We start from the raw sequence: 111807 nt of genomic DNA, 5'->3' as shown, positions 1-111807 counted from the left end.
GAGCCATGATCAAACTCTTCAGTTAAAAAAGTTTGCTTACTCAAGTATCGAAACACTAACAATTTACTTATAAAGCGAATTGACGTGTTTGACGTCTCGTAAGACTTCAATTTTTTTGATCAACCTCTAACAAAAGCTAGTAAGTCGATCTTCTGAAGTCTCCAGCGAGCGCCCACACAAATTATCTGATTATCTATTTTAAAGAGCGTTGCCGTTACACTTAAGCTGCTTCGTTTCTCTTAAAGAGTGAAGCCCTGTCCGTGTCAGCGAGGGCGTATATTAAGGATCTACAGATTTAGTGCAAGTGTTTTCTGCAATTAATTGTATTTTTAAGCTAATAATTTCAAACGCTTAGATAATCGTACAAAGATTAGCCAAAAACACATTGATATGAGCATTTATTATACAAATTTATGCGTTTACCCCATCCGCTTAAAGCTTCACATCAAATAACAGCGCCATCATACGCCGACCATAGTGAGTCTCAACCGTTCGTTGAGGATAAACCAAATAGTAATCTTGCTTTAAGGGCAGCATGAGATCATTAACCTTAATTAGCGAACCCGATTTAAGCTCCGCCTGGATCAGTGACATCTGCCCTAACAATAACCCTTTACCTTGTATTGCCGCTTCTACTGCAAGATTTGTTAGATTAAGTGTTGGTCCCTTAGCCACTTTACGATCAGGCAGTCCCACTTCCCTTAACCAGTCCTGCCAACTAGGCAATGCATCATTATCCTTTCCCCAATCCACATGGATCATAGGAAGAGTCAGTAACTGCTCCATATTATTACTGTCTATTTTTTCTAACAGGCTAGGGCTGGCAACGGCACATACAGAGTCGTTAAACAGCTCTTGCTTATGCTCATTTTGGTATCCATTGATCCCAAAACTTATACAGGCATCAACATCTTGATGGTTAAAATCCACCTTGCTATGACTCGCCTCAACCCGCACATCCACATCTTCGTGTTGCTCTAATATTTCATAGACCTTTGGCATTAGCCAATTACTGGCAATTGAAGGCAATGCAGCCACTTTAAAGACAGATTCCTGTTCTGCTGATTTAAGTTTTGCTTCACCTTGCTCTAAGCATACAAACGCCTGCTTAACATGAGGTAAATATTCCCGCCCTTGATGAGTTAACTGCACACCTGTGGATGAACGCTCAAGCAACTTAACCTGCAATCCTTCTTCCAATTGCTTTATTTGCTGACTGATTGCCGCGGAAGTAACACAAAGCTGTTCAGCTGCTCGTGCAAAACTGCCTAATTCTGCGGCTGTAATGAAAGCCTTTAAATTATTTAACGTTCGCACGCCACTTACACCCTTAAGCAAAACTTAATGCCCTGATAAAAAATTATTGTTACTCACTTACGATAAGATTAAGTAACCTGAAACTCTAGTTGGTTATTACATCTTTCAAATATATTGGTATATACAAGAGGCTATATATGTCATTAGATACCATCATTAATCAAGATTTGTACAGCATTGATGACTGCACATTTCAACAAGACTGTCGAAGCAAGCTCCAACAGGATGGCGCTCTAGTTTTGCCAAATTTCTTAACACCCCAATGTGTTCAACAAGTCGTGGAGGAAGGCAATTGCCAAAAACACTTAGCCTACTACACAGCAGACAGTCATAATGTTTACTTAAGAGATGAAGATCCAGAGTTTGCAAAAGAACACCCAAGAAACCGCTTAGTTGAATCATCTAAGGGCTGTATTACTGATGACTTCATTGCCAGCAACTCTCCACTTAGAAGCCTTTATGATGCGCCAACCTTTCGGAAATTTTTAGCTGAGGTTTTAGAAGAGCAGCAACTTTATAACTACGCGGATCCACTCTCCTCCATCAACCTACATTATGCAAGCGAAGGGCAAGAGCTTGGATGGCACTTTGATAACTCCTCCTTCGCCATTACTTTGTTATTGCAAAAGCCCAAGCAAGGTGGAAGCTTTCAGTACATTCCTAACATGCGTAATGCCGACCAAGCAGATATGAACTACACAGGTGTTGAAGCGGTACTCAATGATCAAGTAGCAGTACAGCAACTTGAAATAGACCCTGGTGCTTTAGTTCTTTTCCGCGGCAGAGATGCAATTCATCGTGTCACCCCCACGTTAGGAGATACAACTCGAATGCTTGTGGTGCTAGCCTACAACTCCGCCCCAGGGATTGAGTTATCTGAATCGGCAAGAATGACTTTTTACGGTCGCTTGAACTAACCAATAAAAAAGGCCGATGCATGACTGCATCGGCCTTGTCTTTCAAAGCTAAGAGCCTTAGCCCCCAACGTAACTCAACATCACACCGGCCGCTACTGCAGAGCCAATAACACCCGCAACGTTTGGACCCATTGCGTGCATCAACAAGAAGTTTTGCTTGTTTGCTTCCAAGCCAACTTTGTTAGCAACTCGCGCCGCCATAGGAACAGCAGATACACCCGCCGCACCGATAAGAGGGTTAATATCTTCAGCCGAGTACTTGTTCATAATCTTAGCCATAATAACACCGGAAGCTGTACCAATAGAGAAAGCTACCAGACCTAAGCCTAAGATCCCTAACGTCTCAACATTTAAGAAATCCGCTGAGCTAAGTTTTGAACCTACGCCCAAGCCTAAGAAGATAGTAACCGTGTTGATCAAAGCGTTTTGAGCAGTATCACTTAAACGATCCACTACGCCACACTCTTTCATTAAGTTACCGAAGCAGAACATACCTAGTAGCGGCGCAGCACTTGGCAAAAACATAGCCGCCAAGAAAATTACCACAAGAGGGAATATGATCTTCTCTTTCTTCGAAACCACTCGTAACTGAACCATTTTGATAGCACGTTCTTCTTTAGAAGTAAGCGCTCTCATGATTGGCGGCTGAATCAATGGAACCAATGCCATGTACGAATAGGCTGCAACCGCGATTGCACCCAATAAATCAGGAGCAAGTCGGCTGGCAACAAAGATCGCCGTCGGACCGTCAGCACCACCGATAATACCAATTGCCGCAGCATCCGCTAAAGTGAAGTCCATAATACCCGCAGCACCCAGTACCACCGCACCGATCACCGTTGCAAAGATACCAAACTGGGCCGCCGCACCGAGTAGAAGCGTTTTAGGGTTAGCTAGCATAGGACCAAAGTCCGTCATTGCCCCCACACCCATAAAGATCAACAATGGGAATAAACCCGTTTCAATACCACCATGATAGATGTAGTACTGAAGACCACCAGGGGAAACCAAGTGACCCGTCGCATCATAAACGGGAGCAGCCATAAAGCCAGCCCCGGGAATATTAACCATGACAGCACCTATACCAATAGGCAGTAACAACAAAGGTTCAAACCCTTTCTTCACGGCTAAAAAGATCAGTAGAAGACCCACACACATCATCACAAACTGGCCCAGCTCAAGCTGGTAAAAACCTGTATCATGAAGCAAATTTAGTAGCTTATTTTCCATCTCTAAATTTTCCTAGATTACAAAGTAAGAAGTGACTGACCCACTTGTACCGAGTCACCTTCTTTCACGTTAATGGAACCTATCACTCCTGATTTAGGCGCTGAGATTTCTGTTTCCATCTTCATTGCCTCTAGAATCATCACAGTATCACCTTCTGCAACCTGCTGACCCGGAGCCACTAGAACCTTGAAGATATTACCCGCAAGCGGTGATGGTACAGGTTCGCCACCAGATACAGGGGCTGGCTGAGCCGTTGCTGCTGGCGCCGCTGCACTCGCACCAGCTGGTTGGATTTGGCTAATATCGCCACCATCTGCCACTTCAACCACATAGCTTTGTCCAGAAACAGTAACGGTGTAGACACCCGCTTCAGTAGAGGTTTCTGTTGCACTGACCACATCATCAGCAGAAGGCACTGGTTCAAAGGCACTGGCATCGCCACGGTTTTGCAAAAATTTCAAACCGATTTGTGGGAACAAGGCATAAGTTAGGACATCATCAATACTGTCGTCTGTTAACTTAATATCTTTCTCTTTGGACAAACCAACAAGTTCTTCTGTCAATTTATCCATTTCAGGGGATAAAAGATCCGCAGGGCGACAAGTGATTGCCTCTTCTCCCGCTAACACACGCTCTTGTAGCTCTTTATTGAACTCTGCTGGCGCAGCGCCATATTCACCTTTAAGAATACCGGCTGTCTCTTTCGAGATAGATTTGTATCTTTCACCCGTCAAAACATTTAGTACCGCCTGAGTACCAACAATTTGAGACGTCGGAGTTACAAGAGGAATCAAACCTAAATCTTCACGCACTTTCGGAATTTCTTTTAGTACATCATCAAACTTATCGGCTGCGCCTTGCTCTTTTAGCTGACTTTCCATATTCGTCAACATGCCGCCAGGTACTTGTGCAATCAAGATACGAGAATCGGTACCACGTAGTGAACCTTCAAACTTGGCGTATTTTTTACGCACTTCTCTAAAGTAGGAAGCAATTTCTTCAAGCAAGGTGAGATCTAGCCCTGTATCACGATCTGTACCCTGTAATGCCGCCACAACAGATTCTGTTGCACTGTGACCATATGTCATCGACATAGAAGAGATTGCTGTATCAACTCGGTCAACACCGGCTTCAGCAGCTTTCAAGATAGTCATATCAGACAAACCAGAGGTTGCATGAGCGTGTAGATGCACTTCTAAGTGAGTTTGTGCTTTTAACAGGCTAACCAACTCGTAAGCATCGTATGGGGTTAAGATGCCAGACATATCTTTAATGGCAATGGAGTCAGCCCCCATGTCTTCCAATGTCTTAGCGTAATCTACCCAGTTCTGAGTCGTGTGCACACGGCTCTTAGTGTAAGAAATCGTACCCTGTGCATGCTTATCTTGGTTTTTCACCGCCTTAATGGCCGTTTCCAAGTTGCGCGGGTCATTCATGGCATCAAAAATACGGAAGACATCCACACCATTAACCGCAGCACGCTCAACGAATTTGTTTACCACATCGTCAGCATAGTGACGATAACCCAACAAGTTTTGACCTCGTAGCAACATTTGCTGAGGCGTATTTGGCATCACTTTTTTCAGTTCACGGATGCGCTCCCAAGGATCTTCACCGATATAACGGATACAGGAATCAAACGTCGCACCACCCCAAGATTCAAGTGACCAGTAGCCTACTTGATCCAATTTTTCTGCGATTGGCAGCATATCGTCAATACGCATACGAGTTGCAAACAATGATTGGTGCGCATCGCGCAAGACGACATCTGTTATACCCAGAGGTTGCTTAGGAGTTGTCATATTTCAGCCTCAGTTAGAAAATATTAATTAGTTTTTTTGTTTTGACGATGTTGATGCACGGCAGCAGTAATAACAGCTTTCAAATGCTCATCAACCCTAGTGTTGTTTGCCGCCAATGGCGCAGCAGGTGCCGCCGCTTCAGGAACCGGTGCATCAGGGAAAAAATGATTCAGTAAACGCGACATATAGGTTGTCGCAAAGATCAACAATATTAGGAATAGAAATACAAAGCCCATCCCTAATACCATTAACCCGATACCGTCTTCTAACAATCCAGTCATAGTTTTTATACCTTTTCGCTTGCCTTGTTTGTCCGCGGTGAATGTGCTCATATGCACACTCACAGATACTGTTTTTGATTTATGCTAATTTTTACCACAAACCAGAACAGTTTGACATTTTTTTTACATAACAGTTTAACTTATTTCGTGAACATTCCACCTAAATCGACAAAAATCTTGAACCCACCCCCGCAAAAAACTCACATAACACTTGCTGTCGCGCCAATGGAGGGCGTCATGGACCACACCATGCGCAGACTGTTATCGCAAGTTGGCGGCATGGACTATCTAGTATCGGAGTTTGTACGCGTCTCCCAATACGCCATTCCTAGCCATACTTTTAAGCGCCTCGTCCTTGAAAATCAGGATCAGGCCAGAACCGCCCACAACCACCCTGTTTACACTCAATTATTAGGCAGCAACGCCGAGCTCATGGCTCAAAGTGCACTGGCCGCCAGCGAAGCTGGGGCGACTCATATTGACATCAACTTTGGCTGCCCTGCGAAACGAGTTAATGGCCATGGAGGCGGCTCTGTTCTGCTTCAGGATCCAAACATCCTCCATGAGATAATGCACGCCACGAGAGAAGCTTTGCCAAGCCATATTCATTTGTCCGCCAAAATACGCCTAGGCTACGAAGACGAAGAACGTCTATTTGATAATGTGGCCGCCATAGAAAGCGCAGGAACAGAAAAGCTCACCGTTCATGGCAGAACCAAAGTAGATGGCTACAAACCACCGGCTCGCTGGGAAAAAATAGGACAGATACAAGACAGAACAAAAATGGAGGTAGTGGCGAACGGTGACATCGTTGACATTGACTCCCTACTTAGATGTCAGGCCATTACAGGCTGCCAACACTTTATGATAGGTCGCGGCTCGCTCAACAATCCATTCGTTTTTCAGGAAATCCGCTCTCATTTAGCGGGCAAAGATGTACTTCCACAACAGCAACTCGTTGAATTGTTTTTGGATTACAGCCAACAACTGCAACAAGAGTACGATGAGGTGGCAACGCTTGGGCGCCTAAAACAATGGTGTGGGCATTTACGTTTTAACTTTCCAGTCATTAAAACAAACTTACAGTCATTGAGACGCTGCCAATCAACACAGGCACTGAATCAGCTGATCAAAGAATTACTAGAAACGAGATAAAAGAATCGAAATAAGCTTCAGAAAACAAGGATGTTTTTTAGAGAGATTTTTCAAAGAGATATAAAACAAGAAGAGATGGTGCACCCGAGAGGATTCGAACCTCTGACCGCTCGGTTCGTAGCCGAGTACTCTATCCAGCTGAGCTACGGGTGCGTAACTACATAATCTTTTTTGAAAACCTAAGGAAGGATAACGCCTAAGGAGTTTTGAAATGGTGCACCCGAGAGGATTCGAACCTCTGACCGCTCGGTTCGTAGCCGAGTACTCTATCCAGCTGAGCTACGGGTGCGCAACTTCAAATTTGATTAGTAACTTAAGATGGTAGAACACCCTAAGTGAATACTGAAATGGTGCACCCGAGAGGATTCGAACCTCTGACCGCTCGGTTCGTAGCCGAGTACTCTATCCAGCTGAGCTACGGGTGCGTAACTACTTTTCAGTATCTTTTGAAACCTAGGAGGATAGCCCTAACTTTCAAACTTGAAATGGCGGAGAGTGAGGGATTCGAACCCTCGATGAGTGTTAACCCATACACCCTTAGCAGGGGCGCGCCTTCAGCCACTCGGCCAACTCTCCAAACAAGTGCGGCGTAGTATATACTGCTTAACCGCTATGTAAAGCCCTTAAATTAAATTTTTTTAAAAAATTTTAATTTTCTAGAACTTCGTCTTGTTCTTTCTGAATGCGAAGATAAATTTCTTCACGATGCACAGAAACATCTTTAGGGGCATTAATACCAATGCGCACCTGATTACCTTTAACACCTAGCACGGTAACAGAAACTTCGTCACCAACCATTAGAGTTTCACCAACTCTGCGAGTAAGAATAAGCATAACAATATCTCCCTGTGAGATTAATTAATTTTCAATCAATCGACTTGATCTCAAAATTATGTAGGAAATTCCCTACAAGAGATATTGTATCTTTTATACTCTGGTTAATCTATATCTTTAACAAAAGTAGACAAAAGCCTACTAAGACTCACTAACTTCCATGCTAGCGTCACTCAGCTTGAAAGCTGAATGAAGGGCACGAACCGCTAACTCCATGTATTTTTCATCAATAATAACAGACACTTTAATCTCAGAAGTAGAGATTAGCTGGATGTTAATTGACTCGTCAGCCAAGGCACGGAACATGCTACTTGCCACACCAGCATGAGAACGCATACCCACACCAACGATGGACACTTTGGCTATCTTGGCGTCGGACAACACGTCGCGTGCACCTAGCTCTTTCTCTATGCTTTTTAGGATAGCCAACGCCTGCTCGTATTCATTACGATGCACAGTGAAGGTAAAGTCAGTCGTACCATCAGCTGAAACATTTTGCACTATCATGTCTACTTCAATGTTGGCGTCACTGATCGGGCCTAGAATGCGCGATGCAATACCCGGAATGTCTGGCACACCTTTAAGGGTCAATTTGGCTTCATCACGGTTAAATGCAATACCAGAAACAGCAGGCTGCTCCATATCTTTATTCCCCTCAGTTGTAATCAATGTACCTTCTCCATCTTCAAAACTCGACAATACACGCAGTGGCACCTGGTATTTACCCGCAAACTCAACTGAGCGTATTTGCAATATCTTTGACCCTAAACTGGCCATTTCTAACATTTCTTCAAACGTAATTTTGTCTAAACGACGGGCGCTGTCCACGACTCTAGGGTCAGTGGTGTAAACACCATCCACATCGGTATAGATCTGACACTCATCCGCTTTCAGCGCGGCCGCCAAAGCAACCCCAGTCGTATCTGAGCCACCACGACCAAGGGTGGTGATGTTGCCGTTTTCATCTGCGCCTTGGAAGCCCGCAACTACAACGACTCGACCCGCGGTTAGATCCGCTTGCATGGCTTCCGTATCAATATGTTGAATACGCGCTTTGGTATGGGCGCTGTCAGTAGTAATTCGTACTTGAGAGCCGGTGTAAGAGCGCGCATCTAAGCCGCGCTTCATTAATGCCATAGAAAGCAAAGCGATCGTCACTTGCTCACCAGTAGACAGCAAAACGTCCATTTCTCTTGGACTCGGTGTTGCCGTTACCTCTTTTGCTAAAGCGATCAAACGGTTCGTTTCACCACTCATGGCAGAAACGGCCACCACGATGTCATCACCGTTTTGCTTATGCTTTAGTACGCGATCTGCGACTGCTTCGATACGCTCAATTGTGCCGACCGAAGTACCACCATATTTTTGAACCAACAACGCCATAGTCTTGTTACCTATACTGAAAGCGCACCGACAAAAGAGCCCCTTTTAATCGGGGCTACTTGTCGGCATTTTTTAAAACCATTAAAGAAAAAGTGTCTAACCAGAGACTTTTTCAGCTACCCAAGCTGGTACTAGGGCCAATGCTTCAGGCAAAGCCGCAGGATTATTACCACCCGCTTGCGCCATGTCTGGACGACCACCACCTTTACCATCAACCAAAGGTGCTACCATTTTAATCAAATCACCTGCTCTTACTTGCTTGGTCAATTCTTTCGTTACCCCAGCAATCAAGCTCACTTTATCGGCATTTACAGCGGCTAATAAAATCACCGCAGATTCCAACTTACTCTTCAGCTGATCCAACAAATCACGAAGTTCTTTCGGATCGTTCACCTCAACCTGAGCAACCAACAACTTGCCACCAGCAATATCAGTCGCCTGAGAAGCCAAATCTGCACCAGCCAAAGCCGCCATTTTACCTTTTAGAACATCCAACTCTTTTTGCAAGCTACGGGCTTGTTCGTTTAGAGCAGACACTTTATCCAGTGCATTGTCTTTATTACCTTTCACCAAACTTGCTACGCTTGTCAGCACGGCTTCTGTCTGGCGGGTATAATCAATCGCCGCTTTACCCGTTAGAGCTTCGATACGACGTACACCAGCGGCGATACCACCTTCGGATACAATCTTAAACATACCGATATCACCAGTGCGCTTAACGTGAGTACCACCACACAATTCGATGGAGTAATCAGCACCCATGGTTAACACACGCACTTCGCTGTCGTATTTTTCACCAAACAAGGCCATAGCGCCTTTTTGCTTCGCCGCTTCAATGTCCATGATGTCGGTATCAACAGAACGGTTCATGCGAATTTGCTCATTCACCATGTCTTCAATCTGCTCAATCTCAACCGCGGTGACGCCTTCGAAATGAGAGAAGTCGAAACGTAAACGCTCTGCATTAACCAAAGAGCCTTTCTGAGTAACATGCTCACCCAACACACGACGCAAAGCTTCATGCATCAAGTGGGTAGCAGAGTGGTTCAAAGTCGTTGCCATACGCATCGTACGGTCCACTTCACCTGTTACCAAATCACCAACAGACAAGCTACCTTCTTTTAACTCGCCTTGGTGCAGATGCGCCTTAGCTTGCTTAGTCGTATTGCTTACTTTAAAGGCACCAGCGCCACGCAACCAACCTTGATCACCTACCTGACCACCGGACTCACCGTAGAAAGGCGTTGATTTCAAAATGATCGCAGCAGATTGACCCGCTTCTAACGTATCGACGTAAGCACCATCCACCAAGATGGCTTCGATTTCACATTGACCTTGCAGGTGATCATAGCCAGTAAACTCGGTCACCGACTCTAGTTTCACACTACCAGACATATCCATAGAGAAGTTGCTGGCTGAACGTGCTCTTGCACGCTGAGCGTCCATTGCCGCTTCAAAACCCGCCTCATCTATTTCTAGGCTATTTTCACGGGCCACATCATTGGTTAAATCTGCAGGAAAACCATAGGTGTCATAAAGTTTGAAGACGGTTTCACCAGGAATGGTTTTCTCATCACCCAGCTGACCAATAGCTTCTTCAAGAATTTTCATGCCTTGATCAAGGGTTTTCGCAAACTGCTCTTCTTCTTTTAGCAAGATAGAAGCAACACGATCTTTCAGCTTACGAAGTTCTGGGTAAGCTTCACCCATTTCAGCATCCAGAGCGTCCACCAGCTTATGGAAGAACACGCCTTTCTGGCCCAATTTGTTACCGTGACGTACCGCACGACGCACAATACGACGCAATACGTAACCACGCCCTTCATTAGAAGGAATTACCCCATCCACAATCATGAAAGAACAAGAGCGAATGTGGTCGGCAATAACACGCAAAGATTGCGATTCAAGGTCTTCTGTACCAACCGCTTTAGCTGACGCCGCAATAAGGTTTTGGAACAAGTCGATTTCGTAGTTGCTGTGCACCCCTTGAAGAATGGCGGCAATACGCTCTAAGCCCATCCCCGTATCAACAGACGGCTTTGGTAACGGTGCCATGGTGCCATCAACAGAACGGTTGAACTGCATGAAGACCACGTTCCAGATCTCGATAAAGCGGTCGCCATCTTCTTCAGGAGAACCTGGAGGCCCACCCCAAATGTGCTCACCATGATCATAGAAAACTTCAGAACAAGGACCACATGGGCCAGTATCGCCCATCGCCCAGAAGTTGTCAGACTGGTAACGACCACCTTTGTTGTCGCCAATGCGAATGATCTTTTCTTTTGGCAAGCCGATATTTTGGTGCCAAAAATCAAACGCTTCATCATCGTCTGCATAAACGGTTACCAAAAGCTTTTCTTTTGGTAGCTTCAACACTTCTGTTAGAAACTCCCAAGCATAGCTGATGGCTTCTTGCTTAAAGTAATCACCAAAACTGAAGTTACCCAACATTTCAAAGAAAGTATGGTGACGAGCTGTGTAACCAACATTCTCTAGATCATTATGTTTACCACCAGCACGCACACAACGCTGAGAGGTTGTCGCTCGGCTATAAGGGCGTAGGTCTTCCCCTAGAAAAACGTCTTTAAACTGCACCATACCGGCGTTAGTAAACAGCAAGGTTGGGTCGTTGGCAGGGATCAAGGAGCTTGAGCTCACAACTTGATGCTGCTTACTTTCGAAAAAGGATAAAAATGACTGGCGTAACTCAGAACTCTTCATAATGGGATGAGTCTCTATCTCTGTAATGTCTAGACAAATTGGATTGCGAGATTGGCCTATTTAACGCAGCCAATACGGGGCAATGAAAAGCACAAAATAATACACGCTTAGGATGGGTATTTTCAAAAGAAACCGTAGAATTTTTAGGCTTATTTTGTATAAAGCTTAAACAAAAGCGTCTTTCAAGGGAAAAAGACGCTTTTAACACACGTTAAGACTTAGGTTTTGTCTCTGTGATATAACGATAATGAGGTCTTGATGTCATACGTGTTACCAGCTCATAACCGATCGAACTGGCATAATCAGCCACTTCTTCAACTGGCACACCCTGCCCCCAGATCACGACTTCCTGACCAATAGCAAGAGGCTGATTGTTCTGTCGGTATTTAACCGTGATCATATCCATTGACACCCGCCCCACTAGACTGGCTTCTTGACCGTCTATGGTAAGCGGAGCACCCGTTTGCGTATGGCGAGGGTAACCATCCCCATAACCTATGGCAACAGTTGCCAAGTCATGATCTTCTTGAGCTTCGTAAGAGTAACCATAGCCAACTTTATCGCCCTTTTTCACCTGACGAACTGAAATCACTTTTGACGTTAGATTCATCGCTGGCACTAAACCAAGCTGTTCACCACTTATACCTGCAAAAGGAGAAATGCCGTACAACATGATGCCCGGACGAATCCAGCCACCTTCAGGGATCATCCATTTCATAATGGCAGCAGAGTTCGCCACACTGGCTTCTATGCCCCCAATACGACGACGCACCTGTTCAAAAAAGCGCAATTGCTCAAGGGTTGCACCATCCGACAAGTCATCAGCACAAGCAAAATGCGTCATCAGGAGAACTTCATCGACCAAGCCAGACTCTTTCAGCTTCTCTACCATGCTGGCAGCGCCTAATTCATCGGTTCCTAAACGATGCATGCCGGTATCCAGTTTAACGAACACCTTGCCAACTTTAGCTTGGCTTTCCAGCAACCAAGCAAGTTGCTGCTCGTTTTCTATGGCTGCCCAAAAACCGTGCTGCTCGCAAAGCGCCCATTCTTGCGCCTCAAAAACACCTTCCAGCAACATTACTGGGGATTTAATTTCAGCTTCGCGCAAGGCCAAAGCCTCTTCTATCGCAGCCACTGCAAAGGCATCGACTTCTTCATCAAGGTGCTGAGCGACTTTCACCGCGCCATGGCCATAAGCGTTACTTTTTACGACAGCAAACGCTTTACTTGTTGGCTGTAATTTTTTTGCATAACGGTAGTTTTGTAGAATTGCATTTAGATCTACCGTTGCAGTGAGTGGCCGAGCCATTTTTACCCCTTAAATTTAGTTATAACGTGTAACAGCTAACGCTTGAGAATCAATTTCCGTGTTATTGCCTGCAATGATATCGGCAATCACAGCGCCAGAGCCACAGCTCATCGTCCAACCCAATGTGCCATGACCAGTGTTTAGGTAAAGACCCTTCACACTCGAAGCGCCAATCACAGGCGTGCCATCTGGCGTCATCGGGCGTAACCCTGTCCAATATTCTGCTTGGGCAAGATCACAACCTTGACCAAATAAGTCAGAAACCACATGACGAATGGTTTCAGTACGCGACTTGGGTAATTCAAGATTGTAACCATTTAATTCAGCCGTACCGGCAGCACGAATACGACCTCCAAGGCGTGTTACCGCAACTTTATAGGTTTCATCCATTACCGTGGAGATAGGGGCAAAAGAGTCATCAGAAATTGGCACCGTCAATGAATAGCCTTTCACTGGGTAGACAGGAATATTAACATCGCATGCTTTTAACAGAGCTTTCGAGTAACTTCCCAAACACACCAGAACCGTATCAAATTCTTGTAAGCCAGCCCCCGTATGAACACCTGTTACTTTTCCATGTTGAACTTCTAGGGCATTAATATCGGTAGAGAATTGGAACTTCACTCCTAAGGATTCACAAGTCTTCTGCAAAGACTGACAAAAGCTAAAGCAATCGCCTGTTTCATCACCTTTAAGGCGCAAACCACCGGCAAGCTTGTGCTCAACTGGAGACAAGCCAGTTTCTACCTGCACAATTTGCTCTGGTGTGAGTACCTCATAAGGTACATTAAGAGCCTTCAATACTTTAATGTCCTTCTCAGCGGCTTCCACTTGCACATCTGTACGGAACAGTTGTAGCGTGCCCAACTGGCGATCATCGTATTGAATGCCAATATCTTTTCGCAGAGCAATGAATTGGTCACGGCTGTACTCGGCTAGGGCCATCATACGTGATTTATTCACGTTGTAGCTTTCAGCATTACACTGAGCCAGCATTTTACCGATCCACTTAAGCTTCTCAACTTCAGGCGTCATGCTGACTTTTAGTGGTGCGTGTTTCTGCATAAGCCACTTAACCGCTTTAAAAGGCACGCCAGGAGCAGCCCAAGGAGCAGAGTAACCCGGAGAGATCTGTCCCGCATTGGCAAAGCTGGCTTCTAAAGCTACCCCTTCTTGGCGCTCAATCACGGTGACATCAAAGCCTTTTTTCGCCAAGTAGTACGCCGAAGTCAGTCCAATAACGCCAGCACCCAATACACAAACACGCATAGAGAAACCTCAATATAAGTAAAGTAATTTCGACTATTCTTTCATAGCATTAACAGGATTATCATCTTATTTTTACAATATATAAAGATATTAAAACCATTAAATTAAGATTATAAGGTTTTATGCACTACCCATATAAAAGCAGTAATATTCCAACTAGTGCTAGAATCTGCCGCTTGTTAGGAGAGACAAAATGACGCCCCCTACACTTACTGTTTTTGACCAGGCTTTAGCCCTACTTAGCCACAGAGAACACGCCAGCAAAGAACTGAAGCAAAAGCTCAAGCAAAGGGGCTATCAAGCTGCTGAAATTGACGACGTTTGCTTGCGACTCCTCGACATGAACTACCTCAATGATGACCGATTCTGTGAAATCTTTGTGCGCAGCAGATCCCAAAAACCTTTGGGTCCTCAACGCATCCTGCAAGAACTGATCCAAAGAGGGATAAATACAGAACAAGCCAAACAAGCCATTCAAAATTGTGAAGCTGACTGGTTCGAGCTGGCTAAGCAATTAAAAGATAGACGCTTTGGTGAAAGCCGCTACCAAGACTACAAAGAGAAAGCTAAGCAGATGCGTTACTTGCAATATCGCGGCTTCGATTTCGACCAGATAAACTATGCCCTTACTGCAAGTGCAGAAGACTAACGCCCTCCTAGTAAACATTTGGAACACTTAATGAATAAAACTAACTTTATGATTCTGCTTACCCTATCCGCTATTTGGGGCAGTTCATTCTTATTCATGCGCATGGCCGCGCCGGTTTTAGGACCTGTCGTATTGATTGCCTTTCGCGTGGGCTTAGCCGCATTGTTTCTACTGCTAATCGCTCTCATGCTAAAAAAAGAGTTGGTGTTTTTCGCCAACTGGCGGCACTTTCTAACCTTAGGGACACTAAACGCAGGCGCCCCTTTCTTATGTTTGGCCTATGGGGCACAAACACTGTCAGCGTCGCTGCTTTCCATCATTAACGCCACCGCGCCAATTTGGGGAGCCATCATTGGTGCCATACTGCACAGATCTAAAGTTGATGTCACAACGGCAATTGGCCTAGCTCTGGGGGTGACTGGCGTCAGTGTCTTAGTGGGCAATGACAAGCTTATTGAACAAGATGGCGCCTTGCTGGCGATTTTTGTGGCATTAGGGGCGCCATTTTTTTACGGCATCGCCAGTCACTATGCTAAAAGCGCTAAAAAACTCGACTCTTTTGCCAATGCCAACGGTAGTATGTGGGGCGCATTTCTCCCTATACTACCCGCTGTGTATTTCTTCCCTGCCAGCACCACTCAAGTCAGCACTTCCGTGATCTTAGCGGTGTTACTCATAGGGGTCGTTTGCAGCGGTATCGCCTACTTACTGTTCTTTCGCCTAATTAGTGAAGTTGGACCAACCTCGGCGTTAACCGTGACTTTTCTAGTTCCAGTATTTGGGATTTTTTGGGGATGGTTTTTACTCGAAGAAGAAGTGGGGATTCACACTTTTATTGGTTCCTTCATCGTTATTTTCGGTACCGCGTTAGTGACCGGGTTTAACCCTTTCAAAAAAGCGGCAAAAGCCATTAGCTCCTAGTTATTGCTTATCTTCTTTGGACATAAGGGCGTTTAAATAACGCTCTTCCATGGCCACATAACGTGCTTGTACAGAGTCTATCTTACCTTCCAACTCGGTTACTTTTTCCGATAATTCTTGGGCTTCTGAGGACATTTCACTATCTGCCTGAGCTTTCTCTAAGCGCTGTAATTCCATCGCAAGCTCGTCATTCACCTCTCTGAGGTTTTCCTCTTCTTCCATGTCTTCACTGGTGGCTTCAACAGGCCCGGCATTGGCTTGATCCGCCGCCCCTTGCAGCTTTTGCTCTAAGTCTTCACGCACATCTCTGGCTTTGTCTAAATCCCTTTCCAGCATCTCCACATACAATTCGGACTCTTGCACCATGGTTCTTAAAGAGCTCAACTTAGTGGATTGTTCGGTTACAAACTGCTCAGACTCTTCACTTAAATCACCCTGATGCAATAGGTCTTCCATGCTACGCATTGCTTGATGTTCTTTCTCAAAAACGCCACGTAAATCATCACCATTTTTTTGTTTATCGAGCTGAGCTTTTTTCTGGTCTATGATCTCATCACGCTTAGCAGAGTCTATGTTTAAGTTGTATTTCACTCGGTTCATGCTTTCTAGTTTGGCCTCAAGCGCCTTAACCACACGACCACTTTCAAGCAAGGATTTTTCCAGCCGCACCATAGAAATATCGTACAAGCTAAGGTGGTTGTCTCCTTCTCCTTTAGCGGACTTATTGCTTTTAATCTTAGCTTTTAGCTCAGCAATGATGGCCTTTTGAGACGCCGCTAGGCCCTTTAAATCTTCAACTTTATAATCTAATTCAGTGCGCATCGAATTTAAGAAAGCGGACTCGTCCGTATCTTCCAAGAAGGCCTCTAGCGATTCTATATATTCTTCATCACTATTATCCTGCGCCTTAACTTCGATAAGGTGTTGCTTTAATCGGTCTGCCAATTCGTACATGCTGGCAATTTCAGTTCGTAATTGGGCTAGGGCTTTATCTAGCCCTTCTTCTTTGACCAACTTGGCTTGTAACTTATCTAACTCCGCATTCAAGGCAGAGGTAACATCGACCTCTTTAAAGACTTTCTGACTCGCTTCTTGCAAGATTCTATTAAGGTCTTTAAGCACTGCTTGATTCACTTTCAAACACTTAAATAGGGCATCGACTTCTTGCGCCTTATTTATCTTCTCCAGCACTTCATTAAATGCTGCAAGAGCATCCGCCACTTTGTCATGGGGAACAGAGTCTTCAATCAGCACTTTTTCAATATCCAAGAAGATCGACCAGCAGATTAAGGCATTTTCGCCCTGTTCGTCGGACTCTGGCAGCTCGGAGAGAAGTTGGAAACAAATGTTTTTTTGCTGCTCAATAAGGCTTAACCAACGCAGCTTATCTTCCGCGGATACCGCTTGTATATCTAAGCTGGATAAGTGTTTGGAGACAGGGTTTTCGTCTGCCTCAGATGGCTGGGCAGGGCTTTTCTTCAGTTTGAAATACCAAATAACTAGACATAACACCAAGATAGAAAAGGTGCCAGCTGCGCCAATCAGCCCCCATTGCCATATCAACATACTGCCCTACACCTTATTTTTAGAATGAACGTTATGGTAAAAATATAAAACGATGGAAGAAGAAAAGCCACCTAAGCCTTGCTCTAATCAGCCTTGCGGGCAGCGCAATCAGCTTTAATCCCCGACAAGCATTGCCTTTCGGTGAAAGCTCAATAAACCATTTTGACCTGCCATCAGGACGCCAGCGCGCCGTTTAAATAATTGCAAAGCCACCCAACCAGATAACACATTGCCTGCAGATGCACCCACAACGCCAAAAGATCAGATTGCCCCTTTTTAACCAGTGCTTTTAGGGATGGTCAAAAAGTCCAACGTAAATCGCCACCAACAGAGTATGTTTGTTGGTGGCGATTTTTTTGGTCAGTTTAAAACTGAAATAACTAAGCAACTATATAAGGGCGAATAATATTAATGATGGTCTGCTCAATCGTGGCAATTTTTTCTGCCTGCTCAGCATCTGGGTGAGGGGCTGTAAAACGGTTAATATCATTGTCGTAATATTTCCCTGTGGCGTCAGTAAACTCCTCCGACAAAGCGGCTTTAATCAGAATATCGGCGCCAATTTGCAAGTCGGTTCCTGCTACCCCATAGGCTTGTTCAACCATTTTACTGCCCAAAAAGGATTTAGGATTCACCGCGACAATCACGGGCCCTTGCGAACCTAATGACAAAGCTAATGAACGGCTCCACATGGTAAGTGCTAGTTTGCTTTTGGCATACACAGCATTGTCGGATTGAACGCTTGGTTGAATTAGCTCTTGTGCAGACAATGGCGCTTGTGCGGCAGAGGAAAGATTCACCACCCGAGCATCACTAGGCATGATGTCCAACAATTGCGTTGTCAGAAAATACGGCGCGATTGTATTCACCATAAAGCGAGTGTCTAGCCCATCCTTAGTGACCTTGTCATTGATCACAAACACCCCAGCATTGTTAATCAATACATCGATTTGTTGGTGATCACTTTTTACCTCTGCTACCAACTTCTGCAACTCTGCAAAGCTCGATAAATCCGCTTGATAGGCAAATAATCGCTCTGCTGCCGCAATGCTGGATAGCTCCTGTAGGACAGTTTTCAACTTGGCCTCACTGCGGCCATGCACCAACACTTTATGACCTAATTCAACCAGAGACTTAGCCGTTGCCAAACCTATACCGTCGGTTGAACCTGTAATTAGAATTGTCTTACTCATGGGGAAGTTCCTTAAATTGATAATTAAATGCTAACAATGAATAATTCAATTAGCCTTCCCTACATACTAGGTTAGTCTCAGTTCCTTTATTATCCGCAAAACAGAACAATGAGTTTTAAGTTTTTATTAACAATCAGCGTTTTCAGCTTTCCTCTAATGAGCTGGTTACCAAGCTCTGCAAGACTCAGTGATGGCGCTCTCGTCCTCGTTACTGCCCATAAAAACTAAAAAGCAGGCCTAAGCCTGCTTCTCTCAACGAATACTAGGTTTTAGAGATTAAAACTCTAGCTGATCCGCTTCAAAATTTGATCCATTTTAGCTTACGCCCCCTAACAAGCTAAAAAAGACAATATAATTCATGAAAAATAGCCCTTCAGGCTTTTAAAATAAGACAACTTGAAGTCTGAAGACTGTTTCTTTTCCTCAATAATTTTCTCATATGCCAAATCGAAATTAGAAATATCTTCTAACTTAAACCTTACATAAGACATATCATTTGAATTAAATATTTTTTTGTACGACAAAACCGATTTTATGGTTATTGTTTTATTAAAAAGAAAGTTAACTTCTGAATCTTCAAAAACAGCAGGAAGAGTTTTATAATCAACAAAGCTCTTCCTTTTAGATTTTCCAGAAAGCGATGAACTCTTTTCAACAAACACTTCACCATCATTCAATAGATAGTAATGCCCTACATCAAACCAAGACGCATAATGGGATACCGCTTGTACTTTCAGCTGCCCCATTTCATCCCCAACAACACTATCAATCTCTGACATCAAAAAGTCATATGAAGAACGATCAATTGATATATGAATCGAATCTGTATTCACGTAACAAACATCCAATCCTTTTATTTTTTTAAGCGTTTCTATTGTTTTGAAAATCTTCAGCTTTGATTTTGCTAAGACCTGAGTTGAAAAACTAAAAATTGTTCCCGCATTACTTAAATCTGGAAAAACAGCTTTATCATAATTTCTGAAACTTAAAATTTTAATTTTTTTCATTAGGGGTGAATATTTATAAAGAGTACAACCCTTTCCAAAAAAATCAACATTGAAAACATCCCCTATAGTCTTCAAAAAAACCTCACCAGTTTCAAAATCAATAGATTTAGTTTTTCGTATATTTGTTACACTATGCAAAGAAGCAAGCATAAACTTATAATATCTCTCCAGCTCTTTCTTTGACTCTTTTTTAGCTTTGATTCTTTTTTTATATAGTCGCTTAGACTCTTTATACAAAGGGTGCCCAACCTCTTTTAAAGATAGTAAAGCAGAATATATATAAACCTCTTCAAAAAATTTCGCATAGTATTTCAACTCGAAAAGAAACACTCTAACTTCTATCTCTGTGTTAGATTCAGATTCAAAACTCAGAGAAAGTCCTAGATTAGTACACTTAAAAGGATGATACTTATTAAAAAATTCTGAAGTTGGTTTCTTAAAAACCACATGATAAAAACCGGATTGAATAATCTTATCGGTATAGTTATCATTTATTTCTTTATGGTATATAGAAGATGGGTCTAAAAAATCCCCTTCCATACAATGAGAAAACATAGAATTGAAATCTAGAGCAATTACCAGCTTATCTTTTCTAAATTCACTAAACTTAAAAACCTCTTGGTATGGAGGCAAGTATGAATGCATAAAAATTTCATCATAGTTCGTTTTTAGTCTATGCTTCCTGTAGATTGTTTTTTTATTCTTACTCAAACTATTTTCATAAAAACCGTTTAAACTTACACCATACCTTAATAAAAGATTAATTTTCGATTTTAATACCTCGAAGCTAAACCCAAGATCATTAGAGTATTTAATATCACTAAATATTGGAAATGAACTTTCTAACGACTTCAAGCTCACCTTAAATAGAATAGACCATCTTAGAAGAAAACTAAATTCCTTATCTGTCAAAACAAAATACGTTCTTTTTGATTTCTTAGCTTCATTAAAAAAATCATCAAGAGTTTTTACGCTTCCATCAAAAACTTCATCACCATTTGTTGAAATTGGAAAAATTTCTTTTTTCTCACGCTTATTTTTAGGAGGAGGCATACTCAATATACGTCTATCAATATCAGATGACGATTTTAATTTTCCACCAAACCTAGAGCAAATAACTTTATTCATCACTACAGTATAAAATCTGAAATTGGTAAGTTTAGCTCGATATATATATCATTCTTATCTTTAGTTTTTGATAACCTTATCAGTTTATTTATGAACTTTCTGTAATTTTCGGGGAGATAAAAATATAGTGTATGTTGATACCTTGCTCCCCAGCTTTCAACATATACACTATTCGATTTCTCCACATAACCTGGAACTATATTCCTTACTTCTTTGGATTTTTTTAAATTCCGATCAAGTAGCATTATAAAACTTTTTAAATCTATCCTTTCAACTTCGCACTTCAAAAAATGAAGACGTATAATAGATAAAGTTTTTCTCATCACTTCTTTATCCATTTTAAGATAAGAATCCCTTCCATTTCTCACATCGTACTCGTGATGTATTTTTCGTTGAACCTCCCCCACTTTTTCGTAAGGAGTAAGGTCTTTTTCACAACCCAACATTTCAAAAAAATCACTTAATTCTTTTATAGAGATCACACTATCAAAAATACAAAATCCATTTAGATTCGATGAAACAACATCTGAAATATTATATCCACCACCAAAAACTCTTGAATATGATGTAGATATAGATTCTGACCTACAGTATCGAACAAGAGTCAACCTAATAACCTCAGGTGTTAAAATTTTTTTAAAAATTGAATCTAGCAACTCCAATGGAGAATAACTTAAATCATCATTTAAAGATATTCGATAAAATATATTATTAAAGTCTTCCTTGTTTAAAATTTTAGCAGAAAATTCATCCCCTTCTATCTCATCTTTAAATGGACCACCATAAACACCATCACATAAATAATTACTTTCATAACTCATATCAATATCCTATGGCAAAATCCCTAAAAAAATCATGTATAGGAAATCACTTTGTCTTCCCTAATATAAACGATAAATCCAATACAACTAAAACAGCATATTCCTATATAAAAACTTCATCAACACCATGGTAACCATTGACAAGCCAACAACTGCCAATTACATTGTGCCTAGCAGATGGGGGTATGATTAAATTCATATATTGCTACTAGAGTGTTTCACTCGCTGCTTCGCAGTATACAGTACTAAAGAATCTAAGATATTCTTGATTTTGAGCCTACCCCATCGGCTCTTTTTAACTTTATATCATCCAATAGAGGCATTTTAAGGTATCCAAAAACCTAATTTCATCTCAATTGGTAAGGTTAAATTACCTTGTTTAATGATAAAAATTAACAATTCAGCTTGCGCCCTTGCAATCGAGCCATATATTTACCTACAAAACAAAAAAAGCAGGCCTAAGCCTGCTTCTTCGCAACGAATACTAGGTTTTAGAGATTAAAACTCTAGTTGATCCGCTTCTTCTTTCTCTTCAGTTTTGTCTTCCGCTTTCTTTTTGCTTGGTAGCAAAGCTTCGCGGATTTTTTCTTCAACTTCTTGAGCGATTTCTGGGTTGTCTGCTAAGAATTGGGCAGCATTGGCTTTACCCTGACCAATCTTATTGCCAGCATAAGCATACCAAGCACCCGCTTTATCAATGAAGCCTTGCTTCACGCCAAGGTCAATCACTTCGCCCATGCGGTAGATACCAGCACCGTACATGATTTGGAATTCCGTTTGTTTGAACGGTGGTGCAACTTTGTTTTTCACCACTTTAACGCGGGTCTCGTTACCAATAACTTCATCGCCCTGTTTCACCGAGCCGATACGACGAATGTCCAAACGTACGGAAGAGTAGAATTTCAGTGCGTTACCACCCGTTGTTGTTTCTGGTGAACCGAACATAACACCGATCTTCATACGGATCTGGTTAATAAATACTACCAAGCAGTTAGCATTCTTGATGGAACCGGTTAGTTTACGCATGGCTTGAGACAACAAACGCGCCTGAACACCAACCGATGAGCTACCCATTTCGCCTTCGATCTCAGACTTAGGCACCAAGGCTGCAACAGAGTCAACAATGATCACATCAACACTGTTAGAACGTACCAACATGTCTACGATTTCTAGTGCTTGCTCACCCGTATCTGGCTGAGAGATCAGCAAGTCACCGATGTTGACCCCAAGTTTCTCTGCATAGGCAGGGTCCAAGGCGTGCTCAGCATCGATGAAGGCACAGGTTTTACCTTGTTTTTGCGCTTCCGCAATAACACTCAAGGTTAACGTTGTTTTACCAGAAGACTCAGGACCGTAGATTTCACAAATTCGGCCATAAGGAAGACCACCTGCACCCAACGCAATATCAAGACCTAAAGAGCCAGTCGATACCGTATCGATATCAAGCTTAGCGCCTTCATCCATTTTCATAATGGCGCCTTTACCGAACTGACGTTCAATTTGAGATAGAGCGGCGTCCAACGCCTTTTTCTTGTTGTCTGCAGTAGATGACATGATGTGATCCTTGTGGCTAATTTTCGTTGCTGGTAACTCTAGCGCTTTTTTTTGTGAATCTCAAGAAATACTGTATATAAAAACAGTATTATTTTGTATCGTTATTTAGCACTTGAGAAATGCCCTGTAACGCACTTAAAACGGTTTGCTCTCGCACCGCTTGTCGGTCTCCAGAAAATTGAAAACGCGTCACTATGGCATCACTGCCCAGCCTCTGCCAACCGATATAAACACAACCCACTGGCTTTTCTACAGAGCCGCCCCCTGGGCCTGCGACACCACTAACCGCAACCGCCACCTGCCCTCCTAATGCCAACGCCCCTTGACACATTTCACGCACCGTTGCTTCAGAAACCGCACCATGGGCAGCAAGGGTCGTCGGTCGCACTCCCAAGGCTCGTTCTTTGGCTTCATTGGCATAACTCATCACGCCGCCGAAAAACCAAGCGGAGCTGCCAGCTAGTTCCGTACACACGGCGCCAATCAAGCCACCGGTACAAGATTCAGCGGTTACTAATTGCAAATTTTGAGCCTGCAATAACTGACTGGCTTGCTCGGCTGCCAGAGTCATTTGTTGTATTTGCTTCATCTTATTTGTGATCCCTTAATTCCTTATGCAATATGCCGTAGAATAACGCTCTAATTTTTGGATCACAATCGAGTACACCCGATGAGTAAAACAGCGAGCGATAATCACACGCCAATGATGCGTCAATATTTTGGCCTAAAGTCTCAACACCCCAATCAGTTACTGTTTTATCGCATGGGGGACTTTTATGAAATATTCTACGACGATGCCAAACGCGCTTCGCAATTACTCGATATCACTTTAACTTCTCGAGGCCATTCTGGCGGCCAGCCCATTCCAATGGCTGGCATTCCTTTTCATGCGGCCGAAAACTACATAGCGCGCTTAGTCAGAATGGGCGAGTCCGTGGTCGTGGCAGAGCAAGTTGGCGACCCTGCTACCAGCAAGGGTCCTGTAGAAAGACAAATTGCTCGCATCGTGACCCCCGGCACAATTAGTGATGAAGCCTTTCTTGAAGAAAAGCGTGAAAACTTGCTGCTGTCTTTAGCCCACCAATCACGCAAGGGGTTGGACGTGTTTGGCTTTTCTTATCTAGACATGGCCAGTGGCCGTTTTTGTGTGTTTGAAGTGGATGGTCATGAAGCGTTAAACAGCGAATTACAGCGTTTATCCCCTAGGGAAATTCTCATTTCTGAAGACTTCCCAGCAAAAGACACCCTTAAACTGGAGAAAGGCATTGCTGAACTTGGCCCTTGGCATTTTGACTATGAGTCCAGCTATCGCCAACTAATCCAGCAATTTAATACTAAGGACTTATCTGGCTTTGGCTGTGAAGCTCTGACCGCAGCCATTGCCTCGGCTGGCGCCTTGCTACAGTACGCAAAAGATACCCAGCGCTCAGCCTTGCCGCACATTCTTTCCATTACCGTTGAGCACAAGGACGATTCGGTTTTAATTGATGGGGCCACCCGTCGTAATTTAGAAATCGACATTAACCTCACCGGTGGCACCAGTAATACCCTAGTCAGTGTGTTAGATGAATGCTCCACACCAATGGGCAGCCGCTTGCTCAAGCGCTGGTTGCATACGCCCATTCGCGACATCGAAGAAATTCAGGCTCGTCAGCAAGTGGTCGCAGAATGCCAACAAGGTCTGTTCTACCAAAGTTTGCACGAACCTCTAAAGAAAATCGGCGATCTTGAGCGTATTTTATCCCGAGTAGCTTTACGCTCTGCTCGCCCACGAGACTTGTTACGCCTGCGCTTCGCCCTAGAAGCAGTTCCGGTTATTAAGCAGCTTCTCGATCAAGGCACAGCACCGCGCTTAGCCGCTCTTAATGAACGCATCATAGCCCAGCCCAATATTACCGACACACTGACCTCAGCCTTAGTAGAAAATCCGCCTTCTGTCGTAAGAGACGGTGGTATCTTTGATAAGGGCTACGACGATGAGCTAGACGAGCTGTTAAGCCTTTCTACCAATGCCACAGACTATTTGGCAGAAATGGAACGCAGTGAAAAAGAACGCACTGGTATTAGTTCTCTAAAAGTCGGCTTTAATCGGGTTCATGGCTACTATATTGAAATCAGTCGTTTGCATTCCGACCAAGCGCCAGTGGAATACATTCGCCGCCAGACGCTGAAAAATGCCGAGCGTTTTATTACGCCAGAGTTAAAAGCCTTTGAAGACAAAGCGTTAAGCGCTAAGTCCAAAGCCTTAGCCCGAGAAAAACAACTCTACGAAGAGTTACTGGACGCACTTAATGAAATTCTTGGAGAGTTACAAACCACCAGCCAAGCCCTGTCTCAGCTGGATGTTTTAAATACATTTGCCGAGCGTGCCGACACACTGAACTTCACCTGTCCAGAACTACACCAGCGCGGTGGTATTAGCATTACTGGTGGTCGTCACCCTGTGGTTGAGTCGGTCATTTCCGACCCTTTCGTACCCAACGATTTGGAACTTAACGAACAGCGTTCGTTGCTCATGATCACAGGTCCAAACATGGGCGGTAAATCCACCTATATGCGACAGATCGCACTCATCACCTTGCTGGCACACAGTGGTTGTTTTGTTCCCGCACAAGCAGCATCCATTTCCGTGGTTGATCGTATCTTTACACGTATGGGCTCTTCTGATGATTTGGCTGGCGGTCGCTCTACCTTCATGGTGGAAATGACGGAAACGGCCAACATACTCAATAATGCCAGTAAAAACAGTCTGGTATTAATGGATGAAGTCGGCCGCGGCACCAGCACTTTTGACGGTTTATCTTTAGCTTGGGCGGCAGTGGAATATTTGGCCAACAACTTACAATGCTATGTGTTGTTTGCGACCCACTATTTCGAACTCACAGGTTTGGCAGAACAGCTCGAAAACGCTGAAAACGTACACCTAACCGCCACCGAGTACGAAGACGAAATTGTCTTTTTGCATAAAGTGCATGCCGGCCCAGCTAGCCAGTCCTATGGATTACAAGTGGCGCAATTAGCTGGGGTGCCGAAAAACGTAATTACTCATGCTAAGCAAAAGCTTAAAGAGTTGGAAGTGGGTACTGGGGTTTCACAAAGCCCAGTGAGCGCACCGGCTAATCATGACAAAAAAGACTTAAAACAAGCACCACAGCAAGCAGACTTGTTTGCGCAAGCGGAACAAAACTCTTTGAGACTCGCTTTAGAGGCCCTAGATCTAAATAATATGACTCCGCTGCAAGCGATTAATGCGCTACATGAGATTAAGTCTCAACTGTAAGGAATTTTGGGTGCTCTGGCATAAGCTAATAGCAGATAAATTTAGTCGATTGGCGAATGTTACTTGCTGACGAATGGGCATGGCTCTAAAATAACGTCAATTAATTTTATACTTTGTAAGGAGAAGTCGAATGGCTTTCATCGTTACCGATAACTGCATTCGCTGTAAATACACTGATTGCGTAGAAGTTTGCCCAGTAGACTGTTTCTATGAAGGCCCTAACTTTCTAGCGATCAATCCAGATGAGTGTATTGATTGCGCACTGTGTGAACCAGAGTGTCCTGCAAACGCTATTTTCTCTGAAGATGAGCTACCAGAAGATCAAGAGATTTTCGTTGAGTTGAACCAAGACTTAGCCTTGATCTGGCCAAACATCACAGAGAAGAAAGACGCTCTTGCTGATGCGGCAGAATGGGATGGTGTGGAAGACAAGCTTGAGCACCTAGAGCGCTAAACGCACCCTTCACAACTCTTCTAAAAAGCAACTTCTAGTAAGTTGCTTTTTTTTGCTTCCTATCTCATAAATTTTAGGCGAAAAAAAAGAGCGACTAAACGCTCTTATTCTTGCCCACATCCTGTTAAGCAACTCATCCAATGAGTGAACCTTCCATGAGTGCTTCATCCTGAAGTCTTCGTCATCCTGTTTAATAGTTCGATCCCTTCAAACTATTGCAGATCCTTCTGCTACATCCTTTTAAATATCTTATCCTGACGGAACCATACTGCCATCAATGGCTGTTTGTAGGTTTTACTGAAGCATTTCCCTGTGCCTCATTAAGATGGTTCTAATTTAACAGAAAATAATTCCTACGCAACTTTTCACAAAAAAACCAAAAGCAATAAAAACTACATAAAATTCAATGGCTTAATCGATAATTACAACATGGAAAGTCAGTTAGCCACAGTACTCAAAGGCATTTCCTACAGCCTCGTAGGAATCCACCTACACAGCTCACCGCAAATACTTCAAATAACTCACAATGGCTAGAAGCAAGCGACCACATCATCCGCCCATTGCACCGCTTCGATGTAGGTTTCACTAAGAATTTCAGCGTCCTCATCCATTACGCCGTGGCCCAGAGTTGCGTAATTTTCGATATGCGCTAATGTCCCTCCGACTCGCCCTGTTCGATGGACGATGGCAGAGATATATTCACTGGGTAAAGGCAGCTCCTCTAAGATATCTTCCAGCGTCATTCCAAGACAGGCATCTATCATAGATAACATGCCCGCGAGAAAGAATTTGTCTTCATTCCCATAACCACAACGCTCGGCAAACAGCTCCATATGTTTTGCTCGTACCATGGTTTGTTCGAGCAAAACGGGTCGGTCGCCGACCATTTCAGACATCAATAACATATTGGTAATGGCTTTGAGTCGGTCGGCACCAATTAACATAATAGCCAGTCGAACGGAGTCGATCGTCGCCACCAAGCCGGTAACAGGTGAGTTCAGATAACGCAGCAACTTATGCACTAACATGGCATCTTGGCTGACAATCCTTTCAAGCTCATCAATGCTCAAGCTAGCGCTTTGCATTAAAGACGCCATGAGTTGCAGCAAGGTGGTGTGATTGACCTTAGAGCTTTTGCTCGCCAGCACTTCTGGCTTTTCAAAAAAATAGCCCTGAAACAGGGTCACATCCAACACACGACAAAACTGGTATTCATCCCAAGTTTCCACTTTTTCAGCAATGATTTTTGCCGCAAAACCACGCAGAGACTCCACTTGTTGATGTATCCCTTCTTGGCCCAAAGCACGCATATCCAGCTTAATAAATTCAGCCAACTGTACAAAAGGCACCAGCTTACTTTCGAACACAAAACCACTTAACGCAATCCGATAACCCGCTGCAGACCAGCGTCTTAAAGCGGCCAATAAAATAGGATCAAATTGCGCATCGGCCAACACCTCAATAACCACGTTGTCTTTGTCAAAAGGAATACCAGCAGGTTCGAGCAAATATGCCCGAGGAAGTTTAATAAAGGCCAAGTTCGCCCCAACCAAATTGCCTAATCCCACCCCGAACAAGGCCGCCGACATAACCTGAGAGGTAGCGCTCACATCATCAATAATATCTGCACTCAATGAGTTGACTGTTTTTCGATACAGCAATTCATAGCCCATTACGGCCAAGCGGCTATCAACAATTGGCTGGCGAGCTAACGCCATAGAGGTATATGAGGCATTACTTGAGGTTATGGTCATGTCTATTTCACTTTTAAAATGTGATTTTTGTAATTGTGGCCCATTGTGATCAAATTGCCATTGGGCAGAGGCCTTAAACTTGGTAACATGCTTCCTCTATATAAAGCAAAAATAATTTGTGGGGAAACCGATGCCAGACTACCGCTCCAAGACTACAACTTCAGGCCGTAACATGGCCGGCGCTCGCGCTCTATGGCGTGCGACCGGTATGAAAGACGATGACTTTCATAAACCTATTATTGCAGTCGCAAACTCTTTTACGCAATTTGTCCCAGGTCATGTACACCTTAAAGATCTTGGTCAGTTAGTTTGCCGTGAAATTGAGAAGTCCGGTGGTGTGGCAAAAGAATTCAACACAATTGCTGTGGACGATGGTATTGCAATGGGCCACGACGGCATGCTGTACAGCTTGCCATCTCGTGATCTGATCGCAGACTCTGTTGAATACATGGTAAATGCTCACTGTGCCGATGCACTGGTTTGTATTTCCAACTGTGACAAGATCACTCCAGGAATGTTGATGGCGGCTATGCGCCTAAATATCCCGGTTATCTTCGTTTCTGGTGGACCTATGGAAGCGGGTAAAACCAAGCTTTCGGAAAACAAGCTAGACCTAGTTGATGCCATGGTCATCGCTGCCGACCCAACCGCTTCCGATGAAAAAGTTGCTGAATACGAGCGCTCTGCCTGCCCAACTTGTGGCTCTTGTTCTGGCATGTTCACAGCCAACTCTATGAACTGTCTAACCGAAGCACTCGGTTTAAGTTTGCCGGGGAACGGTACGACTCTAGCGACGCACTCTGACCGTCACCGTTTATTCCTAGAAGCTGGTCAGCGCATTGTTGATATTACGAAACGCTTCTATGATCAAAACGAGCCTCAGTGGGCGCCACGCGCCATTGCGTCTTTTGAAGCTTTTGAAAATGCGATGACACTCGACATCGCTATGGGTGGTTCAACGAATACCATTCTGCACTTATTGGCCATTGCCCGTGAAGCAGGTGTTGATTTCACCTTGAATGACATCGACCGCCTGTCTCGCAAAGTGCCTCAGCTATGTAAGGTTGCTCCTAACTCACCTAAATACCATATTGAAGATGTGCACCGTGCTGGTGGTATCTTCGGTCTATTAGGAGAACTTGATCGTGCTGGCTTGTTACACAACCAAGTGCACACCATCCACTCTCAAACAATGGAAGAAGCCTTAGAAACTTGGGACATCATGCGTTCACCAACGCCTGAAGTGATCGAGTTTTATAAAGCTGGCCCTGCGGGCATTCCAACCCAAACCGCCTTTAGTCAGTCAACTCGCTGGCCTTCTCTAGATGGGGATCGCGCCGAAGGCTGTTTCCGTTCTATTGAAAACGCTTTCTCGCTGGAAGGCGGCCTAGCAGTTCTGTACGGCAACATTGCCCTAGATGGCTGTGTGGTGAAAAGTGCCGGTGTTGATGAGTCTTGCCTAGTTTTTGAAGGTCCTGCACACATTACCGAATCTCAAGATGAAGCGGTATCTAATATCCTTGAAGACAAGGTGGTTGCTGGTGATGTCGTGATCGTTCGCTACGAAGGGCCGAAAGGCGGACCGGGTATGCAAGAAATGCTCTACCCAACCTCTTACATTAAGTCTAAAGGCTTAGGCAAAGCCTGTGCGCTGTTAACCGACGGACGCTTCTCTGGTGGTACATCTGGTCTGTCGATCGGCCACGTTTCTCCAGAAGCTGGCGCCGGTGGCGCCATTGGTTTGGTTGAAAATGGAGACATCATTCGTATCGATATTCCTAACCGTACCATCGATGTGTTGCTAAGCGATGAAGAGCTTGCTACTCGTCGTGCCGCGATGGAAGCGAAAGGTCGTGATGCTTGGAAACCTGAAAAAGAACGTCCACGTAAAGTATCGCCAGCACTTAAAGTGTACGCACACTTTGCGACCAGTGCCGATAAGGGCGCGGTTCGTGATTTAGATCAATTGGATTAATTCCAAAAAGTAACAAGATATTTTACAGTACCGCAAAAGGTCGCATGTTTCATTGCGACCTTTTTCATTCATTACAGGACACAACATGCTTAGCTATCGGCACATTTATCATGCGGGCAATCACGCAGATATTTTAAAACATTTAATCGTCAGCCAAATCTGTCGTCATCTGGTTAAGAAAGAAGCGCCTTTCTTCTATCTAGATACTCATGCAGGAATCGGCCAATATGCGTTGGATTCGGAGCAAGCTCAAAAAAACAAAGAGTTTCAATCTGGCATTTCACGACTATTAGATGAAGACAACTTGCCGGAGCCGATCGATGAGTTTTTAGACATAGTTAGGGAAATGAACCCAGATGGTACATTGCAGCTTTATCCGGGTAGCCCTAAAATTGTTGACTATTATTTACGCAAAAAAGACAAATTACACCTTTGTGAACTACACCCTAATGATTATCCTTTGTTAGCGGCTTTGTTCCCGAATAAGCGTAAAGCGAACGTCGTCAAAGACAATGGTTTTACGGCGGTAAAAGCCATGCTGCCACCACCACAGAAGCGTGGCTTTACCTTGATGGACCCACCTTATGAGGTTAAGAAAGACTACCAATATGTGGTGCAAGCCTTAAAAGATGGGCATCAACGCTTCCCTCAAGGCACTTATGCCATCTGGTACCCAGTATTGGGCCGTAAACAAGCTGACGACTTGATTCGCGATGTCAAAAATACCCAGATCCGCAATGTTCTGCTGGTGGAGCTTTGCATCCGAGATACCGAGAAAGAAAGAGGCATGGCCGGCAGCGGTATGATTATCGTCAATCCGCCTTGGACTCTGGAAAAAGAAAGTAACGAATGTTTGCCTGTCTTAAAAAACATTCTGGCCGAAGACAAGCATGCTAGCCATCAAATACGTTGGATCACGCCAGAGTAAGTAAACGCACAAAGGAGCGTACCCATGGAAAATTATTTCGAATTGGCGTTTCAAAATATGCCTACCCCTGCCTTCATTATTGAGCGCAGTACAGGTCAAATTCGTGCATTCAATCGTAATTTTGCGCTTATTTTTGAAAATCGTAATACCGCTCCGGGTAACGACTGGCAAACCCTTAGTGGGGATGACACGCCATGGTCCACATTAAGCCAAAAAATAGCAGACGGTTCGCTTCACCGCTGTGAATGTAATGTTCGAGTGGGTGATAAAACAGTTCACATGCAACTGACCTTTCAACTGCAAGGTGACAGCATTCTAAGCTGTGTCTATAACTCTGATCACATGGATTTAGCAGCCGCGGAAAACACATTACTGCAATTTGCCTTGTCAGAATCCTCCGCTGGCCTTTGGATCTGGGAAACGGACTCTGACCTCACGGCTTGCTCTGAATCCATTGCCTTGTTGCTCGGTTGCCCACAAGACCAAACACCACGCTCAACAGTAGAATGGCACAAGCTGGTTCATCCTGATGATGTTAGCCGTTTAGCCAAAATTGTGAATCAGCATGTGGCAGAAAATAAAGATTACTATGAAGTGGAATACCGCATCCGCCGTAGCAATCAAGAATATCTGTGGGTCAAAGAGCGTGGCCGTACTTATACTCGCTCCACAGAGGGCGATATTAAAAAGATCATCGGCTTTGTGGTGGACATTAGCCACCAGAAAGAACTAGAAGAGCATCTGCGCAATCAAGCCACCTTTGACGAGCTAACAGGCCTACTGACTCGTGCAGCCGCCCTCACCCATTTCAAAAAACAATTAGGGTTGGCAAAACGCCAATACACCCCTTTGAGTATGGCAAAGATCCATCTGGACGCGAACCAGCGCTTATCCGCTTTACCTCTAGAAGAACGCAACATCGCTATCTTAACCTCTGCTCGACACATCTATAAAAAGATTCGTGAAGCCGACGTATTAGCCCGAGTGGAAGCCGACAAGCTGTTACTACTCTTGCCAAACACCAGCATTAAAGACGCTCAAAAACTGCTAATGAACATCATAGTGCCCACTGCAGATGAGTGCTCTACGCTGTTTGAAGGCAATGCCGATCCGGCAGATTTCTGCGTGGGTTTAGCCACCTTCCCAGAAGATGGGGAAACCATTGATGAACTTGCCCAAAGTGCTAATCAGGCGGTAGAAGAAGGCCAGTCCAAACAGCAAAAAATTGTGGTGAACTAACCTATAAAAAAGCTACCCGCGAAAACCAATTCGTGGGTAGCTTTTCTGTCTCGCATCTTTAAGACTTAATCCCCTTGCAGGGTCAAAACTAGGCGGCGCTTGCCACCATAGTCCCTGTGTTCTCCTAAATAAATGCCTTGCCATGTGCCTAAATACAACTGCCCATTACGCACTGGAATCGTTAGGGACGAACCCAACATGCTGGCCTTGATATGGGCTGGCATGTCATCACTACCTTCGTAAATATGCTCATAATAAGGCTGATTCTCTGGCACCATGTGATGAAAATGGCGTTCCATATCTCGGCGCACCGAAGGGTCGGCATTTTCATTAATGGTCAGTGACGCGGAAGTATGTAAGATTTGCACATGCAACAGACCCACTGACACAGGTGTGAGCGACGCTAACGCTTGCTCAACTCGATCGGTAATCAAATGAAAGCCTCGCGACTTAGCAGGCAAACTTAGCTCTGTCTGTTGCCACATACTAAATTAGGCTCCGCTGCTTCTTTGATACACAGAGAAACGGTAGTCATAAGGGTTTGGACCTTCTGCCTCAAACGACTCTTCTGCAAGTAGAGTGAAAGAAGGCCAGTCAACTTGAGGAAAAAACGCATCCCCTTGGACTTCAGCATCCACATGGGTAATGTATAAACGGTCTGCTTTTTCTAGCGCTAATTGATAAATTTGCGCACCGCCAATGACCATTACTTCTTCTTGGCCATTCACCAAACAGATGTCTTCACCTAGAGAAATGGCCGCTTCTAAGGAGCTCACTACATCCACTCCTTCCGCGCTGTAATTCGCATCACGAGAAATGACAATATTACGACGGCCCGGTAGTGGCTTTCCGATGGACTCAAAGGTTTTTCGCCCCATAACAATAGGCTTACCCATGGTGGCTTGCTTGAAGTATTTAAGATCATTTGGCAGATGCCAAGGTAAAGCGTTATTAATACCAATAGTGTGATTGGTCGACATGGCGACGATAAGAGATAGCATAAAATGACCTTATATTTGATACAATCAGCGATATTATACCGATAGCTATGCAGATTGCATTGGTTGAGCCATGCACAAGTCTGCCAATAAAGAGTCCAACTGTCCTATGAATCAATATCTAGCACTGTGTGAACGCATCGTAAACGAAGGGGTGTGGGTAAATAACGAACGTACTGGAAAACGCTGTTTAACCGTTATCAATGCGGACTTGACCTATGACGTGGCCAAAGGTGAATTCCCGCTAGTTACGACACGTAAAAGTTACTATAAGTCCGCCATTGCTGAAATTATTGGTTACTTACGTGGTTATGATAATGCCGCAGATTTTCGCGCCCTAGGCACCAAAACATGGGACGCCAATGCCAACCAAAATGAGGTCTGGCTCAACAACCCTTATCGTAAGGGCGAAGACGACATGGGCCTTTGTTATGGGGCCATTGGACGTAATTTCCCTAAACCAGACGGCGGCCACCTAGACCTGCTGAAACAAATCATTGATGATTTAAGTAAGGGTGTGGATAACCGTGGGGAAATCCTAACCTTTTATCACCCTGGGGCTTTTCACATGGCTTGCCTACGCCCTTGTATGTACAGTCACCATTTCTCTCTATTGGGAGATACTCTTTACTTAAACAGCACCCAGCGCAGCTGTGATGTACCACTAGGGCTAAACTTTAATATGGTACAGGTTTACGTGTTGCTGGCGATTGTGGCGCAAATTACGGGCAACAAACCGGGCCAAGCCTTCCATAAAATCGTCAATGCACACATCTATGAAGATCAACTTGAGCTCATGCGCGATGTGCAAATGAAACGCGAGCCTTACCCACTGCCTAAGCTAAAAATTAACCCAGACATTAAAAGCTTAAAAGACGTGGAAACCTGGGTCACCATGGATGACTTTGAGATCGAAGATTACCAGCACCATGAGGCCATCGCCTACCCTTTCTCTGTTTAAAGGCTTTCGGCCACACGGAAAAATTAATGGCCTACTTGTCTACACAAATAGGCCATTTTACTATCAAAATTTCAGTCTCGAAGCCATATCTGCCAATCTAATCGCGGCCTCTAGACAGTCAATAACGGGGATACCATGTTTTTGCGTTAGGCGTTTTCCCTGACCAGTCAGTCCACCAGAACCAAGAATAATCACCTTTGCCCCATCAATATTACGAGCATTGATGATGGTTTCATCTAGGCGCTGTAATGCATCTGGATCACCCGCGGCAGCATTGGCGACGCCAATACCTGCCGCTCGGACTGTACATTGCGAACTAGCCCCCAGCTCTTCCACCAAGGACTTAATGCCCGGCACCATAGCCTCAACCGTTGTCACAATGGTAAATTTTGACTCATATAAACGAGCAATAGTTATAGAGGCTTCCACCGTATCAACCACAGGTACATTTAAAAAACGTCTAGCCGCTTTCACTGCTATATCATCAAAACATGCCATGACATAGCCATCATAACCCTGATGTTGAGACAGTAAATCAAGGGCTAAAGGTTCAGCGATTTTTCTATGAGCTAACGTTTCAATAGAGTGTGGGCTGTTCTCTGGGTGCAAAACTAAAGCTTGGCAGTCTTGGCCAAGTATTGAGTCTGCTGTGAGCTGAGTTTTTTCCGTAACCTCTTGGTTGCTATTAGGGTTAATAATTAACAGCCGACGTTGTGTAGATTCTGGTGCTACTGCTAAATCCATCTCAAGCCCCTAAAGATAACGTTGGTAGGTATAACGCTAATTGCGGCAACAATATGAGTAGACCCGCAAACATGAGCATAATGAGCACAAAGGGCATAGCACCTCTCACCACATCGTTAAAATCCCCTCCTTTACGTACTCCTTGCACGACAAAGAGGTTCATTCCTACTGGCGGCGTAATCAAACCGATCTCACACATCACTACGATAAAGACACCAAACCAAACAGGGTCTATTCCCAATACCGTGACCATAGGGATGGCAATAGGGACAGTCAGAACCAACATAGACATGGCATCCATGAACATGCCAAGTAGCACATAAAATACCACCAGCAACAGTAATAATGAGGTGGCGCTTAGACCAAGTTCAGTAATCCACTTTGTTATGGCTTGAGTGCCGCCTGTTAGCGACAAGGTGACATTCAGCAATAAAGCACAAACAATCACTAAGATAACCATACCGCTGGTACGGGCAGATTGAATAAAGCAATTTTCTAGTAGCTGCCAATTTAGTTTGCCACTTCGCCACACAAAGAAGAAGGCGACAACAACCCCTAAAGCAGCACTTTCGGTTGGTGTTGCCCAACCGCCATAAATGGCGCCCATAACGATACCGAAGATCACACCTGGTGGTACCAGATGCTTTAATAATCGACGTTTTTCAGCAAACGAGACGGTAAGCACGGCATCATTTCGTCCTGCATTTGGGTAGCGCAACGCTACGTACAACATAAATAATAGGGTCAGAATAAGTCCCGGAATGACTCCGGCTAGAAACAACTGACCAACAGAAACATTGGCTAAAGATCCGTATACCAGCAGATTTACCGAAGGTGGAATTAGAATGCCTAACGTGCCGCCCGCGGCTAAGGTTCCGAGCGAAGGTTGCACCGGATATTGTTTTTCTTCCAATGCTGGTAAGGCAATCGTCCCCACAGTTGCTGCCGTGGCTACAGACGAACCTGAGGTAGCAGAAAATAGCGCACAGGTCGCAATATTTGAATGCAGCAAGCCTCCTGGAAGCCTCCCTAACCAAACAGCTAGGGCATCAAACATTTTGTCGGCGATTCCCCCACGCAGAAGCAATTCTCCCAACAGCATAAACAAAGGAATTGCGGTCATGACAGGGTTATTTAGCGTCCCCCAGATAACGCCCCCCATGGTTTCCACCAATGGCATACCATAAGCTAGGTATCCGCCCACACCGCCTACGGCTAGAATTGCCACCGCAACCGGTATAGAAAGAAAAATCAACAACAGCATTATTAGAAAGCCACATAAGATAACTAGCATGCTCATTTTCTTAACTCCAAATCCGTTAATTCAGTGGCTAACTCATCCTCAATCGCATCTGGTCCATACTCGGATACCACCCGATCCAGATTCCTGTTTGCGAGCAAGAAAAGTAATCGGATAACCAGAAAATTTGTGGCGCCACAGAAAATCAGCATACTTATGAGCCAAATCGATTGCGGCCAAATTAATGGTGTCATCCAAGGAGTTTGAGCAATGGAACCAAATAAGCTGGTTTCGTCTAGGGTGCGGTAAGTAAAAATCGCAAGATAGATGGCTAGGATATTGAGCAACAGAATAGATAAAATATTGAGCGCAATTTTAAGCCCACGAGGTAGACGTATGTAGAACAAGTTCACTCGAATATGGCTTTGCTCTATCGCAGCAATCGCAAAACATAACGGCGCTCCAATCGCAATCGCATAACCCGAAAGCTCATCTACCCCAGCCAATGAATGGTTAAAGACTTTGCGAAGCAAAGTCTCCACCGCAATAACAACACATAATATTGTCATCATTAGACCAAAGGCTAGAGCACACAAGCGTGAGTAGCGCTTCATCCTATTCTCCTACTTATAAGCCTAACGACTGGCCAACACTAGACATCCACTTTTCTTCACAATCTGAATGCACTGCATTACATTGCTTAGTCCAAACAGGTAAAGAGCTTTCGACTAGCGCTTGCTCTACAGCTTTTAGATCTGTTTCAGCAACGGCTGCAGCTTTTAGTTTATAAGGTTTGCCATAGACGCAAGGTGATTGGCCCGTATTACAGTTCATTGCATCTTGATATAGCTCTTCGGAGTATTCCCAGATATTGCTTTCTAGGGTCGACATAGCGGTCTGCAACTTGGTTTGTTGATCACCAGAGAGTTTATTCCAGCTATCTAGATTAATGGCATAACCATTAATCGCCAATTGCAAGGCGATTGGCAAGACAGTGGTTGTTACTTCCGGCCAACCGGCAGAGTTAGCAGAAGAAGGGCCGGTAATGGCACAATCTACAACGCCTCGTGAAAGAGAGGGTTGAACTTCGCCAAATGGCATTGGGACACCTGTTGCCCCGAACTGAGCAACAAACGCCGCCGCAGACTGATCACCCACCCTAACTTTTAAGCCTTTCAAATCAGCTAGACTTTCGATTTCCGGCTTGCAAAAGACCACTTGAGGACCTGCTGGCCAAACGCCCAATACTTTTGCATTGAAGCGCTTTTGCACAGCACCATCAACAACGGGTAAGAACGCTTGCGTATGCTGCTTGCCAGCCTTGTAGGTTGGGTTCAAACCGACTAGATCCAAACCTAGCATAGTAGGTTCGTCACGACTTACTTGAGGCCCTCGAAACGAGACAATATCAAATAGCCCAGTTCGTACGACACGAATACCATCGTTATCAGGTATACCCGCAACATCAACGGGCAAATAATCAAATTTAACGCCCATATCTAATTCTGAAGATAGCGCTTCAAAAAATGGTTGTTCTTTTTGCTGCTGAATAAGTCCTGAGCTGACAGGCTGCCCTAAAACACGAAACGATATCTCTTCAGCAATAGCCGAGCCTGTGAATAATGCAACTGTGGTGATTGCGAAAATGCTTTTTCTCATCTTATTACCCTCTCAATTAATCGGATCAAATCAATACGTTCATTTAACATACAATCGATTAAAACAGATTTTCATGATGACGCAATAGAGAGATTGTATAAAAATTAATTTTCACATAAAAAAATTAATTTTGCTTTACGCCGATGCACATATTCTCGCTAATGTGCATTTTAAGGGCATAAAAATCAGGATTCAGCATAGCTTATAACTAAAGCTCGCCGATAAATTCATTAAGATATTCTATAGACTCAAGGCGCTTCCTTCCCAGATCACCGGCAGCATCAATGGTTCTATTCGTGATTAAGTTGATGAGCGCCATCACGCCAACATGACTAAATAAAGGTCCAGATGAAAGAGTAGAACATCGAAAATGCCAATCCGCCGCTGTAAAAATCGGCATACTTTCATCTGAAATCACCACCAATTTCGCAGCACTGTTACTGATGATTTTTAATATCAAGTCAAACTGACTAATCCGTCTTCGCAACCCAAACACAACCACAATGTCCTTTGCTGACAACGCGGCTAAATTTTCCCCCATGGTTTGACCACTGTTAGGCAGCATGACTGTATTTTCGATAACTTGTAGCAACTGCCATTGTAAGTACTGGGCGAGTGGGGCTCCTGCACGGAAACCAATCACGGAAACTTTTTGGGCTGTCAGTAAGGCCTGAGTCAAAGCATCAATATCTGATTCATCCAACGATGATGTGGTTCGCTCTATATTTTTAATGTCGGATTGAGCGTAAACACTTGGGGAATGGGGGGCTTCCGTTTTTACTGTATTCAAATACAATCTGGAGCCGCTATCTTTTTCTAGACGGGCATGCCGACGGGCTTCTTCATAGGATGTATATCCGAGACGACGCACAAACCGTGTGACCGTAGCATTTGATACTTCAGCCAGGTTAGCAAGCTCCGAAGCGGAATAACTTGCAATCTCACCAGGGAAATCGCAAACAAGCTCCCCGAGCTTACGCTCAGCGGGGTGGAGTTCAGGAAGGATTTTACGGACTCTAGATAAAAATGAATGGTCTTTCATGCAAAAATATCACTTTATGGTGAAAATAGCTTTTCACCATAAAGTGTATTCAATGCCAATACAAGCAACTTTTAGAAGTCTAGGCAGCAGGGCCTTACACCTTAAACACGGCCGCTTTGGCTTCATATTCTTTGGTAACTTTGAAGATTTCATCGCTACTGCGGTCAAGCTCGGTCATCATCTCGGAAAGCTGCTGAATCGCATGGGCATTCTGGCTTACTTTGTCGTTAATAGAGGTGATAACCGTTTCTTGCTCTAGGGTGTCCTGGGCAATGGACTGACTAGAACTGGACACACTTGCGACGTCCTTAGCTCTTCTAGCCAAGCCTTCAGAAATGCTCTGCGCATGACCCACGTTGATACTAGTGCGCTCTTTACCGGACTCCATAGAGACCACAGTTTGGTCAACACTCTGGTGTAATTTAGCTAGCACACTTTCAATTTGGTCGGTTGCTTCACTGGAGCGCTGAGCCAAGGTGCGAACTTCATCCGCCACCACAGCAAAACCACGGCCCGTTTCTCCTGCTCGAGCAGCCTCAATGGCCGCATTAAGAGCCAATAAATTAGTCTGCTCTGAGATACTACGGATGGACTGTAATAAGTTGGTGATAGAACCCACATCTTGCGTCAAAGCATTTAAGTGGGTAGAGACGCTATCAATATCTTTGGCCAGTAATTTCATATCTCGCATAATAGTGAGTGCTTGCTCACTGTCTTTTATCGTCTCTTTCTCAAGCTCCATTACCACATTGGCTGACTGACTGCTGTCCTGAGATACTTGTGTCATAGAACGAGAAACTTGCGCTGAGGAGGCCGCGGCATCTTGTGAGCGGTGCTTGCTTGCTTCAACACTCATGCTCGCCTCATCAGTCACCGTGTGAATGGCATTACTAGACTCGACCAAAATAATTGCAATATGTTGATATTCCACAAACAAATTAGATAGCTGAGACAACAAGTCGTTCAAGGCGCGCTCAGCATTAGAAGATGGCTTCTCAACTCGGATCGATAGGTCGTTGTCTGCGGAGATACGCTCAATTGCATCGGCAATTTTTATGTTTGCAGAAGACTCTTTTTTCATGATGCGAGCCATATAAATTAATACACCCGCTTCGGCGATCGCGAAAACGCAATGGATCACCATGATGGCCATACTATGATGCCCAGAGAATACCTTAATGGGCATTTCACCTAGGTGAACACCTGCCATTTGCACATACATGAAGATAATATGGTAAGCCGCAGTGGTGACCAGTGCCGCCACGATAGGCTGCCATTTTTGATAAATGAGCAAAACCACCATGGTAGCAAAGATATGGAAATGCATTTCAGTGAGTCCCAACTGACTTTGTATCAGTAAGGAAGACACCAGCATCATTATCACGCCAGCTAAGACAGAAAAGATTAATCGCCCTTTAAAAAGGCTGTATATAAGCTGTGTGCTGATAAAGACAAACACCGAAGCGATTAGAGAAAAGCTAAAAAGCCCTGCGCCTAACAAACCACTTATAAGCAGTATGGGAATTTGTGCCATCAAAGCCCGATAAACAAATAAGTCATTTTTTAAGGTTCGTTTATACGAATTATCCATACATCTCTCCAGTTCCAAGGTAGCGCTTTATTGGCGGCAATTATATTGCAGCGCAGACCCATAACCCCACCACCATTTTGTAAAGAAATGATTCTATAGATAGACAAAAAGGCTGTTTCAATATATTGGGAAAGAGAAATTATGGCTAAATAGGTGACAGAACAATCAATTTGGAGGGTGAAAGGACCTTGCTAACTTACCAATAATAAGTCGATTGCTGGCGGGAAAGCCCTATAAAGTAGAGTTCAAATAGAAACTCGTCCACCAGCAAGCAGAGGGAAGTCTATATCTGGCTCTACTTAGCCTTAGCCTTTTTAAAGCCGTAAATTACTAGAGCGAATCCACCAATTACCATAGGTAGTGAAAGTAGCTGCCCCTGTGTTAGCCAGTTGAAAGCCAAATAGCCGATCTGCGCATCGGGCTCACGAACGAACTCTACTAAAATACGGAAAATGCCGTAACACAATAGGAACATGCCAGACACACAATAACGTGGTTTAGTTTTCTGTGAGAAGAACCAAAGAATAGTGAAGAGCGCGACGCCCTCTAAAGCAAATTGATAGAGCTGAGATGGGTGGCGGGCCAGTTGTAATGGATCATGTGGAAAGATCATGGCCCAAGAAACATCCGTTGGCTTACCCCATAACTCACCACCAATAAAATTACCTATTCGACCCGCACCTAAACCGATTGGCACAAAAGGCGCAATAAAGTCAGTTACATCAATAAGGTGTTTATTATAACGTCGGGCAAAAAGACACATGGCAGCGATCACACCCAGTAAGCCACCATGGAAAGACATTCCTCCTTCCCAGATTCGAATCATGATCATAGGATCATCGATAAAGGACGGGAATTGATAAAATAGAATGTAGCCAATGCGCCCGCCAAGAATGACCCCCATAGCACCATAGAAAATCACATCACTGATCATTTCGTTGGTCCACAAGCCGTTGGAGCGCTTCGCTCGATAGCTGCCTAACAAGTAGGCTCCAGCGAAACCTATAAGGTACATAATTCCATACCAATGCACAGATAAAGGGCCTATCGAAATGGCTATAGGATCAATAGAAGGGTAAGCAATCATAATGTAAAACAGGCCTTATCTGTGTTCGAAGGATATATTGATTAGTGAACAGTGGAGGTTTTGGTTGGGCGGATTAAGCGCTCAATATTCGCCTCACGCATTAATCGCGTCATGGTATCTCTGACGCTTTGTGCATGATTTAGTTCCATTACTTGCTGCAGCATGTTTTGTGCTTGAGCCATGGAAATATTACGAATCACAGCTTTTACTTTAGGAAGGCTAGTGGAGCTCATAGAAAGTACATCGTAACCCATAGCCATGAGTAATATCGCACCCATTGGATCACCGGCCATTTCACCACAAACACTCAGCCCCACTTCACATCCTTCAACTTGTGAAGCAATACTTTGCAAAGCGTGTAACACCGCAGGATGGAAAGAGCTGTACAGATCTGCCACACGAGGGTTGTTACGGTCGACCGCTAACAGGTATTGAGTTAAGTCGTTACTACCTACCGAAAGAAAATCCACCAAGCCTGCATAAGCCTTCACTTGATAAACAGCGGCAGGGACTTCAATCATCACACCCACTCTAGGCATGCGCACATCAAAGCCTTCTTCGATGACTTCATCAACCCCTCGGCGAATCAGTGCTAACGCTTCTTCTACCTCTTCAACACTGGAAATCATTGGCAACATGATTTTCAAGTTGTGTAGTCCGGCACTGGCTTTGATCATGGCCCGAATTTGCGCCATAAAGATTTCTAAGTGATCCAGTGTGACTCGAATACCACGCCAACCAAGGAAAGGGTTTTCTTCTTTAATTGGGAAATACGGCAACGCTTTATCGCCACCAATATCCAAGGTGCGCACGGTCACAGGCGCAGGGGCAAAGCCCTCAAGCTGTTGACGATAAATTTGGACCTGTTCTGCTTCAGTTGGGAAACGGTCACGAACCATGAACAAGACTTCAGTACGATAAAGGCCAATCCCTTCAGCACCTCGGTCTAGGGAGCGAGCGATATCTGCAGACAAGCCCGTATTCACATACAGGGCTAAACGCTGACCATCAAGGGTTTCACAAGGTAAGTCTTTTAGGGTTTCGTACTCTTCTTCTAAGAGTCGCTCTTCATCAACGATTTGTTGATAGTTTTCAATCAAAGCCTCGGATGGGCTGGTAATAACCTTACCCTGATAGCCGTCGACAATGATGTTCACTTTATCAAGCTGTGCATACGGAAGGTCTAACGCCCCCATCACAGTTGGGATACCCATGGCTCTTGCTAAGATGGCAACGTGGGAGTTGCCAGAGCCCATAACAGAGACCAAGCCTTTGATCTTTTCAATAGGCACTTCTCCCAACATCGAAGCGGTAAGCTCTTCACCTATGATGATGGAAGGCTCACTAAACTGCTCCGCAATATTGGGTGCTTTCTCTTGTAGATGGGATAATATGCGCCGCCCTAAATCTCGTAAATCACTCGCGCGCTCACGTAAATAAGGGTCATCCATGCGGTCAAACAAGGCAATGTGTGTACGAATAACTTGCCTTAATGCCCCTTGAGCCCAGTTGCCTTCGAGGATTTTCTTCTCGATTTCATTGGCAATGGAATTGTCATTAAGGATTTTAAGGTAAACGTCAAACAGTGCCTTTTCGTCTTCCGACAAATGCTGACTTAAGCGGCTACTGGCTTGGCGAATATCTTGCCGAGTTGCTTCTAACGCATGGTGGAAGATTTGAATTTCTTCCTCTGGGTGGCTGGTTTGTCGATCCGGAATAACATCCAAATCAGCCGATGGAAACACCACCACACCACGACCAATCGCTACCCCTGAGCTGCCAGGTACACCTTTGTATTTAAGATCAGACTCGACTGGCTCAGCGTTGTTGTTCAGGCTCGTCATCGCACCCGTCGCTTCCGCATGGGCAATAACACCTGCCAGCTGGGCAGAAAGCGTGATTAGAAAAGCTTCTTCACCTTCATCAAAGCGACGCTTATCTTCATGCTGAACAACCAACACGCCCAGCACTTTACGATGGTGAATGATCGGCACACCGAGGAATGAGCGGTAGCGCTCTTCCCCTGTGCCATTAAGATAATGAAATGAAGGGTGAATATGGGCATCATCAAGGTTTACTGGCTCTGCGCGACGGCCAACCAGACTCACCAAGCCTTCGTTTTCTTTTAGACTAACACTGCCCGCCACATCGGCATTGAGGCCTCGGGTAGCCATGAGCACATATTCACTGCTATTTGGGTCCACTAGATAGATAGAACACACTTCAGCGCGCATGGCTCTGCGTACGCGGCGGACAATGATATCCAAAGCGCTCGACAAAGACTCAGCGGCCGTTACTTCTTGTGTTATTCGTCTTAGCAAACTTAGCATAGCTCTCCCATCGCTTAGCAGTTATCAGGTGTTACAGTTATTTTTTGGCTTTTTCGATCCAACGATGTGCATTGGGGATTAATTCCTTTAATGCCCGTCTATATACATCTTTTTTAAAGGCTACTACCTGACCTAAAGGGTACCAATAACTTACCCAACGCCACCCATCGAATTCCGGCGTTTCAGCCCCATCCACACACACATAGGTGTCAGCACAACGAATCGACAAAAGGAACCATTTTTGCTTTTGCCCTATGCACAAAGGCTTAGAGTTGTGTCTTAACATACGCTTTGGAAGACGGTAACGTAACCAACCTTTGGTTTTCCCTACGACCTCAACTTGATGAGGTTCCAGTCCTATTTCTTCTTTTAACTCTCTGTACAACGCCTCTTCTGGCGTTTCATCGGACTTGATGCCACCTTGGGGAAATTGCCACGCATTTTGTCCAACACGTCGCGCCCATAACAGTTGACCACGCTCGTTCATCAATATGATGCCTACATTCGGTCTATATCCGTCCGCATCAATCACGAGCAATCACCTTTTAAGATAAGAATAAATTCCCCTCATTGTTCCATAATTCCCCCTTCTTCACAATTAAGAGAGGTGTTATTTATTGTCTGCAAGGCTATACTTTGGGCACTTTCAACCGACTAGGGACAAACAGTGACTCTTGCAATATTTGATTTAGACGGCACCTTGCTAAGCGGCGATAGCGACTACAATTGGGGACAATTTTTGGTCGAAAAAGGCTTAGTCGACACACAGGTTTATAAGCAGGCGAATGACCGCTTTTTCGAACAATACCAAGCCGGCACCCTAGACATTCATGAGTACCTTGCCTTTAGCCTAGCGCCATTACGTGACTTCAGCCCAGCGCAACTTAGCCAACTTCATCAGGATTTTATGGTCGAAAAAGTCCAGCCCATGATGCAAGAAAAGGCCCATGCATTGCTCAAACACCACAAAGAGCAAGGGCACTTTTTATTAATGATTACCGCGACAAACCAATTCGTGACCGGGCCTATTGGTGACGCCTTGGGTATGGATCACATTATCGCCCCAGTACCAGAAGTCATTGACGGCCAATACACAGGTAATATTGTGGGTATTCCTAGCTTCCAAGAAGGCAAGGTGACGCGCTTAAATGAATGGCTAGAGCAAACAGGCCATAGCATGGAAGGCAGTTATTTCTACAGTGATTCTCGTAATGACTTACCGCTATTAGAGCTGGTAACTCATCCTGTCGCCGTCGATGCTGACGACACATTGACGCAAATTGCGCAGCAGCGAAACTGGCCGCATATCTCTTTGCGTGACTAAATAAAACCGAAAAAAATGCGCTGCGAGTTTCCACTGGCAGCGCATTTTTTATGTCTAAGCGAAGGCTACAAACCCATATTATTATGGATGCGGTAGAACAAAGCCTTTAGGTATTCTGTTTCATCAATAGCTGGATGCACAGGGTGATCAGGCGCTTGCGTACCACGGTAAATAAGCTGTGAGAAACGTTCAAGTTGGCGACTATTGCTTCGCACTATATCGTGTAAACGGCTGGTTTCTAAGTGCATAGAGCAAGAACCAGAGACCAAAATACCGCCCTTGGCGACCAAACGCATCGCCAGCTGATTGGCTCTATGGTACGCCCCTTCACCTGCCTTGATGTCTTTACGACGGGCTATAAACGCCGGCGGATCCATCACCACCACATCGAAACGTTCTTTGTCTTCAATTAAGGACTGCATGGCTTCGAAAGCGTCGCCTTGCATTAGGTTGGCATTGCCTTCGTATTGGTTCAGGTTTAAGTTTTCTGTGACATGATCCAACGCGCTTTGGGAAGCATCAATAAAGGTTACATCGGTTGCCCCTGCGGAGGCTGCTTGTACCCCCCAGCCCCCCACGTAAGAAAACACGTCTAATACGCGCTTGCCATCACAGAATCCCTGCATGGTTTTGCGGTTTTCTCTGTGATCATAAAACCATCCTGTTTTCTGACCGTCCCAAACTGGCGCTTGGAAAAGCACACCGTTTTCTTGTAAATACACCACTTCAGGCACCGTACCAAAAGCTTCTTCTACGTAGGAATCCAGCCCTTCAATTTGACGCATCTTGCCATCATTTTTCATCAAGATAGCGGAAGGTTTCACAACATCTTGCAAGGCTTCAATAATTTCGCTTTTTACCCGTTCCATCCCTGCGGTGGATATTTGCACCACTAGAATCTCAGCAAAGCGGTCAACCACTAAGCCAGATAGACCATCGGAATCACCAAACACCAAACGATAGTATGGCGCAGAATAAGTTAGCTCTCGCAAAGATAAAGCAATTTTCAAACGATGAACCAGGGTCGACTTATTTAATACAGTATCTGTACTACGGCTAATTAAACGACCACAAATCAAGGTGTTAGGGTTAATTGTAGCAATACCCAAGGCTTTACCTTGAGCTGTTTCTACGACAACTTGATCACCTGGGGCAAATTGTTTTAATGGGGTTTCAGAGGTGTTTACCTCATTACTGTAGATCCATTGATGCCCAGCTCTAATACGGCGATCTGCCTGACCTTTTAGTCGAATAACGCTCAATTGTGTCACCTAGTTTCATTTAAAAAGGCCATTATAAATGCTACACAGGCAATTGCTATCTATATAGGGTTTTGGCCACAAAAAAGCCCACACTAGGCGGGCTTTGTAGAAGGCAGTCTCAACAAGCAGCTTATTGTTCTGTTTCGAACATCACGAGATGGTCTAACTTCACGGTTAGTCCTATTTGCTGGCCAACGGCATGATTGTGGTGTGAGGAAGCAAAACAAAACACCACTTTGCCGGAAGCGAGCTTCACACGATACAAAAAATGCGAACCTTGGAACCATTTGCTCATGATAAGCCCCTGAGATTCACTGTCATCATCGTGAAGAATGTCGTCTGGGCGAACCAATAGCTCCACTTTGCTGTTGTTGGCAAAGCCATGATTCAATTTGCCACGTATTTGCCCTAGATCAGAATGTACGCAGTCTTCACCGCATACAGTGGCAGGCAAGAAATCACCATGACCAATAAAGCTTGCGACAAAGCGGGTAGCCGGTTTGTGATAAATCTCATAAGGGGTGCCGGTTTGGTGAATCTCCCCTTCGCTCATCACTGACACCTGATCCGCCATTGAAAAGGCTTCCATTTGATCATGGGTTACCAAAATTGCACTCATCTTTTCATGCAACAAAATACTGCGCACATCGGGCACAAGTTCTTCTCGTAACTTAGCATCCAACCCTGAAAAAGGTTCATCCATTAGTAATAGCTTTGGTCGTGGGGCAATGGCACGCGCCAACGCAACACGCTGCTGCTGGCCTCCAGATAACGAGTGGGGGTAGCGTTCTTCGAAACCAGAAAGTCCGACTAAGCTTAGTAATTCTGCGACCCTAGCTTTAACGTCTGTAGATGACCAAGCACTTAATCCGAAGGCTATGTTTTGTGCGATGCTTAAATGGGGGAATAGCGCGATGTCTTGAAACACCATACCTATGCCACGATCCTCTGGACTCTGCACAAAATCTTGGCTGGAAATCACCTCGCCATCCAAAGAAATACTGCCTGATGTAAGAGGTTCAAAGCCAGCGATGGCTCGTAATAGCGTCGACTTGCCACAGCCGCTTGAGCCTAATAGGCAGCCAATCGTTCCTGCTTTTAATGAAAAAGACACCTGTTTTACGATGGCAGTATCACCATAGCTCACACCGACATTTTCAAGGGTAATGTCTGTTAGGGCTGAGTTTTCTAGTGGCTGACTCATATTTTTTCCTATTTCGACTGTTCAATGCGCGATGAGATAGAACGGCTCAATAATATCACTGGAACCAACCCCACCAGCACTATCATCAAAGAAGCCGGAGCGGCGTCAATTAATCGCTCATCAGACGCTAATTCAAAGGCCCTAACGGCCAAAGTATTAAAATTAAAAGGACGCAGAACCATGGTTGCAGGCAGTTCTTTCAACACATCTACGAAAACGATCAAGATGGCAGTGAGCACAGAGCCTTTTAAAAGAGGAACGTGTATTTTAAGGAGCACCTTACTAGGCGTTAATCCTAGTGAACGACCTGCCATGTCCATACTGGGTTTAATTTTACCCAAACCATTTTGCACAGCCCCTAGGGAAACTGCCATGAATCTCACCGTGTAAGCAAACAACAACGCCACCAGCGTGCCTGAGAATATCAGCCCGACTTTGCCATCCGTATAGGCTTTTACCAGTTCAATAATTCGGTGGTCCAACCAAGCAAGCGGCACAATCGTACCAATCGCAATAATGGTGCCTGGCAAAGCGTACCCAAGCCCAGCCACTGTCACCGAAGCCGTCACACTACGACTCTTGTTTAGACGCACCGCGTAACTTAATACGAGGGCGAGTCCAACCACAATTAACGCCGCTAAGGCCGCCAGATAAAAAGAGTTCCAAGCCAGTTGTACAAAGTCACTACCAATAGGCTCAGCAAGGAAAACAGCCCAGTAAGCCAACACACCCGCCGGAATAGCAAAGCCAAAAGAGATGGGTAAGAAACACATAAGCGTAGCACCAACACCTGCTAAACCGGTGAGTTTGATATGCTTTTGATTGGCCTTTTTGATACCAGAAGTATGGTAGCGGATGCGTCGACGGGAATAACGTTCAAGCAAAATGAGTACCGCAACAAACATCAGCAACACCCCAGCTAATTGGGAGGCCGCTGCAATGTCACCAAAACCATAATAGGTACGCAAAATGCCTGTGGTAAAGGTACTCACACTAAAGTATTGCACCGTGCCGTAATCAGCAAGGGTTTCCATCAGTGCGAGAGTAAGGCCGGTCACAATAGCGGGTCTGGCCAGTGGCAAACCTAACTTAAAAAAGGCGCTCACATTTGAACAGCCCAAAGTTCTTGCCACTTCTAAAGTATTCGCAGACTGCTCTAAAAATGCCGCACGTGCCATTAAGTACACATAGGGGTACAGCACTAAGGTAAGCATGACGATAGCGCCGCCTAGGGAGCGTACTTCAAAGAACCAATACTCCCCATAGCCTAAGCCAGTTAGCTGACGAATCATGGTTTGTACTGGTCCAGCAAAGTCCAGCACACCCGTATAGGTGTAAGCAATAATATAGGCAGGGACTGCCATAGGAAGTAACAGCGCCCAAGACAACCAACGTCGTCCAGGGAATTCACACATACTGGTGAGCCACGCACAGGGGACGCCGAGTAATAACACCCCAGTGCCCACACCAAACATTAACCATAGGGAGTTGCTAACATAGTCAGCAAGGACGGTTTCATAAAGATGCTGCCAAACCGCATCATTGGCATTAAAGAGGTTAACTAACACCACGAGTATGGGCAGCATTAGCAGAGCGGCGGTAACAATCGCGGCGATTTTTAAAACGTTGATCTTAGATCTTTTTGCAGACTGAGCGCCCTTGAGATTAAGCATTATGAAGCATACCTACCAAACCATGAAACAAAACGCCGCTCCGCCAATTCAAAAAGAAATAAAATCACAAACAAGAAGCATTACAAGCTAAGCTCGTTATTATCCTACTCAAAATAATGTTTAACCTAGGGGAGATGAGTAGAGATATGTAACGGGGTGCCCCTCTAGGAAGACGGCAAGTCGCATCGTCTTCCTGAGAAGCTCAGATTAGATAAGCTGATCTAGACCATTATCAAGAGACAGGGCATCGTCTAGTTCATAGACAATACTTTCAGGTAAACCCGCCGCTTTTGCCACCGCCATGGGGAAACCTTCTCGTACAAGGTCTGCATCACGCTCATTACGAACACAAGCATTCAAGTAACAAGCAAGATTCAGTACACAGGCTAATGGCATAGGTTCACCCGCCGCGAAAGGTCGTTTGTGCTCGCCTACTGCTCGGCTTAATAGCTCAGGCAAACGCCAAAATTCTAATAGTTTTTGTCCAGCAAGTTGGGAAGTAAAGCCAAATGCATCTTCCTCGGCTTTCACACGGCTGGCACGTTTATTCGCAACGGTTTCTTGCACTTGCACGGCCAATTCTGGCTCAGCAAGGTGGATCAATAAGCGGCCAATGTTATGCACAATACCCACAGTGAAGGCTTCGTCTTTATCCACCAAGTCAGTATGGTGAGCCAGCCATTGAGCTAATTCAGCCACATGGAAAGAGTCGGACCAAAAATCTGGTAATTTGATCCCTTCTACTTCGCTTACTGAGTTGGCAAAACCCGATGCAATGACAAGGGTTTTTAGCTTATCCATCCCCAGTAGCACGGTTGCCTCATCAATAGATGAAATCTTGCGAGACAAACCAAAATACGCTGAGTTCACCACTCGTAAGACTTTTAAGGAAATGGTCTGGTCGTGGGTGACTCGCTCCGCAATGGTGCTGTAGTTGGCATCAGGATTACTTAACAACTGAATAAGCTCTCGAACCACATCAGGGACATTCGGGAGCTTGTCACTTTGTTTTAGTAAATCTTGAACTTGCATGGGCATGGTTTACCGCCTTAATGAATTAAAATCTATGCCGCCTCGTAAAAGCTCCTTTTTACGAGCACAGCAATTTAAATGTAGAGATGGATACTGAACGATAATATAGCCTAAATAAAAAATCATTGGTATCTAAGTTGGGCTTATTTGCCGCCCGCTCTCGACATCAATCTTGCTTTCAAAGCAGGCTGTCGATGTACACAACTCATCGCCATATTTCGCCCTTGTACAAAGAGCGGATGCTGGCTACTAAAGGCTCGCTTAAACAGTTCCATTCCCATAGACATGCTAATGTTGTCGAGCATACACGCCCGTTGATAGCGGCGTAGCACTTTTTCGTCCGCGAGTGACTCACCGCGTCGAAAGGCCTTAGAAAGAACCTTGGCTAACGCTTTCACATCGGAGAAACCTAAGTTTGCCCCCTGCCCCGCCAAAGGGTGAATGGTGTGGGCCGCATCACCAATCAAAGCAATGCCCGGTTTAACGTACTGTTTGGCATGGCGCTGTCTAAGCGGAATCATTTGCCGTGGCCGTGTCATACCCACCACGTCAAACTCACGATTTATCGCGTAATGGACACGCTGGCAAAAAGCTTCATCATCCAAGGCCATCAGTTGTTCTGCATCTTCAGGTGAGACTGACCAGCCAATGGACACAAAATGCCCCTCTGCGGTACTAGGCAAAGGTAAGAAAGCCAGCACCCCTTCTTCGCCAAAACTTTGCCAGGCCGTATTTTGGTGGCTCTGAGCGATTTGTATGGTGGCAACAATGGCATGATGCTGGTAATCCCATTCGAGCGTATCGAATTGATTGTCCGTTCTTAACTTGGACAAAGCCCCATCCGCTCCTATCACCACCTGAGCTTCCAGTATGGTGCCAGAGGCAAGGGTAATTTTTGCACCGTCAGAAGAAATTTGATGCTCAGCTAGGCTTTCACCTAAATACAAATCCACATTGGATAAGCGTTTAATTTGCGTCATCAATTGATCGCAGAGCACGGTATTTTCGATCATATAGCCCAAGACTGAGCGCTCTGTGGTGACGGCATCAAAATCAATGAAACCCTGGCCTAGACCATCCCACACGGCCATTCTTTGATAGCCCGTGTAGCGATTTGGGTCGATCTGTTGCCAAACGCCCGCTTCGTCAAACAAGTCTTTAGATTGGCTGGATATAGCGCTTACTCGAGTATCGTAAGCGGGTGGCTGAGCAAGCTGATAGTTGCCGTCGTGTTTATCAACAAGTGCAATACGCATAGACGACTTTGCTAATAAAACGGCCGCTAATGAACCCACCATACCGGCGCCCACTATGATCAAATCGTACTGTTTTGCCATCTTTGCCTCTTTAATTCGCCCCACTCAACCCTGTTTGGGAGTGTCTATTCTGCTAGCCCTTAGACATCAGGGTTTCAATTTCTGCAATTTCTTTCGCTAACCCATGGGTGAGTACATAAGGGCCTTGCTCACGGATCAGTACATCATCTTCAATACGAATGCCTATGCCGCGCCATTTCTCGTCAACCGATAGATTATCCTTGCTAACATACAAGCCCGGCTCAATGGTTAACACCATGCCAGCTTGTAGTGGTCGAGACTCCCCCGCTATTTTATAAGCGCCGCAATCATGCACATCTAGCCCTAACCAATGGCCGGTATTATGCATGTAAAAGTCTCGGTAGGCTTTGTTCTCGATCAAGGCTTTTGGGTCACCTTGCAACAAACCTAGATTGACCAGCCCTGTGGTTAACACTTCCACAGCGGCATTGTGAAAAGCCTCGTAAGCGGAGCCCACCTGTAATTCTTTGAGCCCTGCATGGTAAGCATCTAACACCAGCTGATAGAGGGCAGCTTGAGGCTCACTGAATTTACCATTGGCAGGAAAAGTACGTGTAATATCCGCCGCATAGCAACCAAGCTCAGCCCCCGCATCAATCAAAACCAAGTCATCTTCTGTAATTTTCTCATCGTTCTTAATGTAATGTAGAACGCAAGCATTGGCGCCAGAGGCAACAATATTATTGTACGCAGGCTGACGCGCTCCGGATTTCATGAACACATAATTCAGCTCAGCTTCCAACTGATACTCATACATGCCAGGACGCACACTGCGCATGGCTTGCTGGTGAGCGGCCACACTAATTTGTGCCGCGCGTTCCATAATGGCAATTTCTTCGGCATCTTTGATTAAGCGCATCTCTGCAACCAAAGGTTCCAAATCCTGCATGTTTGTTGGCGCTATGGCCCCCACTCTTGCTTTCGCAGCCAGAGCATCTCGCCATTGCGCCACTTGCTGTCGTAACTCTGCATCAGAAAATAGATAAACCACTTGCTGAGCGTCGTTTAATAAGTCGGAGGCGGTTGGTGCGAGCTCCTCAATAACAGCCGCTTGAGTCGCACCAAAGGTTTCGATAGCGCCCTGACAACCATGACGGAAGCCTTCCCATTGCTCCTTCTCAGGATCTTTAGGGAGGGTAAGTAAGGTAAGCTCGCCTTCGCCACTGATAAAGGCATAGGCACTCGGTTCAGGAAAACCGGTTAAATAGAAAAAACTGCTGTGGGGGCGGAATTCATAGTCACAATCATTATTACGGGTAGCCAACTCTCCCGTTCGCAGCACCACTACGCTCTTTTCAGGCAGTTGTGCCATCAAGCGTTTGCGGCGCTCTAAATAGGTGTGACGACTAATTTCCATGTTTTCCCCCTGTCATAAATTTAATGCAATGCGTTTTGCTTGCTGTGATCCGCGTCGGGTTTCACATCAAAGTGTTCAGCGTACATCATCATAGCGGACAATCGAACGTACTCAACCAATTCCGTCAGATCCGCTTCGTTATCGTTGTTATCTTCTAGCACACGCATTTCCGCCTGCATTCCAGAGATGTTGGCAAAATCACGTAAGATCTGCTTAGTTTCATCCGTTAGGCCGTTTTTCTGCCCAGAAAGGCCATAACCTGCTAAGAAGCCATGAGCCCATTGAGACAGGGTAACACCTCGTTCGCACAATTCCGCATCATCATCGCTAATACAAGGAATTAAGGCGTATTCACCGTTTTGGTAAAGCGTTAAGGTCGAAGTATAAAGTTCAACAATCGCAGCGCGGCTTGCTTCTTCTTTCCAGCTTTCAATATCACAGAACTCCACCACCATGGTCAGCCAATCTTCTAGTGGTAAGGTCACGCCAGACGCTAGGTAACCACATAACTGACCATGCAGTTCTGCAGGAGACGCAGAGATAGACTCCACAACAAAAACGTCCGCGATGAGATCAAAATCTAACGCATCTTTTAACATTTCAGTGGACATATTATTACCTTTTCACTGCTGTTGATTTGGGGCAAAAAATAAGCCGTACCTCTCGGCACGGCCTATTTTATCTTTGCTTCGCTTACGACTTATATGGGTCTTGCCGTAAGCAGATTCAAGCCGCTTAACCGATCTGTTTTAAGCCAGACTCTAGGGTTTGTAGAATCAGCGTATTAATCGTCATCGGGCCAACACCACCTGGTACTGGGGTGTAAGCAGAAACACGGTCCATAAGTGGTGCTAATTCGATATCGCCCACACCACCTGGGTGGTAGCCAGCATCGACAACCACAGCACCATCTTTAATCCACTCAGCTTTAATAAATTCTGGCTTACCAACAGCACCAACAATCACATCGGCCTGTTTGATAAATTCAGGTAAGTTTTGAGTACGAGAATGGCAGATAGTCACTGTCGCATTGGCGTTTAGCATCATCATCGCCATTGGCTTACCCAAAATTGGGCTACGGCCAACAACCACAACATGCTTACCTTCAAGAGGCACATCATAAGCTTCCAGCAAACGCATGATACCTGCTGGCGTTGCTGCGCCATAAGCTGGCTCTTGCATGGCCATACGACCGAAGCCAAGACACGTCACACCGTCAACGTCTTTGTGTGCTGCAATGGCGTCGAAACATAGACGCTCATCAATTTGCTCAGGCACTGGATGCTGCAGCAAGATACCATGTACATCTGAGTTATCATTCAGACCTTGAATGGTTTCTAGCAATTCCTCAGTGGTGGTGGTTTCTGGCAGTTCAATGGCCATTGAATCCATACCCACTCGACGACAAGCATTACCTTTCATTTTCACGTAAGTTGCCGAGGCTGGATCTGCACCAACCAAAATGGTGGCTAAGATAGGGGTGCCGCCCGTGCGCTCTTTAAGTTGAGCCACTTGAGCTTGTAGGCGAGTTTCTGTTTCTTTGGCGCAAAGTTTACCGTCGAGCAGTAACGCAGTCATGAAGTAGCTCCAATGTAATTGCATGATATTTGAAGGCGCACATTATACCCCAAGATTTCCCACGATATGCAGTACACGGGCAATTTGTTCGGCAATTTTTTAGCCTTGCCCGCTAATCACTCCGCAACCTCTAGATAGTCGATTAATAGCTGCAAATTACTTTGGCCGCGAAACTCGTTTATTTCAATTTTATACACCAAGCGTAACTTGCTGGCGGCTTCATTAGGCCATTTATTGAGGTCGACAAAAAAACTAATACCATCCAGCAACACACCACTTTCAGGCTCTCTTAACATGAGCTTTAGATGCTTTTCTGCCACTAATCGTTGTTGTAAAACTTCAAATACACCATCAAAGCAAGGCTCAGGAAAAGCTTGCCCCCATGGGCCAGCCAAACGTAATTGATCGGCAAAACTCAAGCTAAAGTCTTCTGGCGCCAAAGGGCCATCGGTGTAAATGCAGGCTTCCAGTTGATCTTCTGTTACCCACTCGCTGATGATGAGATCGAAGGCAAGACGAAAAGCATCGTAATGAGCTTCTTTAATCGTCATTCCTGCGGCCATCGCATGACCGCCAAATTTGCTTAACAATTGCGGATAGCGCTTAGCCAGCAAATCCAGAGCATCGCGGATATGCACTCCAGGTATGGAGCGAGCAGAACCTTTAATTTCACCATTGTCCGTACGGGCAAAGGCGATCACTGGGCGATGGCATTTCTCTTTCATCCGCGACGCGAGTATACCTATTACCCCTTGGTGCCAGTCTTCATCGTAAAAGCACATACCATTCGGTAAAGCCTCACCTTCTTGAATCAAATCGACTAAGGCCTTTTCCGCCTGCTCTTTCATATCCGATTCAATGGCTTTACGTTCACGATTAAATTGATCCAGCTGTTGGGCGTATTGTCTTGCTTGCTGAGGATTGTTGGTGAGCAAACACTCTATTCCCACCGACATGTCATCCAACCTGCCAGCTGCATTTAATCTTGGCCCCACCACAAAGCCTAAATCCGACGCTTTTATTTTATCGACTTCACGTTTGCCCACTTCAAGCAGAGCAAGAATACCCGGGCGTGCAAACCCAGCTTGAATACGCCTCAAACCTTGCTGTACTAATATGCGATTATTCTCATCCAGAGACACCACATCAGCCACTGTTCCCAAGGCTACCAAATCTAAATAGTCAGCCATTTTGGGCTCAGGAATATGCTGATTCACAAACCAATCACGACGATTAAGTTCAGCTCTTAAGGCAGACATGACATAAAATATCACCCCCACACCCGCAAGGTTTTTACTGGCAAACTGACAGTTAGGGTGATTCGGATTCACTATGGCGTCCGCTTCTGGGAGGGCGTCTCCGGGCAAATGGTGATCGGTCACTACCACCTTCATACCATGCTGCTTGGCCGCTAACACCCCTTCGATGCTGGCAATACCATTGTCCACTGTCACTAAAACATCTGGCGCTTTGGCTTTCGCCACTTCTACAATTTCGGGTGTTAATCCATAGCCGAACTCGAAGCGATTAGGCACTAAATAATCTGGGTTGATCGCCCCCATTGCCTCGAGCGCCAATATGCCCAAGCTGGTGCTGGTTGCTCCATCCGCATCAAAGTCGCCGACAATCAGTATTTTTTCACCCGCCTCGATAGCATCCGCTAATATGCTGGCGGCTGCGGTCAAATCAAACAATGGATCAGGGCGTAATAAGCGCGGTAAGCGGTAATCCAACTGTTCCATTGAACTCACCCCTCGAGACAAATAGACCCGCTGCAAAGTGCTGGAGATGTTACGGGGAAACTGTGTCTCGACAGAAGGGACAGGGCGACGTTCAATGCGCATAGGAAACTCAATAAGCAAATAAGGGGTTAGAAATCGTCAAAAGCATACCATGAATGCTTAGCAACGATGTAACACCAAGTACTCTTGTTAGGCTGATTATTTCATCATACAAATAAGCAAAGAATCGTTGACATTCATCTGCCAGAGCATTAATTTGGTTATTAATGCAGCAGCTGATCTTTCAAAAGGCTAGTTATTGCATTACTCAGCCCGCAATCGGTTTTTAAAGTCGATTAGCGGGTTTTCTATTTATGGAGGAGTATTTTATAAAGCATTTGCTTGGGGAGGTCTTACATTTTCCCGATCACAGTCTGATTTCGTCCCGATTCTTTTGCTTGATACAAACCATTATCGGCCAGTTTAAGAGCCATTTCTACTGGCGTCTCTCTGTCCATTGAAGCAACACCAATACTGATCGTGAGATATAATTTTTTACGCTCGGAAACGAATTTATGGGCTTCAACACTCCGACGCAAGACCTCGGCCATCTCATAGGCCTGATCTGTGCTAACCCCACCAACACTGATTAAAAACTCCTCGCCACCCCACCGTGCTGCAGCACAAGCAGACCATTCTAGCTCTCGAATCACCTTAGCAAGCTCTTGCAATACGACATCCCCCACGCCATGCCCAAGGGAGTCATTGACCTTTTTAAAGTGGTCCACATCGACCAACAACAGATGCCTACCGACACCGTCACAGGACGCTAACTGTTTAAGTAAACCACGGCGGTTAAACAAACCTGTCAGCATATCGGTTTCTGCTAAATGCTCTAATTTTTTTGAGGTCTTCTTCAACTCCTCGTTGTACACCGTCATGGAGTACTCATAAATCCCAGACAAGAACACCACAACCAAAAAAGACAGTAACACTCTTAATTTTAAGGTGTCTGAGTACTCATAAGCTTGAAAACCAATACGAGACAGGTACATCATTCCGGCCAACGCCGCAGTGAACACAGCGATTTCAATCAAGCCCCTTTTCAAACCATTAATAAATAAAGCTACAGCAGGTACACAATACACCCACAAATGCCCAGTTCCTTCGATACCGCCAAAATAGAACAAACCCAACATCAGTCCATAAAGTGGGTAAATGATGAGCCCACCTGATAATTGGTGGTTGTGGGTGAAGCGTAATAAAAGGTGATTACAGCCGTAAATGACAGCTACGCTAACAAGGCAAACCCCAAGAAAGAATTTGCCATTAAAAAGAGAGGAAAGACCCAAAGGAAGGGTAAAGATAAGACCAACCAGTGAAAACAGGTTGATCATGAAAACTCGACGAGAGTCTTCTGACATAGCACCATCAGATAAACCCACATAAAGAAATTGGCGTAAATCTAATATACTTTTAATACTTGGCTTTTCCCTTACAGAGGGAGCCGCCTGCGGTTCGTTACTGTCCATGGCTGTCCTTTCTATGCATTTATAAAATGCATGCTTTTCAGATAATCACCATGTTACAGCAAAGCTGTTTTTCAACCTTCAATTGACTACATATATAAACATTTAATTACAGTTAGTTACGTGCAAATCTTATTTTATGTGCTATGTGACTGGATATAGCCGAGAGAGCAATACAGGCACAACAGTTTCCACTTTTAAAATTCGATCACCTAAGTGCACCGACTCCATTCCCGCCTCATGCCACTTAGACACTTCAAACTCATTCCAACCCCCTTCAGGGCCCAAAGCCAACACACAAGGTTCTTGCAAGTTCACCGGACAGGCCACCGCCTGATAGGGATGCGCTAACAATCCTCGCTTATCACGTAAAATATCAGGCAGCTGGTCTTCCACAAAAGGTCGAAACCTAGGTACGAGATGTAGCGTTGGCATTAGTGTATCTCTCGCTTGCTCCAAACCTTCCAACAAGCACTGTTGCAGGGACTCCTGTGCCAAGACAGGACTTTGCCAATAACTTTTCTCCACTTTTGCGGAGTGAATTAAATACAATTCTTTCACTCCCATCGCCGTAATGTTATGCAAGGTACGCTTGAGCATATTAGGGCGAGGCAACGCCATCACTAAAACTATTGGTAAAGGCGCAGGCGCAGACTGAGACAAGCTTAGCGAATGAATGAAACCAGGTTGCTGTGCTTGTGGTGCTTGATAAACCCCTTGCCCCATCTCACCATTTAACACCCCAACCCGCAGCACATCACCAGACTTTGGCTTAATCACTTTATCCAGATGCGCTTGCTGCCTTGCAGACAGGACATACTGCCCTTCAGACAACTGAGATTGAGGGTCTAATAAAATAAGATTCATATAGAGGTTTAACCTAGAAGATAGAAAAAGTGGCCAGAGGGACTGGCCACGGTATTAACTAGATGTTTTCAGCAACAAATGATTGCACAGCGGCGAGATCATTTTCGATCACTGAGTAGGACTCTTCCCTTTCGAACAAGTCTGCCATGTGAGCAGGCAAACTTGGCGATTCACAACCAGCTTTTTCCACGGCTTCAGGGAATTTAACCGGATGAGCTGTCGCTAAGGTAATCATAGGCACAGACTTATCTTTCCAGCACTGGCGCGCCGCTTCCAAACCGATAGCTGTATGCGGGTCTAGCAAGTATTGCGTACCAGCAAAGACTTCAGAAATCACCGCACAAGTACGCTCATCATCAACCTTGTAGCTGTCAAAGTGACTCTTCACAAAAGACCAAGCACTGTCTTTCAAGTTAATATCACCTTGATTGAAGCGTGCCATCAACTCATCTAACTCGGCACCATTGCGCTCATGGGCATCAAATAACAAGCGCTCGAAGTTGCTCGACACCATGATGTCCATACTTGGCGAAAGGGTTTTATTAAGCGCTTGGCGGCTCATATCATTTTCAGCAATAACACGATGCAGAATATCGTTTTGGTTTGTCGCCACAACAAGCTGATCAATCGGCAAGCCCATTTTCTTCGCTAGGTAGCCTGCAAAGATGTCACCAAAGTTGCCCGTAGGTACAGAGAAAGACACTTTACGATGAGGCGCACCAACCGCCAGCGCAGAAGAGAAGTAGTAAACAATCTGCGCCATAATACGCGCCCAGTTGATCGAGTTCACCGCCCCTAACTTCGCCCCTTTAAGGAAAGATTGGTCTGCAAAACTTGACTTAACCATACCTTGGCAATCATCAAAATTGCCTTTCACAGCGATGTTAAATACGTTGTTATCAATGACCGTCGTCATTTGGCGACGCTGCACTTCAGATACACGCTCAAACGGGTGCAAGATAAAGATATCTAGATGCTCAGAGTGACGACAACCTTCAATCGCAGCCGATCCAGTATCACCAGAGGTGGCGCCAAGAATCACTAATTTTTCTTTGCGTTCAGACAGTACATAGTCCATCAAACGGCCTAGCAACTGCAGGGCAAAATCTTTGAATGCCAAAGTTGGGCCACGGAATAATTCCAATACCCATTCGTTTTTACCCACTTCCACCATAGGTGCGATAGAAGTATGAGTGAAGCCCGCATAGGCCTCATCAATCATGGTTTTAAAGGCATCGGCAGGGATCTCACCTTCAACGAAAGGCCACATTACTTTAAATGCTAATTCTTGATAGCTTAACGAAGCCCAAGAGGCAATTTCTTCTTTGCTGTAGCTTGGCAGGGTTTCTGGCACATACAGACCACCATCGTTAGCCAAACCAGCTAGTAGTACATCTCCAAAAGATAAAGCCGGCGCTTTACCTCGAGTTGAAATATATTTCACTTCTCTCTCCTTAAAGCAAAGACTCTACACGAATACGTTGAACAGGACCGGATACCTCAGGCAAAGCTTCGATAGCACTAATTGCTTCAGTCATAGCTTTTTCTTTCACATCATGGGTCATAGCGACAAGCGGCACCAATTCACTACCTTCACGCTCTCGCTGAATCAGGGACTCAATACTGATACCGTTTTTCGATAAGATTTGGGTGATATTGGCTAACACACCCGCTTTGTCTTGGATACTCATATTCAGGAAGAAGCCACACTCAACCTCTTCAACTGGCAATACATCAATGTTCGACAAAGAGTCTGCTTGGAAAGCCAAATGAGGAACACGGTTAGTTGGATCAGCCGTCAAGGTACGCGCCACATCGATCACATCCGCCACCACAGAAGAACCTGTCGGCAAAGCACCCGCACCGGCACCATAAGTAAGAGTTGGGCCAACCGCGTCACCTTTAACCATCACAGCGTTCATTACGCCATTTACATTCGCCAACAGCTGCTTGCTGGAAATCAATGCTGGGTGAACACGTAACTCAACACCTTCCGTCGTACGACGGGCAATACCTAGGTGCTTGATAACATAGCCAAGCTGCTCAGCAAAGGCCACATCTTCAGCTGTAATGCGACTAATACCTTCCGTGTAGGTTTTTTCGAATTGTAGTGGGATACCGAAGGCGATAGACGCCAAGATAGTAAGTTTGTGGGCAGCATCAATACCTTCCACATCGAAAGTAGGATCCGCTTCGGCATATCCTAAAGCTTGAGCTTCCGCCAGCACATCGTCAAACGTACGGCCCTTTTGGCTCATTTCGGACATGATAAAGTTACCAGTACCATTGATGATACCTGCTAACCAATCGATACGGTTTGCCGATAAACCTTCACGCAGAGACTTAATGATTGGAATACCGCCAGCTACCGCTGCCTCGAATGCAACAATAACGCCCTTTTCTTGGGCTTTCGCGAATATCTCGTTTCCGCATTCAGCGATCAAAGCTTTGTTGGCGGTAACAACATGCTTACCGTTTTCTAAAGCTTGCATAACCAAGTCTTTGGCGATAGATGTACCACCAATAAGCTCGATCACAATATCAATTTCAGGGTTGTTTACGACATCAAAAATATCGCGGGTGATATTAATGCCTGTGGTATCGCAAGAAGGATTATCACGACGAGCGCCAATTTGCTCAATCACAATGCTGCGGCCAACGCGTCGTGTAATTTCATTCGAGTTGTCACGAAGAATATTAAAAGTGCCGGACCCTACTGTCCCCAGCCCACAAATTCCGACTTTTACCGGTTTCAAAGCAATACCCCACAGAGATGATGTGTTTTTTATCGATTATTTTAAAAATAGAATGAATAACCGAATTATTATACCTCTACCGGCGCTCAAACCCAACGTAGATTAGGCTGAAGAGCGCTCAAGTTTAGTGGAATATATTGCTATAAGCTTATAGACCCAGCTCTTTTGCTAACTCCGCCGCTGGCATGTAACCTGGCATGATAGAACCCGTTGAGAGAAAAATTGTCGGAGTCCCTCGTACACCAACGGCCTCGCCAAGCGCACGCTGCTGCGCAATGGGGTTCACACATTTATTTTCAGGAATACCGATCCCCTGCTTTGCCTTATCCATTAAAGCTTTAGGATCATCAGAACACCACACACTCACCATTTTATTATACGAATGTGATCCGACGCCTGCTCTCGGGAAGGCTAGGTAGCGAACCGTGATACCCAAGTCATTTAATTCCGGCACTTCATTGTGCAACATACGGCAGTAGCCACAGTCCACATCAGTAAACACGGTAATGTGCGCTTTTTCTTCTGCTGCTTCATAAATAACCATATCTTCGGCTGGCCAAGCCTCTAGCTTGGCAAGTTTTACCTGCTCCGTTTCATTCACCAAACCACCACCTTCCATGCGGTACAGATCCCCAGCAACAAAGTAGTTACCATTCTCCGTTGCATACAAGGTATTGCCACTATCAAATTCAACAACATATAAACCTGAGGCTTCATGAGGGGTAATTTTGGCCACATTAAACTGTGGCAAAGCGGTTTGAATGGCTTCGCGTACTTCACTTTCGCCAGCCTGCACAAACGTCGACAAGAGCACAATCATTGGCAAACATAGCGCGCGAATATAAACTTTAAAAAAGACAGACATATCACAACCTTAAAGAGACATTATTCAAGAATTTATTAGGCCACGAGAGTGCCGCAAAGTTCCATAAAAAAAGGCGACCGAAGTCGCCTTTTTTTAAAAACAGAAAACTTAGCGTTTAGCCAACTTCTCTTTAATACGTGCAGATTTACCTGAACGCTCGCGTAGGTAGTAGATCTTAGCCTGACGCACGTCACCGCGACGCTTAACTTCGATGCTATCAACTAACGGGCTGTAAGTCTGGAAAGCACGCTCAACACCGATACCGCTCGAAATTTTACGAACAGTGAATGCTGAGTTAAGACCACGATTACGTTTTGCAATTACAACGCCTTCATAGGCCTGTAGACGCTCGCGTGAACCTTCTTTTACTTTAACCTGAACAACAACAGTGTCACCTGGGCCAAAGGCTGGGACTTCTTTTGTCATTTGTTCAGCTTCAATCTGCTGAATCAGCTTAGATTTATTACTCATGGATTTGACTCCTAATAATTTGGTTTCTTATTGAATGAAGGTTCTTCGGTTCAATAAGCTCGCAATTCCTACTCTGCCGAGGTTGAATCTTCAGTTTCGCGAATAAACTCTTCTATCAACTTCTGCTGTTCTTTGTCCAACTCAATGTCTTGCAGAAGGTCTGGTCGGCGTTGCAAAGTTCTTCCGAGCTTTTGCTTTAATCGCCAACGTCTAATCTCCTCATGGTTGCCACTAAGTAAGACTGGCGGCACTGGTACACCGTCAAGTACTTCTGGGCGAGTATAATGTGGACAGTCCAACAAACCATCAGCAAACGAATCTTCATCCGCAGACGCTTGTTTTCCGAGCACACCGGGCACCATACGAAATACAGTGTCCATCAGCACCATGGCTGGCAACTCACCACCACTTAGGACAAAATCGCCAATGGACCATTCTTCATCAATCTCAGACTGAATCAAACGTTCATCAACGCCTTCATAACGACCTGCTACCAGAATAAATTCTGCTTCATTAGCAAGCTGTTGCACACCTGATTGTGACAGTGTGCGCCCTTGAGGGGATAGATAAATAACTTTTGCATTGGGCACTGATAACTTAGCGCACGCAATCGCATCTTTAAGAGGCTGAACTTTCATCAGCATCCCTGGACCACCACCATAAGGTCGGTCATCCACAGTCTTATGTCTATCATGAGTAAAATCGCGGGGATTAATAAAATCCACCTCAACCAACCCAGACTTGATGGCTCTGCCCGTTACTCCATATTGAGTAATGGCTTGAAACATCTCCGGAAAGAGCGAAATAACGCTAACCTTCACGTGGCGACCTCAGCTTCTTAGTTTAAAATTCTGGATCCCAGTCTACTTCCATTAACTGCTGCTCTAAATCTACATTTAAAACATAAGTACCTGGAGCATACGGTATCAAGCGCTCTTCACGATCAAAACTGCCTTCACACGCGCGGACAACAATCACATCGTTCGCACCGGTTTCCATAAGTTGCGAAACCTTCCCCAAGAGGACACCCTCTTTGGTCATAACCCTAAGACCTTCCAGCTGACTCCAGTAGTAATCACCTTCCTCTAAAGCTGGTAGCTCTTTGGCATCAATATAGATGTCTAAACCACAAATCTCTTTTACTTGATCTCTGTCGGTGTAGCCTTTAACTGATGCCACCAAACCACGCCCTTGTAGACGCCCTTGGCTAAACTCTACGACCTTCCACCCACTAGGAGTTTTCAGCCACCAACGCGGGTAATCAAAGATCCCTTGCATCGGTTCGGTGTGCGAATATAACTTCACCCACCCTTTAACACCATAAACTGATGTAATGCGTCCAACGACAAGAGCTTGCTCAGGAGCAGCCGCTTGCTTTAGTTTAGACATAGCACTACCTCAGTATTAAGCGTTTTTGCCAGCTTCTTTAACAAGCTGAGCAGCACGGTCAGAAAGTTGAGCGCCTTGGCTAACCCAATGGTTTACGCGATCTAGATCGATGCGTAGACGTTCTTCTTGACCACGAGCAATCGGATTAAAGAAACCCAAACGCTCGATGTAGCGACCATCACGTGCACGACGGCTATCAGCCACGTTCAAGTGATAAAAAGGACGCTTTTTAGAGCCTCCACGAGAAAGACGAATAGTTACCATATGATTGGTTCCTTATTGCTTAACGAAACACCCCCTTGCCGAGTCGATTTTTGACTCATACTACAAGAAGGCGGCATATTCTAGTCGATTCACCAGAAAAACAAAAGGGCGATTTACTCGCCCTTTCATTAATTTTTACATTTAATCTCTAACTACTAATAAAAACAAGCAGATAAGATTACATTTTTGGGAAGCCACCGCCGCCTGGCATACCGCCACCCGGCATCATTCCGCCCAAACCACGCATCATTTTCTTCATTCCGCCTTTTGAGCTGAACTTTTTCATCATTTTCTGCATTTGCTTGTGTTGTTTTAATAGACGGTTCAAATCTTGAATTTGTAGCCCAGCACCCGCTGAGATACGTTTCTTACGAGAACCGTTAATCACATCTGGATTGCGACGCTCTTTGACCGTCATTGAGTTGATCAAGGCTTCCATCTGTACAAACATTTTGTCGTCAACTTTATCTTGGATGTTACCTAACTGTCCCATGCCTGGCAGTTTATCCAACATAGAGCTCATACCGCCCATGTTTTTCATTTGCTGCAGCTGCTCTTTAAAGTCTTCAAGGTCAAAGCCCTTGCCTTTCTTTAACTTACCAGCCAGCTGCTCGGCTTTTTCTTTATCAATTTTTTGCTCTGCTTCCTCAATCAAGGAAAGCATGTCACCCATTCCCAAAATTCGCGAAGCTAGGCGATCAGGGTGGAAAGGCTCTAGAGCGTCCGTTTTCTCACCCACCCCTAAGAATTTAATGGGCTTACCGGTTATGTGACGAACAGATAACGCGGCTCCACCACGGGCATCACCATCTGTCTTGGTCAAGACCACACCCGTTAATGGCAAAACATCACCAAAAGCTTTGGCGGTATTGGCTGCATCTTGACCTGTCATGGCATCGACCACGAACAAGGTTTCAATCGGGTTGATGGCTTCATGCAAGGCTTTGATTTCAGCCATCATGTCTTCATCAACCGCCAAGCGACCTGCGGTATCGACGATCAAGACATCTTTATGGGCTTTCTTAGCGTAATCGATAGCGTTGTTGGCAATATCGATCGGCTTCTGGGAGATATCACTGGCAATAAAGTCTACGCCAATTTCACCCGCTAAGGTCTCAAGCTGCTTGATCGCTGCCGGACGGTAGACGTCCGCACTAACAACCGATACGGATTTTTTCTCACGTTCTTTTAGGTATTTGGCCAATTTGGCGGCAGAAGTGGTTTTACCCGCACCCTGTAGACCCGCCAATAAGATGACGGCAGGACGTGCCGCACGAAGATTCAATTCGTCGTTAGCCTGCCCCATAACACTTTCAAGTTCCTGCTTAACAATTTTCAGGAAGACTTGACCAGGACTTAGACTCTTAGAAACTTCTGTACCGACGGCACGTTCTTTTACTGCGGCGATAAAATCCTTAACAACAGGCAAAGCCACATCGGCTTCCAGCAAAGCCATGCGGACTTCGCGCAACACATCTTTAATGTTGTCTTCTGTTAATTTGGCACGACCTCGGATACGATCAAGCGAGGAAGTTAAGCGATTCGATAAATTGTCGAACATATTGCCCTCAAATATTTGGCTCTAGGTGGAAAAAACCCGCTTGCACGGTTTATCCAAGATGAAATTGCCCCTATTATAACGGATAAATGTTTACCACCCTATACCTTTACTCAGCGGAACCTTTAGTTTCATGACGCAATTATCACTTTGGCTTGCTTGTATCGCTTGTCTACTCTCGGGAGTGGCTTATTATTTCGCGCCAAAAAAACCTGCCACTCAACTTCTTGGCGCCGCCAGTATCGCCATCCACGCCTTTTCATTAATGCAGCTTATTTTAAACAGAGACGGTTTTGATTTTCTCACCATTGGTTTGCTCATAGCGGTAATCGGTAACACACTATTGTGGTTCAGTAATCGCAATAAAGACCTGTCCCTTTTATTAGGAACCGCCTTTATTCTGGCGTCTGTAATCATTGCATTAAATGCCATAGCGCCATGGCAGCTTGCCCAGTTACACAGTCGCTCATGGGGCGCCAGCATACATATATTAATCGCCTCGGCGGCTTACAGTTTATTTACCGCCGCTTGCGGCGTGGGCATACTTCTCTCCATTCAGGAATACCAGCTAAAACATCACAAGCTGAAACAACTGATTCGCGTGCCACCTTTACAAGTGCTAGAGCGCTTAATGTTTGAGTTTATTTGGGCCGCCTCTATTCTGTTGACCATCACCATAGGGACTGGCTTTTATTTCATTGAAGACATGTTCGCCCAACACCTAGTTCACAAAACATTTTTCACCTTGAGCTCATGGTGTGTTTTTGTCGGTTTACTACTCGGCAGACACTTCCTAGGCTGGCGTGGACAGCTTGCAGTGAAGATCACCTTAAGCGGTTTTGTACTCCTTATGCTGGGGTATTTTGGCAGCAAAATCGCCATTCAAATTTTATTTCATTGAAGCGGGATACAATAAGTAGTTTGACAGTCTGATGTTAAGCACTAATAATCCCATTTATCTAAATTATTGAGGCGATCCCTTCTTGAACGATGTCCCCTTAAGTATTCTCAGCGGAATACTTTTTTGCTTAATTCTTTTGTCTGCTTTTTTCTCCAGTTCAGAAACAGGCATGCTGTCGATTAACAAATACCGTCTGAAACATCTTGTTAAAAGCAAGAATCGTTCAGCCATCAAAGTTGACACTCTGCTCAAGCGCCCAGATCGCCTTATAGGCGTAATCTTGATCGGCAACAACTTTGTTAACATATTAGCTTCTGCTATTGCGACCATTATCGCCGTACGCATTTGGGGCGATGCTGGTGTGGCCATCGCCACCGCCGCCCTAACTATGATAGTGCTTATTTTTGCTGAAGTGACGCCCAAAACCCTCGCCGCTATCCACCCTGAGCGCATTGCCTTCCCTGCCTCTTGGATCCTTGGCGTATTGCTCAAAGCACTTTACCCCTTAGTTTGGTTAGTGAATGGTTTATCTAATGGTCTGTTACGTCTAATCGGCGTAAAAGCCAGCCATAACGAACAAGACACGCTTAATACCGAAGAGTTAAGAACCGTTGTAAATGAAGCCGGCGGTTTAATTCCCGCAGCCCACCAAGAAATGCTTATTTCCATCTTGGATTTGGAAAAAGTATCTGTAGAAGACATCATGATCCCACGCAACGAAGTTGTGGGTATCGACATTGAAGATTCCATAGAAGAAATCATCGTCCAAATTTGTGACAGCCGACACACTCGCATGCCGGTTTACAACGGTGAAATTAACAAGGTCATTGGTATTCTTCATGCGCGCCATGCGGCCGTTTTCCTGCGCGATGAAAACCCAACTAAGGCTGCACTCTTAAAAGCCACAGTTGAGCCTTACTTCATTCCAGAAACCACACCACTGAACACCGCACTCTTAAATTTCCAAAAAGACCACCAGCAAATGGCGGTTGTGGTTGATGAGTATGGCGACGTGCAAGGCATTGCAGCCATGGAAGACATTCTTGAAGAAATTGTTGGGGAATTTACACCTCCCACTCAAGATGAAGAAGAAGAGATACAAACCCTTGATGATGGTAGCTTCCGTATTGACGGCACCACACACATTCGCGAGATCAACAAGGCGCTGGATTGGCATTTACCAACAGACGGGCCAAAAACCCTTAACGGCCTCATTATTGAAACACTGGAGTTCATTCCAGATTGCCCAATCAGCTTACGAGTTGGCCATTATTTGATTGAAATTCAAGAGATCGAAGATAAAGTGGTGAAATACGCCAAACTTCGTCACAAACATTAAGGCTAAACAATGCGCTATTGCAGAGAATGCGGCCACACTGTCGAAATGGTCATCCCTGCTGGGGATAATCGAGAGCGTGAAGTTTGTCCTCAATGTCATCACATTGAATACGACAACCCACGCATGATCACAGGCACACTTCCTCTTTATCAGGGAAAAATCCTGCTCTGCAAACGCAACATAGAACCTCGCCTCGGCTTTTGGACATTACCTGCAGGCTTCATGGAAAACCAAGAAACCAGCAGCCAAGGCGCCCTTCGAGAAACGCTGGAAGAAAGTGGCTCAGTAGCCGACTGCAAACAGTTGTTTAGCATGATCAGTATTCCGCACATTAACCAAGTGCATATTTTTTACTTGGCCGAACTGCAAAAAGACGATTTTCACGCCACCGAAGAAAGCTCTGAAGTTGCCTTATTCGCTCTCGATGAAATTCCATGGGATGAATTGGCGTTCAGCAGTGTCAGCAAGACACTCAAATTCTATTTAGAAGACGTAGAAAAAGGCCAACTTGAATTTCACGAAGATACCATCAAGATCAATCAGCTAAGCGCTAAATAAGCCTTTAGCGCATCACCATAGACCTATTTGCTCCTGCACCTCAGGCAGCACCAGTTTTGCCTGATAGCCCTCACAAAAACTCGCAACTTTTGCGTCCAGCTGTGCCGCCAGAGTAGGCGCAGCAATGTTATCCGACGAATGAACAAATACACTTGGCTCTCGCCCCTCTTCTAGCCACTGAGACAATTTTTTAGCCCATTGCCGTAACCATTGCTCATTGAGCGGCAGATCTGGATGACCAATATAACGCACCACAGGTTGGCGGGCGGTCGCCACAGGATGACATGGCACACGGGGCTTTTTCTGCTGAGCATCCACGAGACTTTCGCAATTGGCAGGGGTAGAAAAAACGGGCCGCGAATCCATCACTACACGATCCACTCCTCGATGGGAGAGCTCCCGAAGCAAGTTCGCCTCTACATTTGTTTTATCGAAATAGGCCAGATGGCGAACCTCTACCGATAAAGAAGAAGACAAATTCCATGCGTCACAAAGGGATAGGACCCTTTCCAGATAGCTTTCATCACACGACCTTGGCAGCTGCAACATGGTTGGCCCAAGTTTCTTCTCAAAAGGCGCTAACCAGTCTATAAAAGCCAACCAATCAGACATCACATCCGCCCAAGCTCGCTCCGCCATTCTGTGCGTGACAAGTTGAGGCACTTTACAGGAGAACTTAAATTTCTCTGGCACCGCATCACACCAGCGCTGCATTTGTCCTGCATCAACTTGTGTATAAAATGTCGAGCCCAACTCCACACAGTCAAACACCTGAGCGTATTTCGCCAGCCTCTCCGCTCCTGGTAACGCCGCCGAGTATAGCCAGTTTACCCAAGCAGGATGTTGCCACTGGGCCATCCCATAATGTATTGGCATTGCCACTCCACCCGATAGTCTATTTGCTCACCCATAATCAATAAGCGCTAGGCAATTGATTTTTCGATAAATATATAAGAGCCGCCTTCAAAAACCCACCATTTATTAATAGGCGTACGGACTCGCTATATACTTGAATAGGTTTAATGCGAGAAATTAAACTGAGTGTATCACTCAGCGGAAGGGGAAAAGACTTTCAAAAAGGCAGGTCAGTCAGAGTTAAAGTAGCTGCTGTGCAAAATACAGCAGCTACTTGGCAGCATTACTTAGTAGACAAGTACTCGTTCAGCGTATCGATGTTCGCCGCTTTCACAGTCATGCCATCTGGACCCGCGCCAATTTGTGTAAACTGTTTAGCTGGCTCACCGTATTCATGGAACTGTTTTAATTCAGCAGAACCTTCTTTAAACACCCAAAGACGACCATCTTCAACTTCTGTTACAAAGCCAGCTTTATCATATGGGCTAGAAGACATAGCAAGATATTCATTCAAAGCATCAATATTTGCCGCTTTTACTGTCATGCCGTTTGGACCTGCGCCAATTTGCGTAAACTGTTTAGCTGGCTCACCGTATTCATGAAACTGTTTTAATTCCGCAGAACCTTCTTTAAACACCCAAAGACGGCCATCTTCCACCTCTGTAACAAAACCAGCTTTATCAAATTCGCTCGCTGTTACTACGCCAGCACTCAATAGTGTTCCTGTAATTGTCGCTAATAGCAGTTTTTTCATTTTATTTCTCCAAGGGAGTGTTTAAGATGAAAACAGTTATATATGTAAAATATTGCATATTTGTTAAATCGAATATATATTTTTTCATATCTTTTCCTATATGCATCATCCACCCATATTTCAACCAAGGGAAAACACATGCCCACCCAAGAACACCCTTTCTGGAACCTAGCCCTCCCCCAAGGTAAATTACTGCTCACACCTTGTCCTGGAACCCTATCAACCTCCCTGCCAGCAGCACTAGAGCAGCTAAAAGAGCAAGGGGCGGCCACCTTGATTACGCTTATAACGCCCCATGAGATGAAAGAGAAGAAGCTTGATGGGTTTGCCGATGCCGTTGCTGCAGCTGGGCTAGAATGGTTACACCTTCCCATAACAGATGATGAGTCACCAAAAGACCCATTTGAGGAAAACTGGCAATGGGCCCTTCCCAAGCTAGAGCAACAGCTTAACGCAGGCTCTGCCATTGCCATTCACTGCATGGGCGGCTCTGGACGCACAGGAATAGTCGCGGCTCGATTAATGCTCGATCAGGGTGTTGAATTAGATGATGCAATTACTCAGATACAGGCACTAAGGCCGAAAGCCTTCTCGTTTGCAGTACAAAGAGAATACATTAAGCAGTTTAGTAAATAGTGACGTTAGCCGGTCTTACTCGGCTAAATATTCGATCTTTTCAATGATATAAATTTTTTCTTTTACAGCGAGCTTCACGACAACTTCATCGTCTTGCTCCTTTTTAAGAATAGCTCGAGCAACAGGGGAGTCGACACTTATGTAAGCAGGGTTATGATCCAGTTCATCTGGCCCTACCAGACGATGACGACGCACTACACCTTCTTCATCTTCTAAGGTAACCCAAGCACCGAAAAAAACTCTGGATTGATCTGCGGGCAAACGATCTACTACAGTGCAGGCATCTAAGCGTTTTTCCAGATAACGCACTCGACGGTCAATTTCGCGCAACTGTTTCTTGCCGTATATATATTCCGCATTCTCCGATCGGTCCCCTTGCGCCGCCGCTTCCCGAACACTCTCGGTCACAGCAGGTCGCTTTTCCTTCCACAAATACTTAAGTTCATCCAACAATATCTGCGCTCCTTGCTGAGTAATGTAGGCAGATTTAGGAGCGGACGGTGGGCGATAACGACTCATTAATATTTACAACCTTTTTGAAACCATAAAAAAATGCTGCCAAGCATTCGATTGGCAGCATTTTAGTGAACATTCCTTTACAACAAAAGTTTAAAGCAGCAGCTTATGACTCTTGTTTGTGAAGGTGAACATCCATTTGTGGGTAAGGGATACCAACGCCACGCTCATCAAATGCATATTTCACTTTCTCTAGTACGTCTGCACGCACGGTCCAGTAGTCTGCTGCCTCAACCCAAGGGCGAACCACAAAGTTTACAGAACTATCAGCCAATTCGGAAACAGCAATAGTGCACTCAGGCGTTTTAAGAATACGCTCATCTGCCTGAACAATCTCTTCAATGATTTGTTTAGCAAGACGGATATCAGCGTCGTAACTAATACCTACAACCAAATCGACACGACGAGTTTTCTCACGAGAAAAGTTAACGATTGAACCGTTCATGATCGCAGAGTTCGGTACAATGACAACACGGTTATCAGGTGTTTTTAGGTAAGTGCTGAATAGCTCAATGCGATCAACTGTACCCATTTGACCTGCTGCATCAATGAAATCACCGCTTTTGAAAGGGCGAAGAATAATGATCAATACACCAGAAGCAAAGTTAGATAGAGAGCCTTGTAGGGCCAAACCAACCGCTAAACCAGCCGCACCAAGAATGGCAATGAAAGAAGTGGTTTCGACACCAACTTGACCAAGTGCCATTAATACAACACCAGCGAACATCAACGCATAAAGGATACTTGAGCTAAAACCTGCAACGGCTTTGTCTACATTCGCTTTAAGCATGCGTTTTTCACACCAGCCAGATATTTTTGAGGCAATAAACTTACCCACAAAAAATATCACTAGACCAATCGCTATATTGATTAGAGCATCGGTCACAACAGGCATCCACTCTGCGCCTTGGTCTAATAAGCCTTGCACATCATCCATTTCAATTAACCCCTTACTGTCATTTTTAATAATTTATTTCATTCAAGCATCATATTGTGATTTGTAACGCCACTCATCCAGTAATTCTTCTAGCTGAGCCAAGCCGTCCTTATTAAAAATCACGCAGGACTGCCCATTTACATAGCTATTACTTTTTACACAAGATTCATCAATAAATATACAGCATTCTCGTAAAGATTCTAAACCTTGATTATCTCGAATCTCCATGCCAATAAAAACCGTCCACTCACGCTCGGGCAACTCACCTAAAATGGCTCTTTCCAACAATTTAACAGCGTCCGCTTGAGTAAACCGATAATAGGGTACCCGGTAGATATGGCGAATATAAAACAGCAGTAATACGACCAAGAGTAGAAAGCACAGCCCTGCGGACACAAGCATCTCTAGCAGCATTAGTGGAACGAGTACTCAGCCAAAGCCTCTTTAGCTCGTAGCAAATGAGGTTTGTATTCTTCTTCGTAGCCGTCCATTTCTTTTAAGAACTTGGCCCTAGCTGTAATAGGAAGCGACTTCCATTGATCATGGGTCGGAATATGTTGCGTTTTTTCCTCCACAATATAGAAAGCTGAAATATCGTCATGAGCAGATAGATCCACCCCCAACTGATCCAAAAGATTCTTAATGCGAATACTGGTTTCAATCCAATTTAATTCTTCTGAGCCAACCGTTTTTAAAAGCACACGAATACTATCTATACGTTTCTGACGCTCTTCCTGCATACGCGCTTCACCCTCTTGTATTCGCTGGGCTCGTTCTTTATTACGCTTTAGTTGCCTTAATATGAAACCAATAGAGATGGCCATAATGACAATCGCCAAAGCCAGAAATATAAAAAATACAGTTAATGACATATCCAACCTTTTAAAACTTTTTAACGTTATCGTTTAATACCCTTACCGTGAACTAGGCTTCCCCACGCAGTAATAACGCAAGCGCCATAAATAATTCAGGGGTTGTAACCAGTAGAGACTCACCATTAATTGCATCAGGAAGCTTGTTTTGTGTCGGCGCATAACGGCCAACCCTAGCACCTGCCTCTTCAGCTATTAAGGCACCTGCAGCCATATCCCAAGGTTTCACGGTCTCAAAATAGGCATCTAGTCGACCTGACGCCACCCAGCATAAATCTAAAGCCGCCGAACCATTCCTGCGTATATCTTGGCAAGCATGCAAAATACGCGATACACGTTCAACAATAGGGGTTAAGGCCTGTTTCTGATAAGGAAAGCCCGTAGCTACAAGGGCGTTACGCAGGTTCGTATTGCCCGATACAGCCAAAGTACGGTCATTACAAAAAGCGCCTCCACCTTTGCTAGCCCAATAGCACTCATCCAAGAAAGGCGCATTCACCACTCCAACGACTCGTTCGCCATTAAAGTAAACCGCGATCGATACGGCCACATGAAGATGGCCGTGGGCATAATTGACCGTCCCATCAATAGGGTCAATCACCCAGACAGGTGTATCCTTGGGAAGATCACTCAACACCAGCGAAGGCGACGACTCTTCAGACAAGATTATGTGATCACCATAGGTACGGGCTATTTCTGCACACAAATACTCATCCACCGCTACGTCCGTGGTGGTGACCAATTCATGATCCGCTTTATAGTCTCTGACAAAAGCCGACGCTTGACGGGCTTGCTTGATCATTTCGCCAGCTTGCCTCGACCACTGCAAAGCAGAAGCAAGCCAGCTTTTGTATTGTTCCGTCATCATCAATTATTACTCTAGCTAATTAGGAAAGACGCTCATTCAACCAAGCAGATATGTCGATAACTTGTTCTGGGCATACAGAGTGTGGCATAGGGTAAGTTTTGTAGACCAAATCAAAACCCTTTTTAGTAAACAGGTCTTTCGCTTTGACCGCCAAGCTTGGGTCAACAATTGGATCCTGGGAGCCGTGATGAATCAATAGTGGTGTTTTACCATTCACACACTCTTGTGCAGGTGGCACTTGATCACTGTCAGCTAGATACGTCGATAGCGCCATAACACCGGCAAATTTGTGATTGGAATGTAATGCCAGTTGGTAAGCAATCACTCCGCCTTGAGAAAAACCCGCTATAACAATGTTTTCTGTCGGAATACCCAAATCAATCTGCGCGGCAACCAAGGCTTCAATTTGTTCGCAAGACTCTTGGATATTCTCCATGTCCACCTTGCGATCAAGGGTCATTTCATAAATATCGTACCAAGCGCGCATGGCCATACCACCATTCACTGTGACAGGACGACGGGGCGCATGGGGAAAAATGAATCGAACAGATAAACTTTTTTCTAGATTTAAACTTGGCACTAACCCTTCAAAATCATGACCATCTGAACCCAATCCATGTAGCCATATTACGCAATGTTGTGGTTTTTCACCTATCTCGACCTCAACACAGGGCAATAACTCTGACATAGTTTCCTCTCTTATGACGTAAGCTTAAATAAATGCCCCTAGCCTACCATAAAAGCTTTTTAATGAAGGCTCTTCATTCAAAAATCAGAGACATTTGCTGAGGAGACTCGGTCACCAAACGATAGCCAACCCCCACCAGCCGAATCGGTTTTTGCTGACGTTGATAAGCCTGCTGAAATAGCTCGTTGAATATCTGTACGGAGAGTTTTTCTTTAATAGGCCGCTCAATGGTGGTTTGCGTAAAATCATCGAATTTAAGTTTTAAGTAATATTTATTTAAACGGGTTTCGAAATTGCGCCCCGTCATGCGTTGTTCAAGCTCTTGCAACAGTTTCGGCAGAACTGCCACCCCTTCCGCCAAGCCTTGAAGATCTTTCGCGAAAGTATGCTCAACAGAAATGCTTTTTCGCTCTCTAGAGGTGCTCACGGGTCGATCATCTATGCCAAGGGCAAATTGAGATAAGCGAAACGCCATAGTGCCAAAAGCCTTTTGCAATAAAGCAAAGTCTAGCTTTTGTAGATCCGCACAGGTTTCAACGCCAAGCTTGGTAAACCGCTCTTGAGCCACCTTACCCACCCCCGATATTCTCTTTACTGGCACAGCAGCAACAAATTCATCCTGTTGCTCCGGTGTTACAACAGTTAACCCATTGGGTTTTTGCCAGTCACTGGCTACTTTCGCGAGGAACTTGTTGCTGGCCACTCCTGCTGACACAGTAATCCCGACTTTGGCAAAGATTTTCTCACGAATCGCTTGCGCAATGAGGGTCGCGCTGCCTTGGTAAGCGTCGGCATGGGTCACATCTAAGTACGCTTCATCTAAGGATAATGGTTCAATAATTGTGGTGTATTCACGAAAAACTTCATGCATTAGTTCAGATGCCTGACGATATTTCGCCATATTACCGGGCAGGACTTTCAGGGATGGGCACAAACGCAACGCCATAGCGGTCGGCATAGCAGAACGTACCCCATAGGAACGGGCGACGTAATTGGCCGTGGCTAAGACACTGCGCGTATTTGCTGGCCCACCAATGGCAATGGGTAACTCACATAAGCTTGGATCATCCCGCATTTCAATGGCGGCATAAAAGCAATCGGCATCAATGTGGATGATTTTGCGCTGAGACAAAACAACCTCAAACTGTATAAATATACAGTATAATAATCAATTGATCGCCTTTCAGCCAGCACTAAACAGAACTTTATCACCACAAACAATCTCGCCTTAATTCCCTGTTCTACCCAGACTTTTTTTAAAAACTAGCCACATATAGGGTTTATATGAGTAAAAACCGATAAAAACCTCACTTTTGCACTACCAAACATGGACGCTCACCCTCAAAATAGTTTACATTTTCAACATCTAGTTGCTTTGCCCCTTGTGTCGTTTATGTTGTGAATCGTGATAGCAAATGGCTGATGATGAAATGACGCTTAGAATGACCTCCAGTTGAGCAACGATAAGAATACTCTCGATACGGATTTCCAAATTCAGGACAACACAATGACATTATTAACACGCTTATCTTTAATTACGGCCGCCACCATTGTTTTATATGGTTGCCAGACAACGACGACAGATAGCAGCGCGCAAAATTGTACTAGTGTTGCCCCCTGTAATGGCAATACCTCAACCACCTATGCCAACACTGGCACCACCTCCAATAACCAGGTGGTCACGGTTGCACAGAGTGAACCCATCATTGTAACCGCAACAGGCTATGCAGCGATGATGACAAGCAAGCGTTACTCTAAGTCTCAAACTCGTATCATGACTCTACGTAGCTCTACTCTAGATGCTTACCGTAATCTTTCGGAACGTGTTTACGGTCTTAAAATTGACGGTTCAAGCTCCTTAAGCAATATGGTTTTGCAACATGATGAGCTAAGAACCTATGTTGATGCCTATCTTGTTGGCGCCAAAGTAGTATCACAACGTGAGCACGAGGACGGCACCTTTGAGACTGTGGTTGAAATGGCACTACAAGACAACTTCCGACAATGTGTTAGCTCACCAGAAAGCCTAACCAGCAACCCTAGTTGCCAAGTCCGCTCTGCTAGCCAATCTGTTAACATAGAGAGCCCAGCCAAGCCCGCGACTAATTTCTATACTATTGAATAAAATGGCACGTTTTTTAGCACTATCAATTAGCCTTCTTTTCATCTCGCTTACCCCAACTCTAAGCTTTGCGCTTAACGTTCGGGCTGTGGGCGAAGCTGTCATCTACAACGATGACCTTGTTGATGCTCGATACCGTGCGACAGAACAAGCTATAAAACAAGCTGTACTTGAATCCAGTTCGAGAGTCAGTGTTAAAGACCATTTAGAAAATGGCGAGCTTGAATCCAGCATTGAAATACGTAGCGCGGGCCGAGTTCAGAAAGCCAGAGTCATTTCAGAAGAGCGTAATGGCGACTTTCTCAAAGTCATAGCCCAAGTCGAGGTCACCGCAGATTCTCAATGCAGCACAGGCTCTACCCATTACTACAAAAAATCGGTTGCCATCACAGGCTTTGAAATACAAACACCTCAGCAAGCGAATCTAGGCGCATTGAGCAACATCTCAAGAGAGTTTCCCAAAAGCCTAGCCGACGAAATCAACAACAAAGGCTATCTCAACGCCTTAACAGCCACAAACATTGCCCTCTATCCAGACACAATTAATGCCCCCATCACTAACAATAACGACCGTACTCTCAGCAACATTTCCATGGTTGGCGATCAGCTCGGCGCTCAGTACCTAGTAAGCGGTGTCATCCGTGATATGGGGGAAGTGTATTTAAGGGAGCCAGACAACAAACATAGCCAACCTCTTGATGAAAATTTAAAAGAACGCAATTTTGTCGTCGATATTTACTTGTATGATAGCCTTAATGGCGCTTTGCTATTTCAACAGCGATACAATGAGATGGGCAACTGGGATATTTCAGACCATGCTCGTGTTGGTTTTGGAACAACAAGATTTTGGTCGACTCATTATGGTAAAGTGATTGAGCAAGTTATCAAAAAAGGCGCGATCGATACCAGCGAAAAACTTCGCTGCCAGCCATTTATGGCGAAGATTTTCCGCACGGAAGGTAACCGGATCCACATTGCTGCAGGCTCATTAGCAGGCATTAAGCAAGGCGATAACTTTAGCGTTTATCGTCGTTATGAGATATTTAACCAGCTACAAGACGCACAATCTCAGCTGAATAACGCTAATATCAATGTTACAATCACTCAGGTTCAGCCACACTTTTCGATTGGTGAGCTGGCAATAGACGCTCAAATACTCAACGTCCAACAACAAGACGTTGTAATTGCTTGGTAATACATACTTTTTAGGATTTTATAATGAACCACGAACTACTACATCACCTTGAGCAACGCATTAACGAAGCGGTTGAAGAAATTGGCTCTCTACGCAAGCGCATTTCTGAACTGGAAATGCAGAATTACGAATTAAGCGAAGAAAAAAGCGAGCTTCAATCCAGCATCGAACAAAACAACGCGCAACAGTCGACTTGGGAGTCTTCTTTATCTCAGATGCTAGAGCGCCTCAACCAATTGGATGATAAACAATGAGATCCATCATCCTCGCTGCATTAATTATCTTCAGCACTCAAGCTTCGGCAGAGAATCAAATTGCAAGCTTGGTAACCTTTGAGTCAACGGCCGCTCGCCCGACAACAGAAGATAAAAATATCACCTCCATTGTTAATACTGGAATGGAGCTAGTGTCTCCATCTAACATTTCTGTGTATGGTGGTTTTTCCTTTATCATAGGTGAAGACTTTGAGAGTGCAGTGGTACTCGGCACACGTTTTTACAGTGCAACACCTGCTTTCCAACTGTTCCCAGGTATTCCTATGTGGTCTTACATTGGTGCCGGTATCGCCAGCTATGATGAAGTAACCTATTACCCTGAAGCAGGCTTTCGTGTTGCGACATCGGATGCCACTCGCCTAGATGTTTTTATTAAGATTCTTAACAGCAAAAGTGATGTTTATGACAAGCACTTCATGGTTGGCGCAGGACTCACCTTCTAACACCATGAGATTTGTCCCCATGCTAGCCATAGGCTTAACCGTTTCACTTGCCTATCTCTGGTGGCAAAACGGTCAAAACATTGCTTTCGTTTTGCCTAATGACCACCAGAAACAGGAAATGCTGGGGCTAACTAAAGCCCCTCGCATTCCCTTGACACCACTATAAAGATTGAGCTTTGTTTTATGGAACAACTTATTGCCCAACTCGAACATCGAGTTAGTCAGCTATTAGAAGAATTGGACAGAGCCAATGAGCAAATCCAGCAGTTAACAAGTCAAGCAAGCACGAACACGTCAGATTACAGTGCTTCAATGGATCTTCTACAGCACATGGCCGATCGCTCAACTGAGGAACAGCTTCAACTCTACATAGAAGACTCCCTTGACTTATTAACGCCGGAACCAGCCACCAAAAAAACCAACAAACCTTATCCGGTTGAAACTCAATTGAGCTTCAACCTATTACCTGAGTGCGCTGATTCCAGTGCAAAAGCCACGATAGATAAACAGACGATTGACATGACTAAACCTCAAACAGAAATAAACGAACTGCCTGAAGTACAAGAAGAAGCAACAGCAGCGGCTGAAGAAACCTTGCCAACGCAAGAAGCCTCAGCAGAAGGTAGCTCCGACGCGCTTACTGGTGAAAACAGCCAAGCTGCAACACCAGAGCTAAGTGCAGAGCAAAAGAGACGTCAAAAAAACCAGAAGAACAATCGTCGTCTAATCAAGATGCTGGAAGACCGTTATCCGAAAGCATTCGACTGGAACCAACCAAAGCCTCTTAAAGTTGGTATCGACAAAGATATGGTATTGGATGATGACTTTAATGCCAGTAAACAAAAACGCGCCCTAGCGGCTTACACGCGCTCAGACAGATACAAAAAATGCCTTTTGTCTGGACAGCCTCGTATTGATCTTGAAGGCCAACCGGTAAACAACGAGCCAGCCTTACCGGAAGCCATGTTACCGAAGAAAAACAAAGCGACAGTAAATCGCCCTAAGACAGATAAAAACCAGCCTACACGCCCTAGAAACAAACCTCAGGCCAAGCAACACAATAAGCCTAAACACAAGAGCAACCCACAGAAACAAGAAGATGATGCTTACAGCAATTTATCTGCCGAAGAGCGCATGAAAGCAAAACTTGAAAAATTATTAAAAAAATAGAAATAAAAGCTTTACAGAACTAAGTGCGGCTTATAATATATGCCGCGCTGCTGTGGAGGGGTTCCCGAGTGGCCAAAGGGAGCAGATTGTAAATCTGCCACGAAAGTTTCGGTGGTTCGAATCCACCTCCCTCCACCATTTCTACTTTCCTTGTAGAAACAATCACTTATCACACCATTTCAAAACGAAAAACTCTCACTCTAAAATAACCTCACGGTACGCTAAACTTTTTTTCGTTTATCAACACCAGACAAGCACAACGCACCGCCATTCACTCATTCCGACACAAGCCACGCAAAACAGACACACCAGTCTGTCTGCATAGGCGCACCCAAAGAAACCAACAAACCTTTAGATCAGCGAAGATCTATCAAGAACAGCAGATAGCAGATAGCAGATAGCAGATAGCAGATAGCAGATAGCAGATAGCAGATAGCAGATAGCAGATAGCAGAAAATAATATTGAGCGACTAGACTAACAAGAGAATAAAGAGAAACAAAAAAGAATGGTGGGTCGTACTGGATTCGAACCAGTGACCAATTGATTAAAAGTCAACTGCTCTACCAACTGAGCTAACGACCCGCTCATAAAAGGATAATGCTAAGAGGTATATCTAATGGTCGGAGTAGAGGGATTCGAACCCCCGACATCCTGCTCCCAAAGCAGGCGCGCTACCAGACTGCGCTATACTCCGATGGCTCCTCGAACTGGACTCGAACCAGTGACCCAATGATTAACAGTCATTTGCTCTACCAACTGAGCTATCGAGGAATTAATCAGATAATGCAGAATTTTAGCATTGAGATAGTTGGTGGGTCGTACTGGATTCGAACCAGTGACCAATTGATTAAAAGTCAACTGCTCTACCAACTGAGCTAACGACCCAACTATCTGAGTAATGGGGTGGACGATGGGGCTTGAACCCACGACCGCCGGAATCACAATCCGGAGCTCTACCAACTGAGCTACGCCCACCATTACTAGATGATGATAAAAAATGGTCGGAGTAGAGGGATTCGAACCCCCGACATCCTGCTCCCAAAGCAGGCGCGCTACCAGACTGCGCTATACTCCGATGGCTCCTCGAACTGGACTCGAACCAGTGACCCAATGATTAACAGTCATTTGCTCTACCAACTGAGCTATCGAGGAACTAATTTTATCTTGTTCGCAACACACTTCCTTAAAGGAAGATGGCGGAGGAGGAGAGATTCGAACTCTCGGTAGGCTATTAACCTACGCCAGTTTTCAAGACTGGTGCATTAAACCGCTCTGCCACCCCTCCGTTGCGAGCGAGGTGTATATTACTGATTTGAAATTTCAGTGCAACATTTTTTTTAAAAAAATTTAACTTTTTTCACTTACATAGCCCAGTTCTGCAGACGCATGTATCCAGACATTGGAATACCAGTAATAATGCTGACCAGAATAATCCGGCATAGTACAGTTAATGCGACCGCGGCCAACAGGGAAAGGCTTCTCTGCCATTGCCACCACTTCATTATCCGATACCCAATCAAGCGTCGCTTTGCCTTGCCCAGACACATAGCAGGTCAAATCTGTGAATCGGTACTTACCTTCTTTAAAGGTTAACTTAAGGGAGACGGGCTGATCGGTCGCAAAGTCGCCTCCGTTTTGCGCTTCAACCAATGGCATTGGTTTAGCGTTCAGCTTGGTTTTTAATGTCGATAACTTGGCATAATTCCCTGAGGCAGGAAAGCGCGGCAGGTTTTCAAAGTCTGAATCTGCACTGACCACACCGGACTGCTGGCCAAAGGCCATAATGCCTCGCTGTTTCATCAAGTCACGAATTTGTCCATTTGATTCACCGTAAGGGTAAGCCAACATTTTAGGTGAATGACCAAGGTGTTTATTCAGCAAATCCTCTACAGCATCCACTTCGTCTGTCATACGTTGCAGCCAAGCCTCATCGGACTCACCTTCTAGCTTGCGCAACATATAAGGGTGGCTCACTGTATGATTGGCAAATACGCCCCCTGAGCTTTCCATTTCTCTCATCTGCTGCCAAGTGAGAAAGTGGCGATTAGATTGCTCCACAGGCTGAGTATTAATGAACACTGTAAAAGGGAAGCCACGCTCCTTCATGATAGGGAAGCCTGCCAAATAAATATTACGGTAGGCATCATCAAAGGTAATGGCGACGGCTTTTTCTGGTAAGGCTATATGTGCTTTTAAATCTTCCAGAGCTTGGTATAAATCAACGACCTGAAAGCCCGCCGTTTTTAGATAATCCATTTGCTCAGTAAATTGCTCTGGCGTTACCGACGTCGAAAATGGCGTACTCTCGCCCACATGGTGATATTGCAACACAGGTAAATAATCTTGTGCTTGTACTGCTGTGCTGGCACATAGTGCACCAGTGACGATTCCATACATGATTTTTGACGACATATTTATCTCTCTTTAATTTCGATACGCTCATTCTACGCGACACACGCCCCAGATGAACAGCCAAGAGAGGCTTAACATTACCCAATAAAAAAGGACAACTGTTATGGTCGTTTTGCTAGGTCACTGCCTCTACACCTAATAAGCAATCCCTTCTACACTCAAACTCAAGACGTTAATCACTTATTATTGAATTTAGAGGTCGCCATGAGTAAGTCATCTTTTTATCAGCAGCTTGAAACCAATTTAAACCAACTTGAAAGCCAAGGTTTGTATAAAACAGAGCGTCCTCTTACCTCGTCACAATCAAGCCTAATCACTACCCAGGATGGCCAGCCGCTTATCAATTTGTGTGCAAATAACTACCTTGGTCTTGCCAATGACCAGGGCGTGACCAATGCCGCCCACCAAGCCTTAGATGAGTATGGCTATGGTATGGCTTCAGTACGATTTATCTGTGGCACACAAAGCACTCATACTGCACTAGAAAAAAGCCTCAGTGAGTTTTTGCAGATGGATGACACCATCCTCTACTCCTCTTGCTTCGATGCGAATGGTGGACTCTTCGAAACCTTATTGGATAAAGAAGATGCCATTATCAGTGATGCTCTTAACCACGCCAGCATCATAGACGGCGTGCGCTTATGTAAAGCTAAGCGCTACCGCTACGCCAACAACGATATGGCGGAGCTTGAGGCGACTTTGCAACAAGCCGATAGAGATGGCGCTAGAACCAAGTTAATCGTGACCGATGGGGTGTTTTCCATGGACGGCATTATTGCTGACCTAAAGTCCATCTGTGATTTGGCAGATAAGTACGACGCCCTAGTGATGGTGGATGATTCCCATGCGGTAGGTTTTCTAGGAGAAAACGGCCGTGGTAGTCATGAATACTGCCAAGTATTAGGTCGTGTCGACATTATTACTGGCACCCTAGGCAAAGCATTAGGTGGCGCTTCTGGCGGCTACACCAGCGGAGCAAAACCTATTATTGATTGGCTACGCCAGCGTTCACGTCCGTATCTATTCTCTAATGCGTTAGCGCCAATGATTACCGCCACCAGCTTATACATTTTGGAATCTTTAAAGCAAAGTGGCGAAGCACGCCAACAACTCAGAACCAATAGCCAATATTTTAGAGAAAAAATGAGTGCGCTAGGCTTTGAACTTGTGCCCGGCGACCACCCTATCATTCCAGTGATGCTAGGCGATGCTAAACTGGCTCAAGATATGGCCAATGCACTCTTCCAAGAAGGAGTATTTGTGACCGGTTTCTCTTACCCAGTAGTACCTATGGGCAAAGCAAGAATTCGTACCCAGATGTCAGCCACTCTGACCATAGAACAACTCGACACAGCCATTGCAGCTTTCACCAAAGTCGGCAAAGACCTAGGCATTATTTAAGAGGTTCAGATGAAAACATTAGCCAAAACTCACTCTCAACCAGGCATCTGGATGACCGAAGCGGAAGCACCTGAATGCGGCCATAACGATGTGGTAATCAAAATTCGTAAAACGGCTATTTGTGGTACCGACATGCACATCTACCATTGGGACGATTGGGCACAAAAAACCATTCCAGTCCCCATGGCGGTTGGGCACGAATTTGTTGGCGAAATAGCGCAAATTGGCCCTGAGGTTTCAGGCTTTGAGATTGGCGATCGCGTGTCAGGCGAAGGTCACATTACCTGTGGTCACTGCCGTAATTGCCGTGCGGGTCGTCGTCACTTATGTCGAGAAACCATAGGCGTTGGGGTAAATCGTAGCGGGGCTTTTTCGGAATACCTCGTGATTCCTGCCAGCAATGCCTTCAAGATTCCTGATGACGTCAGTGATGACATGGCGGCGATCTTCGACCCCTTTGGTAATGCCGCACACACCGCTCTATCTTTCGACCTGATTGGTGAAGATGTGCTGATCACCGGGGCAGGTCCAATTGGCGCCATGGCTGCGGCCATTGCCAAGCATGTGGGGGCCCGCAATGTGGTCATTACCGATGTAAACGACTATCGTCTTGCCCTCGCTAAATCTATGGGCGCTACCAGAACCGTAAATGTCCAAACCGAGTCCCTAAAAGACGTCATGACAGAGCTTAATATGCATGAAGGCTTTGACGTGGGACTAGAAATGTCAGGCAATGCTATGGCCTTTGAGTCCATGTTGGAAAACATGAACCACGGAGGCAAAATTGCCATGCTGGGTATTCCTAGCAAGGACACATCGATCGATTGGAATCAGGTGATCTTCAAAGGTTTAATTATCAAAGGCATTTATGGCCGTGAGATGTACGAGACTTGGTATAAGATGGTCGCTATGCTGCAATCAGGCTTAGACATCAGCCCCATTATTACTCACCATTTTTCAGTTGATGATTTCCAACAAGGCTTTGACACCATGGCATCCGGTCAGTCTGGAAAAGTCATTCTAGATTGGCAATAAAATCCATGAGTTAATGCTTGAGTATGTTGCGTCTTGAAGAAGATAGCGTTAGCGTTATCTTTTCAAGACGGCAACAGAGCACAAACATGTTAGAAATTGGTACTCAACTCCACCCTACTCCGCATCCTGATGCCCTTTTTATACTACTGCATCGCAACCAAGTTCTCGTTGAAGCGGATAAACGCTACCTTTTCAAACTTTCCGACTTTCAGCCCGACGCGTCCATGAGTGCGGTTTTCTGCGGTCAGTGGCAAGGACAAGATGTTTTTGTATGCAGTTTTACCAACATGCCAAAAGGCTTTGTTGAAGCGGACTTAAGAGAATTACTCTTTGCACAGGATAACGACCAATATCTATTACTTAGTCGTGCTCACCAGCTAGCCACTTGGGACAAAGACCACAAGTTTTGCGGCCGCTGTGGTACTAGAATGGACAAAAAGCACCCAAGGGAGCACACCAAGATTTGTCCTAGTTGCAACTTACGTCACTACCCCAGAATATCTCCCTGCATCATAGTGTCGATTCGCAAAGGCAATAGCGTCCTGCTTGCCCGCGGCCTACACGCCCCGAAAGGAAAATTTAGTAACATCGCTGGCTTTGTCGAAGCGGGTGAAACCTTAGAGCAAGCCGTAGCGCGAGAAGTACAAGAAGAAGTTGGGCTGAAAGTAAAAAATATACGCTATGTGGACAGCCAGCCTTGGTCTTTTCCTCATCAGCTTATGGTGGGTTTTTTCGCTGATTACGAAAGTGGTGAGATTCAGCCCGCCCCCGGTGAGATTGACGAAGCCGACTGGTACCCTCTAGATGATTTGCCGCATATTCCCAACCCAGCAACCATCTCAGGCCAATTGATACTGCGCCACATAGAGCATATCAAACAGCATGACTAGCACTGACTCAGAGCACAACAGCCTCCTAAATCATAGTAGGCTGTTTTACTCTCCTAATTAGCCATAAGAAGCCAAAAAACATTTTGGCTTTGTAACGGCTATCCCTATACTAAACGCTCTTTTTTCACTGGGCTAAATGAGCGCACCGTGCAAGCACTACTTCAATCTATAGAACAAAGAGTTAAGCCACTTATTGGTAAAGGGAAAGTTGCAGACTATATCCCTGCGTTATCCAATGTGGATGGCAACCAGTTTGGAATCGCGATTTACGGCCACGATGGCTCTCTGTATCAAGCAGGCCAAGCGGATACGCCTTTTTCTATTCAGAGTATTTCGAAGGTGTTTAGCTTAACGCTGGCCATTAAACATTATGGCGAAAGTATGTGGCAAAGAGTGGGCCGTGAACCTTCAGGCAACCCATTTAATTCCTTAGTACAATTGGAATACGAAGCTGGCATTCCGCGTAACCCCTTCATAAATGCTGGCGCCTTGGTGGTCAGCGATATGATTCAGTCTCGTTTCGCCACACCTCACTATGCGATGCGCGGCTTTATCCGTCGTCTAGCAGACAACCCAGACTTACACTCGGATAAAATTGTTTCTGACTCTGAGTACGAGTTTCGCGCTCGAAATGCTTCCATGGCGTATTTAATGAAGGCCTTTGGCAATTTTGATAATGATGTTGAAAGCGTCTTGCACAACTATTTTGACAACTGCGCCATGAAAATGAGCTGCGTTGATTTAGCCAAGGCTTTTAGTTTTCTGGCTAACAAGGGGGTTTCCCCTCACACTGGAGACAGCATTTTAAGCGCTAGAGAAACCACTCAAATTAATGGTTTATTAGCCACCAGTGGTTTATATGATGAAGCAGGTAACTTTGCTTATCGCGTTGGTTTACCGGGTAAAAGTGGTGTGGGTGGAGGAATTATTGCCATTGTACCGAACCGTTATTCCATTTGTGTCTGGTCGCCAGAGCTTAACAAGGCCGGCAATTCCTTGGCAGGTATGGCGGCCTTAGAAGCCCTTTCTGCTGACCAAGGCTGGTCGGTCTTTGGCTAAGCTATAAGCCAACAAAGGACGCTCTGCGCCCTTTGTATCTCACTTTTACTAATCTGTTAAAACTTTATAACAAGGGATGTATTCACTGCCGGGCAGTTTCATCCTTTGTTGAGTGACAAAAGCTTGTAACAAAGCATCTAACTTAGCGAGCAAAGCACTGTCGCCATGGATTTCAAAAGGTCCATGCTCTTTAATGTAAGCCACACCTTGAGCCTTTACGTTCCCCGCCACAATCGAAGAGAATGCCCTTCGCAGATCTGCCGCCAACAAATGTGTTTCTTGATCAAAATGTAAATTCAGGCCCAGCATCTTTTCATGGGTCGGTTCGAACGGGTGCTGGAACTCTTCAGGAATATACAATTTCCAATTGTAATAAAACGCATCCTGTTGGGATTTACGGTATTGGCGTACTTCCTCAAGACCTTGCTTCATGACACGCGCAACTTCCACTTCATCATCAATAATAATGCGGTATTTATTTTGCGCTTCAACGCCCAGCACATCACCAATGAAGGCATGAATCTGCTCAAAGTAGTCAGCACTCTCTTTTGGCCCTGAGAATACCAGCGGGAAAGGCACATCGGCGTTATTAGGGTGCAGCAGTATGCCAAGAATGTAGAGAATTTCCTCAGCGGTACCAGCGCCCCCAGGAAATACAACAATGCCGTGCCCTGTGCGTACAAAGGCCTCTAGTCGCTTCTCGATATCAGGCATGATGACCAGCTGATTAACAATAGGGTTCGGAGATTCCGCAGCAATAATGCCAGGCTCGGTTAGCCCCAAATACACACCACTTCGATTACGCTGTTTGGCATGGGCGATAGCTGCCCCCTTCATTGGCCCTTTCATTGCACCAGGACCACAGCCAGTACAAATGTTTAAATCACGTAGACCCAACTCATGACCGACCCGTTTCGTATAGTCGTACTCGTGGCGGGCAATAGAGTGTCCGCCCCAACACACCACCATGTCTGGACTTTGAATGCGGCGAAACACATTGGCATTTCTCAGCAATTCAAAGACCACATTGGTGATTTCATCGGAGCTAGCTTCTTTCTCATTACGCACCAAGCTGTATTCATGGTAAGAAAAAATAATATCGCGCAACACACTGAACAGCATTTCACGCACGCTACTAATCATCTTGCCATCCACAAAAGCACTGGCGGGCGCATTGGTAAGCTCTAATTTCACACCGCGTTCTTGCTGGATGATGCGAATACCAAAATCTTGGTATTTATCCATAACGGCTTGCGGATCATCTGAGTCACTACCACAATTTAAAATGGCTAATGCGCAGCGACGGAACAAATCATTTAAAGGTCCGGATTTTTCGGACATTCGGGAAATTTCATTTTGAGACAGCATTTCTAGTGCGCCCTTAGGTGCGACTAATGCATCAATACGACCTTCATATGTCATATTCGCCCTCCTTCTTATCTTCTATAGGCGTTTGGCTTTCTTTCATTCTCTACCTTTTCATCATGCCCTAAACTCAAAGTAAATAAAAACAATTATTTAGCATTGAAATTCGCAAACTCAAAAGAATAGTAACGGCCTTTCGTTGCACTTTATCGACCTTGCTTTGCGCTTATCAGAAAAGCCTAGAATCGCGCTTGCTCTGCCTTGGAAAACATCTTTTCTTCACCTTTGCGCAAACTAATGCTCCAACTACCTAACATAAAACCAACAAAACAACACAAACACACCCTGAAAAGGTTTTTGACTTTTGTAGCCTTACAAATCAGGACGAAACATCACACAAGCAATTGGGCTTATCACGGAAAATTAACACTTATTTAAAGCTTCTACGTCTCACCACTCTGCGCTATGTCCTGAGGTTGTATATGGATATGAAAACGTCCGTAAAATTCCACCTATGTAAGATTTTTTTACTTGTAATTGGCTGTTATCACTCCAGCCTATTTGCTGAAAAATTAGAAACTGTCCGTTTACAGTTAAAAGCCCCTCACTCTTTCCAGTTCGCAGGGTATTACGCAGCTAAAAAGCTTGGCTACTATCGGCAACAAGGCCTAGAGGTTGAGATCCTACCCGCCAAGTTTGGCCAAAATATTATCGAAGAGGTTGCCTCAGGAAGAGCTCAATATGGCGTGGGAGATGAAGACTTGCTGATCGCCCGAGACAGAGGCTTTCCTGTGGTACTAATGGCAAGTATTTTTCAACATACGGCTGCGGCATTACTGGTAAACGATCATATCCTTAGCCTGCGCGACTGGCATGACAAGCGCTTTATGATTAGCCCAGATACGGCGGCGTTACTGGCGTTTCTGAAAGAAAATGGTATAGAGCTCAAGCAGATCAAGCTTGTTGAACATACCTTCGATATTCAGGATCTAATAGACGGAAATGTAGACGCAATTGGTGTTGACTCTCCTCTAGATGCCTATTTCTTAGAAACCATGCATTTCCCTTATAAAATTTTCACTCCTAGGTCATTGGGAATCGATTTTTTAGGCGATAACCTTTTTACCAGTCAAAAAGAAATCGATAACCATGCAAATAGGGTAACGGCCTTTCGTGAAGCCAGCATCAAAGGCTGGCAATACGCTCTAGAAAACCAAGCGATTGTTATAGATTGGATTTTTAATGACTATGACTCTTTCCTGTCAAAAAAGGCCCTAGAGTTTGAAGCGAATGCCCTCTACCCATTACTAGAACCTAACTTAATCCCATTAGGCTATATCAACCAAGAACGCTGGGAAAACATGGCCACCACTTATTTTGATGTAGGCCTCATTCAACAGCCCTCCTTGGCAGAGGATTTCTTTTATTCGCCACCAAGCCAGCCAGACTACAGCATTGTCTATATTGTATTAACGGTCACTTCCTGCATTATTATCGCTTTATCCATGCTGGCAATCTTTGTCATGCGTACCAACCGACGCTTGGATGCCGCGTTGGAAGAAAGCCGCCACGCGGAACAGAGAATCTGGCAACAAGCAAATTTCGACTCGCTCACCAAACTGCCTAACCGACACTTCTTTAGAACTTCACTCGACAAAAAAGTCACCACAGCGCTTGAAAAAAATGAGGCCCTAACACTCTTCTATCTTGACCTTGATCGCTTCAAAGAAGTAAACGACATTCACGGTCACGACGAAGGAGATAAAATCCTCATTCAAGCGACGAGTCGAATGGAGAATCGCCTGCCTCACCTATGTACCGTTTCTCGACTAGGCGGTGACGAGTTCACCATTATTATCGAAAATATAAAGGATAGGGCTGGGGTAGAAGCCATTGCACAACGCCTACTAAGTTGTCTTCGACAGCCTTTCAGAATAGGCTCTGAGAGGATTTTTCTTTCCGCCAGCATTGGTATATCCCAATTGCCCGAGCACTGCACAGACGCTGATTCGCTAATCAAGTACGCAGATGAAGCTATGTATGCGGCTAAACATTTGGGACGTAATCAATTCCATTGGTTTACCAAAGAATTGCACGACAATGTACTCAACCGAATCGAGCTCATTTCTGACTTGCGAACCGCCATCAAGAACCATGACTTTAGTTTGGTCTACCAGCCTATTATTGATTTGCAGAGCCATAGAATTATTAAGGTTGAAGCATTAATTCGCTGGCAGCATGCTAAAAAAGGCTTTATCTCTCCTGCTGTGTTTATCCCTATGGCAGAAGAAGCGGGGTTAATAAATGAAATTGGTGATTTTGTGTTTCGCAGCGCAATTTCACAACTGGCCGATTGGCGCAACAGCATAGCCCCAAACCTGATGATCAGTATTAATACCTCACCGGCTCAGTACTTAAACGAGCCCAGCATCATGGTGGAATGGTTTGATTTGCTACACGAACTCACCTTTCCAGAAAACGTGGTGACCCTTGAGATTACCGAAAGCATGTTGATGCATAACAAAGATGCTATTACGACTCAGTTGCTAGCTTTTCGAGATCAAGGCATACAAGTGGCGTTGGATGATTTTGGCACCGGCTATTCATCTTTGGCTTACTTGAATCGCTTTGATATTGATTTTATTAAAATTGACCAGTCGTTCGTTAAAAGCCTAGCGCTCAATAATAGTGAACAGACTTTATGCGAAGCCATTATCGATATGGCCAAAAAACTGGGCTTAAAAGTGATCGCAGAAGGCATAGAAACAAATGATCAAATGAACATTCTGAAAACCGCAGGCTGCCAGTTTGGACAAGGCTACTACCTTTCTTACCCACTAACAGCGAATGCGATTACAGACTTACTCATCCAACAGAAACTACCGTCTCCAAAACTCTAAAGCGCATCTAGCCCAGCCTACAATGTCTTGAAGCTTCCAACCTTTTTCACGGCATTGATAAAGCCAGGCTGGGCTTCTAACGCCTTGATGTAGTTCAAAATGTTCGGGTACGCGGATAAATCCACTCTAGATTTTGACGCCATTAATGGAAAGCTAATTTGGATATCCGCCGCAGAAAATGCGTCCCCAGCCAGCCATTTATTTTGCTGCAACCTTGCTTCTATATAACTCAGTTGCGGTGCTAGTCGCGGCAGGATGAAATTTTCTTGGATTTTTGTCATCAGCATTTTAGCAATGGGCTTAATAAAGAATGGCATAGGGTTTTCAGGCACCTTCATTAATACCAACTTCATCACCAACAAGGGCATAAGCGAGCCTTCAGCAAAATGTAACCAGTAGCGGTAATCCAATAAAGCTTGCCCTGTAAATGGGCGGAGCTGAAAGTCTGGGTCGTAGGCATCCAACAAGTACTCGATTATGGCACCCGACTCAGCCACCACTAAATCACCATCACATAAGATAGGAGACTTCCCTAACGGGTGAATCGCCTTTAGAGATTCTGGAGCAGAAGCATTTTGAGGGTCCCGCTTATATTGTACGACTTCGTACTTTAGGTTTAGTTCTTCTAATAGCCACACAACACGTTGTGAACGTGAGTTTTCCAGATGATGTACCGTTATCATATCGCCTCCTATAATGCTGAATAGGGGCCACAAATATCCCCCCTACCTTTCTGATACTAAGGTTACGTGAAAAACTTCAAAAAAGATTGGCTCCTATTCGTAATCCCCTTTTTCTACCTCGTATTTCAATATCGTTTTCTTGTCTTTACCTCTTCAAGAACTACTCACTGGTTTCTTGATTTCACACATTGAGTTGCCTTCGTTAACAACCAAGTCACAGCAACACCTAAAAATAGATAAAAACTATTAATAAAAACTTATTAAGAGATATGATCAACAAAATATCAATAAACAGCAAATATGTATTTGTTTTAAAATTGATCAGTATTTCGCCATATAAGTTCACATTTAATGCACATTTCACCATAAAAAACGATTTACAGCTCAGAAACTGCTGGTAAAGTTCACCGAATTTTTAAGCTGGTCAAATCATAAGCGTTCATTGTTTACTCAATTAGACAATAAAGGCCGATATGACTGAATGAAAACTGCGCGGCGAAAATCGCGATTATGTCTAACCTTGTGGTTATTCATCACTGCATTTCACCACTTATATATGCGTTCTAATACCAAAATATAGAACTGATTTCATATGAAGATAGTGACACTCACCTATATCAACCTCCTGTTGGCGGCTCGCTCGCCTGTGTCCTTGTGCGCCTCTTTCTTTTTAGGCCAGCTTTTTCTGTCGCCTGTTCGTAATGTGTTAGGCGGCTTGGGATTCTCCCAACCAACCCTTGATCCAAAAATAACGAGATAACAAGATGAGTTTTGAAAAACTAGACAATGTCAGCGAGGAACAGCTGCCAATTGCTAAGCATAAACAGCATGGATGGAAGCACTTCCTCGGTCTCTACGCGGGTGAGCATGTTGCGGCAACCGAATTTGTCATCGGGGCAACTTTCGTGGCCCTTGGTGCGAAGACCATGGACATTTTACTGGGTTTGCTAATTGGTAATATTCTAGCCATTTTGAGCTGGACGCTTATTACCGCTCCGATTGCGACTCAAACGCGACTCAGTTTGTATACCTATCTTGAAAAGATCGCTGGCCAGTCCATGACCAAGCTCTATAACTGGGCGAACGTTATCATCTTTACGGTGATATCCGCCGCCATGATTACGGTCTCCAGTACGGCGGTGCGTTATCTATTCAATATCCCAGCTCAGCTAAATTGGTACCCAACAAACCCTTGGTTTGTCTTGGTGGTATTAGCCGTGGGGATTGTGGTGGTATTCGTTGCTATGTACGGTTTTAAAACAGTGTCTGAATTTTCCAGCATCTGTGGCCCATGGTTGTTTGTTATGTTCGGTTCGGGGGCCCTTGTGATGATGCCTGCCCTTGCCGATTCAGTATTAGGCACCACCACACTGAGCAGTATTAAAGACTTTATAACCATAGGTGACCAATCCATTTGGACTGGGGTAAACGCCCATGGTCAGCCCGGTATTGGTTTACTAGAGGTTATTGGTTTTGCTTGGGCGGCCAATACTATTACGCACTTTGGTCTAATCGATATGGCGCTGCTTCGCTACGCGAAAAAGCCGATCTACGGCTTAGCAACCAGCTCTGGTATGTTATTTGGTCACTTCATTGCTTGGATTTCTGCGGGCATCATGGGGGCTGGTACGGCGGTATTGGTGAAAAAGTCTATCATCGAGCTTGACCCAGGCGACGTTGCTTTCCAAGCACTTGGCTTATCAGGTTTTGTTATCGTGATTATTGCCGGCTGGACAACAGCAAACGCTAACTTATACCGTGCAGGCCTTGCGGCACAAGCCATTTTCCATCGCTACACGCGCCGCCAAACTACCCTAACAGTAGGTTTAGTCACGGTTATTGTGGCTTGCTTCCCATTTGTATTCGGTAAAATGCTACCGCTATTAACCTATGCGGGCCTATTGGTTGTACCAGTAGGTGCAATCGTGTTTGCCGAGCATATGATCTTCCCAAGAATTGGCTACAGCCGCTACTGGGTGAGCTACAAGAAGCTGACCCACAGCACACCTGCAGTCGCTGCATGGGGTATTGGTTTGGCATTCGGCTTTGGTCTAAACGCTCTAAACATCATGTCTTTCTACTACCTGTTCTTGCCAACTTGGGTCGTGACTATTGTGGTCTACACCCTGCTTGCTAAACGCTATGGTGCCGATAAAGCTTACCCAGCAGAACAAGCAGAAATGGAACGCAAAAACCAATTGGTTGAAGAGTACCACGAGCATCAAGCACAACAGATTGATCCGATTGTTGAAGACACCTCTTTGTTGTCAAAAGCACTGAAAACCATCACTTGGATAAGCCTAGGCATCACTCTAGCGTTGGCATGCATCACCATGTTCGCCAGCCCAGACATGACTAGTTACTTAAACAACCGTGATACGTTCTACCTATACGGCTTTATTTGTACCCTTGTGTATTTCGTTGCAGCCTACTGGGCATTGCGTCGTAAAAAAGCCTTACAAGCGTAATTTTTTAGAGAATCACTGATGAACACAGCCATTACATTACAGCAAGCAAGCCTTACTCAATTACCTGCCGAGGTGACTTACCCAAGCTATGATCGTAGCCAGGTAAAAGCAGGTATCGTTCACATTGGTGTCGGTGGTTTCCACCGCTCCCATGAGGCTTTTTATACGGATCAATTACTTGCAACCACAGGAAGTACTGAATGGGGCATTTGCGGGATTGGATTACGTGAAGGGGACCGCAAAATTGCGGACGTGCTGAAACAGCAAGACTACCTGTATACCTTGGTGGTTAAGCACCCTGACGGCAAAATCGAAAACCGTGTTATTGGCTCTATTATTGATTTCATGTTGGCTTGCGATAACCCAACCGCTGTTATTCATAAAATGGCCCATGTAGACACAAAAATCGTCTCTCTTACCATTACTGAGGGGGGTTACAATTTTAACCCTGCAACCGGTGAGTTCGATTTTACCAATCCAGATGTACAGCATGATTTGACTCATCCAGATCAGCCAAAAACTGTGTTCGGCTACCTTACGGCCGCGTTAAAAGCACGTCGTGCAGCAGGTTTACCAGCCTTTACCATTCAATCTTGTGACAATATTCAGCACAACGGTAATATGACGCGCAAAATGGTACTGGCTTTTGCTCAGCAACAAGATGCGGATCTTGCTCAGTGGATCGCCACAGAAGTGCGCTTCCCGAATGCTATGGTAGATCGTATCACGCCTGTTACCACGCTTGCAGACATCCAAACCTTGGAAGAACAGGGCGTAACAGATGCTTGGCCTGTGGTTTGTGAACCCTTCACTCAATGGGTTATTGAAGACACTTTCTCTAATGGCCGTCCGGTTTGGGAAGAAGTGGGGGCCCAGTTTGTAGATGACGTCACCCCTTACGAGACAATGAAAATTCGCCTACTAAACGCGGGCCACTCTGTGTTGGGGCTATTAGGTTCATTACACGGCCATGAAACCATTGATGGTTGTATCGCAGACCCTTTATTTGCCACTTTCTTGCGTCAATTTATGGATGTGGAAGCCACACCTGTATTAGACCCTGTACCTGGCATTAACCTAGACCAGTACAAAGACACCTTGATCGAGCGTTTCGGTAACCCGAACGTGAAAGATAACTTGGCACGTATTTGTCTAGAAAGCTCCTCTAAGCTGCCTAAATTCTTGATCTCCACCATCACGGAAAACCTTGCTAAGGGTGGACGTATTGAACAGGCAAGCTTGGTGCTAGCCGCTTGGTGTTATTACTCAGACAAAGGGGTGAACCAAGCAGGTGAGCCATTAGATATTGTCGACGAGATGAAAGTGGCATTGCATAACGCAGCAGCAGGCACACAAGAGGATATCTTAGCCTTTGTGAAGCAGAGCAGTATTTTTGGTGATTTGGCAAACAACACTGTTTTTGCCGAAACTTACTCACGCTTGGTGGGCGAGCTTTACAGCCAGCGTAACGTTGCTCAGCAAATGCAAAATATGCTGCCAACCGAAGCGCAACGCATCGCCTAAATCCAGCAAAACTAGAACAGTGACACCTTCAAAACCTTACTGATTCGATCAGTAAGGTTTTTTTATCTCTTGGCAAAATACGCTACTACTCAAAAATACATTCAGTAAATCATACAAAAGCGCTAAACTGTGCCTGTGACATGGTGTTGTCGAAAGAGCCCCTTTACGCAAAGTGCTAAGGTGAAAGAATGAACTGGATGTCAATAATTCTAACGCTGACGGGTATTGTCACCCTTATATTCAGTTTAAAACCTGCGTCTCAAATCTGCCAAAAAGACAGTCATTTTGGCTGGCGAATACTTTCTGCTCTCATATTGTTTTTTATCCTAGGCTACAGCGCAGCTTTATATTATTTAATCCAACATCCTGTTGAAAGTGGCCTTGATGAAGCCTTCTCGGTGATCTTGTGTGGCGGTGGTTTTTTCGTCTGTATCGTCATCAATATGAGCCTAAACAGTATCATCAAAATCGAACAAGTGGCGGAACAGGAAAGGCATAACGCCCTGCACGACAACCTCACAGGACTACCAAATCGAAAATATTTATTGCTGAAAATGCAATACTTCCAGCAACAAGAAAAAGACTTTGCCCTGCTCTCCATCGATTTAAATAACTTCAAGCAAGTCAACGATGCGTTAGGCCATCACTATGGTGATGAGCTTTTAGTGGCTGTTTCAAAAAGAGTAAATAGCATACTTCCCCAGTCCGCGTTGTTGTCACGTTTGGGAGGTGACGAGTTTGCTATTGTTACATCATCTGCTAAAGAATCCGACTATATGAAAATAGTCGAGGTGGTACATGACGCTCTAAAAGATCCCTTCAAACTGGTTGGTTACGATATTAATGTATATATCAGCATGGGCATTAGCCTGTTTCCTGAAAACACCTCACATATCGATGAATTAATGAAGCAAGCCGACATGGCCATGTATGTTTCTAAGAATAAACGACTTACTTTTACCTTATTCAACAAGGACTTAAGCCAAGGTGCTAATGAAAGACTGACCATTTCTTCACGTATCGAGCAAGCCATAGATAAAAACGAATTCGAACTGCACTACCAAGCCATTGTTGATAATAACAAACATATTCATGGTGCTGAGGCGTTAATCCGCTGGCCACAACAAGATGGCAGTTTTATCGACTCAGAGACTTTCATCAAGATCGCAGAACAGAGCACATTGATTGATAAAGTAACCATCTGGGTTCTGGATCAGGCAATCAGAGACTATGCGCAACTGATCAAACAGGGCTTAACTGGCCCACTGCACATCAACCTTTCAGCACAAAACCTGCAAAGCAGCTTGTTTTTCCAGCATGTCTCTAAGTTGGTGGAAAACCAGCATATCCAGACGGGACAATTTGTTTTTGAAGTAACAGAAAGCGCCATGATGACCAACCTACAAGCCACTAAAAGCATGATGCAAAAATTCCATGCCATGGGCTTTGAATTTAGCATTGATGATTTTGGCACAGGTTTCTCCTCCTTTTCATTATTACGAGAGCTGCCGATTAAACAGATTAAAGTTGATCGCTCATTCATCACCCATATGACCGTCAATGACATCAACCATTCCATCGTAAAATCTGCGGTTTACCTAGCTAAAAATTTAGACTGCAGTGTCGTAGCAGAAGGGGTTGAAAATGACACTGTGGCACATTTATTAGCAGCGTTAGAATGTGATTACTTACAAGGCTACCTGTTCAGTGACCCTCTCTCGTTAGCAGATTTTAGCTCTTTATTAAACGGTAACACTCAGCCGCCAAAATAAAGACAAACCTATGCCTTCACGAAAGTTTCTGCTAGATTTAGGCCTACTTTTTGTTTTACAGACTAAATCGTTTAGATGCGCCCTAACCCTTTGACTGACAAGAATATACACAGAAAAAATGACCATTAATCCTATCAAGTTTTACAAATGCCTTGCTGATGAAACCCGCTTACGTTCTATTATTTTGATACAACGAGAGCAAGAACTCTGTGTTTGTGAACTCATGGCAGCACTGGATGAAACTCAGCCAAAAGTGTCTAGACATCTAGCATTATTAAGACGTGACGGCCTGCTGACGGATCGCCGCCAAGGCCAATGGGTGTACTACAAAATCAACCCGCAACTGCCTCAATGGGCGGTTAACGTCATTACAGAAACGAGCCAGAGTAATGGTGAGTTTATCGAAGAAAACCTCACCAAATTACAGCAAATGGGCGACCGACCCGAGCGTCAAAGCTGCTGCTAAAATTACCAATAAATGATCTAATCCCCCACCTTTTCCGCACTAACGTTAACCTGAGCGACTCTTCCTCGTTCAGGTTTCGTCATTTCTGGCATCTAGCTTTTTCATATCAGCCATCACCGATATTTTAGTTCTCTCCCCCCCATAAAACCGTCCTTCGAGCCACCGACACAAAACTGTCAAAAATCGTTCAACAAACCTTCATACGAAACCAATAGTATTTCGATCGACAGAAAAAATACATATTAGGGTTTCGAATGATAGACAGCTTATCAACAAGACAAAAAGAGATTCTGGAGCTACTCAAAAACCACGGTGGCAAGGTGTCCAGTGCTGAGCTCACAGAACATTTTGACGTGTCGGTACAGACCATACGAAAAGAGTTGAATCTACTCAGTGAATTGGCATTGGTAAAACGCGTTCATGGGGGAATCTGCTTGCCAGTACAGCGTAGTAACTTGTCTTTTTCGAATCGACAAATTATTCACCTCGAAGAGAAAAAACAGATCGCCAGCCAGCTAGTAGCTTACTTGCCAGAAGGCTGCAGTATCTTTTTAGGCATAGGCACGACCCCAGAGCAAATTGCTCGTCACCTGATTCATCACCCGGGCTTAACTGTCATCACCAACAACCTAAATGCTGCCATCGCCTTATGCGAAAACCCTAATATTGAAACCCATATGGTCAGTGGCCGCATTCGTGCCACCGACCAAGACGTAGTCGGTGAAGACGCCACTCAATATCTTAGAAAGTTTCAGGTTAACTACGGTATTTGCGGTGTTGGGGGCATCTCCAGCACTGGTGATTTACTCGATTTTTCACCTGAAGAATCCCACTTATCCCAAGCTATTTTGGACAACTGTGAACAACGTCTATTAGTGGCAGATCAGCACAAATTCCAACGCAGCGCGCCGGTTAAAAGCAGCCATCTGAAAAACATCGATATGTTTTTCACCAACCATATTTGTCATGAACTCATGCAATTATGCGAGCAGCATGACGTGAAAGTTACAACGGCAGATAACACATCTGCGAGGTCATTATGAGTTTTTTAAAGGTTTCCAACTTAACCAAAGAATACGCTAATCATTGTGTGGTCAATGATATTAGTTTCTCTATCGAACAGGGGGAATTTATCTCCCTACTAGGACCAAGCGGCTGTGGTAAATCGACCACTTTGAACATGATTGCAGGGCTGGAGTCCCCTAGTGGCGGCGAGATTCATCTAGGAACTAACAACATCACCCACTTGCCACCCGGCAAACGTGGCTTATCCATGGTGTTTCAGTCCTATGCATTGTTCCCTCACCTAACCGTGAAGGAAAACATCTTGTTTGGCTTGAAAGCACGACGTGTAGATAAACAAGAGCAGATTAAACGACTCAAGCATGCTATTGAGCTGGTCGGCCTTGGTGAACATATCCACAAGAAACCCAGCCAACTTTCTGGCGGCCAATGTCAGCGTGTGGCGCTCGCTCGAAGCATCGCTTCACAAGCGCCATTGTGTTTGATGGATGAGCCGCTTTCTAACCTAGACACCAAGCTACGTAATGAAATGCGCAATGAGCTGCGTCAGTTGCAAAAAAGCCTCGGCCTCACCCTAGTTTATGTCACCCATGATCAGATCGAAGCCATGAGCATGGCCGACAAAATCATACTGTTAAACCAAGGCCAAGTAGAGCAGCAAGGTACGCCCGAAAGTTTCTATCAGCAGCCAGAGTCGACCTTTGTAGCACGCTTTATCGGTCATCCGCCCATGAACCTGATCCCCCATGGGGAGCATGTCATAGGCATTCGCCCTGAACATATCGAGCTGAACTCGGCAGGCCATGCCGCCACGATCAATAGCTGTGATTACCAAGGCGCGACCACTGTCATCAATGCGGACATTGTCTCTGGCCCCTATCAAGGCGCTAAAGACATTCAATTGTCCCTGATGGGTAAACATCATTTAAGCACAGGCGCACTGCTCAATATCCTCTGGCCTGAGCAAGAACAACACCTTTTTTCCAAAACAACTGGCAAACGTCTTGCCGGGGTATAGCACTATGAAAATCAACCTGAAAGGAGCGACTGTAATGCGTAAAAACCTGAAGAAACTTCTCACTGTGGGAGCAATAGGGCTGAGTTTTTCAGCGTTAGTGCATGCCAAAACAGAGTTAACCATGTACTACCCTGTCTCCGTTGGCGGGTCGTTAACCAAGGTGGTGGACTCCATTGTGGCCGACTTTGAACAACAAAACCCAGACATTGACGTTAATGCAATTTATGCCGGCAACTATAATGATGCCCGCGTTAAAGCGTTAGCAGCACTGAACAGTGGCAAGCCTGCACAATTATCCGTGATGTTCTCCATTGATGTTCATGAACTGATGGATTTAGACGCTATCGTGCCATTCGACGAGGTGATCAGTACTCCGGAAGAAAAAACTTGGCTAAACAGCTTCCACCCAGCATTAATGGAAAATGGCATAGTCGATGGTAAAACCTACGGCATTCCTTTCCAGCGCTCGACCATTGTTATGTACTACAACAAAGACATGTTCCGCGCCGCAGGCCTAGACCCAGAAAAAGCCCCAAGCAGCTGGCAAGAGCTGATCGACATGGGTCAGAAACTGACGAAAAAAGACAGCTCTGGCAAGGTTACCCAGTGGGGTGCCATGATTCCTTCCACGGGTTACCCATATTGGATGTTTGGAGCCTTAACGAAAGAAAAAGGCCACAAATTAATGAACCAAGCGGGCAACAAAACCTACTTTGATGACCCGAAAGCCATTGCCGCTCTAGAGTTCTGGCAAGACCTAGGTGATAAATACCAAGTGATGCCAAAAGGCACCATTGAATGGGGTACCCTTCGCCAAAACTTCCTAGAAGAAAAAACCGCCATTATGTGGCATTCGACCGGCAACCTGACCGCAGTGAAAAACGCGGCTAAGTTTGACTTCGGTGTGGCTATGTTGCCTGCCGATGTAGAGCGCGGTTCACCAACAGGTGGCGGTAACTTCTACCTATTCAAAAACGCGACCACTGAAGAGAAAAAAGCGGCTTTAGAGCTAGTGAAGTTCATGACATCACCAGAGCAAGCGGCTAAGTGGAGCATCCAAACAGGCTACATGGGCATCAGTCCAGCGGCTTATCAAACGCCAGAGCTGAAAGAGTATGTAAGCAGCTTCCCACCTGCGGCAGTGGCGCGTGATCAGCTTAAATTTGCCACGGCTGAGCTGTCTACGCATCAATCAGGTCGCGTACGTAAACTGCTAGATGATGCTATCCAAGCAGTACTAAACGGCCAACAGAGTGCTGAGCAGGCGTTAACCTCTGCCCAGAAGCAAGCTGACCGTATTCTGTCTCGTTACCGTTAATTTTCACCTGAATACAGCGGGGCCTTTGTTGGCCCCGCACTGAGATCAAAGATGTTTAAAACCTACAAAGCTCAAGCTTGGTTACTATTAGCACCAGCCCTAATTCTTCTGGTCGCTTTTACCTATTTCCCCATTGGCAATACGGTATGGCGCAGTTTTTTCGGCTTTGGCGTACAAATGGGCGACTACCTCAGCGATGAGAATTATGCCCGCTTAATGGAAGACACAGTTTTCTGGAAAGTCCTTAAAAACAACCTGCTTTATGCCCTAGTAACAGTCCCTGCTTCGATCGTGCTGGCATTAGTCATGGCACTATGGGTCAACAGCAAGATTGCTGGGCAAAGCTTTCTGCGACTTTCCTTCTTCACCCCTACCATGTTACCTATGATTTCCGTCGCAAATATTTGGTTGCTATTTTACAGCCCAGAAATTGGCTTATTTAACAGTGTATTAGAAAGCTTTGGTGGTTCAGGAATCAATTGGTTAGGGGACCCGGACACTGCCCTGTACAGCTTGATGGCGATGACCATTTGGAAAGAAGCAGGCTTCTTTATGATTTTTTATCTCGCGGCATTACAAACTATTTCGCCTGACTTATATAAAGCCGCCAGAACCGAAAATGCTTCTGCTTGGTACATCTTTAGACGCATCACTTTTCCACTGCTGATGCCGACGACGTTATTTGTTTTCGTGAACGCCTTACTGAATGCGTTTAAATTGATTGACCACCTTTTCATCTTGACCAAAGGCGGCCCAAACAACGCAACCAATTTGTTACTTTATTATATCTACGAAAACTCATTTGCCTTTTTCGATACCGCTTATGCTTCCGCACTTACCGTGGTCTTGCTACTGGTGTTGATCATTATGGCACTCATTCAATTCGGCATTATTGAACGTCGTGTTCACTATTAATTCCCTAACAGTAGAGATCAATCATGAATAAGTTATTCACCGCCTGCTCTTCTAGTGTCGCTTGGGTCTTCGCCCTGCTTTGGGTATTTCCTTTGCTGTATGCCTTTTGGGCGGCGTTTCACAGCGCAGAATATGCCACCAGTTTCCAGCTTTTTGCGCCATTGGAAATCAACAATTTTATTAAAGCCTGGGATCAAGCGCCTTTCGTGCGGTACATGCTTAATACTTTTGCGATCAGTCTATTGACCCTAGCAGGACAATTAATCGTCTGTACCCTAGCGGCTTATGCGCTCGCGCGTATTGCCTTTCGAGGCCGAGCACTAATCTTTAGCTTGATCATTATGCAGCTGATGGTGACACCGGAAATACTCATTGTAGAGAACTACCAAACACTCGCTCAGTTACGCCTAATTGATACCTACTTTGCCGTGGCCATTCCTTACATGGCCAGCGCCTTTGGTATTTTCTTGCTACGCCAGAGCTTTAAAAGTGTGCCGATGGATTTAGAAAATGCCGCCAAGCTTGAAGGCTGTAACCTTTTACAAATCATTTGGAAGGTCTATGTGCCGCTCGCTAAACCCACCTATGTGGCTTATGCCTTGGTGTCGATCAGTACCCATTGGAATAATTTTCTTTGGCCACTGGTGGCGACCAATACCGAAAACAGCCGCCCATTAACCGTCGGCTTATCGATTTTTGGCGCACCAGAATCCGGAGTGGACTGGGGCGTCATCTGTGCGGGCACCTTGATCTCTATCGGGCCATTACTGGTGGTATTTATTCTCTTTCAGCGCCAGTTCATCCAATCCTTTATGCATGCAGGAATTAAATAATGCGGATACTCAGTTGGAACATTCAGTCCACCAAGGGCTGCGATGACGTCTATGATAGCGAGCGAATTATTAAGGATATCAAGGCCTTTGGCGAACTTGACGTTATCTGTTTGCAAGAAGTGGCTCGCTATCTTGAGCCTTATAACAATGACGACCAGAAACAACTATTTGAAGAGGCCTTTGCCGACTACCACAGCGCTTGGGCACCGGGCTTTAGCCGCCCTTTGGATGCTCACAGAAGACAAGAATTTGGCAATCTCACCTTGGTAAAACACGGTAAACTGTTGGATCAGCGCAGTCACCAGCTGCCAATGCCTTGTGTGTTACCCGCGATACAAATCCCTAGAACCCTGGTAGAAACCGTGATTCGCTACCATGATTCGAGTATTACTCTGCTTAATACCCACCTTGCCTATCATTCAGCGCTAGAGTCCCAGCAACAGTTAGGTTTTTTAGCCAATTTAAAAGCTCAGATACTGAGTCATGTATCGCCTTTGCAAACACCGAACCCTGCACGGTTCGATCAAGATGCTTACCACAGTGCGGAAAAGGGTCATCATGTACTGCTTTGTGGAGACCTAAATGTTGCGCTCGACAGCCCGTCTTACCAACAACTTACGCAAACGGATGGCTGGCTTGATTGCGCCACGCTTACCGCCAGCGACTCGCGACAACCCACCTGTGGCGTGCATGACCAAGCACTTTGGCCTGAAGGCCCACACACCCGAGATTACTTCTTGTGTGGTTCGAGTTTACAGAACCTTATCGACTCACTGGAAGTGAACACAGACACCATGGCTTCGGACCACCAGCCCATCTGCCTTACTTTAAAAGACTAATTACTTATGACTATGCCAGAACAATTACCAGCCCACCTTAACCAAAACATTCGCGTGCTATTTACCGATGTAGACGACACCCTGACCTACAAGGGCGAAATTCCCTTCGAGACAATACAAGCCATACATCAATTAAGAGCGGCAGGCATTTTAGTGGTGCCTGTCACTGGCGCCAGTGCTGGCTGGTGCGACTGCTTATTAAAAACCCTACCGATCAAATACATTGTCGGTGAGAACGGCGCCTTTTATATGGAACAAGCCGAGGGTGGCCATACTATTACGCACTTTCTAAAGGCTGCGGAACGAGTTGAGAAAGACCTAGCGCAACTGAAAGCGCTCGCTCAACAACTGAAAACCACCTTTGCTGATATCGGCTTCACACAAGACCAAAACTTTCGCATTAGCGATGTGGCACTAGACATAGGTCAGGCTGTCAAAGTCGAGTTCTCAAGAGCAAAAAAAGCCACTGAATGGCTGAAATCTCAAGGCGTCAACGCCAAGCTTAGCTCGATTCACATCAACACTTGGATCGGCGATTACAACAAAGCCAGTGGCGCTCTAGCATGGATTGATGCTCAGCAAATCCCCTTAGCGCAATGTGCTTTTATCGGTGATTCCACCAATGACGAGGCCATGTTTGAAGCCATGCCGTTATCCGTCGGTGTAGCCAATGTTCAAAAATTTTTACCGACTCTGAGCCACAAGCCCGACTACATTACCCAACAAAATGGCGGACTAGGTTTTGTCGAACTTGCCAAGGCACTGCTAAACAAAAACTAACAGCAGCCTGCTAGCATCACCCCACAGCAAGATTTGTGGGGTGATAAAAAGGAGTCTGTTAGCTCAACATACAACCAAAACTCAGCTTATTGTTATCCAAATCCCTTACATATGCGGAATAATAAGGTCCTCGTAAGCCCAGCTCACCTTCACAACGTCCACCTAATTTAAGCGCCTTATGATATAAAGCACTGACTTCTTGCTCACTATCACAGACAAAGCCCAACATGCTGCCATTGCCATTCGTGGCGGCAGCTTGGTCAAAAGGAATCGCAAGCGCAAAAGTCATTTGAGCCTTTTGCCAATAGGTCATCCTATCCGTAGCAAACACCTGATTAAAACCGGAATCGGCCAATAAAATGTCATAAAAGCGGACGGCCTCGACCATATTATTGGTTCCCAAAACAACGTAATTCATCTCCATTTTAACACTCCATATATCACTCAATAAAAAATTATAAATTCTAAAAACTAGACAACTAACCTTATTAGCCTCCTGTAGAGGTCGACGCTGCTGCGAAATACGCCATGATCTCTGCACGAGTCATTTCTTCGGTTTGATTCGCAAAGCAATAATATTCTGGCCGTTGATCACTAAAATACTGCATAGTCATTTCTAAAGGACCAAGGTCTGAAAAAATGCCAACCGGCATGTTATAAGCGCCACTTTCCAGCAACTGATAAAACAAGTGAGTACCACATTCAGCACAGAAGGCTCGCGACGCCCAAGCCGAAGATTCATATAATTTGATGTGTTCACGCCCCTCAATGACAACATCTGTGCCACATTGCACCGCAAAGAAAGGCGCTCCACCCCAGCCACGGCAGCTCTCGCAATGGCAAACGGTAAAGTTAGGGTTAATCTGATTGGCAGTAATACTGACAGCACCACATAGGCACTTAGCTTTGGCGGCTAACATAAAGCGACACTCCTTTTACACGACCTATTGAACGTTAAATTAATAATGATCAGTGTAGAGGGGCGTACTGACAGCCTTATGTCAGGGGGTTAAATATTATTCGCTTGAACGCTTAAAATACTCTTCTAACGTCATATCGTGTGGGGCAAAGTTCTCGTTTAACAGCTCGATACTTTGAATCCTATCTAAACGAAAGTTTCTAAAGTCTTGACGAAGTCGACACCAGGCGACGAGCATCCAACTGTATCTTGTATTCAATAATGCAAAAGGCTCCACCTTTCTAATGGAGGCCTTCAATGCTTCATCTGAATAGTGGATATTAATCAGTAAAAAGTTTGTTAATGCCTGTTGAAGGGTCGATAAATTATCGCTGTTTCTTTCTTGCTTTTTCATTTGGCTAAATTGGGTCCGCTCAGATAGCAGGTTTACCCTAGCTTTTTGGCCTGTATTGAGAGTGGATTTGATCTTATCAATGGCATCTGAATAGTCCTTCACTAACGATGCGTCCTTGTTGTGAAGCACCAACTGCTCCACCACGATCAAAGCATTCGCCTCACTTTCCGTAAACATAATCGGTGGCAGTCGATAACCATCGACTAAGCGATACCCCTTGCCTTCTTCTGTGTAAATAGGCACACCAGAGCTTTCTAAAGCACGAATATCTCGATAAATGGTTCTTACACTGACCGAAAATCGCTCTGCTAACTCAGTGGCCGTCACTAAAGACTTGGTCTGCAACAGCATAGTGATTGCCGTTAGCCGTGAGATACGTTTTACATCGCCACCATTCATGACATGTCGCCCCATTAAAAGTGTAGGTAGGTGTTCATCAGCATTTTATACATAACGACAGAAAACAAATCACAGAAGCTGCTTTTTCACTGACAATATGGTGTTGATGAGATGGTCTGGAAAGTTTTGGTCTTTTTTATGGGCCAAGCCTACCACCCGCTTTAACTTCACATCATGAAGTGGTCGTAAGCAAATGTCGTCTCGACCACGGGAAGAATGCTCAGGGATCAAGGAGATGCCCAAACCTGCGGCAACCAGATCCAGTGCGTATTCCTCGGTTTTCACTTGCGCGCGCACGTCTGTGGTTAACTCCTGCTTTTGCATCAGGTAGTTCCAAGACTCCAAGATGTCGCAGGAGGTACGAGAGATAAAAGGCTGTTTATCGATTTGCTTAATGGACAGGGATGCATATTCCGCCAAGCTATGATCAAGGGGCATAGCAATGACGTAATGATCTTCCCACAAAGGGTAAAAGACATCTTCCTTGGTAATGTAGTGGTTACTGGTAAAGTACAGGTCCGCACTTTCCGACTCGTCCACCAGCTTTAAGCTTAGCCTTGGCACTTCATCTAGCATGGTTTTCAGTGCTTGGCTTACTAAGGCCCCAGAGAGAAACGGCGTTAAGGAAATGGATAAGGTGATGGGGGCGGGGGACTCAAGAAACAAATTTCGCATATCACTTAGATCATTCACCATTTTACAGGCATAGGGATAGAGTAATTTGCCGCTGTCCGTAGGCGAAACGCCCTTGGAATGTCGCACAAAGAGCTTAACATTTAAGTCCTCTTCCAGATGCGCCACCATGGTCGAAATGGAGGGCTGAGCAATAAAGCAACGCTTCGCAGCGGCGTTAAAGCTGCGCTCTTCATATACGGCAATAAAATAACGTAACGATCGAATGTCCATACTCATCACACCTTAAATAGAGTCACCTTTAATATATCGAACTCGCCCCCCCAATAGCTATAGGAAAAACCTTGACCAGTGGAAGATAAACAGTATTTTCTATTCGTCAGCAGGCTCGATATGGTTAATGAAGTTTAAATTTCTCTTCAAATACACGCACATTAGAGGTTTCAGATGTCATTAGCTTGCTTAGAAGTACTGGGTATAAACGCCCTAAAACAAGGCGATACTTATTACAGCCTGCTCACAGGAAACACCAAAGCACTAGGAGAAGGCTCCAGCTTTTCAGTTTACAGCCCCATTGACGCAGAGAAACTTTCTAGCTTTAACAATGCCACCCCAAGCCAGCTAGACGCAGTCAACCTAGAGCTTAAAGAAGCCTTTAAAGTATTGCGCTCTATTCCCGCACCTCGCCGTGGTGAGTTGGTTCGTCGCATTGGTGATGAAGCCCGCAAATATAAGCATGAATTAGCACAAGTGATCTCCTTGGAAGCGGGTAAAATTGTTCCAGAAGCCTTGGGGGAAGTACAAGAATGGATTGATGTCTGTGATTTCGCAGTGGGTCAATCTCGCATGTTACATGGTTTGTCTATCGTGTCTGAACGCCCTGGCCATCGCATGATGGAACAATGGCATCCACTTGGCCCTGTTGCAGTCATTACCGCCTTTAACTTCCCAATGGCAGTGTGGGCGTGGAACGCTATGCTTGGCCTAGTATGTGGCAACCCGATTCTACTAAAGCCTTCCGAAAAGGCGCCTCTGTGTGCTTTGGCCATGTATCAAATCGCACAAAACGTCATCGCTGACATGGAAGATATTCCAAAAGCCGCCGTCTCTGTGATGATAGGTGATCGTCAGCTTGGCGAAGCCATTGCCGCTAGCGACACCTTCCCGCTGGTTTCAGCAACCGGCTCTACCGCCATGGGTCGCGCTGTTGCCCAAACTGTCGCCGGTCGCCTTGGCCGCTCCTTACTCGAACTGGGTGGCAATAACGCCATGATAGTGTCGGCCACGGCTGATCTTGAGTTAGCGTTACGCGCCATTGTGTTCTCTGCCGCAGGCACAGCGGGACAACGCTGTACTACCTTGCGCCGCTTAATCACTCACGAAAGTGTGGTGGACACCTTGGTTGAGCGCCTAAGTAAATCGTATGACTCTTTACCTATCGGTAACCCATTAGCAGAAGGCAACCTAGTCGGCCCACTGATCGATGAAGCCAGCTATAACAAGATGCAGGCGTCTCTCGCCGCGGCTCAGCAACAGGGCGGCACCATTGTGTGTGGTGGTGAACGTGTCACCGAAGGTGTGCCTGCCAAGGGTTATTATGTGAAACCAGCCATTGTGCGCATTGCCCACAACGCGCCTATCGTTCACGAAGAGACTTTTGCCCCTATCTTATACGTGCTGACGTACTCAGATTTCGAAGACGCTATCAATATCCAAAACGAAGTGCCGCAAGGGCTTTCCTCTGCTGTGTTCACTGAAAGCATTCGTGAAGCGGAAAGCTTTATGTCACCAGCTGGGTCAGATTGTGGCATTGCCAATGTCAATATTGGTACCTCTGGTGCGGAAATTGGTGGCGCGTTTGGTGGCGAAAAAGACACTGGCGGTGGCCGCGAATCTGGCTCCGATGCGTGGCGTAATTACATGCGCCGAACCACCAATACCATTAACTATGGCGGTGAGTTGCCATTGGCTCAAGGTATTGTCTTTGAATAACAACTAACCGGTATGGCCAACAAAAGTTGGCCATACTTTTGCTTCTATCATCTCATCACGTTTCCTTCTGAAGGTGAGCATTATGTCTGAGCCCTTATGTGATTCTTTATGGAGAGCCAGTGCACCGCAAGGTCCAACACTGACTCCCTTGATAGGCGAGTTAGAGGTAGATATTGCCATTGTTGGCGGTGGCTTTACCGGTCTTTCCGCAGCCTTGCATCTGGCAAGTTTGGGGGTATCTGTAGCGGTCATTGAAGCCCAAGAAATTGGCTTCGGTGGCTCTGGTCGCAATGTTGGTCTAGCCAATGCAGGCTTATGGTTAGAGCCCGATAAACTGGACAAAGCCATAGGCGCCACGGCGGGTAAAAAGCTTTATGACACCCTAGCCTCAGCGCCAGACTATGTGTATCAACTCATCGATAAATACCAGATTCAATGCGAAGCGACCCGTAACGGCACCCTCCATGCTGGAGTGGGGAAATTAGGTCTAAAACAATTGCAGCGCCGCTACGAGCAAATGTCTCGTCGTGGGGCACCAGTTCAGCTATTAGGTAGTGTCGAAGCACAACAACGCATTGGCTCCACCAAATTCAACTCCGCCTTGTTCGACCCAAGAGCTGGCACCATTCAACCATTGGCCTATGCCCGTGGCTTAGCCCATGCAGCCTTGCAAGAAGGGGCAAAATTATTTGATCATTCTTCTGTGCAAAAAATGGAGCCAACCAGTAAGGGCTGGAAGCTTTTCAGCGAGCAAGGGCACATTCATGCAGGCAAAGTGATATTAGCCACCAATGCCTATTGTGAATATGCGGCTAAACAGCAAGACCAAAAATTCATTCCTATTCATTACTCACAGCTTGCCAGCAAACCTCTGAGTGAAGCGCAATTAGCGAGCATATTGCCCAACAAAGAAGGTGTATGGGATACCTGCACCGTCATGAGCTCCTTCCGCCTAGATCAACAAGGCCGCTTTATCTTTGGGGGTATGGGAGGCAAAAGTGGCGCTCTAGAGAATTGGGCAAGCCAGAGAGTAAGCGACTTATTCCCAACGCTTAGCAAAGTTGAGTGGGATTATTATTGGACGGGGACAATCGCCTGTAGCGAGGATCACATTCCCCACTGCCAAGAGCTACAACCTGGTCTTTATAGTGTGGCGGGGTACAGTGGCCGTGGAATTGGACCAGGCACCATGGTGGGGGCAGAACTCGCCCAATGGCTAACGGGAAATATTGAAAGCTTATCCATCCCAACAACTCTCTTAAGGGACGTACCTTTTCGAGAAGTGAAGCGCATGTTTTATGAAATCGGTGCCCACGCTTATCACCTTGGGCAACAGTCACATGCCTTGGACTAAAAAGCCCTTCAAGCTATAACCAATTGATGATTAAGTAATAAATCATAGCCTCTAGTTTTCAATTCAGAGGCTATTTCACTCCCGCTTTAGTCTTGCTCGAGAATATATTTAACCAACGAATCCGTGTGACACTGCAAAGAATCAATCAGCGGAATTGAACAAGGGACGTCTTTTAGCAACAAAGGAAACTCGGTACAACCAAGAATAACCGCTTGTGCTCCTTTCTCTTTTAACGACTCAATAATCTTCAGAAACAAGGCTTTTGTTTCATCATCAAACACACCCATAGAAAGCTTGTTGTACAGAGCTTCTTGAATCTCACCTTGTTCTGAAGCAGGCGGCACAATGGTTTTTACCGGATATCTTTCCTGTAATCGACCCTTAATGAAATCTTCCGCCATAGTAAAACGGGTACCAATCAGGCCAACCGTATCCAAGCCATTGCTTTTAAGATTATCACCAATGGCATCCGCCACATGCAGAACAGGAATCGAAAGAGACGCTTGTAATTGCTCGTACACCTTATGGGGCGTATTGGCACAGAAAGAAACGGCATCAACACCTAGGCTTTGTAACTTCTGCCCAGCCGCTACCATAATATCGCCGATTTTATCCCAATCATCAGAACGCTGTAGATCGTGAATCTGCTTCTGATTGAGGTTAATCAGCACCAATGGAGGGTTCACATTGCCATCGTAATGATCGTTTACCGCTTGGTTTATGCCCGCATAGTACTCCACCGTAGAATGCCACGAC

The 111807-nt window shown here is 45.1% G+C and carries 102 protein-coding genes and 13 tRNA genes (1 of these 115 only partly in view); 40 read left to right on the top strand and 75 right to left on the bottom strand.

The window, feature by feature from the left end; genetic code table 11:
• Positions 1-432: 432 nt before the first annotated feature.
• Positions 433-1317, bottom strand: a complete 885-nt coding sequence (locus tag ACUM5Y_RS10805) for a LysR family transcriptional regulator (RefSeq protein ID WP_445976875.1) — start codon at positions 1315-1317, stop codon at positions 433-435.
• 137 nt (positions 1318-1454) lie between these two features.
• On the opposite strand from ACUM5Y_RS10805, the gene ACUM5Y_RS10800 reads away from it, so the two are divergent.
• Positions 1455-2234 (top strand): HalD/BesD family halogenase, encoded by a 780-nt coding sequence (locus ACUM5Y_RS10800; protein WP_445976874.1) that lies wholly within the window; start codon positions 1455-1457, stop codon positions 2232-2234.
• A gap of 57 nt (positions 2235-2291) precedes the next feature.
• Here ACUM5Y_RS10800 and ACUM5Y_RS10795 read toward each other — a convergent pair whose 3' ends face one another.
• From ACUM5Y_RS10795 to ACUM5Y_RS10785, 3 genes are read right to left on the bottom strand one after another with little or no spacing between them, the layout of a single operon-like run.
• Positions 2292-3464, bottom strand: a complete 1173-nt coding sequence (locus ACUM5Y_RS10795; protein ID WP_445976873.1) for a sodium ion-translocating decarboxylase subunit beta — start codon at positions 3462-3464, stop codon at positions 2292-2294.
• A gap of 17 nt (positions 3465-3481) precedes the next feature.
• The gene (gene oadA, locus ACUM5Y_RS10790) at positions 3482-5266 is read right to left on the bottom strand and encodes a sodium-extruding oxaloacetate decarboxylase subunit alpha (protein WP_445976872.1); all 1785 of its coding nucleotides are present in this window, start codon (positions 5264-5266) and stop codon (positions 3482-3484) included.
• 23 nt (positions 5267-5289) lie between these two features.
• Positions 5290-5547, bottom strand: coding sequence for an OadG family protein (locus ACUM5Y_RS10785; protein ID WP_445976871.1), 258 nt, complete (start codon positions 5545-5547; stop codon positions 5290-5292).
• A gap of 225 nt (positions 5548-5772) precedes the next feature.
• Here ACUM5Y_RS10785 and ACUM5Y_RS10780 point away from each other — a divergent pair, with 225 nt between their 5' ends.
• Positions 5773-6702 (top strand): tRNA dihydrouridine synthase, encoded by a 930-nt coding sequence (locus ACUM5Y_RS10780; RefSeq protein WP_445976889.1) that lies wholly within the window; start codon positions 5773-5775, stop codon positions 6700-6702.
• Positions 6703-6778: 76 nt separating this feature from the next.
• Here ACUM5Y_RS10780 and ACUM5Y_RS10775 read toward each other — a convergent pair.
• The 9 genes from ACUM5Y_RS10775 to ACUM5Y_RS10735 all read right to left on the bottom strand — a co-directional run bounded on the left by ACUM5Y_RS10775 (position 6779) and on the right by ACUM5Y_RS10735 (position 14221).
• A tRNA-Arg gene (locus tag ACUM5Y_RS10775) sits at positions 6779-6855 on the bottom strand.
• Positions 6856-6914: 59 nt separating this feature from the next.
• A tRNA-Arg gene (locus tag ACUM5Y_RS10770) sits at positions 6915-6991 on the bottom strand.
• A 59-nt stretch (positions 6992-7050) separates the two neighbouring features.
• Positions 7051-7127: transfer RNA gene (locus tag ACUM5Y_RS10765), tRNA-Arg, on the bottom strand.
• 61 nt (positions 7128-7188) lie between these two features.
• Positions 7189-7278, bottom strand: a tRNA-Ser gene (locus ACUM5Y_RS10760).
• 72 nt (positions 7279-7350) lie between these two features.
• Positions 7351-7536 (bottom strand): carbon storage regulator CsrA, encoded by a 186-nt coding sequence (gene csrA, locus ACUM5Y_RS10755; RefSeq protein ID WP_445976870.1) that lies wholly within the window; start codon positions 7534-7536, stop codon positions 7351-7353.
• Between the two features lie 141 nt (positions 7537-7677).
• Complete coding sequence (locus tag ACUM5Y_RS10750) at positions 7678-8919, bottom strand: aspartate kinase (protein ID WP_445976869.1); 1242 nt, start codon at positions 8917-8919, stop codon at positions 7678-7680.
• A 96-nt stretch (positions 8920-9015) separates the two neighbouring features.
• Entirely contained in the window at positions 9016-11640 is a 2625-nt protein-coding gene (gene alaS, locus ACUM5Y_RS10745) for an alanine--tRNA ligase (RefSeq protein WP_445976868.1), read from the bottom strand.
• Between the two features lie 211 nt (positions 11641-11851).
• Positions 11852-12952: an alanine racemase gene (gene alr / locus ACUM5Y_RS10740; protein WP_445976867.1), complete on the bottom strand. Its 1101-nt coding sequence runs from the start codon at positions 12950-12952 to the stop codon at positions 11852-11854.
• Positions 12953-12967: 15 nt separating this feature from the next.
• Positions 12968-14221, bottom strand: coding sequence for a D-amino acid dehydrogenase (locus ACUM5Y_RS10735; RefSeq protein WP_445976866.1), 1254 nt, complete (start codon positions 14219-14221; stop codon positions 12968-12970).
• Between the two features lie 193 nt (positions 14222-14414).
• On the opposite strand from ACUM5Y_RS10735, the gene ACUM5Y_RS10730 reads away from it, so the two are divergent.
• Both ACUM5Y_RS10730 and ACUM5Y_RS10725 read left to right on the top strand, forming a co-directional pair.
• On the top strand, positions 14415-14870 hold the full coding sequence (locus ACUM5Y_RS10730) for a regulatory protein RecX (RefSeq protein ID WP_445976865.1): 456 nt from the start codon (positions 14415-14417) through the stop codon (positions 14868-14870).
• Positions 14871-14900: 30 nt separating this feature from the next.
• Positions 14901-15791 (top strand): DMT family transporter, encoded by an 891-nt coding sequence (locus tag ACUM5Y_RS10725; protein ID WP_445976864.1) that lies wholly within the window; start codon positions 14901-14903, stop codon positions 15789-15791.
• On the opposite strand, the gene ACUM5Y_RS10720 is transcribed toward ACUM5Y_RS10725, so the two are convergent.
• From ACUM5Y_RS10720 to ACUM5Y_RS10695, 6 genes are all read right to left on the bottom strand, one after another.
• On the bottom strand, positions 15792-17357 hold the full coding sequence (locus tag ACUM5Y_RS10720; RefSeq protein WP_445976863.1) for a coiled-coil domain-containing protein: 1566 nt from the start codon (positions 17355-17357) through the stop codon (positions 15792-15794).
• A 380-nt stretch (positions 17358-17737) separates the two neighbouring features.
• Entirely contained in the window at positions 17738-18550 is an 813-nt protein-coding gene (locus ACUM5Y_RS10715) for an SDR family NAD(P)-dependent oxidoreductase (RefSeq protein ID WP_445976862.1), read from the bottom strand.
• 356 nt (positions 18551-18906) lie between these two features.
• Positions 18907-20685, bottom strand: coding sequence for a hypothetical protein (locus ACUM5Y_RS10710; protein WP_445976861.1), 1779 nt, complete (start codon positions 20683-20685; stop codon positions 18907-18909).
• Positions 20686-20687: 2 nt separating this feature from the next.
• On the bottom strand, positions 20688-21506 hold the full coding sequence (locus tag ACUM5Y_RS10705; RefSeq protein WP_445976860.1) for a hypothetical protein: 819 nt from the start codon (positions 21504-21506) through the stop codon (positions 20688-20690).
• A 498-nt stretch (positions 21507-22004) separates the two neighbouring features.
• On the bottom strand, positions 22005-23060 hold the full coding sequence (recA, locus tag ACUM5Y_RS10700) for a recombinase RecA (RefSeq protein ID WP_445976859.1): 1056 nt from the start codon (positions 23058-23060) through the stop codon (positions 22005-22007).
• Positions 23061-23148: 88 nt separating this feature from the next.
• A complete protein-coding gene (locus ACUM5Y_RS10695; RefSeq protein ID WP_445976858.1) occupies positions 23149-23649 on the bottom strand; it encodes a CinA family protein in 501 nt (166 codons plus the stop codon).
• An 81-nt stretch (positions 23650-23730) separates the two neighbouring features.
• On the opposite strand from ACUM5Y_RS10695, the gene mutS reads away from it, so the two are divergent.
• Together mutS and fdxA are read left to right on the top strand one after the other, a co-directional pair.
• A complete protein-coding gene (gene mutS, locus ACUM5Y_RS10690) occupies positions 23731-26340 on the top strand; it encodes a DNA mismatch repair protein MutS (RefSeq protein ID WP_445976857.1) in 2610 nt (869 codons plus the stop codon).
• A 130-nt stretch (positions 26341-26470) separates the two neighbouring features.
• Positions 26471-26794, top strand: coding sequence for a ferredoxin FdxA (fdxA, locus tag ACUM5Y_RS10685; RefSeq protein WP_445976856.1), 324 nt, complete (start codon positions 26471-26473; stop codon positions 26792-26794).
• 530 nt (positions 26795-27324) lie between these two features.
• On the opposite strand, the gene ACUM5Y_RS10680 is transcribed toward fdxA, so the two are convergent.
• Positions 27325-28548: an EAL and HDOD domain-containing protein gene (locus ACUM5Y_RS10680; RefSeq protein WP_445976855.1), complete on the bottom strand. Its 1224-nt coding sequence runs from the start codon at positions 28546-28548 to the stop codon at positions 27325-27327.
• Positions 28549-28678: 130 nt separating this feature from the next.
• On the opposite strand from ACUM5Y_RS10680, the gene ilvD reads away from it, so the two are divergent.
• From ilvD to ACUM5Y_RS10665, 3 genes are all read left to right on the top strand, one after another.
• Complete coding sequence (gene ilvD, locus ACUM5Y_RS10675; protein ID WP_445976854.1) at positions 28679-30523, top strand: dihydroxy-acid dehydratase; 1845 nt, start codon at positions 28679-28681, stop codon at positions 30521-30523.
• Between the two features lie 85 nt (positions 30524-30608).
• The gene (locus ACUM5Y_RS10670; RefSeq protein ID WP_445976853.1) at positions 30609-31451 is read left to right on the top strand and encodes a 23S rRNA (adenine(2030)-N(6))-methyltransferase RlmJ; all 843 of its coding nucleotides are present in this window, start codon (positions 30609-30611) and stop codon (positions 31449-31451) included.
• Positions 31452-31475: 24 nt separating this feature from the next.
• Positions 31476-32690: a sensor domain-containing diguanylate cyclase gene (locus tag ACUM5Y_RS10665; RefSeq protein ID WP_445976852.1), complete on the top strand. Its 1215-nt coding sequence runs from the start codon at positions 31476-31478 to the stop codon at positions 32688-32690.
• A 65-nt stretch (positions 32691-32755) separates the two neighbouring features.
• Here ACUM5Y_RS10665 and ACUM5Y_RS10660 read toward each other — a convergent pair whose 3' ends face one another.
• Positions 32756-33175 carry a secondary thiamine-phosphate synthase enzyme YjbQ gene (locus tag ACUM5Y_RS10660; protein WP_445976851.1) on the bottom strand — a complete coding sequence of 140 codons (420 nt, stop codon included), beginning with the start codon at positions 33173-33175 and terminating at the stop codon, positions 32756-32758.
• 6 nt (positions 33176-33181) lie between these two features.
• Positions 33182-33691 carry a dihydrofolate reductase gene (locus tag ACUM5Y_RS10655; protein ID WP_445976850.1) on the bottom strand — a complete coding sequence of 170 codons (510 nt, stop codon included), beginning with the start codon at positions 33689-33691 and terminating at the stop codon, positions 33182-33184.
• A 106-nt stretch (positions 33692-33797) separates the two neighbouring features.
• On the opposite strand from ACUM5Y_RS10655, the gene ACUM5Y_RS10650 reads away from it, so the two are divergent.
• Positions 33798-34649, top strand: coding sequence for a thymidylate synthase (locus ACUM5Y_RS10650; RefSeq protein WP_445976888.1), 852 nt, complete (start codon positions 33798-33800; stop codon positions 34647-34649).
• 63 nt (positions 34650-34712) lie between these two features.
• Here the strand turns inward: ACUM5Y_RS10650 and ACUM5Y_RS10645 are convergent, their stop codons facing one another.
• The 9 genes from ACUM5Y_RS10645 to ACUM5Y_RS10605 form a co-directional block, all read right to left on the bottom strand.
• Positions 34713-35393, bottom strand: coding sequence for an aspartate/glutamate racemase family protein (locus ACUM5Y_RS10645; protein WP_445976849.1), 681 nt, complete (start codon positions 35391-35393; stop codon positions 34713-34715).
• A gap of 1 nt (position 35394) precedes the next feature.
• The gene (locus ACUM5Y_RS10640; protein ID WP_445976848.1) at positions 35395-36693 is read right to left on the bottom strand and encodes a TRAP transporter large permease; all 1299 of its coding nucleotides are present in this window, start codon (positions 36691-36693) and stop codon (positions 35395-35397) included.
• Positions 36690-37247, bottom strand: a complete 558-nt coding sequence (locus ACUM5Y_RS10635) for a TRAP transporter small permease subunit (protein WP_445976847.1) — start codon at positions 37245-37247, stop codon at positions 36690-36692. Before ACUM5Y_RS10635 ends, ACUM5Y_RS10640 begins: the two co-directional genes overlap by 4 nt.
• A 13-nt stretch (positions 37248-37260) precedes the next feature.
• A complete protein-coding gene (locus tag ACUM5Y_RS10630; RefSeq protein ID WP_445976846.1) occupies positions 37261-38292 on the bottom strand; it encodes a TRAP transporter substrate-binding protein in 1032 nt (343 codons plus the stop codon).
• Between the two features lie 208 nt (positions 38293-38500).
• Entirely contained in the window at positions 38501-39334 is an 834-nt protein-coding gene (locus tag ACUM5Y_RS10625; protein WP_445976845.1) for a MurR/RpiR family transcriptional regulator, read from the bottom strand.
• 94 nt (positions 39335-39428) lie between these two features.
• Positions 39429-40925 (bottom strand): methyl-accepting chemotaxis protein, encoded by a 1497-nt coding sequence (locus tag ACUM5Y_RS10620; RefSeq protein ID WP_445976844.1) that lies wholly within the window; start codon positions 40923-40925, stop codon positions 39429-39431.
• A 295-nt stretch (positions 40926-41220) separates the two neighbouring features.
• Positions 41221-42012, bottom strand: coding sequence for a prolipoprotein diacylglyceryl transferase (lgt, locus tag ACUM5Y_RS10615; RefSeq protein ID WP_445976843.1), 792 nt, complete (start codon positions 42010-42012; stop codon positions 41221-41223).
• Between the two features lie 41 nt (positions 42013-42053).
• Positions 42054-44342: a phosphoenolpyruvate--protein phosphotransferase gene (ptsP, locus tag ACUM5Y_RS10610; protein ID WP_445976842.1), complete on the bottom strand. Its 2289-nt coding sequence runs from the start codon at positions 44340-44342 to the stop codon at positions 42054-42056.
• A 37-nt stretch (positions 44343-44379) separates the two neighbouring features.
• Positions 44380-44874: an RNA pyrophosphohydrolase gene (locus ACUM5Y_RS10605; protein WP_445976841.1), complete on the bottom strand. Its 495-nt coding sequence runs from the start codon at positions 44872-44874 to the stop codon at positions 44380-44382.
• 135 nt (positions 44875-45009) lie between these two features.
• On the opposite strand from ACUM5Y_RS10605, the gene ACUM5Y_RS10600 reads away from it, so the two are divergent.
• Complete coding sequence (locus tag ACUM5Y_RS10600; protein WP_445976840.1) at positions 45010-45666, top strand: histidinol-phosphatase; 657 nt, start codon at positions 45010-45012, stop codon at positions 45664-45666.
• Between the two features lie 65 nt (positions 45667-45731).
• Here ACUM5Y_RS10600 and ACUM5Y_RS10595 read toward each other — a convergent pair whose 3' ends face one another.
• From ACUM5Y_RS10595 to ffh, 19 genes are all read right to left on the bottom strand, one after another.
• Positions 45732-46928 carry a class I SAM-dependent rRNA methyltransferase gene (locus ACUM5Y_RS10595; protein ID WP_445976839.1) on the bottom strand — a complete coding sequence of 399 codons (1197 nt, stop codon included), beginning with the start codon at positions 46926-46928 and terminating at the stop codon, positions 45732-45734.
• 130 nt (positions 46929-47058) lie between these two features.
• Positions 47059-48132, bottom strand: coding sequence for an ABC transporter ATP-binding protein (locus ACUM5Y_RS10590; protein WP_445976838.1), 1074 nt, complete (start codon positions 48130-48132; stop codon positions 47059-47061).
• An 8-nt stretch (positions 48133-48140) separates the two neighbouring features.
• Positions 48141-49805, bottom strand: a complete 1665-nt coding sequence (locus ACUM5Y_RS10585; RefSeq protein ID WP_445976837.1) for an ABC transporter permease — start codon at positions 49803-49805, stop codon at positions 48141-48143.
• A 207-nt stretch (positions 49806-50012) separates the two neighbouring features.
• Positions 50013-50843 carry an HDOD domain-containing protein gene (locus ACUM5Y_RS10580; RefSeq protein ID WP_445976836.1) on the bottom strand — a complete coding sequence of 277 codons (831 nt, stop codon included), beginning with the start codon at positions 50841-50843 and terminating at the stop codon, positions 50013-50015.
• A gap of 137 nt (positions 50844-50980) precedes the next feature.
• The gene (locus ACUM5Y_RS10575; RefSeq protein WP_445976835.1) at positions 50981-52174 is read right to left on the bottom strand and encodes a UbiH/UbiF/VisC/COQ6 family ubiquinone biosynthesis hydroxylase; all 1194 of its coding nucleotides are present in this window, start codon (positions 52172-52174) and stop codon (positions 50981-50983) included.
• 52 nt (positions 52175-52226) lie between these two features.
• Entirely contained in the window at positions 52227-53531 is a 1305-nt protein-coding gene (locus tag ACUM5Y_RS10570) for an aminopeptidase P N-terminal domain-containing protein (protein WP_445976834.1), read from the bottom strand.
• A 20-nt stretch (positions 53532-53551) separates the two neighbouring features.
• Complete coding sequence (locus ACUM5Y_RS10565) at positions 53552-54142, bottom strand: UPF0149 family protein (RefSeq protein ID WP_445976833.1); 591 nt, start codon at positions 54140-54142, stop codon at positions 53552-53554.
• Positions 54143-54266: 124 nt separating this feature from the next.
• The gene (gene folD, locus ACUM5Y_RS10560) at positions 54267-55109 is read right to left on the bottom strand and encodes a bifunctional methylenetetrahydrofolate dehydrogenase/methenyltetrahydrofolate cyclohydrolase FolD (protein WP_445976832.1); all 843 of its coding nucleotides are present in this window, start codon (positions 55107-55109) and stop codon (positions 54267-54269) included.
• 116 nt (positions 55110-55225) lie between these two features.
• Entirely contained in the window at positions 55226-56953 is a 1728-nt protein-coding gene (gene recJ / locus ACUM5Y_RS10555) for a single-stranded-DNA-specific exonuclease RecJ (RefSeq protein ID WP_445976831.1), read from the bottom strand.
• A gap of 290 nt (positions 56954-57243) precedes the next feature.
• Complete coding sequence (locus ACUM5Y_RS10550; RefSeq protein ID WP_445976830.1) at positions 57244-58362, bottom strand: GGDEF domain-containing protein; 1119 nt, start codon at positions 58360-58362, stop codon at positions 57244-57246.
• A gap of 141 nt (positions 58363-58503) precedes the next feature.
• Positions 58504-59226 (bottom strand): 16S rRNA (uracil(1498)-N(3))-methyltransferase, encoded by a 723-nt coding sequence (locus ACUM5Y_RS10545; RefSeq protein WP_445976829.1) that lies wholly within the window; start codon positions 59224-59226, stop codon positions 58504-58506.
• 58 nt (positions 59227-59284) lie between these two features.
• Positions 59285-60670 carry a threonine synthase gene (gene thrC, locus ACUM5Y_RS10540; protein ID WP_445976828.1) on the bottom strand — a complete coding sequence of 462 codons (1386 nt, stop codon included), beginning with the start codon at positions 60668-60670 and terminating at the stop codon, positions 59285-59287.
• 10 nt (positions 60671-60680) lie between these two features.
• Positions 60681-61982, bottom strand: coding sequence for a homoserine dehydrogenase (locus tag ACUM5Y_RS10535; protein WP_445976827.1), 1302 nt, complete (start codon positions 61980-61982; stop codon positions 60681-60683).
• 148 nt (positions 61983-62130) lie between these two features.
• Positions 62131-62847, bottom strand: a complete 717-nt coding sequence (locus ACUM5Y_RS10530; protein ID WP_445976826.1) for a thioredoxin fold domain-containing protein — start codon at positions 62845-62847, stop codon at positions 62131-62133.
• A gap of 108 nt (positions 62848-62955) precedes the next feature.
• On the bottom strand, positions 62956-63318 hold the full coding sequence (gene rplS, locus ACUM5Y_RS10525; protein WP_445976825.1) for a 50S ribosomal protein L19: 363 nt from the start codon (positions 63316-63318) through the stop codon (positions 62956-62958).
• A 68-nt stretch (positions 63319-63386) separates the two neighbouring features.
• Positions 63387-64139 carry a tRNA (guanosine(37)-N1)-methyltransferase TrmD gene (gene trmD, locus ACUM5Y_RS10520; RefSeq protein WP_445976824.1) on the bottom strand — a complete coding sequence of 251 codons (753 nt, stop codon included), beginning with the start codon at positions 64137-64139 and terminating at the stop codon, positions 63387-63389.
• 22 nt (positions 64140-64161) lie between these two features.
• Complete coding sequence (rimM, locus tag ACUM5Y_RS10515) at positions 64162-64707, bottom strand: ribosome maturation factor RimM (RefSeq protein WP_445976823.1); 546 nt, start codon at positions 64705-64707, stop codon at positions 64162-64164.
• Between the two features lie 15 nt (positions 64708-64722).
• Positions 64723-64971 carry a 30S ribosomal protein S16 gene (gene rpsP, locus ACUM5Y_RS10510; protein WP_067019399.1) on the bottom strand — a complete coding sequence of 83 codons (249 nt, stop codon included), beginning with the start codon at positions 64969-64971 and terminating at the stop codon, positions 64723-64725.
• 178 nt (positions 64972-65149) lie between these two features.
• Positions 65150-66532: a signal recognition particle protein gene (gene ffh / locus ACUM5Y_RS10505; protein ID WP_445976822.1), complete on the bottom strand. Its 1383-nt coding sequence runs from the start codon at positions 66530-66532 to the stop codon at positions 65150-65152.
• A 130-nt stretch (positions 66533-66662) separates the two neighbouring features.
• Between ffh and ACUM5Y_RS10500 the strand changes: the two genes are divergently transcribed.
• The 3 genes from ACUM5Y_RS10500 (at position 66663) to ACUM5Y_RS10490 (ending at position 69327) form a co-directional block, all read left to right on the top strand.
• Entirely contained in the window at positions 66663-67430 is a 768-nt protein-coding gene (locus ACUM5Y_RS10500) for a cytochrome C assembly family protein (protein WP_445976821.1), read from the top strand.
• An 82-nt stretch (positions 67431-67512) separates the two neighbouring features.
• Positions 67513-68769 (top strand): HlyC/CorC family transporter, encoded by a 1257-nt coding sequence (locus ACUM5Y_RS10495; protein WP_445976820.1) that lies wholly within the window; start codon positions 67513-67515, stop codon positions 68767-68769.
• A gap of 9 nt (positions 68770-68778) precedes the next feature.
• Entirely contained in the window at positions 68779-69327 is a 549-nt protein-coding gene (locus ACUM5Y_RS10490; RefSeq protein ID WP_445976819.1) for an NUDIX hydrolase, read from the top strand.
• 12 nt (positions 69328-69339) lie between these two features.
• On the opposite strand, the gene ACUM5Y_RS10485 is transcribed toward ACUM5Y_RS10490, so the two are convergent.
• Positions 69340-70203, bottom strand: coding sequence for a DUF72 domain-containing protein (locus ACUM5Y_RS10485; protein ID WP_445976818.1), 864 nt, complete (start codon positions 70201-70203; stop codon positions 69340-69342).
• A 262-nt stretch (positions 70204-70465) separates the two neighbouring features.
• Positions 70466-70936 (bottom strand): hypothetical protein, encoded by a 471-nt coding sequence (locus ACUM5Y_RS10480; RefSeq protein WP_445976817.1) that lies wholly within the window; start codon positions 70934-70936, stop codon positions 70466-70468.
• Between the two features lie 138 nt (positions 70937-71074).
• On the opposite strand from ACUM5Y_RS10480, the gene ACUM5Y_RS10475 reads away from it, so the two are divergent.
• Positions 71075-71572 (top strand): cyclin-dependent kinase inhibitor 3 family protein, encoded by a 498-nt coding sequence (locus ACUM5Y_RS10475; RefSeq protein WP_445976816.1) that lies wholly within the window; start codon positions 71075-71077, stop codon positions 71570-71572.
• A 15-nt stretch (positions 71573-71587) separates the two neighbouring features.
• Here ACUM5Y_RS10475 and greB read toward each other — a convergent pair whose 3' ends face one another.
• The 7 genes from greB to dinB all read right to left on the bottom strand — a co-directional run bounded on the left by greB (position 71588) and on the right by dinB (position 76585).
• Positions 71588-72091, bottom strand: coding sequence for a transcription elongation factor GreB (greB, locus tag ACUM5Y_RS10470; RefSeq protein ID WP_445976815.1), 504 nt, complete (start codon positions 72089-72091; stop codon positions 71588-71590).
• Between the two features lie 103 nt (positions 72092-72194).
• Entirely contained in the window at positions 72195-73025 is an 831-nt protein-coding gene (locus ACUM5Y_RS10465) for a mechanosensitive ion channel family protein (protein WP_445976814.1), read from the bottom strand.
• A gap of 42 nt (positions 73026-73067) precedes the next feature.
• Positions 73068-73427 (bottom strand): hypothetical protein, encoded by a 360-nt coding sequence (locus ACUM5Y_RS10460; protein ID WP_445976887.1) that lies wholly within the window; start codon positions 73425-73427, stop codon positions 73068-73070.
• A gap of 11 nt (positions 73428-73438) precedes the next feature.
• Positions 73439-73897 carry a DUF2489 domain-containing protein gene (locus tag ACUM5Y_RS10455; RefSeq protein WP_445976813.1) on the bottom strand — a complete coding sequence of 153 codons (459 nt, stop codon included), beginning with the start codon at positions 73895-73897 and terminating at the stop codon, positions 73439-73441.
• Positions 73898-73949: 52 nt separating this feature from the next.
• A complete protein-coding gene (locus ACUM5Y_RS10450) occupies positions 73950-74765 on the bottom strand; it encodes an inositol monophosphatase family protein (RefSeq protein WP_445976812.1) in 816 nt (271 codons plus the stop codon).
• Between the two features lie 19 nt (positions 74766-74784).
• Entirely contained in the window at positions 74785-75453 is a 669-nt protein-coding gene (locus tag ACUM5Y_RS10445) for an alpha/beta hydrolase (protein ID WP_445976811.1), read from the bottom strand.
• 73 nt (positions 75454-75526) lie between these two features.
• A complete protein-coding gene (gene dinB / locus ACUM5Y_RS10440; RefSeq protein WP_445976810.1) occupies positions 75527-76585 on the bottom strand; it encodes a DNA polymerase IV in 1059 nt (352 codons plus the stop codon).
• Between the two features lie 375 nt (positions 76586-76960).
• Here dinB and ACUM5Y_RS10435 point away from each other — a divergent pair, with 375 nt between their 5' ends.
• The 7 genes from ACUM5Y_RS10435 (at position 76961) to ACUM5Y_RS10405 (ending at position 80796) form a co-directional block, all read left to right on the top strand.
• On the top strand, positions 76961-77578 hold the full coding sequence (locus ACUM5Y_RS10435; protein WP_445976809.1) for an LPP20 family lipoprotein: 618 nt from the start codon (positions 76961-76963) through the stop codon (positions 77576-77578).
• A gap of 1 nt (position 77579) precedes the next feature.
• Positions 77580-78770, top strand: a complete 1191-nt coding sequence (locus ACUM5Y_RS10430; protein WP_445976808.1) for a flagellar assembly protein T N-terminal domain-containing protein — start codon at positions 77580-77582, stop codon at positions 78768-78770.
• A gap of 23 nt (positions 78771-78793) precedes the next feature.
• Positions 78794-79024 carry a cell division protein ZapB gene (locus ACUM5Y_RS10425; RefSeq protein ID WP_445976807.1) on the top strand — a complete coding sequence of 77 codons (231 nt, stop codon included), beginning with the start codon at positions 78794-78796 and terminating at the stop codon, positions 79022-79024.
• Entirely contained in the window at positions 79021-79488 is a 468-nt protein-coding gene (locus ACUM5Y_RS10420; protein WP_445976806.1) for a hypothetical protein, read from the top strand. The genes ACUM5Y_RS10425 and ACUM5Y_RS10420 overlap by 4 nt, the downstream gene beginning before the upstream one ends.
• Positions 79448-79654 carry a hypothetical protein gene (locus tag ACUM5Y_RS10415; protein WP_445976805.1) on the top strand — a complete coding sequence of 69 codons (207 nt, stop codon included), beginning with the start codon at positions 79448-79450 and terminating at the stop codon, positions 79652-79654. Before ACUM5Y_RS10420 ends, ACUM5Y_RS10415 begins: the two co-directional genes overlap by 41 nt.
• 17 nt (positions 79655-79671) lie before the next feature.
• Positions 79672-80658, top strand: coding sequence for a ProQ/FINO family protein (locus ACUM5Y_RS10410; protein WP_445976804.1), 987 nt, complete (start codon positions 79672-79674; stop codon positions 80656-80658).
• A gap of 54 nt (positions 80659-80712) precedes the next feature.
• Positions 80713-80796: transfer RNA gene (locus tag ACUM5Y_RS10405), tRNA-Tyr, on the top strand.
• A gap of 369 nt (positions 80797-81165) precedes the next feature.
• Here the strand turns inward: ACUM5Y_RS10405 and ACUM5Y_RS10400 are convergent.
• The 9 genes from ACUM5Y_RS10400 to ACUM5Y_RS10360 all read right to left on the bottom strand — a co-directional run bounded on the left by ACUM5Y_RS10400 (position 81166) and on the right by ACUM5Y_RS10360 (position 83071).
• Positions 81166-81241 (bottom strand) — tRNA-Lys (locus ACUM5Y_RS10400).
• A gap of 35 nt (positions 81242-81276) precedes the next feature.
• Positions 81277-81353, bottom strand: a tRNA-Pro gene (locus ACUM5Y_RS10395).
• Position 81354: 1 nt separating this feature from the next.
• Positions 81355-81430, bottom strand: a tRNA-Asn gene (locus ACUM5Y_RS10390).
• A gap of 38 nt (positions 81431-81468) precedes the next feature.
• Positions 81469-81544: transfer RNA gene (locus ACUM5Y_RS10385), tRNA-Lys, on the bottom strand.
• A gap of 14 nt (positions 81545-81558) precedes the next feature.
• Positions 81559-81634: transfer RNA gene (locus ACUM5Y_RS10380), tRNA-His, on the bottom strand.
• Between the two features lie 23 nt (positions 81635-81657).
• A tRNA-Pro gene (locus ACUM5Y_RS10375) sits at positions 81658-81734 on the bottom strand.
• Between the two features lies 1 nt (position 81735).
• Positions 81736-81811 (bottom strand) — tRNA-Asn (locus ACUM5Y_RS10370).
• Between the two features lie 42 nt (positions 81812-81853).
• A tRNA-Ser gene (locus ACUM5Y_RS10365) sits at positions 81854-81944 on the bottom strand.
• Between the two features lie 62 nt (positions 81945-82006).
• Complete coding sequence (locus ACUM5Y_RS10360) at positions 82007-83071, bottom strand: polysaccharide deacetylase family protein (RefSeq protein ID WP_445976803.1); 1065 nt, start codon at positions 83069-83071, stop codon at positions 82007-82009.
• Between the two features lie 204 nt (positions 83072-83275).
• Here ACUM5Y_RS10360 and ACUM5Y_RS10355 point away from each other — a divergent pair, with 204 nt between their 5' ends.
• The 4 genes from ACUM5Y_RS10355 to glsB all read left to right on the top strand — a co-directional run bounded on the left by ACUM5Y_RS10355 (position 83276) and on the right by glsB (position 87456).
• A complete protein-coding gene (locus ACUM5Y_RS10355; RefSeq protein ID WP_445976802.1) occupies positions 83276-84472 on the top strand; it encodes a glycine C-acetyltransferase in 1197 nt (398 codons plus the stop codon).
• Between the two features lie 9 nt (positions 84473-84481).
• Positions 84482-85507 carry an L-threonine 3-dehydrogenase gene (gene tdh, locus ACUM5Y_RS10350; protein WP_445976801.1) on the top strand — a complete coding sequence of 342 codons (1026 nt, stop codon included), beginning with the start codon at positions 84482-84484 and terminating at the stop codon, positions 85505-85507.
• A 23-nt stretch (positions 85508-85530) separates the two neighbouring features.
• Positions 85531-86397: an NAD(+) diphosphatase gene (gene nudC, locus ACUM5Y_RS10345; protein WP_445976886.1), complete on the top strand. Its 867-nt coding sequence runs from the start codon at positions 85531-85533 to the stop codon at positions 86395-86397.
• 147 nt (positions 86398-86544) lie between these two features.
• Complete coding sequence (gene glsB / locus ACUM5Y_RS10340) at positions 86545-87456, top strand: glutaminase B (protein WP_445976800.1); 912 nt, start codon at positions 86545-86547, stop codon at positions 87454-87456.
• A gap of 48 nt (positions 87457-87504) precedes the next feature.
• Here glsB and ppnN read toward each other — a convergent pair whose 3' ends face one another.
• On the bottom strand, positions 87505-88878 hold the full coding sequence (gene ppnN / locus ACUM5Y_RS10335; RefSeq protein ID WP_445976799.1) for a nucleotide 5'-monophosphate nucleosidase PpnN: 1374 nt from the start codon (positions 88876-88878) through the stop codon (positions 87505-87507).
• Positions 88879-89309: 431 nt separating this feature from the next.
• On the opposite strand from ppnN, the gene ACUM5Y_RS10330 reads away from it, so the two are divergent.
• Positions 89310-91721, top strand: a complete 2412-nt coding sequence (locus ACUM5Y_RS10330; RefSeq protein ID WP_445976798.1) for a putative bifunctional diguanylate cyclase/phosphodiesterase — start codon at positions 89310-89312, stop codon at positions 91719-91721.
• Positions 91722-91738: 17 nt separating this feature from the next.
• On the opposite strand, the gene ACUM5Y_RS10325 is transcribed toward ACUM5Y_RS10330, so the two are convergent.
• On the bottom strand, positions 91739-92404 hold the full coding sequence (locus tag ACUM5Y_RS10325) for a glutathione S-transferase family protein (RefSeq protein ID WP_445976797.1): 666 nt from the start codon (positions 92402-92404) through the stop codon (positions 91739-91741).
• A gap of 764 nt (positions 92405-93168) precedes the next feature.
• Between ACUM5Y_RS10325 and ACUM5Y_RS10320 the strand changes: the two genes are divergently transcribed.
• The 11 genes from ACUM5Y_RS10320 (at position 93169) to ACUM5Y_RS10270 (ending at position 105360) form a co-directional block, all read left to right on the top strand.
• A complete protein-coding gene (locus ACUM5Y_RS10320) occupies positions 93169-94872 on the top strand; it encodes a purine-cytosine permease family protein (RefSeq protein ID WP_445976796.1) in 1704 nt (567 codons plus the stop codon).
• An 18-nt stretch (positions 94873-94890) separates the two neighbouring features.
• Positions 94891-96396 (top strand): mannitol dehydrogenase family protein, encoded by a 1506-nt coding sequence (locus tag ACUM5Y_RS10315; RefSeq protein ID WP_445976795.1) that lies wholly within the window; start codon positions 94891-94893, stop codon positions 96394-96396.
• A 188-nt stretch (positions 96397-96584) separates the two neighbouring features.
• Entirely contained in the window at positions 96585-98168 is a 1584-nt protein-coding gene (locus tag ACUM5Y_RS10310; protein ID WP_445976794.1) for a putative bifunctional diguanylate cyclase/phosphodiesterase, read from the top strand.
• Between the two features lie 118 nt (positions 98169-98286).
• Positions 98287-98634: a metalloregulator ArsR/SmtB family transcription factor gene (locus ACUM5Y_RS10305; RefSeq protein WP_445976793.1), complete on the top strand. Its 348-nt coding sequence runs from the start codon at positions 98287-98289 to the stop codon at positions 98632-98634.
• Positions 98635-98888: 254 nt separating this feature from the next.
• Positions 98889-99677, top strand: coding sequence for a DeoR/GlpR family DNA-binding transcription regulator (locus ACUM5Y_RS10300; protein ID WP_445976792.1), 789 nt, complete (start codon positions 98889-98891; stop codon positions 99675-99677).
• Positions 99674-100675, top strand: coding sequence for an ABC transporter ATP-binding protein (locus tag ACUM5Y_RS10295; RefSeq protein ID WP_445976791.1), 1002 nt, complete (start codon positions 99674-99676; stop codon positions 100673-100675). The genes ACUM5Y_RS10300 and ACUM5Y_RS10295 overlap by 4 nt, the downstream gene beginning before the upstream one ends.
• Positions 100676-100709: 34 nt before the next feature.
• Entirely contained in the window at positions 100710-101993 is a 1284-nt protein-coding gene (locus tag ACUM5Y_RS10290; RefSeq protein ID WP_445976790.1) for an ABC transporter substrate-binding protein, read from the top strand.
• 51 nt (positions 101994-102044) lie between these two features.
• On the top strand, positions 102045-102908 hold the full coding sequence (locus ACUM5Y_RS10285; RefSeq protein ID WP_445976789.1) for a carbohydrate ABC transporter permease: 864 nt from the start codon (positions 102045-102047) through the stop codon (positions 102906-102908).
• Positions 102909-102931: 23 nt separating this feature from the next.
• The gene (locus ACUM5Y_RS10280) at positions 102932-103741 is read left to right on the top strand and encodes a carbohydrate ABC transporter permease (protein WP_445976788.1); all 810 of its coding nucleotides are present in this window, start codon (positions 102932-102934) and stop codon (positions 103739-103741) included.
• The gene (locus ACUM5Y_RS10275; RefSeq protein ID WP_445976787.1) at positions 103741-104580 is read left to right on the top strand and encodes an endonuclease/exonuclease/phosphatase family protein; all 840 of its coding nucleotides are present in this window, start codon (positions 103741-103743) and stop codon (positions 104578-104580) included. Before ACUM5Y_RS10280 ends, ACUM5Y_RS10275 begins: the two co-directional genes overlap by 1 nt.
• 6 nt (positions 104581-104586) lie before the next feature.
• Positions 104587-105360: an HAD family hydrolase gene (locus tag ACUM5Y_RS10270; RefSeq protein ID WP_445976786.1), complete on the top strand. Its 774-nt coding sequence runs from the start codon at positions 104587-104589 to the stop codon at positions 105358-105360.
• 58 nt (positions 105361-105418) lie between these two features.
• Here ACUM5Y_RS10270 and ACUM5Y_RS10265 read toward each other — a convergent pair whose 3' ends face one another.
• The 4 genes from ACUM5Y_RS10265 to ACUM5Y_RS10250 all read right to left on the bottom strand — a co-directional run bounded on the left by ACUM5Y_RS10265 (position 105419) and on the right by ACUM5Y_RS10250 (position 107978).
• Positions 105419-105784, bottom strand: a complete 366-nt coding sequence (locus ACUM5Y_RS10265) for a VOC family protein (protein WP_445976785.1) — start codon at positions 105782-105784, stop codon at positions 105419-105421.
• A gap of 64 nt (positions 105785-105848) precedes the next feature.
• Entirely contained in the window at positions 105849-106280 is a 432-nt protein-coding gene (locus ACUM5Y_RS10260) for a GFA family protein (RefSeq protein WP_445976784.1), read from the bottom strand.
• 96 nt (positions 106281-106376) lie between these two features.
• A complete protein-coding gene (locus ACUM5Y_RS10255) occupies positions 106377-107072 on the bottom strand; it encodes a helix-turn-helix transcriptional regulator (protein WP_445976783.1) in 696 nt (231 codons plus the stop codon).
• Positions 107073-107141: 69 nt separating this feature from the next.
• Complete coding sequence (locus ACUM5Y_RS10250; RefSeq protein ID WP_445976782.1) at positions 107142-107978, bottom strand: LysR family transcriptional regulator; 837 nt, start codon at positions 107976-107978, stop codon at positions 107142-107144.
• A 174-nt stretch (positions 107979-108152) separates the two neighbouring features.
• On the opposite strand from ACUM5Y_RS10250, the gene amaB reads away from it, so the two are divergent.
• Both amaB and ACUM5Y_RS10240 read left to right on the top strand, forming a co-directional pair.
• Positions 108153-109697, top strand: a complete 1545-nt coding sequence (gene amaB / locus ACUM5Y_RS10245; RefSeq protein ID WP_445976781.1) for an L-piperidine-6-carboxylate dehydrogenase — start codon at positions 108153-108155, stop codon at positions 109695-109697.
• An 82-nt stretch (positions 109698-109779) separates the two neighbouring features.
• Positions 109780-111051, top strand: a complete 1272-nt coding sequence (locus ACUM5Y_RS10240) for an NAD(P)/FAD-dependent oxidoreductase (RefSeq protein ID WP_445976780.1) — start codon at positions 109780-109782, stop codon at positions 111049-111051.
• An 86-nt stretch (positions 111052-111137) separates the two neighbouring features.
• Here the strand turns inward: ACUM5Y_RS10240 and ACUM5Y_RS10235 are convergent, their stop codons facing one another.
• Positions 111138-111807: the 3' portion of an aspartate/glutamate racemase family protein gene (locus ACUM5Y_RS10235; protein ID WP_445976779.1), read on the bottom strand. The gene runs 29 nt beyond the window's last position; the window shows 670 of its 699 coding nt (coding positions 30-699); its start codon lies beyond the right edge, outside the window; it ends in the stop codon at positions 111138-111140.

The sequence above is a fragment of the Marinomonas dokdonensis genome, assembly GCF_052747885.1.
This window is presented reverse-complemented; position numbering and strand designations above follow the sequence as displayed.

Coding starts and splice junctions, on each gene's coding strand:
- ptsP (WP_445976842.1), bottom strand. CDS start 44,342: ATGCTAAGTTTGCTAAGACGAATAACACAAGAAGTAACGGCCGCTGAG.
- tdh (WP_445976801.1), top strand. CDS start 84,482: ATGAAAACATTAGCCAAAACTCACTCTCAACCAGGCATCTGGATGACC.
- rimM (WP_445976823.1), bottom strand. CDS start 64,707: ATGTCTAAACTAAAGCAAGCGGCTGCTCCTGAGCAAGCTCTTGTCGTT.
- ACUM5Y_RS10570 (WP_445976834.1), bottom strand. CDS start 53,531: ATGGAAATTAGTCGTCACACCTATTTAGAGCGCCGCAAACGCTTGATG.
- ACUM5Y_RS10620 (WP_445976844.1), bottom strand. CDS start 40,925: ATGGATAATTCGTATAAACGAACCTTAAAAAATGACTTATTTGTTTAT.
- ACUM5Y_RS10435 (WP_445976809.1), top strand. CDS start 76,961: ATGACATTATTAACACGCTTATCTTTAATTACGGCCGCCACCATTGTT.
- ACUM5Y_RS10455 (WP_445976813.1), bottom strand. CDS start 73,897: ATGTCATTAACTGTATTTTTTATATTTCTGGCTTTGGCGATTGTCATT.
- ACUM5Y_RS10670 (WP_445976853.1), top strand. CDS start 30,609: ATGCTTAGCTATCGGCACATTTATCATGCGGGCAATCACGCAGATATT.
- rpsP (WP_067019399.1), bottom strand. CDS start 64,971: ATGGTAACTATTCGTCTTTCTCGTGGAGGCTCTAAAAAGCGTCCTTTT.
- ACUM5Y_RS10575 (WP_445976835.1), bottom strand. CDS start 52,174: ATGGCAAAACAGTACGATTTGATCATAGTGGGCGCCGGTATGGTGGGT.
- ACUM5Y_RS10425 (WP_445976807.1), top strand. CDS start 78,794: ATGAACCACGAACTACTACATCACCTTGAGCAACGCATTAACGAAGCG.
- ACUM5Y_RS10410 (WP_445976804.1), top strand. CDS start 79,672: ATGGAACAACTTATTGCCCAACTCGAACATCGAGTTAGTCAGCTATTA.
- ACUM5Y_RS10465 (WP_445976814.1), bottom strand. CDS start 73,025: ATGGATGATGTGCAAGGCTTATTAGACCAAGGCGCAGAGTGGATGCCT.
- alr (WP_445976867.1), bottom strand. CDS start 12,952: ATGGCTCGGCCACTCACTGCAACGGTAGATCTAAATGCAATTCTACAA.
- ACUM5Y_RS10705 (WP_445976860.1), bottom strand. CDS start 21,506: ATGAGTTATGAAAGTAATTATTTATGTGATGGTGTTTATGGTGGTCCA.
- ACUM5Y_RS10585 (WP_445976837.1), bottom strand. CDS start 49,805: ATGCTTAATCTCAAGGGCGCTCAGTCTGCAAAAAGATCTAAGATCAAC.
- ACUM5Y_RS10780 (WP_445976889.1), top strand. CDS start 5,773: ATGGAGGGCGTCATGGACCACACCATGCGCAGACTGTTATCGCAAGTT.
- ACUM5Y_RS10530 (WP_445976826.1), bottom strand. CDS start 62,847: ATGTCTGTCTTTTTTAAAGTTTATATTCGCGCGCTATGTTTGCCAATG.
- ACUM5Y_RS10320 (WP_445976796.1), top strand. CDS start 93,169: ATGAGTTTTGAAAAACTAGACAATGTCAGCGAGGAACAGCTGCCAATT.
- greB (WP_445976815.1), bottom strand. CDS start 72,091: ATGAGTCGTTATCGCCCACCGTCCGCTCCTAAATCTGCCTACATTACT.
- ACUM5Y_RS10660 (WP_445976851.1), bottom strand. CDS start 33,175: ATGTGGCAACAGACAGAGCTAAGTTTGCCTGCTAAGTCGCGAGGCTTT.
- ACUM5Y_RS10265 (WP_445976785.1), bottom strand. CDS start 105,784: ATGGAGATGAATTACGTTGTTTTGGGAACCAATAATATGGTCGAGGCC.
- ACUM5Y_RS10565 (WP_445976833.1), bottom strand. CDS start 54,142: ATGTCCACTGAAATGTTAAAAGATGCGTTAGATTTTGATCTCATCGCG.
- ACUM5Y_RS10325 (WP_445976797.1), bottom strand. CDS start 92,404: ATGATAACGGTACATCATCTGGAAAACTCACGTTCACAACGTGTTGTG.
- ACUM5Y_RS10630 (WP_445976846.1), bottom strand. CDS start 38,292: ATGAGAAAAAGCATTTTCGCAATCACCACAGTTGCATTATTCACAGGC.
- ACUM5Y_RS10640 (WP_445976848.1), bottom strand. CDS start 36,693: ATGAGCATGCTAGTTATCTTATGTGGCTTTCTAATAATGCTGTTGTTG.
- ACUM5Y_RS10710 (WP_445976861.1), bottom strand. CDS start 20,685: ATGAATAAAGTTATTTGCTCTAGGTTTGGTGGAAAATTAAAATCGTCA.
- ACUM5Y_RS10255 (WP_445976783.1), bottom strand. CDS start 107,072: ATGAATGGTGGCGATGTAAAACGTATCTCACGGCTAACGGCAATCACT.
- rplS (WP_445976825.1), bottom strand. CDS start 63,318: ATGAGTAATAAATCTAAGCTGATTCAGCAGATTGAAGCTGAACAAATG.
- ACUM5Y_RS10275 (WP_445976787.1), top strand. CDS start 103,741: ATGCGGATACTCAGTTGGAACATTCAGTCCACCAAGGGCTGCGATGAC.
- ACUM5Y_RS10655 (WP_445976850.1), bottom strand. CDS start 33,691: ATGCTATCTCTTATCGTCGCCATGTCGACCAATCACACTATTGGTATT.
- alaS (WP_445976868.1), bottom strand. CDS start 11,640: ATGAAGAGTTCTGAGTTACGCCAGTCATTTTTATCCTTTTTCGAAAGT.
- lgt (WP_445976843.1), bottom strand. CDS start 42,012: ATGATTGCTTACCCTTCTATTGATCCTATAGCCATTTCGATAGGCCCT.
- ACUM5Y_RS10305 (WP_445976793.1), top strand. CDS start 98,287: ATGACCATTAATCCTATCAAGTTTTACAAATGCCTTGCTGATGAAACC.
- ACUM5Y_RS10445 (WP_445976811.1), bottom strand. CDS start 75,453: ATGTCAGAGTTATTGCCCTGTGTTGAGGTCGAGATAGGTGAAAAACCA.
- ppnN (WP_445976799.1), bottom strand. CDS start 88,878: ATGACATATGAAGGTCGTATTGATGCATTAGTCGCACCTAAGGGCGCA.
- ACUM5Y_RS10645 (WP_445976849.1), bottom strand. CDS start 35,393: ATGGATTTAGCAGTAGCACCAGAATCTACACAACGTCGGCTGTTAATT.
- ACUM5Y_RS10650 (WP_445976888.1), top strand. CDS start 33,798: ATGAATCAATATCTAGCACTGTGTGAACGCATCGTAAACGAAGGGGTG.
- ACUM5Y_RS10300 (WP_445976792.1), top strand. CDS start 98,889: ATGATAGACAGCTTATCAACAAGACAAAAAGAGATTCTGGAGCTACTC.
- ACUM5Y_RS10720 (WP_445976863.1), bottom strand. CDS start 17,357: ATGTTGATATGGCAATGGGGGCTGATTGGCGCAGCTGGCACCTTTTCT.
- ACUM5Y_RS10420 (WP_445976806.1), top strand. CDS start 79,021: ATGAGATCCATCATCCTCGCTGCATTAATTATCTTCAGCACTCAAGCT.
- ACUM5Y_RS10290 (WP_445976790.1), top strand. CDS start 100,710: ATGCGTAAAAACCTGAAGAAACTTCTCACTGTGGGAGCAATAGGGCTG.
- ACUM5Y_RS10635 (WP_445976847.1), bottom strand. CDS start 37,247: ATGAAGCGCTACTCACGCTTGTGTGCTCTAGCCTTTGGTCTAATGATG.
- ACUM5Y_RS10315 (WP_445976795.1), top strand. CDS start 94,891: ATGAACACAGCCATTACATTACAGCAAGCAAGCCTTACTCAATTACCT.
- ACUM5Y_RS10310 (WP_445976794.1), top strand. CDS start 96,585: ATGAACTGGATGTCAATAATTCTAACGCTGACGGGTATTGTCACCCTT.
- ACUM5Y_RS10295 (WP_445976791.1), top strand. CDS start 99,674: ATGAGTTTTTTAAAGGTTTCCAACTTAACCAAAGAATACGCTAATCAT.
- mutS (WP_445976857.1), top strand. CDS start 23,731: ATGAGTAAAACAGCGAGCGATAATCACACGCCAATGATGCGTCAATAT.
- ACUM5Y_RS10725 (WP_445976864.1), top strand. CDS start 14,901: ATGAATAAAACTAACTTTATGATTCTGCTTACCCTATCCGCTATTTGG.
- ffh (WP_445976822.1), bottom strand. CDS start 66,532: ATGTTCGACAATTTATCGAATCGCTTAACTTCCTCGCTTGATCGTATC.
- ACUM5Y_RS10580 (WP_445976836.1), bottom strand. CDS start 50,843: ATGCCCATGCAAGTTCAAGATTTACTAAAACAAAGTGACAAGCTCCCG.
- ACUM5Y_RS10730 (WP_445976865.1), top strand. CDS start 14,415: ATGACGCCCCCTACACTTACTGTTTTTGACCAGGCTTTAGCCCTACTT.
- fdxA (WP_445976856.1), top strand. CDS start 26,471: ATGGCTTTCATCGTTACCGATAACTGCATTCGCTGTAAATACACTGAT.
- ACUM5Y_RS10480 (WP_445976817.1), bottom strand. CDS start 70,936: ATGAAAAAACTGCTATTAGCGACAATTACAGGAACACTATTGAGTGCT.
- ACUM5Y_RS10330 (WP_445976798.1), top strand. CDS start 89,310: ATGAAAACGTCCGTAAAATTCCACCTATGTAAGATTTTTTTACTTGTA.
- ACUM5Y_RS10695 (WP_445976858.1), bottom strand. CDS start 23,649: ATGAAGCAAATACAACAAATGACTCTGGCAGCCGAGCAAGCCAGTCAG.
- ACUM5Y_RS10485 (WP_445976818.1), bottom strand. CDS start 70,203: ATGCCAATACATTATGGGATGGCCCAGTGGCAACATCCTGCTTGGGTA.
- ACUM5Y_RS10545 (WP_445976829.1), bottom strand. CDS start 59,226: ATGAATCTTATTTTATTAGACCCTCAATCTCAGTTGTCTGAAGGGCAG.
- ACUM5Y_RS10665 (WP_445976852.1), top strand. CDS start 31,476: ATGGAAAATTATTTCGAATTGGCGTTTCAAAATATGCCTACCCCTGCC.
- ACUM5Y_RS10500 (WP_445976821.1), top strand. CDS start 66,663: ATGACGCAATTATCACTTTGGCTTGCTTGTATCGCTTGTCTACTCTCG.
- amaB (WP_445976781.1), top strand. CDS start 108,153: ATGTCATTAGCTTGCTTAGAAGTACTGGGTATAAACGCCCTAAAACAA.
- ACUM5Y_RS10795 (WP_445976873.1), bottom strand. CDS start 3,464: ATGGAAAATAAGCTACTAAATTTGCTTCATGATACAGGTTTTTACCAG.
- recJ (WP_445976831.1), bottom strand. CDS start 56,953: ATGCGCATTGAACGTCGCCCTGTCCCTTCTGTCGAGACACAGTTTCCC.
- ACUM5Y_RS10360 (WP_445976803.1), bottom strand. CDS start 83,071: ATGTCGTCAAAAATCATGTATGGAATCGTCACTGGTGCACTATGTGCC.
- ACUM5Y_RS10285 (WP_445976789.1), top strand. CDS start 102,045: ATGTTTAAAACCTACAAAGCTCAAGCTTGGTTACTATTAGCACCAGCC.
- ACUM5Y_RS10590 (WP_445976838.1), bottom strand. CDS start 48,132: ATGAGTCAGCCACTAGAAAACTCAGCCCTAACAGACATTACCCTTGAA.
- ACUM5Y_RS10735 (WP_445976866.1), bottom strand. CDS start 14,221: ATGCGTGTTTGTGTATTGGGTGCTGGCGTTATTGGACTGACTTCGGCG.
- ACUM5Y_RS10430 (WP_445976808.1), top strand. CDS start 77,580: ATGGCACGTTTTTTAGCACTATCAATTAGCCTTCTTTTCATCTCGCTT.
- ACUM5Y_RS10270 (WP_445976786.1), top strand. CDS start 104,587: ATGACTATGCCAGAACAATTACCAGCCCACCTTAACCAAAACATTCGC.
- ACUM5Y_RS10750 (WP_445976869.1), bottom strand. CDS start 8,919: ATGGCGTTGTTGGTTCAAAAATATGGTGGTACTTCGGTCGGCACAATT.
- ACUM5Y_RS10475 (WP_445976816.1), top strand. CDS start 71,075: ATGCCCACCCAAGAACACCCTTTCTGGAACCTAGCCCTCCCCCAAGGT.
- ACUM5Y_RS10450 (WP_445976812.1), bottom strand. CDS start 74,765: ATGATGACGGAACAATACAAAAGCTGGCTTGCTTCTGCTTTGCAGTGG.
- ACUM5Y_RS10680 (WP_445976855.1), bottom strand. CDS start 28,548: ATGACCATAACCTCAAGTAATGCCTCATATACCTCTATGGCGTTAGCT.
- ACUM5Y_RS10550 (WP_445976830.1), bottom strand. CDS start 58,362: ATGGACAGTAACGAACCGCAGGCGGCTCCCTCTGTAAGGGAAAAGCCA.
- ACUM5Y_RS10415 (WP_445976805.1), top strand. CDS start 79,448: ATGACAAGCACTTCATGGTTGGCGCAGGACTCACCTTCTAACACCATG.
- ACUM5Y_RS10800 (WP_445976874.1), top strand. CDS start 1,455: ATGTCATTAGATACCATCATTAATCAAGATTTGTACAGCATTGATGAC.
- oadA (WP_445976872.1), bottom strand. CDS start 5,266: ATGACAACTCCTAAGCAACCTCTGGGTATAACAGATGTCGTCTTGCGC.
- ACUM5Y_RS10490 (WP_445976819.1), top strand. CDS start 68,779: ATGCGCTATTGCAGAGAATGCGGCCACACTGTCGAAATGGTCATCCCT.
- ilvD (WP_445976854.1), top strand. CDS start 28,679: ATGCCAGACTACCGCTCCAAGACTACAACTTCAGGCCGTAACATGGCC.
- ACUM5Y_RS10250 (WP_445976782.1), bottom strand. CDS start 107,978: ATGGACATTCGATCGTTACGTTATTTTATTGCCGTATATGAAGAGCGC.
- ACUM5Y_RS10280 (WP_445976788.1), top strand. CDS start 102,932: ATGAATAAGTTATTCACCGCCTGCTCTTCTAGTGTCGCTTGGGTCTTC.
- ACUM5Y_RS10240 (WP_445976780.1), top strand. CDS start 109,780: ATGTCTGAGCCCTTATGTGATTCTTTATGGAGAGCCAGTGCACCGCAA.
- ACUM5Y_RS10460 (WP_445976887.1), bottom strand. CDS start 73,427: ATGCTTGTGTCCGCAGGGCTGTGCTTTCTACTCTTGGTCGTATTACTG.
- nudC (WP_445976886.1), top strand. CDS start 85,531: ATGTTGCGTCTTGAAGAAGATAGCGTTAGCGTTATCTTTTCAAGACGG.
- ACUM5Y_RS10715 (WP_445976862.1), bottom strand. CDS start 18,550: ATGAGTAAGACAATTCTAATTACAGGTTCAACCGACGGTATAGGTTTG.
- recA (WP_445976859.1), bottom strand. CDS start 23,060: ATGTCATCTACTGCAGACAACAAGAAAAAGGCGTTGGACGCCGCTCTA.
- ACUM5Y_RS10260 (WP_445976784.1), bottom strand. CDS start 106,280: ATGTTAGCCGCCAAAGCTAAGTGCCTATGTGGTGCTGTCAGTATTACT.
- csrA (WP_445976870.1), bottom strand. CDS start 7,536: ATGCTTATTCTTACTCGCAGAGTTGGTGAAACTCTAATGGTTGGTGAC.
- ACUM5Y_RS10355 (WP_445976802.1), top strand. CDS start 83,276: ATGAGTAAGTCATCTTTTTATCAGCAGCTTGAAACCAATTTAAACCAA.
- ACUM5Y_RS10625 (WP_445976845.1), bottom strand. CDS start 39,334: ATGAAAGACCATTCATTTTTATCTAGAGTCCGTAAAATCCTTCCTGAA.
- folD (WP_445976832.1), bottom strand. CDS start 55,109: ATGACTGCGTTACTGCTCGACGGTAAACTTTGCGCCAAAGAAACAGAA.
- ACUM5Y_RS10785 (WP_445976871.1), bottom strand. CDS start 5,547: ATGACTGGATTGTTAGAAGACGGTATCGGGTTAATGGTATTAGGGATG.